An 81656-nucleotide genomic window follows, 5' to 3' on the forward strand; every position below is an offset into this window, starting at 1 on the left:
TTAGCAGAGCAGCATCGCTTATTGTTAATGGCTGCCTAAAAACCCAAAATTCAGGTTAATAAAGTGTTTCGTCATTGCAATATTAGTAGAAAAAATAGTAGTTTTTACTTCTACTTCTTCTGGTTTATTTTCCGATTTAATTATAATTTGATTTGTTAAAGTAGAAATTGGTAAAGACATGAAATCTTTAATTTTTGTTTTTATTTAATTATATACTTTGAAAAAATAAATTCAATTAAATTTATTTGTTAATTAAAATTCAATTTTATTTTATTTATTTAAATTATGATAATAAACATTTATATTTTATAAATAAATTGTTGTTTTTACATTTATTTGTTTTATGAATATGCTCATGATTTATAATTAATTAATTTTGATATTTTATTTAGATAAATTTTTTTTGATTATTTATTAAAATTGAATATTAATTATCTTTTCTGTTAAAAATTAAATTTATAACTTTCCTATGTTTTTAAAATAGTTCGTAATTTAAAGAAAACTCAATACAATATACACTCTCGTACCTTGACATATTTGGTAGTGCCAAATAGGTAAGACTATTTCAATAAACTAACTAATTAGGTAGACTAATTATCCTAACTCAAGCGAAGAAGAACAATGAGATGTACACACCTACGGCTCGGGTTTGGTAAAGAGGAATGGTGATATAAGACAATAAAAGCAAAATTTTCACTGTTTAGAGCATGGCAAACAGTGGAGCGAAAACAATAAAGCCAAAATTTCAATCCCTTCACTTAATCGGTTTACAATGATTTTGTAAACTTGAAGCACATTAGAAAAATTATTGAGGGGGATCTGGCATGATATCAAGACTGATGCCTAGAAAAATTTATGTAACGACGTTTAATGGATGTGAGATTAAAGTGTTAGGATTTTAGTAGCAGCTGCAACAAATTTTTTAACAAATTAGTTATTTGCAATTTACATTAAATATGTAAGTTTAAATCTTTATCTTTTTAACGAACAGACACAAATTTTAATCGATAGTATGAAGATCAATTATTGAATTCGGATTTTAACTCCCTTATAAGGTCAAAATGTTGAAGAGGAGGCTCTTGAAGTCTTAATCCCATGATATTCCGCAATAGTCATTTCACCTCTATTATTGGCACGTAATTTAATAAATCCACAATTACCTACATGCCATCTGAGTTCACTTTTAAAATCCAACTGATAAAGAACTGAGCGTAATAATCCTCCGTGGGAAGACAGCAAAATTGTAGAGCCTAAGTACAATGGAGAGATCTTTAAAACAAGCGTAGACAAGCGATTGAATACTTCTGCATAATTTTCAGATATTGAATCCCACTTGTAGGCTAAAAAATCTTCTTGAGTGAAAGAATCAATTTGACTGTTCTTTTGCAACCAATTTTTTAGGTCATCTATTGATTGACCTTCCCACTCGCCTAGCTGTCGCTCTCTTAAAACAGCTGTTTCCTTTATCTTAATATCTTTTGATTCGAGAACAATTTCTGCCGTTTGACGCGCTCGGCTAAGATCAGAGGAAAAAGCTGCTGCAAAATTAATGTGATTCAGTTGCTTTTGAAGGTTCCGAGCTTGGATCTTACCTGAGCTGTTAAGAGAAATATCGATATGCCCTTGTAATTTTCCTAACATGTTCCAATCTGTCTCTCCATGCCGGATTAAATAAATATCGCAAAATAAATTTTTATCTACCATTGATGTGCCTTTTTAGTACTTTAAATAGGGCTACTTTTTACAAAAGCATAATAATTGTGGCATTCCTTCCCGTCATTTTTTCTCTCCGATAGGAAAAATAATCGTTTGGATTTGTAAATGTACTTAATCTTGCCACTTCGATGTGATGAAAAAGAATTCCCTCTTTTTGCAATTGATACTCCGTTAATGACCAAAAATCAAAATAATTTGGTTTAAATTGAAATTCCCAAAATTCTTCAGGGAATTCATTTTTATAATGAATAAATTCTGATTCCTCAGGGCCAAGACTGGGGGAAATGCAAACAAGTAAATTTTTAGGATCAGATCCAAACCGATCTTTCATCTGCGTAATAGTTTTTGCATAAATATTTTGTACACTGCCTCTCCATCCAGCATGAACATTCGCAATCACGTGATGTTGAGGATCATAAAATAAAGCAATTTGACAATCTGCATGGGTCATCATTAAAGCAATACCTGGTGTTGCGCAAGTTAAACCATCTGTCAACAGAATAGTTGGAGGAGAATCGATCTCCACTGGAGCGACTTGATGGCCATGACAAGCATGCCCATGAATCATTTTAAATGTATGAGGAGTGCCATTTTTTAGACTGTTTTCAATCAAGCTACGATTTTTTTCAACTGAGATTGGATTGTCTCCTACAGAATAGCTCACATTCAATTGATTAAAAGGTTCAACACTATATCCCCCTTTACGAAGAAAAACAGCATGTTTTAAGTGAGGAATATCTGTTAAAAGCTCAAATTCTAACCACTCGAGCCGATCTTCTTTGAAATGTCGCATCATTTAACCGTAGTAGGATTATTATTATTATTGAAGAGTAAAAAAATTTATGAAGAAAAAGGCAAAACTTTGCGGGGTAACAGACAAATGCTATTGACTTCTGTGATCTGCTAATTTATAAATTTTCTCAAACTTCGATTGAAATAAGAGATAACGTCAGTATTTAACCCTTAAGTTGAAAAATATGAAATTTAATTCTTTCCTTCTTTTTCTTTTACTTCCTATTTGCTTATGTGCATCTGATTGGACTTTAGAGGTTCGAGGCGCTTATTTTCAACCCTCTTCTAAACAATTTAGAAAAGTTTATTCTTCTTGTTTAATTGACTACCAAGTCGAAACATCCAAACGCGTTCACCCATTCTTTGAAGTTTGGGCAGGGATCAATTGGATGAATAAAAAAGGAAATTTGCGCGATGACTATAGCATGTTTAAACAAAAGAATCGAATTTATATTCTTCCCCTCACTTTAGGCTTTAAGTTTACCTATCCTTTAACAAATTATTTAGATATTTATACGGGAGTAGGAGCTTGTTATTCATTTTTGCATATAAAGCATCGCTGGGAAGATTTTAGTCGAGACAGCAGCTATTCTTCTTACTTTTCTTCCTTAAAAAAACATATTTCAAAGCACGGAGTAGGAGTTGTTGCAAAAGTTGGTTTAAGATGGACAATAGGACCAACGACGTTTATTGATCTATTTGCTGATTACTTTGTCCAACAATTTCATTTTTCACGCAAACATGATTTTAATGGGAATCATGTTTGGAAGCACTTAAATTGTGATGGTTTGAAGTTAGGGGCTGGCTTTGGGGTCTATTTCTAAGACCTCTTCATTTTTCAATTAGCCAATGTTGCTGAGCCCAATTTTGGATCCATTTTTGTAGATGATTGCAAGCTTGCTCGTAAAGTTTTGTACTTTGCTGTTCAATCTTTTCGCAAGCTTTTTCAAGGCTTATGCCTTGTTGAAGAAGTTGAAGTAAGAAAAACTCTCCTTCTAATACCTCTCTCCACGCTAATATATTTTTTTCAGTACGATAAAGAACGTAGTAATGAATCTCTTCTTTTTTAAGTAGGGGAATGCGGTGATTCGTCCAATAATGGATATCCTGTTTTATTAATTCTTCTCGAAATAAAAATAAATTAACATTCCAATTAAAAAGATGAATATGAGGCTGAAGAAAAAGTGTTTTACTTAAAATCTCTTCCGGATTTTGTTTGGTGAGTTCTGAGAGATTCAAAGGAATATGCTTAGAAGCAATCCAACTAGCTGTAAAAGCCCAGTCAAGTTGAACAGCTTGTTCTATCAGTGAATGATCCGGTCTCTTATAATTTTTAGAAATCCAGTCCGGTAAACGCTCTCCTACTAATGATAATGCCCAGTGATTGGGAGGACATTCCGATAAATAAGGGATGGCAATTTTTTCTTTAAATATTTTGCAACCTGTCAAACGTACAAGAAGCGGAAAATTTGTATAAAGTATATTAATTAATCGCCACCAGTATTGTTGATTATAAATTTGTATGCATTGATGAGGAAGAAGCGTAGGGCTTGGAGCAATATAGTTTTTTGCTTCCTCGGAGATTAAATCTCCGTTTTTAGTTTTATAATGAATCGTATCATTTTTTGCTAAAGGTGTAGTAATAACATTTGCAAACCATTCCTGGATTAGTTGAAGATCTCTTGGAATATTTACTTGTTTACAACTTGAGTTGGGAATTCTATTCATTTATCCTCAAACAAAGTTGACTAAAGAAGGAGGTAAAGGAGAAGAAATATTTTTTTGAAATTGTTTGGCTTTTAAAGCTTCTTTCCAAGTTTCTTCAAAAGATAAAAGATTGTCATCCCATTCAAGAAGAGTAGAAACTCCTCCAGTCAATGGATAGATTTCTGCATATAATTCCCAGACTTCATCTCTGACGGGATGATCGTGTGTATCTAAGACATAATCTCCAAAATCTTGGTGGCCTGCTAAATGAATTTGAATGACTCGTTCTAGGGGAATATTTTGATAGTAAAGTTTGGGATCAAATCCATGATTTCGACTAGAAACATAAATATTATTGACATCTAGCATCATGTAAATGTTTGCTTTTTCTACGATGGCAGCATAAAATTCCCATTCTGGCATTTGATCTTGTGTAAATGCCACATAAGAAGAAAGATTTTCTAAAGCAAAAGGAATTTCTAAATAATCTTGAACAATCCGAGCTCTTTCTGCCACATAATCAACGACTTCTCGTGTATAAGGAAGTGGAAGTAAGTCATGGTAATGAGCACCTGGTTGGTGTCCCCAACATAAGTGATCAGAGACCCAAGGAGTTTTTGTTAGTTTAGTGAGCGCTTTGAGTTTTTTTAAGTACGCGTAATCAAGAGGAGCAGAACTTCCAATTGCCAAGGATACCCCATGTTGAACTACTGGATAGCTTTCTAAAATTTTTTGTAAATACTCTAAAGACTTACCCTCATCTAACATAAAATTTTCACTGATGATTTCAAACCAATCGATTTCTGGCTTGAATTTAAAAATATCTTCTAAATGGGGAAAACGTAATCCAATACCAATGCCTAAATTTGGAATTTGACGGGGTGCCATTTTTTGCCTATCTAAAAAGTCATTGAACGTGTCTTGTCAGCTTTTAAAAATGTTTAGAAAAAATAAATGTGCGCAACCACTATTGGCACGCACATGCATCTATTTGACAAAACAGATTAACGAACCATTACGTCTGCTTTTTCAGTTCTTTTTTGCGCTTCTTTAACAGCCAAATTCTTATCACGGTAATTATCTTGGCTAGCTAATTGAATTGCTAAAGCCTTACCTTGAGTACTTAAGTTATCATAGATCTTACGTGTTTCACCGTTAAGTGAACTCACTAATTGCTCTTCAGAGATTGTATTAGACACTGCAGATGTTGCATGGTTATAATCAACTTCTTCTGCATTGTTATAACTGTGATAGCCATTAGCGTTTGATTGATACTGCGTACCCGTTTGAGAATAAGAATGATTAGAGCTATGCGCTGCATTCCAGTCATTATTCTTGCGATTTGGAGTGCTTACACTATCATTTCCTGGACTTGTGCTTGTCCCATTATAAGTATTGCTTATATTTTCATAGCTACTATTTGAATTCATTTGGTATGAATTATTATTCGCATCATAGGAATTTGTGCCAGTAGAGTTGTCAGCAATTTCTCTTTTGCCTTGTGTAGGATGATAAGCTCCACAGCTAGCCGCTGCAAGTAATAACTCTTGCGAATGTTGATCAGCTTGAGCGACAATAGGCAGAGCTGATGCGAGCATCAGAGCTGCTAAAGCTGATTGAGTTAGACCTTTCTTCATAACTTTCCTCGCATAATTTAATTTGTAATTATTTTTTAGTCGTCGGATTTGTTGTTACTCCGTCACGTGTATTCATCCCATTGGGGTTTTTGGCATCTATCGAATTTGTTGTCGTTGGTAACGTATTCCAGTTACTATTAGTATTAGATGTAGCATCTGCTAGATTTGAATTACTAGACCGGTTATAGTTGTTTTTAGCTGTATTACCGTTGTTATTAGATGCTGTTGTGTGATTTGAATTGTTTAATATGTTGTCTATTTTTGCACTTGTTTCTTTTGGAGGAGGGGTAGCTGCACCACAACCATGAGAACCGTCGCTTGCACCGCAACCTGCCGTCGCAAGCAATGTCTCAGAAATTACCCAACCGTCAGTCGCTGTTCCATCTGTTGCCTGAGCAGTAACAGGGCTAGATGCTAATACTAAAGCTGTAAAAGCGGCTTTCACTAATTGTTTTTTCTTATTTTCCATTTTTTCCTCCAAAAAGTTAATATTTTTGTTCTCTTATCTCTTTATTTGATAATAAGTATCTAAATTAGCTTTGATATTTCGATCATAATACCGACGATCAGTTTTATAAGTGCCATTAGGGGTGCTATGATATCCATTGCTAATTCCAGAGCCGGTACTTGTTCCCGAATAGCTGCTTATCCCAGAGGGATAATTCCCTGCATTAAAACTTGTATTGTAATATCTATTAGAACGGTTCGCTCTGTCAGAACTTTGTTTTGAACGACAAGAATAGCTAGTTTCAGACCCTCTAGAATGTCCTTTATAAGAGTAAAGGCTATTGTCACATCCATACGAATAATTATCAGCTAAATCACTCTGAGTAGAATGAGATTGAGAATCAAAACTCACTTGATTGTCACAATCTCCCTTGATTAAGTTGGGAGAATAGCTTGAAGCTTCTTTACAATTTGCTTGTGCATTAATGGATTGAACGGAGGCTAATAAAAGCGTTGCAAAAACAACTTTTGCTAAATTTTTAATTTTCATAAAGCCTCTATGGTATAATTAAAAGAGGGGATAATTCACTAAGTATTTTTTGAATTTAACCTGACCATAAAAGCAATAAGAATTTTTTGTCCATCATCATTTGGAAATTTTATCCGATAAAAAGTGTTTTTCTTGAATTGATAATCGAAACTATTTAATCATTAATCTATTTAAAAAAATTTATAATTATTTTATTATATTTATAATATTAATTTAATTTATCTAATAAAAACTGTTGTTATATTCGATAAATTTTGAAAAAGGTTTGTATGGTTTTTTCTGCGAAACAATCTATTCCATTATCGTTAGCTCCGTTACTGGCTTTGACATGGTTAGCACATTTTTTTATTGATACAATGCTAGGAATTTGGCCTGTCTATAAGTCGATGGCTCAATTAGATTTCGCCAAAGCTGGCCTTGTCGTTGCAGCAGGAGCATTTATTGGGGAAGGAGCTCAATTATTTTTTGGAGCATTTAGTGACAGAGGTTATCGAAAGCATTTAATGATTTTAGGATTGCTATTAGTGGTTGCTAGTACACTTGTAGTCCAATTTAGTCATTATGGGATTTTATTTTGTCTTTACTTATTTACCTGTTTAGGTTCAGGTAGCTTTCATCCTGCTGCAGGCAGTTTAATGGGAAGTTTGATTCCAACGAGGCGAGGCTTATTAATGGCTATTTTTGCTTCAGGGGGGAGTTTAGGACTTGCTTTTAGCCAACTAATTTTTTTATTTGTGTATAAAAATATGAATGGACAAACGTATTTACTAGCCATCCCCGCCATTATTTTGAGCTTTTTTTTGATTTTTTATCGTTTTCCCGTGATACAATCTGTTCAGCATACTTTAAAGAAGGGGATTTTAAGAGATTTTAAGGCTTTTTTTTGTCATATTCCTTTGCGAATGCTTTATTTAGCACAAGTGGCCAATCAATCCATTTTATGGGGGATGATTTTTATTTTACCAGATGCTTTAAAAACCCTAGGTTTAGCCGAATGGATTTATTATGGAGGAGGGCATCTATGCTTAATTTTGGGTGGAGCATGTATGATGGTGCCAGCTGGCTATTTAGCTGATAAATACTCTCCTCGGCAAGTCATCTTATACGCTGGGATAGTCAGTTGTGCGACTTTTTATTTTATCTTGTTTTTTGGAAGTTTTTCTATGTGGCTTTCTCTCCTATTACTTTTTATTTTAGGAGCTTCATTGACGCTTGTGAATCCGATTGGAATTGCGCTTGGTGTACGCTATGCACCTGGGCAGGCAGGATCTATCAGTGCTTTTTTAATGGGGATGGTTTGGTGTATATCTGAAGCAATCGGTCCAGGATCGGTTGGGTTGATGACAGCTTTTTTTGAGAATTATGCACCTATCAAAGCGTTGGCTGTGCTTGGTTTACTATTCCTCATTCAAATTTATGCAACATTCTCTCTTCCAAAAGAAGAACAAGAATTAGTTTTTTCTCCTTGTTAAACAATCTTCATTTTTTAACAGCTATTTCAGAAATTTGGTTTAGCTCGATGTGAATGAGGAGTTCCACATCGAGCTAAGATGGACTTAGAAAGAATGGGACAATGCTGCGTTGATTCCAACCGATTCCCATTTAAGTTCATCTTTACGGGTATGAGATTTCAACCATTTATAATCCAAGGAAATCTTTCCATACCAACAATTAGATAAACAAAAAGTTGTTCCTAAATTTGTATTGAAACCCCAAGCCCAACGATTACGATGGTAATGGTCAACAAAATACACACCTGTCCAAGATTTTCTTTTACGGTGGCAACTATCTAAACAGTGGGCTTCTAATTCTGCATAGAGAGTCCATTCTTTATCAAGGGCGTAGGCGATATCAGTGCCTAAATAAAATCCATACCAGTTAAAACGGTAAGTACTTGTCTGTCTTGATACATTAAGTCCCAGTTTATTGGCGATAATGGGGTTTGAGTCACTGGATGGTTTTCCAAAAGGATTAGAGTCATTACCATAGAGTGGGTTAGACGAAGAGATAGGAGAAAAATAAGACAAAGAAGAGGAAGAATCTTTTTTTCCTTTAACTCTTAAATGTTGGCGATGAAAAGAAAAACCGATTAAAGGAACCACATTCAAACGTCCGTAACAGAAACTTAAAGGAAAACCTGTGGCGATGTCAAAGTCGTAGACTTCACTTCTTTTTTTAATAGGATCATGTGTATTTACTAAAATATCTTTGTTCAATAAGGGTGTATCCAACTGAAAATGCTCTCTTGCTTCTCCTTTGAAAGATGTGCCGTAGTCAGCAGATAAGCGCACATAATATTTTGAGCCGATCCATTTTGCTTTTGCATAAGCCATGTACAACTCAAGTTTTTTAAATTGTATATGGGAATCCACATTTCCAGAAATCTGATCCAGCTCTAAATTTTTTAACTTCCAATTCAGCTTATCTCGTCTCCAACCTACACCCATTTCCACACTTTGTTGACAACTTGCAATACACAACGTAGATAAAGTCGTTAGGCAAATGGCCATCAAAGCGACCAGAGATTTAAACATGAATCGTCTCCTTTTCAAATTAACGCGAGATAGATAAATTTCTTACGCTCGCCTGGAATTAAACATCTTTTGAATACATCACTTGTATGTAGAGTGCTAAAATAAAGCAATAAAATTTCAAAAATTTAAATAGATAATCACTTTTTGAAGTTTATTAATGGGATAAAAAAACTAAATTATAATGAGAATTTCTTTATTTGAAGACTGGCTTACCACTGCAATAAGAACAACAAGATTTGCACTCTAATAAATTGAAAAGATGAATTATTTGTCATCTCAATCTAATCAATTTCAAATCAGAGTGGAAAAAGCGAAGTCATTTTTATTATTCTAGTTTATGAATGAATAACGCTGTAGAGAAGAATGCCCTATTTTTCTGCTATTAATGAGTTGAAGTTTTTTTAAATCGTTCAATTGAGGGGAAAAACGACTGTCTTCTTCAATAAAAAGAGTTCCTTTTTCTGCTAGTAAGTCACTTGTATCGATGCAACGGATAATTTTCTCGCTATAAGAAGGCTCGTTTGCATAGATCTGTTTAGCATAGGGAGGATCGGCAAAAATGATATTAAAACGTTTTTGTTGTTTTTTGAGGTATTCTAAAAGAGTAAATACTTCTCCATATAATAGTTGACATTGTTGTTCGACACCTAAAAGAGAGGCATTTTTTTGCTGACATTTTAAGGCTTCTTTGCTGGAATCAATAAAGGTTACTGATTTGGCTCCTCGACTTAAAGCTTCAAATCCTATCGCTCCTGATCCAGCAAATAAATCAAGAAATGCTGTTTCTTCAATAAAGTTTTGACAAATGTTAAAAAGAGCTTCTCTTAAGCGACTAGCTGTTGGACGTGTTAAATCGTCTTTAGGAGTTACTAAGCGTTTATGGCGATATAGTCCTGTAATGATATACATAAAGAAATCACTCAACATTAAAATCTATAATTTTATTCAAACCGGAAGAGGTGGTGATAATCAGTCTGTAATGTCCTTTTGGCCAGCCAGCTGATGGAGGAGTAAAAACAGACATCAATAGGGTATCTCCCTCTTCTTCAATAATTGCTTTCGCCGGGATCGATGTCCCACTTTCTAAATGTTGAAGATTTAACTGAATAACACTGTTTTTAGCCGCATTAGCTATTTCTAGATCAATATAAAGATCTTTCAAATCCCCTTTAAATTCTGTTTGTGGATGATCAATGGATCCTTCTTTATTAACTGAAGATCCTAAATGATAAGAACCAAAACTCATTTTTGTTGTTTGCAAATGTTTAGGATTTTTTTTTGCATGCTGACGAGACTCTTGAGCACCTTCTTCTGGAGATAGGATTCGCATACTCCAAACTTTCCATGCGTTGTCTTCGTAAACAAGATAATACTTAACATAAGTGGTCAGGTGATTTGTTTGCAGAATGACAGCAAGTGTTCCTATTCCATCACTTACTTTCCGTTTATGATATGAGGCTGTTTGATAATCCTGTAAAATGGAATAACGCTTCACAAAATTTTCAAATTCAATTTTTGAAGTTGTTTCTTTGAATTCCTCTGCAGAATATTCTTCATATGCCTTCAAAAGTTGATTATTTTGAATTAATTGAAGTTGGTTTTGAACAACGTTAATTAAGTCTTGAGCATTTGATAAAGTTTTTTCTGTATAGGGGCTTAGTGATTGAAGTAAGCGGATACTAAGAATTTTCCATTTATTATCTTCCTTGATCAATCTGTATTCTACAGGAATATTAATGTGGTTTTGAGTGGAGAGGTTTCCTTTTAATGTACTTACATTATTTTTAATGGCGCGTTGCGTAAAGTGAGCAGAGTGATTGTTTAAAAAAGCAGGATAAGATTCTACAAATTGACGATATTGATCTAGCGATGTCGCTGCTTGAAATTCTTTTGAAGTATATTCGTAATAAGCTTTAGAAATCTCGTTATTTCTAAGAGCCTCTAATTGTTTATCAATGACATCGACAAGAGTTTCTGTAAATAAAATCCCTCCCGTGACTCCAACGAGTAATAAAAAGGCTACCCCAATTAAAATTTTAAACCAAAGAGGCATTTTTTTCTTTTTGACGGACTGAGAAGAGGGAATTGTAGCAGACGCGCCAGAAATACTTTTATGAGAAGGGGTTCCACAAGAAGGACAAGTTTGATCATTTTTACCGATTTCAGTGCCACATTGCGAACAAAACATAGCGTCATTTTCCTTTGTGAATACAATTATCTGAATATAACAAATTTTTAGATCGCGTAGGCGCCATAAAAATGGATTAAACTTTCTGCTTTTTTATAGTTCGATTTTTTTAAAATTTCGTAAATTTGCAGCCCTTTAGCGTTTAAGCCCTGTTCAAAATAAAGTTTACCCAGTTTAAATAAGGTTTCTTTATCCTCAGGACATAATTGCAAAATAATTTCATATTCTTTGATTTCTTCTTCGGGCATTTGAAGATCATGATAACTATAAGCTAATTGAGCATGAACCCATGGATCTTGAGGAGCATAATCACTTAAAATTTTAAATTCTTCAATAGCTCGTTCGGCAATGTATCTAAATTTTAACTGAAAAGATTCGTTGTATTTAGTGGCTGGCAGCCATCGGTCGTCATCTAAACCCTCTATAGTTCTAGGATCAACATACAGTCCAGATAACATGACATAAGCATTAGCAAGTCCTGTATGAGCTTCTAGATCAGTTGGTTCAAGTCTAACTAACTTGATGTGCTCTTCAATACATCCTTGAAGCAATAATTCTTTCATCGTATGAACATCTTGCCAATGAACCCAGCAACTTATTTTTTCGATCATCGGAAATAAAAAATTTAGTCTAAAAGGAACTTGGTAGATGACATATTCTTTACCGTGTAAATCTGCGGCTAGTCGACAACAGGCATAGGCAATAGTGAGATGATATTCTGGAGAATCTTCTAAATCTTGAATATTTAATTCACATGCATGAATAAAATCAGATTTTAAATCCATTAATTGCTCTGTTTTCCGACTCTCAAAATAAACTTTCAGAGTAAAGTAAGAAAAAATTGTTGCCACAATTAATGCTAAATGAATTGCTAAAACAAATGTTTGCGCTAAAAAAGTGAGGTGGATAAAAAAATAAATTATTTCCGCTGAGAGTAAGCTGAGAAAAAAGATATTAAATAGGGTATAGGATTTGATAACACGTAAAAATTGTTCTATTGCAGGCTCCATCAAAGCTTGCGTACGATTTTTATAAAATTCTCTATCAAATTCTAGTATAATTTCTTTTTCAGCAGCCATAACCCTCTGATTTTCCTGATATCTAAGAAATTTTTATATCATTAGTTGACAAAATTTAAACAAATATTTTTTGAAAATTTTTATTATTCGGACAATTGAGGCTGAGAAAGCAATTTTCCTCGATAGCTTTGTTGCAATTCTTCTTTATCAAATAAAACTAGCCCTAAAAAAACTATTCCAAATGAAATATAAAATGGCCAAGTCACTACCTCTTCTAAGAAAACCCATCCAAATAGTGCTGTAAAGAGAGGAGTTGTGAAACCAGCAAAAGAAATAAAAGTTGCTGAGTATTTCTTCAATAAAGTTCCATAAAGATTATAACAGATAAGATTGGAAATCAAAATGAGTAGGAAAGTACATTCTAAATAAATGGGTATGTTTGTAACGGGAATAGGTGACCAATTTTCAACCAATAATGAATGACAAAGAGCAAATGCGCCCCCTATAAACATACTTGTTCCATTAGCGGTTATAGGAGAAAGATTATTTTCTTTAACTAATTGCATCAGAACAATCCATCCATAAACACTGCAGATAGCAGCCATCATGACAGATAATTCTGCCCAAGAGAAAAATAACAGATGGCCGGTTGCTTCCTCCGAAGATGTTTGATTCATTAAAATAGGCAGAAAACCCATAAATCCAATTAATAATCCCATCCATTTTTTTGTTGTTAATTTTTCTGAGAAGAGGGTGTAGCAAAACAAAGCTGATAAAAATGGAGATAAACTATAAATGAAACATGTCTTGAATGATGTGAGATATTTTAATCCCCAGAACTCAAAAACATTTGTTAAATAAATGTTAAAAGCCGCAAGTTGTACAATACGCCACCAAGTTTGCTTATCAAATGAGAAGTGTTCCTTATTCACAATTTTTTGATAACCTAATAAAAGGCATCCAGCTAATAACATTCGGGTTCCTACCAAGAAAAAAGGTTGAGAATATTCCAATCCTGTTTTAGCAATCGTGAAAACACTTGCAAATAAAGCATACAAAAGAATGACGTAGAACATAAAACCTATTAATTCATTTCATTTATTAATATAAACGGCAGAGGTTGCAAGATTGTTTTTCTTGCCTGATCCTTTGCTTTAGAGTTTTTTTGGATAAAAATTTTCTTTAATGAGATTAATTTCGAAAAATTTATATTCAGTATATCCTTCTTCAAAAAAAAAATAAAGTTAAAAGGGTTAGTTCTCTAATAAAATTATCATTCTATAAATCTTTGAAAACAAACTATTTAATAAATAAAAATTTTAAAAATTTTCAATTAAAATTAAATTTTATTTTATATTAATGAAATAACACATTTATATGATTTAAATTTTTGTTATAATAAATAATAGATGTATTTTAAATGTTAGCTGTAGTTATCAAATGGAAATAAAAATAATTATAATAAAAAAACTTGAATATTAGAAAAATTTAAATTATAAAATACCAATTCAGTACGCGGAGCTATTAAAATGCAAAAAACAAAAATATTGCTTATTGAAGATGAAGAGGATATAGCCTCTTTGATTAAACTCCAGGCAGAATTGGCTGGATATAAAGTCCATCTGGAAATGGATGGATTAAATGGTTTTTTGGCTATAGAAAGAGAAAAACCAGATGTTATTATCCTTGATATTATGCTACCTGGATTAAACGGACTAGATGTATGTCGTAAAATCAAAAGTAATCCTGATTTAGAAAATATTCCTATTATTATAATTTCAGCAAAAAGCGAAGAGCTCGATGTTGTTTTAGGACTTGAGCTAGGTGCGGATGATTATGTCGCTAAACCATTTTCTCTAAAGGTTTTATTTTCACGTATTAAAGCTGTTATGAGACGTGGAAAAGAAGGAGAAAAGGAAGCAAAAACATTAGTTTTTGGCGAATACACCATGGAAATCGATCGGTATTTGTTGAGAAAGAAAGATAAGTCTATTGCTTTAACCCTTTCTGAATTTGGAATTTTGAGACGCTTACTTCTTAATCGTGGAAAGGTATTGACTAGAAATCAATTATTAGACGATGTACAAAATGACGAAGCCTTTATCATCGATCGTAACATTGATGTGCATATTGCCTCTTTGAGAAAGAAATTAGGTCCTAATTTTGATGGTATTGAAACTGTCAGAGGGGTAGGTTATCGTTTTAAAGACGATGAATAAGATAAATTAAAACTGAATTAATCCTTTGCAGGATTAATTCAGTTTTTCTCGGGTATGAGAATGTGGGTTCTAAAACTTATTATTTTTAGCTTCTTTTTTTTATCCTTTACAACTTCCTCACAAATAACTTTTGAAGAATTACAAAGCGAAAATTATTTTTTCGTGCCTGAACAACCCGTTCAAATCAAAGGCTTTATTTATCAATCTCCTGAGAATACCTTTATACTAGCTTCTCAACCTAATTTAAAAAGTTGTTGTATTGGCAATTCTCATCAAGTAGCACAACAAATTTTTTTGAAAGGAATTGATAAAATTTCTACTAATCAAATAGTGACAGTTCAGGGGATATTAAAGTTACAAGCGCAAGAGGAAGGGAAAAAATTAAGGCAATTTTATATTTTAGAAAATGCAGAAATCATTTCTCAGAAAGTCCTTCCTTTTTGGACGGTAATTTTTTGTTTCATTTTTATCATTTTTTCTTTTTTCGTTTCTAAGAAGAAACAAAAAACATAACTTTTTCAAGGCTTATGCCTTTGCCTCCCAGAAAAAATCTTGTTAAACTCAAAATTTAGGTTTAAAAAGCCGTAACGAGAATGATTCAATTTAGAACACTTCTTAGATATCAAAAAGTATTTTAAACATTAAATGAACGACACTCGATTTTTAAAGGTGAATGAATTTACCTTTATCTTTAATGGTCGTGTGACTAGGAATGAATTCATCACTAGAGTACTGATATATTACTTTTTCCACATCAAGTATTCTGTTTGCTGAATATTTTTCAGGATTTCCACTTTTTTAAAAGTTTTTAAAATAAGTTTCCCATCTTTTAGGTAAGCGTTAATTTGATTGACAAAACCTAAGCTGTTTACCATAGCTCATCGTTGCCACAAGGTTAAACTACAATTTCATATAATTAACTGCTTGTAAACTATTTATTTGAATAATGTATTTTCTTGTATATAAATATTAATTTTAATTAATGTTGAATTTGATTTATTTAAAGCAACCAGAGAAATAAGAAATGTTATTATTTCTGCAGGGAATATTCAATTAAATTTTCTAATAAAATGCGATAATTCGGTTTTTAATTGACTGAACTCAAATAGATTACGAATGAATTACTTTGTGCAATTCTACTAAAGGAAGAGGAGATTGAAACAAATATTCACCAAGTTGGCGAAATTTCTCTGGATCATCTGTGACGAAATATTGGTGAATTGCGTGTTGATTCGAATGGACAAGTTGATGACTTTCTAAAAGTTTTTTGACGGTTTGGGCACAGGTCAAGGCTGAATCTATAATTGTAACAGATGGGCCCACTATTTCTTCAATAAGGGGTTTAAGTAAAGGATAATGGGTGCAACCAAGCAAAATAGTATCGACATCTGCCTTCTCTAAATTTTTTAAATATTCTTGAATAATGAGTTTTGAAGCAGAATGATAGAGAAAACCTTCTTCAACGAGAGAAACCAATAGAGGACATGCAATTGGAAAGATAATCGCATCAGGAATTAGTTGATGAATTGCAGATTGGTAAGCACCAGATTCAATGGTTCCTTTAGTTCCTAAAACGGCTATACGTTTGTTACGTGTTGTTGCAGCTGCTAATTTAGCCCCAGGTTCAATGACGCCTATGATTGGGAGTTGAAAGAGTTGTTTTAATTTTGGAAGCGCTAAAGCTGAGGCTGTATTACAAGCAACCACCAATACTTTAATTTGCTTTTCAAGTAGAAAAATAGCATTTTCAATGCTATAGCGAATAATTGTTGCTGCGCTCTTATTTCCATAGGGTACTCTTGCTGTATCCCCAAGATACAAGAGGTTCTCCTGGGGCAGCAAACGAATCATTTCTCGCATGACTGTTAACCCCCCTATCCCTGAGTCAAATAAACCAATAGCATGAGAAGAAGCAAGGTGATTGAATGCCATAGATTAAGGAAGTTTAAGTACTTGTCCGACCACAATAAGATCAGAAGTTAACTGATTACATTCTCTCAAAATTTTGACAGTCGTTTTATTAGCCTTTGCAATTTTTTCTAAACTATCGCCGGGTTGGACCTTGTATGTTTTAGATGAATTTATCACTTGTTTGTTTGCAATTTCTTGTGTTGCTGTTTCTCTTGCCTGCCAGACATCTATGAGAGAATGCAAAGCTACCTCCAGGCTGCTAATATGCTGATCCTGTGCTTCAAGGATTTTCTCAACATCAATCAATTTTTGTTTATATTGAGCTAAAACATTTACCGAATCATTGGCATGATTTTTTAATTGTCTAAGATCATTCATCAAACCGTTGACAGCTTTATCAAGAGTATCAATTTTCCCTTCTAAATTAATACTCATCGCTCGTGTATATTCTCTTTGCCCCTCTAAATCATCTACAATTTGTTGACGAATTTGATCAAGTGAACTTTCTTGATTATGCAATTTGTTTTCAAAAATGCGTATCTCTGCTTCATGATTACTTAATTCGTGTTTAAGATCGGCTAAACTATTCTTAAATCGGATTGTATTATTATCAATAACTGGACGAGTAGATTGTTGATTAGGCAAGTTAGAATGTGCCGAGTAATTTGGATAAGTTGCACTCATGCAATTTAAAAGTGGGAACATGATTAGTGTTCCCATAAGAAAAGAAAATTTAACGTTCATAAATCTTGAACTCTACGCGACGGTTTCTAGACCAACCTTCTTCATGTTTTTCTAAGACGACGGGTCGTTCTTTCCCATAAGAAATGGTAAAGAGATTATCTGGATTAACATCTTCACTAATCAAAAGATTACGAACGGCATTGCTACGACGGGAACCTAGAGCCAAGTTATAAGCTTGAGGTCCTCTTTCATCGGTATGCCCTTCAATAAAAATATAAACATTTGGATGGCGACGCATGAAATCAGCAATTTGATGAATTGTTTGTAAATTTGCCTGACCTTTAATCATACTGCTATCATAATCGAAGTAAATCGTTTTAAAAATGGCTGCGAGTTGGGGAATCATGCAAGGATCTTGAAAAGATTCAATACTCGGAATGGAACTACCTATTTCACCAGGCGTTTCTCGAGGTTGGCGAGCAAGGATATCAGCCATTGCAAACTCATTGTTGGCTTGATCTTGTAAGGGAATGAAGTCTGCGCGAGAATAATCACAGTCTTGAAAACCTCCTTCTTGATGACTATACTCATCATCTACGCATTCAAAATCGTTTTTTGAATGAATTTGGCGAGAGTCGCCATGTTTGCCGCCAAGAGCCCTTACACCACGGTTCATGTGCCGGCCAGCTGATTTTGTATCTTCCCAAACATCGCTACCATTTCTTGCGCAACTTTGAAGTAGACAGGCAGACCCTAATAAGGCTACTAAATAAAAAGAATATATTCTCATAAGATTTTCTCCGGAAATTAGAGAGAGCTCATTGAAGTTTTGTAAGTGAAAAACAGTTTCTTTTTGAAATTTACTCTATTTGCAAAAAAAAAATTTTGAATGAATTTGTAATTAAATTTTTGAGAAAAAATAAAATATAACGTTAAAAAAAATTGATCATAAAAGCTTCAAAAAAAACATTTTAGCAAATTAATGAAATCTCGAAAAAAGTCGAACTTAGTTTAACAAAAATCATGTCAAATTAGCAAAAAAAAACACTAGCATTCTCAATCTCTTATCTAATTAGATGATAAACAAGCGATTAGCGATCAAAACGTAACTCCCAATTGGGATAACGTTTTTCTCCTTTTCCTGAAGTTATGCGAGTTGCCTCTGTTTGATTCAAATTAATCAAATAGAGCTGGCTATCATTTGTATCAGCTGAATTATAAACAAGATGAAGGCTATTGGGGGCCCACGAAGGATTTTCCTTGTTAACAGATCCTTGCGTTAATTGTTTTTCCTGGTTGGTTGTAAAATCGTAAATCCAAATTTGCCTAATCCCATCAGTTCGGGAGCAATAAGCAATTTTTGTTCCGTCTGGTGACCATGCAGGAGCAGAACTTTCTCGATTGCGCTTAGTAATTAGAGTTGCCTTTATATTTTTTAAACTTGTTCCAGGTTCTGGAATGGCAATGACGTAAATTTTTGGAGAACCATCTTTATCAGATACAAAAGCTACTTTGGTTCCATCAGGATTAAATGAAGGAGTGCTTTGGGTAGCTAATTTAGCAGAGAAAATTTGCTGCGGTTTTCCAACAACACCTGTTTCAGGATTGAAAAGTTGCAAAAATAAATCGGGATTGCCAGTTGCGTCGCTAATAAAGGCAATTTTATCTCGTTGTTGAGAAAGTGTAGGCATCAGTTGATTACCTTTAAGCTTCAATAAACGCTGTCCTTTGCCATCTTTTAAATTCGCAATATAAATTTTTGATTGTCCAACTTGATAAGAAACATAAAGAAAATTGCCTGATAAAAAACCTTTTTTGGGTGGAATGTAAGTAGGATTCACACAAAAAGATTTTTCTTGAGTAATTTGTCGTGCATTTTCTCCATCGTAATCAGCTTCCCAAACTTCGGAAGAAAGTTTTTGTTTATTATCGACAAGAGGAGTTTTAACTGTGTACAAAATTTTAGTAGAGGCAACTCCCTCCACTCCAAATAAGGCTTTATGAATAGTGTCTGCAATACGATGAATTAATCGGCGATCTTGGGATAAATCACCGGTTAGCATAACGGGATCACATTTTTTAAGATTTTGTGTATTCGTACTTAATATAAATACCTGAAGAAAGTTTTCTTTGATAATACCTTTGATCACATAAAAAATATTTTGTGCTTGCCAAGCTTGAGCAATACCTAAATCTTCTAGCTCACCTGCATTGGCTAACTGGTCATTGGAGGCATTTCTTTTTGATAAATAAGTAGATCCATTGTGATTAAGATCAAAGGTTAAGATATCTTCCAATTGTTTAAGATAGGATGGAGAAAAATTTGTCTGTTCTATAGTGAAAGGAGCTAAATAAAGAGGAACGAGAGAAGAATCTGTCGAGAGGCGAACAACAATAGGGTCTTCGTCTATCGCATGAGCAAAAAAGGGAGCTAAAGATAAACAAAAGCGGATGAGAAATTGTATCCAATGGTTAGATGTTTTAAAAAAGAATGCATACATAAAATTTCTTGGGTTTTTAATAATCTAATAGATTTTTTAGTGAATAAACTTGTAATCCAGGTTAATAATCGTTATTTAACGTAACTAAAAAAGTGTATTGTGAAAGTCCTTCAAATCGAGTTCCGAAAGCTGGAAAATAAATCGTGGGAAGGTTTTTTTCTATGTACTGTTGATTTTTTGAACTTTCACTTTTTACAATGCTAATTTGAGCAATTTTGCCTGTTCGGTCGATTGTCAATTTAACTTGTACAGATCCGTAATCGGGTAATTTTAGAAAAAGTTTTAATCGTTGAGCAATTTCGTCTCGATAACTGCTATCTCTTCCATTTAACTCTCCTTGAACACTATTTCCTTGAGGTAAAGTGTCAATTTGTAGATTTTGAATCTGTTTTAGACTAGGGGATTCTCCAATTTTAGTTAGCGTGGTAGAATTGGATTTTTGTTTTGCCTCTCCTATTTTGGCTAGATTTTCTTTAGCTTTAGCTAAGAGCTGTTGCTCTTTTTTTAGAGCAGCCTCTTGAGAGGCTGCTAATTCTTGCTGAAGTCGCTTGTCAGCATCTTTGGCAAGAGCTTCCTTAGCAATATTTTCTTTTTTAACAGCCTCTTTTTTTTGTTTTTCTTTCTCAAATGTTGATGCTGGAGTCGCTTTTACTTTTTTCTTCTCTGCTTGTTTTTGTTCAGTGGTTTTTTTTTGTGGGGGTTCAGTTTTTTTTATTTTTGGTGAAGAGGCTGTATTTTTTTTTGGTTCAGTTTTTGGAGAGAGTTTAGATTCTAACTTAAGTTCAGATTTTTTTTCAGTCACTTTATGTGGTTTAGAAGAGTCTTGTGGTTTTGTCTTAGCAGGTAAAGGATTTTCTGGTGTTAAAGGTAACGAAGTGGATGAAATTAAACTCTTATCAATCTCTTGTGTAAGCAAAGTTTTTATAGAAGAGGGAGGAGCGGAAGGTTGCAGGATAAGTGTCGAGACTACTAATTTCGTCGTTTGTTGTTTTTCTGATGAAATTGACGATGTAGAATTAACTAATAAAATCAGTAAATGAAAAAATATGACGGCAATAGCAATCAACCACCAAGCTTTTTGCTGGGTATAAGATTGAAAAAAGAGAGAAGTTGGATCATTGTGCATAAGCAATGGGTTGCTTTAAGCAGGTTTTAAAATAATGTCTACTTTTGAAAATCCTGCTTCTTCTGCAGCATTCTTGACTAGTTGGTATGTCCCGAAACAGGCTTTTTTATCATGAAAAATTTGAGGAGTAATTTTGGGATGTTTCAATTTAATTTGTTTAAGCTTTTCGGCTAACAGATGAGGAAGTATAAGTTCTTGATTTAACCAAATCGTGTTATCAGATCTTACATGAATAGTAATCGGACTACTTTCCTGAACAGACTGATGATTATTTAAATTGAACTTTGGCGCATCAGCAAGTTCGACATGATCTTGTTCTAATAAGGGGGCAATTACAATAAACATAATCAAAATAACAAATACAACGTCAATTAAAGGTGTCAAATTCACGGCAGGTTCATCGGGAATTGAAGTGTGAGAAAAAGAGAAACGGTTTCTAATCATTGCGCTCACCTTTTCTAAGCTTCTACTTTGCGATATTGTAATTCAACAGCAGCTAAAATGTCGTTTGAAAAACCTTCCATATCCATCGAAAAATCACGAATTTCATTTTTTAAATAATTATATCCAATTAAAGCGGGAATTGCGTCGAGAAGTCCCAGAACTGTGGTAGCCAAGGCAAGGGATAGTCCACTAAGTACCATTTGATGAGTACTTCCACCTGATTGATGAGATTGTAATTCCGCAAATGTTGTCAAAATCCCCCAAACAGTTCCCAATAACCCTAGAAATGGTGCCAAACTGACAGTTGTGGAAAGAATGTAAAGATTTTTTTCTAAATATTTTATTTGAGAAGCAACTTGAGTGGATAAATGAGAGGCAACGTAGTCTATATCACTTAACGAAAGAAATGTGGGTGATTGCGGAGTGTTAGATAGTTGAGTATGAAAATGGCGATTTTTAGCCAATACATCTAAAGTTTGTCGTTTTAAAACTTTATAGAGGTCTAAAAAAGGATTAAGGTGTGTTTTGTTATTTATTGTATCATAGTCGAGGCTAAGGGGATTCGCTTTTTGTAATTGAAAAGCTTCATGAAATCGAAAGGCATATTTTTTGGCTTGAGAAGTCAACCATAATTTATGAATTAAAACAATCCAGCTACAAATAGAAAGAATATATAAAGCTAAAAAAATTAGTTTACCTAATACATCGGATTGAGAATAAGCTTCAAAAAAAGGATTGTTAGCTAATATATTAACATTTACATACATTTACAATACCTTTATTATTTATAATAATTTACTTGAATATAAATTTTCAAATTTATTATACTAATTATCCAATGTGATTAATATCAAATAGCTGATTATACCCTATTTGTCATGTTTTGTAAAAATAAAAACTAGATTTAAATAAGAAATTTTTGATGACTTCACCTTAGATTCGAACTTTGAATTATTTTCGCGAAAATTCAGTTTTTTGTTTTTGTTTTAAAAAGATCAACTTGGGAAAATAGGCTTGCCAATTTTCCTTCAGAAGATTTTTTGATACTGATCAAAGTTTTGACTTTCAAAGAATAAACAAAACTCACGCAAAGTGAAATTTCATCCCCCTTCATTTGAAAGGCTTCAATAAGCCATATAAAGCCAGGAGATGTTTGAATGAACAATTATATTCGTTTCTTTTTATTATTAATTGGGTTTGCTTCCCCCCTACCGTCTTTTGCCACATTCGAAGGTTCTGCCCATGTACAAGTTCAGTTAATTCAAGAAGAAGAGACAATTCAGCCAGGCCATCCTTTTTGGGTTGCCCTTCATCTTAAAATCGAAGATGATTGGCACGTGTACTGGAAAAATCCGGGGGATGCGGGAATACCATTAAAAGTTGAGTGGACATTACCTCTCGGGTTTGAAGTGGGGCCTTTACAATGGCCTTTTCCTGGAAAATTTAAGGTGGCTGATATGGTGGGATTTGGATATGAAGGAGAAGTTGTCCTACTAAGTTTAATTACCCCTCCTGCTAATCTCTCTATTGGACAAACTTTCCAATTGAATGCTAAACTCAAATGGCTTGTTTGTTCAGATCTTACGTGTCAGCCAGGATCAACAACGACAGCCCTTCAAGTTGTCACTCAAAATGATGCGCCAAAATTAAAAACTGAAACGGCTACTCTTTTTTCCCAAGCACGTTTGAAAATTCCCAGTTTTCATGCAGAAGTAAAAACTGTGCGTAAATCAGGAATTGTCCAAATTGAAATGCCTCACGCGAATCAAATACCAAATGTTGACCCCGTTATTGGAGTTTATTTTTTTCCTGAAGAAAAGGATGTTATTGATTATAAAGTTGATCCTGTTCTTGCTGCTGCTTCTAAGCAAGATCAGCGATTTTTAGTCAATTTAAAAGGAAGCGATGAGATTGGGGCTAAAAGTCAGACTTTAAAAGGTGTTTTGGTTGTGCATACTCAGCAAGGGAATGAAGGAAGAGTCCAAGCTTTTGATATAGATACACCAATCCACGAAGTTGGCGAAAAAGAGTTAATCAGTCATTTGGACACTCACTCGATAAGATCTTCCACGCTTGAAATGGAAACTCAAAAAAACAAAGCATCATCTTTTGAGTTTGAAGGAGGAATTGCTCTTGCTCTTTTATTTGCTTTTTTAGGGGGGATGATTCTAAATTTAATGCCTTGCGTTTTACCTGTTATGTCATTCAAAGTGATGAGCTTTGTTAAAATGGCTGGTCAAAGTCGTTCTTTAACGATCAAACATGGTTTAATGTTTTCTTTAGGAGTCATTCTCTCATTTTGGCTACTAGCTTCTGCAATGCTAGCTCTACGTGCCTATGGTCAAGCTGTAGGTTGGGGATTTCAATTGCAAGAGCCTATTTTTGTGGTTATTTTAGCCTCTGTTTTATTTATATTTGCGCTGAGTTTATTTGGACTTTTTGAGTGGGGAATGTTTTTTGCTTCTTGGGCGGGGCAGACGCAAGCTGAAAAAGCAACTCAATGGTCTGGTTACATGGGTTCTTTCTTAAGTGGAGTTTTAGCAACAGCTGTTGCTACACCTTGCACAGGGCCTTTTTTAGGTTCTGCTGTGGGATTTGCTGTCACATTACCTGTTTTTCAATCATTATTAATTTTTACATTCCTTGGATTAGGAATGTGCTTTCCTTATTTATTACTTGCTAGTTTTCCAGCTTTTTTGCGGTTTATGCCCAAACCTGGTCCATGGATGGAAACTTTTAAAGAACTTATGGGATTTGTTTTACTAATCACTGTCTTATGGTTAATGTGGGTATTTAGTGCACAGACAAATACTTTTTCTCTTATCTGCTTAATAGCTGGTTTCTTGAGCTTTGCTATAGGAGCTTGGATTTATGGGAAAGGGAGTCATCCTCTTATAAGTTCAAAAAAGCGAATAATTGCTTATGTCACCGCCTTATTCTTCATCTTAATGGGTATAGAAGCTATTATTTTACCAAAAGATTCGTGGAATGATAGTTCAACTTTTTCTCAGATTGGAAATGCAGAGTGGGCTGGATGGGAGGTATTTTCACCGAAACGAGTTGCCGAATTAAGAAAAAAAGGAACACCTATTCTGATTGATTTTACCGCTAAATGGTGTTTGATTTGTCAGGCCAATCATATCGTTTTAGGTTCTAAAGAAGTTGATAAAAAACTTTTGGAAAAAGGTGTTGTTAAAATGATAGCCGATTGGACCAAGCATGATCCAGTGATCACTGAGGCTTTGAGCCAATTTGGACGCAATAGTGTGCCCCTCTATGTTTTTTATGGAAGTGATCAGAAGCAAGAGCCTACTATTTTACCTCAAGTACTCACTTCTGATATTGTCAAAGAACACATTAATTCAGTTTTGAATTCTAAAGAGGTAGCATGGATAGAATGAGCTATTCTCTTTCATTTATTGACTCTCACGCCCATTTAACAAGTTCTCCTGTTTACGAACAAATCGATGTTCTTTTAGAAAGAGCGCAAAAAGAGCACGTTCATCAAATAGTCAATATTTGTACTGATCCCGAATCGTTAAAAAAAGGGATAGAGCTTTCCAAAAAATATCCTTGGATTTACCAAACGGCTGCAACCCCTCCCAATAATGTACAAAAAGAAGGTGAAGCAGCATTTGAAACGATTGCAAATTATGCTCGTAAAGGTTATTTAAAAGCGATTGGAGAAACAGGATTAGATTATTATTATGATTACTCTTCAAAAGAGATTCAAAAAGACTTCTTCCATCGTTATTTGCATTTAGCTCTTGAATGTCAATTACCTGTAGTCATTCATTGTCGAGAGGCATTTGCAGATTTTTTTGAAATTATTGACGCAGAATATCGAATTGACTGTCGTCATGCTCCAGGTGTTTTACACTGTTTCACAGGAACAATTGCAGAAGCTAAAGAGGTCATTAAAAGAGGGTGGATGCTCTCTCTAAGTGGGATTGTCACTTTTAAAAAAAGTTTCGAGTTGCAGCAAGTTGCAAAAGAAGTTCCTCTGTCCCAATTATTGATTGAAACAGATACGCCATATCTAGCCCCTCAAAAATATCGAGGCCACCCCAATGAGCCTTCTTATATCATAGAGACAGCTCGTTTGATTGCTTCTTTAAAAGGTATTTCTCTAGAGGAAGTGGCACATACGACTTCTGAAAATGCACGTTATTTATTTCGAATTTAATGATATAAATTTATTTATTGAAAGTGTTAAATATTTTTTTACGATCCATTTTTGAAATTATATTTAAATTTTTTGACATTTAATGATTGTAAAAATTAATCATTTCCTATTTTTATGAATAAATTTATTTTGATTTTATAATGAATGAAAATATCATTATATATGATCAATTTTAAATTGAATTGGATCCACTAGCTAGGTATATATAGACTCAAAACATTGGAAATCGTTTTTGAGTATCCCATGACTTATACTTATCAAGCTCCTCCTATTCCTAAAGCTTTTATTTGGCGAAGAGCTCATTCTTTAACAGGCCTTTGGTTAGTTTTATTTTTGATCGAACATTTACTAACTAATTCTCAAGCGGCGCTTTTTGTTGGAGATGATGGAAGTGGCTTTGTAGCGGCAGTCAACTGGATAAAAGGATTACCTTATTTACCTTTGATTGAAATCAGTTTATTAGGATTACCACTTTTAATTCATGGATTTTGGGGCATTCATTATTTATTTCAGGCAAAATACAATACTCAGCCTTCTGATGGATCACAACCTTCTCTTCCAGGGCATTTTCGCAATCATGCCTATACATGGCAAAGAATTACTTCGTGGATTTTATTGTTTGGAATTGTGGCTCATGTCATTCATATGCGTTTTTTAGAATATCCAGTAACTGCTCAAGTGGACACTCAACATTATTATCTCGTTCGCTTGGAAAAAGATAATGGTTTGTACACCCTTTCTAAAAGACTAGGATTTGATCTCTACTCTCAATCGCAAATTCAAGAGATAAAACAAACTATTTTCTCCCATTTAGGTCCTTTAGTTGCTTTGGAAGAAACTCCTGAGCAATTAATTGCAGCTCAGAAAAATCGCGAAGAAAAAGCTTGGGTAGAGGCTTTTGAGAGTTTACATATAAACGCAAATCAGTTAGTGGCCGCATCAAAAACTTTTGGTATCGCTGAATTATTAATTGTAAGAGATACTTTCAAAAAACTAAGCATGATTTTTTTGTATACTGGCCTTGTGATTGCTGCTTGTTTTCACGCTTTTAATGGACTTTGGACATTTATGATCACCTGGGGGATTTCTTTGACTGCTAGATCTCAAAATTTTATGAGGAAAATGGCTACTTTACTGATGATCATGATTGCTTTTTTGGGGTTTGCGGCGATTTGGGGCACATATTGGTTTAATCTCTCACATTAATAGGAATTGGTAAGATGTCTAAAGCTAAAGAAGTAATCGTGGTTGGAGGGGGATTATCAGGGCTTTCTACGGCTATGAAACTCGCAGAAAATGGTTGCAATGTCAAAATCGTCTCAGTCACAAAAGTGAAACGCTCTCATTCTGTATGTGCTCAAGGAGGAATTAACGCAGCGATGAATTTAAAAGGAGAAGATGATTCTCCTTTGATTCATGCCTATGACACGATTAAAGGAGGTGACTTTTTAGCTAATCAACCTCCTGTTTTAGAAATGTGTTTAGCAGCTCCAGCAATTATTCAGATGATGGCACGGTTTGGGTGTCCTTTCAATCGAACTTCGGAAGGAAATTTAGATTTTAGACGCTTTGGAGGCACGCTTTATAATCGAACCGCTTTTTGTGGTGCTTCTACTGGACAACAGCTGCTTTATGCTCTAGATGAGCAAGTTAGAAAATATGAAGTGATGGGGAGAGTTGAAAAATTTGAATCTCATGAATTTATGCGTCTGATCTTAGATGAACAAGGACTCGCTAGAGGTATTGTCATGATGGATCTTTTTAACATGAAGTTAGATGTGCTAAAAGCCGATGCTGTTGTGATAGCAACGGGAGGAATTGGAATGATTTTTAAAAAATCGACAAATTCCACGTTTTGTACTGGAGCTGCTAATGGCCGTTTATTTAAACAAGGCATGATTTATGCGAATGGAGAGTTTATCCAGATTCATCCAACAGCTATTCCGGGGCATGATAAACTCCGATTAATGTCAGAATCTGCCCGTGGGGAAGGAGGACGCATTTGGGTTTATGGGGATTCTTCTAAACAGATAAAAAAAGCGGATGGAACTGAAATTCCATGTGGAAAAACAGGAGAGCCTTGGTATTTTCTTGAAGAGTTATATCCAGCATTTGGAAATTTGGTTCCCCGCGATATTGGTGCAAGAGAAGTTTTACGTATATGCGAAATGGGATTAGGAATCAATGGGGAAATGCAGGTTTATCTCGACGTATCCCATCTATCGGATGAGAAAAAACAAAAGCTTAAAGCGATTTTGGAAATTTATCAAAAATTTACGGGTGATGATCCAAAAAAGGTTCCTATGCGAATTTTCCCTGCTATGCATTATACAATGGGGGGGGCGTGGGTTGATTGGCCAGCTGCGGATGATCACGATCGGTTTGATCGTTTTAGACAAATGACTAACTTACATGGATGTTTTAATGTTGGCGAATCAGATTACCAATATCATGGAGCTAATCGTTTAGGAGCCAACGCGCTACTCTCTTGTATTTTCAGTGGGCTTGTTGCCGGGCAAGAAGTACCTAGATATTTAGATCAATTAACCCATTCTTATCGAGAAACTCCATCTTCAGTTTTTGAATCAGCTTTAAATGCCGAACAAGACATAAAAAAAGATTTATTATCGAGGAAGGGTATTGAAAATATTCATCGTTTACATGACGAATTATCTGATTGGATGCTTACAAATGTAACAGTTAAACGAAATAATGCCGACCTACTAAAAACCCTTAATAAATTGAAGGAACTGAGAGAGCGATATCAACACATTTCGCTAGATGATCGAACGCAATTTGCTAATCAAACATATGCTGTCGCCAATCAGTTTGGGCCTATGCTCGAGATTGCTATGGTAATTACTAAAGGTGCTCTTTTACGGAATGAATTTAGAGGAGCTCACTATAAACCCGAGTTTCCAGAGCGAAATGATAAAGAGTGGTTAAAAACAACTTTAGCAACTTATCAGGTAGATGAACCGCGCATTGAATATGCAGAAGTAGATTTACGCCATCTCCAACCTATTCAAAGAGATTATACACAGGCTAAAAAAATTAAACCCAAATTAGAAAATATCCCTGCCAATCTTATTTTACCTATTTAATACCTAGGAGATTTTTGATGGTTCGAACATACATTTTAAAAATATATCGGGGAGAACCGGGATCTCAATATTGGGAAGAATTTGAGCTTGCTTTAATTCCTTATGCGAATGTGATTTCTTCATTAATGGAAATCCAACGCAACCCTATCAATATTAAAGGGGAAAAAGTCAAACCTGTCGTATGGGAGTCAGGTTGTTTAGAAGAAGTTTGTGGGTCTTGTTCAATGCTTATCAATGCTTATCCTCGGCAAGCTTGCACAGCTCTTATTGAACCAATTTTGAATGAAACAAAGAATTTGATTATCACTTTAGCACCTCTGACCAAATTTCCTTTAGTGAGAGATTTGATTGTAGATCGTAGTCGCATGTTTGAAAATTTAAAAAAAGTGCATGCATGGATTGATGTTGACGGAACTTACCAGCAAGGTCCAGGGCCAAATATTGGTCCAGAAAAGCAAAAAGTGATGTATTCTTTAGCGACCTGCATGACTTGCGGCTGTTGCTCCGAAGCCTGTCCTCAAGTTAACATGCATTCTCCGTTTATAGGTCCTGCGGCAATTTCGCAAGTTCGCTTATTTAATGCAAACCCGATTGGAAAAACGCAAAAAGAAAAGCGTTTAAGGCCTTTGATGCAGGAAGGGGGAGTTAATGATTGTGGAAATAATCAAAACTGCGTGAGGGTTTGTCCAAAAGACATTCCCTTAACAGATTCTATTGCAACAATTAGTCGCGATGTCACAAAACAAGCAATTGAAGATCTTTTTAGTTTTCCTGATAGACAAGACTAACCATTCATTTAATAATTATTAATTAAAGTTAAAATACTAATGACTGTCAATTAATAATTTGTTATTATACTAAATTTAATTTTTTTAATTCTATAGGATATAATGTCCCTTCATACCTATTATTTTAAACGCTTAATCTGGGTTTTAATTGCAAAAACCTGCTTCATCGTCGGATTTATTATTTGGGGTGGGGTGGGATTGGGACCTGACGAAGCTCAATATTGGACTTGGAGCCAAAAGCTTGATTGGGGATACTACAGTAAACCCCCTGGCGTTGCTTGGCAAATTTGGTTAGGAACACAGTTGTGGGGGCAAACAGAATTAGGAATTCGTTTTTTTTCTTTAATATGGTCATTTTTACAGTCTTATTTAGTATTTTTTTTAGCGTTAGAAGTTGGATTAAAGCCTAGAACAGCCTTTTGGAGTGGAATTGTCATGGCTTTTTCTCCTATCGGTTTGTTAGGATCTTTTCTTGCCATTACGGATGGAGGGTGTTTAATTTTTTGGACATTAGCATGCATAATTGTTGTGAGAGCTTTGCGGAAAAACCTTAGCCCTTCTCCTTTTTTGGTTGGTTTATGTTTAATGGCTGGAGCTTTATTTAAATGGCCCATCTATTTTTTTTGGGTATTTTTTCTCATCAGTCAATATCTTTGGTTTCCTCAACTTTCTTTGACAAGGCTTGTAAGTGGGATTTGTGTTTCTCTAATGGGTCTTTTACCAAGTTTTTGGTGGAATATTTCTCATGATTGGGCAACCTTCCGTCATGTTTTCTCTACTCTTCAAGGTGGGCATGGTGCAACAAGCGGGAATTTTTTTGAATTCTTAGGGGTTCAAGCTCTATTAATCTCCCCAATTTTGTTTGGATTGTTACTTTATAGTTGGTTTTATCAAGCAAAAAAAATGAAGCCTATGCCTCTTATCCACACAAGTTTTAAAAAAACTCTGTTATTTTGTGGAGGACTTTCATTAATATGCTTAGCGTGTGCTTTAGGCCTGTCACTTTTTCAAAAAATTCAGGGAAATTGGATTGTTTTTGCGTATCCGACAGCAATTGTTTGGTTAGCAGGTTTTGCTTGCGAAGGAAGTCGCCACGAGAAATGGTTGAAATTAGGAGTAGCTACTGCAGGATGCTTAGTTTTGTCTCTTTTTTCTTTTCCACTGTTTTACCAATCTCAATGGCGGCCTATTTTTATGACGTATAAGTGGAACCCTTTCAAACACAATATGGGTTGGAACCAGTTAGAACAATCATTATTAGAAGCTAAATATAACCCTTTAACCGACTTTTTAGTTAGCGATAAATATCAGACAACCAGCATCTTAAGTTTTTATGGCCCTCTGCAACAAAGAGCCTATTTTCTTAACCTTCATCATGCTCGTCAAAATCAGTTTTCGTATTGGCCAAGCATGGTGGATGACTATGCAGGAAAAACTGGTTACTTCATCTGGATGGAGAACCAACCTTATTTAGAGCGTGATTGGAAAGAAAAGTTAGACTTTTATCAAAATGAATTAAAAAACTATTTCAAGCATGTAGAACTTATGGGTCTTTTTCCCCTTCTTTATGAGCATCAAAAAGTTGTGAAAGGTGTTTTTATTTTTAGATGCACTGACTGTAAATCAAACCCTCTTCCCTCAACACAAATTTTTTAAACTGATAAGTTTATAGTCGAAAAAAGCAAAAATGGGTTATTATAAATTTGTAAGTGATTTAGCTCAAAGTTTGAGTTTTCAGCCATTTTTTTCACCGCTGATTGGGATATTTGAATATTAAGCCAATCAACGATATTTATTTTTTTGAAGGGACCATGACGCTAATGGTGCCGCTTGAATTGTACGCAATTTAAAGCAAAACCATTAGGAAACGGACCCACGTTAACAAAACGTGTTGATCGAGCCAATTCAAGTCCCTCTCAGCGGTGTTTTCTTTTTTGATAATTCATTATGTTCCAGAATAACCTTAAATTACGTTTTCCGAGCACTTTATATAAACTTGTTTCTATATGCTAAATTTGAGAGAGAATAGTTTAGAGGGTTCATTATTAACTACGGTCATCGAAAAGGGGATGGTAGAGAAGATGCTTAATCTAGTGCGTTTCAATTAGACTTTTGTTTCAAATTCTTAATCTTTACATTTTATCCTCTTTTTTCTAAACTAGTTCCATGTTTACAAAGTTAAGCAAATGACAATCTCAGTTTTGAGTTTATTTAATTGGGAAACACTTTGATTGTTAATCAATTAAATAAACTCAGGACTTAGGGCTAATATGAATAAGCATTGGAGAGGATATGTCTTCTGTTAAAAAGAAGCGCAAATACAAAATTGCGAAACACAAGCGTAAGAAGCGTAGCCGGCGTGATCGGCACAAAGGAAGATAGATTTTTTTCTAATAGACCTCAGAGAAAAATTTAATCACCACTTGCAAGCTTAAATTTATCTTAAGCTTGCAAGTTCTACTAACTCCATCCTAAGTTCTATAACTTCTTTTTATCTTATCTATAACTCCAACTAATACAAATTTATTAAATTGATTAATTTATTTTGTAAAACTTGAGCTTTTATTTTAAAATTTTGGATTTAAATATTAATTAAATGAGTGTTTTGAATGATGCTTTGGAAATTTCCTGTTCGTTATGATGTAATTGTTATTGGTGGAGGGCATGCAGGCTGCGAAGCAGCATTGGCATCTGCACGAATGGGGTTGAGAACTTTATTACTCACAATGAATTTGGATACAATAGCCAAAATGAGTTGTAATCCTGCTGTAGGAGGAATCGCTAAAGGACATATCGTTAGAGAAATCGATGCATTGGGTGGGGAAATGGGTAAAGTGATTGATGTCACTGGGATCCAATATCGCATGTTAAATGCGACTAAAGGCCCTGCCGTTTGGGCACCTCGCGCGCAAGCCGACAAACTTGCTTATCAAAGTGAGATGAAACACCGTATGGAGCGAGTCTCTAACTTGGATATCAAGCAAGGCACAATTGAAGATTTGTTAATTGAAAACGATCATATTTGTGGCGTGATTACGAAAGAAGGAATTAGTTATGATTGCCAAGCGATTGTTCTTTCTTCTGGAACATTTTTAAGAGGCCTTTTACATATTGGTGAAACAAATTATTCGGGGGGTAGAGCTGGAGACCAGCCTTCAGTAGGTATGTCAGCTAGCTTAGAAAAATATGGTTTAAAATTAGGTCGATTAAAGACAGGAACTCCTCCTAGAATCAATAAACGATCCATTGACTTTAGTTGCACAGAAGAACAGCCAGGTGATCCGGGAGTCAAATTTTCTTACGATAATGAGGGAATCCCTCGTTTGCCGCAAGTGTCTTGCTACATTACTTATACGACAGAAGAAACAAAACAAATTATTTTATCCAACATTCATCGCTCTCCTATGTATTCAGGCAAAATCAAAGGAGTGGGACCTCGTTATTGCCCTTCCATTGAAGATAAGGTTGTTCGTTTTTCGGATAAAGAACGCCATCAAATTTTTTTGGAGCCTGAAGGACTCCAAACCCAAGAAGTTTACGTCAATGGAGTCTCTTCTTCATTACCCTTTGATGTACAATTGGCATTTATCAAAAGTATCCCTGCACTTCGTCATGCTGAAATCATGAGACCTGCTTACGCAATTGAATATGATTATGTTATAAGTGGTCAAATTGACTTTTCTCTCGAATGTAAAAAAATTGGAGGCCTTTTCTTAGCTGGCCAAATTAATGGAACGTCTGGTTATGAAGAAGCTGCCGGCCAGGGGTTAATGGCAGGAATTAACGCTGCGAATAAAGTGATGGGTAAAGCTCCTCTAATTTTAAAACGTTCGGAAGCATATATAGGAGTGATGATCGATGATCTAGTCACAAAAGGCTTGGATGAACCTTACCGAATGTTTACAAGTCGTGCAGAGCATCGTTTATTACTTCGGCAAGACAATGCCGATCTTCGTTTAAGACGCTATGGCTATGAAGTGGGATTAGTCGATCAAACGCGTTATGATCGGGTAAAAGAAAAGCAAAGAATCATGGAGGAAGAAAGCGAACGTTTAGCAAAAACATTTAAGCAAGTATCTAATAAGGGATATACGTTGACTCAATTATTATGTCGACCCGAAAATACATATGCTTCCTTGCTAAAAGAATATCCAGATGTGATGCAAAATTTTGGAGAAGAAATTAATTTTCAAATTGAATTAAACATAAAATATGCGGGTTATATCGATCGCCAAACAAGTGAAGTGGCAAAATTGGCGCATGTGGAGAAAATTCAAATTCCGATAGGGTTTGATTTTTCAACTGTAAATGGTTTGCGTAACGAAGCAAAGCAAAAATTGAACCAGATCGCTCCACGTCATTTAGGCCAAGCTTTACGCATTTCAGGAGTTTCTCCTGCAGATATTTCGATTTTAATGATTGCTCTTACGCGATATCAAGAGCCAATAGAAAAAGAACGGCTAACATCTGATTGTTCCGAGGCATAAGAGGTCATGCTTGAATGTAATGTTGTACAGTTAAAGAACGTTCCTATTTTAACCCAGTTAAAATGGGAAGAAGCTTTACTACGTACAAAACACGACAACTGGTGTTTAATTAATCAAGGCTCACCGCCAGCCGTTGTTTTAGGGATTTCTGGGCGTGTTGATGAGTTAATTAATTTAGATTATTTCTATCAAAACCCAATTCCTTTGATTCGTCGTTTTAGTGGAGGAGGAACAGTGGTGGTGGATGAAAATACCATTTTTGTCACCTTTATTTGTCATGCTTCACAATTATCTATTTCTCCTTTCCCTCAACATATTATGCAATGGACAGAAGAGTTTTACCGTCCTATTTTCCCAACTCACCCATTTCAGCTAAAAGAAAACGATTATGTTATGGGCCTAAGGAAATTTGGAGGTAATGCGCAATCGATTACTAAAAATCGGTGGTTACATCATAGTTCGTTGCTTTGGGACTTTTGCTATGATAAAATGCAATATTTATCTCTTCCTAAAAAAAGACCTCATTATCGGAAAGATCGATCCCATTTAGATTTCCTTTGTTCGTTAAAAGATTTTTGTTCCGATCAATCAAAGTTCCAAGATCAACTCTTGAATAGACTCGAACAGAAGTTTTCTCTAAATCATTGCTCCATTAATGATTTAGAAGAAATATCTCAAATTCCTCATCGTCACATAACTCAAGAGATTTTTTTAGATTTTTTATGAATTTTTTTATCATAAAAAATGTTTCCCTTTTTACTATTAATCCTAAATAGTTTTCATTAAGGATTAAAAGTCTATTGACCTGCTTTTGCAATTAGATTAAATAAGAATTAAAGAAGCCATCGCGTCTAAAGATTAATAACCTAAACTTTATAAATAATTAAAAAAATCTAATCAGGAGAAAAATATGTTTTTAGAAAATATTTCTATAAATTATACCACTATTTTTTTTGCGGCAATGGCCTATTTTATATTAGGAACTATTTGGTATTCTCCAGCTATGTTTGGGCACCGTTCTAAACGGTACGAAGAAGTTATTAATCCACCGATTAAACAAACATCGCTTGCATTAGCTTATATCGGAGAATTATTAATTTCTTTTTTTATAGCTTACACTTTGGCTATCTTTATACAAATCACGCAAGCGAAAGATTTTCTAGAAAAGATTGTCGTCGTTATCTGGATTTGGTTTGGTTTTGTGGCGACAACGCATTTTTCACCGGTACTTTGGGATAGAAAAACCTTAAAAAGTTTTTTCGTTCATGCAGGTTTTATGTTATTTGGATTTTTATTAATAGGGTCGCTCATTTCAATTGTACATTGATTTAAAAATTGTTTGTTTAAAATGATTTTGGTTAGCTTATAATTGGGCGTATTTTATCACCTATAAATAATGTAGATAGGTTGCTTAATACTTTCCAAAACTCAAGTAACAATTAGCCAAAATTCTAAACTTTGTATTTCTTTATATAAATGGGATTTAAAATTCATCGGAAAAATTAATTTAAAATGTTTTTTGCGAGAATCAATTTGCATGAATTTCTAAAAAATATTTTAATGACAATAGAATAACAAAACAAAGGAGTGATGTTATGGTTCAAGGTGATAAATCGAGTTATACGAATAAACAAAAAAGACAAGCAGAACATATTGAAGAAAGCTATGAAAAGCGTGGTGTGAGTGACAAAGAGGCGGAAAAACGCGCTTGGGCTACAGTTAACAAGTTAACTGGTGGCGGCTTAAAAGGTGGGGCAAAAAAATCAAGTTCATCAAAAGCAGCAAAGGCTAAAAAAAGTGCAACAGCTAAAACAGCTACCAAAAAGGCAACAGCGACAACAGCAAAAGGAGCCACAGCAGCTAAAAAACCAGCTGTAAAGAAAGCAACAACTTCTGCAGCTAAAAAGCCTACTCTTACAAAAAAAAGTCCGGCAGCTAAGAAAGCAGCACCAGCTAAAAAAAGTGCCCCTGTAAAAAAGGTATCTCCAGCAAAGAAAGCCACAACAGCTAAAAAATCGACAATAACTTCTCCTCGTACTAATACAATCAAGAAAACGACAGCGACTAAAAAAACGTCGGCAAAAACGGCTTCTAAAAAAGCACCGGCGAAAAAGGTTGTAACAGCAACAGCAAAAAAAAGCTCAGTCACTAAGAGGAGCAGTACTAAAAAAACAACACCGAGCAAAAAATTTTCTAAGAAGGGTATTTTAAGCTCTATATTTTCTTTTTAAAAGATATTGTTTTCTTCTAAGTTTAGTCGCTTAAAGGATATCGCTTTTAAGCGACTTTTTTATTTTTTTAATTTACTTTCCAATTGAAGATATTGCAACTTGCGTTCAATTCCCCACCGATATCCAGATAAGTTTCCGTCTTTTCTAATAACTCGATGACAAGGTGTCACAAGAGCTAAAGGATTAGCCGCACAAGCTCCTCCTACAGCACGAACAGCTTTTGGCGAGTTAATTTTTTTTGCAATTTCTGCATAGCTAGATGTTGTTCCAATTGGAATTTCTCTTAAGGCTTTCCAGACAGATCTTTGAAAGAGAGTTCCTCTTTCATCCAAAGTAAAGTCTATTTTTTTGAGAGGATTTTCCATTAACTCAATAATTTGAGAAAGTATGTTTTTTGTTTTGTAATCATCATGAATTAAATGAGCTTGAGGAAAACGAGCTTGAAGAAGTAATTGAAGTTCTGCAGGATTTTCCCCTAGAATAACTGCGCAAAGCCCTACTTGGCTTTGAGCAACAATGACTTGTCCAAAGCTAGAATTACCGATAGAAAAAAATATTTGTTCTACATGTTTGTTATGCATGTTTTATCCCTCTCTTTAATGTTGTTCTAACAAGAATATCTAATTTTATACTTTAAGACTCGCCATTTTAGGTCATCAAATCTTTTAACCCTTTCCTAACTTTAATGTCCGAAAGTGGCTAGAAAATTTTTTGAAAACCTTTTATCATTAAAAAGATGAAGATAGAACAAAAAATGTATTTTAAAGCTTATCTTTCCCGCGATGCACGTTTTGATGGGATTTTTTATGTGGGAGTCCTTTCTACTGGAATTTACTGTCGGTGTATTTGTCCTGCGAGAAGACCAAAAGAATCAAATTGTCGCTTTTTCAAAAGTACAGGGGAAGCTGAAAAAGAATTTTTTCGACCTTGTTTGCGCTGTCGTCCAGAGCTAGCACCGGGTCTGTCCCCAGTAGATGATGCTCATCGCCTTGCCAATCTTTTGATTTCTTCTATGCAAGAAGGATTGTTCGATGAATTAGGACTTGAAGATATTGCCTTAAAATTCAATTTAAGTTCTCGTCAAATTCGGCGGGTCATTCAGAAAGAATTTGGTGTCTCACCGATTCAATTATTGTTAACTCGCCGGTTACTTTTAGCAAAGCAGTTATTGACGGATACCGATTTGAGTGTGATAGATATTGCTTTTGCTAGTGGATTTTTTAGCTTGCGTCGTTTCAATGATGCTTTTAAAAAGCATTATCGCATGCCTCCCAGCCAATTAAAAAAAGAAGATCAACGAAAGAAAACTTTTTTTTCTTCCGCATACATTACGCTGCAATTGAATTATCGTCCTCCCTATGATTGGATAGGTTTTTTAAATTTTTTATCTATTCGTTCTTTAAAGGGAATAGAGCTAGTTAAAAATAATTGTTATTTACGTACTGTACAGATTAGAGAGTATAAAGGTTGGATTCACGTTTCTCATGTAGAGGATAAACATTGCCTAAGAGTCAAAATTGATTCTTCTTTAGTTCCTGTGCTAGCGATATTATTAGAGCGAATTCGCAATTTTTTTGATTTAAATGCTAGGCCTGATAAAATTTCTGTCCAACTTGGGCAAGATCCCTTTTTAGCAGAAGAAGTGGCAAAAAATCCAGGTTTGAGAGTTCCTGGAACATTTGACGGATTTGAGCTAGCATTTAGAGCTATTTTAGGGCAACAAATTACTGTCAAAGCAGCCACTACACTCGCTAGTCGATTTGTAAAAGCATTTGGTGAGGAATTTAAAACTCCCTTTGCAGAGTTGCATTATTTATGTCCAAGTTCTCAACGCATTTCTTCTTTAAAGTGGGAAGAAATTGCGACTATTGGAATTATTCGTGCAAGAGCTCAAACAATAATTGAATTAGCCAAACAAATGTCATCAAACACTCTTAAATTAGAAGCAGGCGTTAATCTGAGTTTGACAATTAAACAATTAACATCGATAGCAGGGATTGGCCAATGGACGGCTCATTATATTGCTTTACGGGCTCTCCAATGGCCTGATGCATTTCCAAAAGAAGATGTGGCATTGCGAAAAAAACTTGGCAAAGTAACGGCGAAGCAAGCGGAGAAATTATCACAAGTGTGGCGTCCATGGCGCAGCTATGCAACGTTGTACCTGTGGCAAAAAAAGGACTAAAATAGCTGATTCAAATTTAACGAACTTTAATTAATCATCTAGTTGTTTGAGAATTTTTTCCAAATTTATTCCTTTACCAAGAATTGGTTTGAATAAATCACCTACTTTTTGAAATCTTTTTAAACAATTTTTTATAGTAAAATCTGTTGGGCGAAGACCAACTTTCACTTCTTTCCATGACAAAGGGGTAGAGACAGGGGCTTCAGGTTTGGGGCGAACGGAATAAGGAGCAACGACGGTTTGTCCAAAATTGTTTTGTAAATAATCAAGGTAGACTTTGTTTTGTCTATTTTTAGGGTTTCTTTCTAAAGAAGTGAGATCTGGTATTTTTTCATGAGCTAAGTGAGCGATCAATTTGCCAAATTGTGTGGTTTCTTCAAAAGTATAACGAGCCCCCATCGGAATATAAATATGGAGTCCGGTAGCCCCAGAGGTTTTGCACACGTGAGGGATGTCTAATGGATCCAAGATGTGGTGAATTCCTTGAGCGACTTCAATGACATGATCAAATGAAATGCCTTCAGGATCCAAATCAAGGATTAAATAATCTGGATAATGCAAAGATTGCCTTCGAACATTAAAGGGATTTAATTCAATACATCCTAAATTGATTACATAGAGTAAACTTTGCTCATTATTGATGATAATATAGTGTACCTCTCTTTCTTCATGAGAGATGGTTTCTATTTGAACCCAATTGGGTGCATGAAGGAGATCTTTTTGATAAAAACCAGGCTGACCAATTCCATTTGGATAACGATGGAGCGTTTCTGGTCGATCTTTTAAATAGGGCAAAATTAAAGAAGATGCCGATCGATAGTACTCAAGCAAATCTCCTTTTGTATACCCTTCTTGGGGCCAATAAACTTTATCTAAATGCGTAAAAGATAATTCCGTATGGATGCTAGGTTTTATTTTTTGTTGTTTAGAAATGGAAGGAGTTTCTTGTAAAATTTTTTTGACTTTTACTTCCTCTTCTAGCACAACTTCTTGTTTTTTTTTATCTTCGCGAAGATCGATAAAAATCGCTTGTCTCATGATTTTTTCTTTTGTCCATTCAGCAAATTGGATTTCGCAAACTAGCTCAGGTTTTACCCACGTGGTTGGTTGATGAAGCTTGGGAGGAAAAGAAAAAGGGCAGGTTTCTTGAGGTTTTAAGAGATCACGCACATAAGTTAACGATTTTTGATCGAATCCACTGCCTGTATGGCCCACATAAAGCAATTCATTATCTTTGTAGACTCCTAAAAGTAGAGATCCGAAATGCTCTCTGGAACCTTTCGGAGTTGTAAAGCCACAAATAATTGCTTCTTGTCTTTGATGAGTTTTAATTTTTAGCCATTTTTTACTGCGCGTGGATTGGTAGGTACTATCAATTCTTTTAGCTACAATTCCTTCAAATCCAGCTTGAGAAGTCACTTTAAAAAAGGCTTTTCCTTCTTGAACCAAATGTTCACAAAAACGAATGCGGGGATTTTTTGGTAGAATTTGTTTGAGCAGCTCTTTCCGCTGTAAAAGGGTTAATTCTCGTAAATCGTTATTTTTTAGGTAGAGAAGATCGAACACGTAGTAAACTAAAAATCCTTCTTGGTTTTTTAGGTAATTTTGAACGAGTTGAAAGCTTGGTTGTCCATTTTCATTTAAAACGACAATTTCTCCATCTAAATAAGCATCGACTGTCATTTCATTTAAGGCTTTTACAATCGGATCAAATCGTGAGTTAAATGAAAGATGATTACGAGACCATAAAAAAACGGATTGGTTGTGAATTTGAGCTAGCGCCCTGTATCCATCCCACTTAATTTCAAATAGCCAGTCGGGATGGTCAAAAGGTTTATCGACCAAAGTGGCAAGCATGGGTTTGATTATTTGTGGCATGGTCGTTTTTTGGGTTTCTTTTTGAATAAGGATCGAATTACGCGTTTTTCTGGGATTTTTACCAGTTGTTTTTGGATCTGGAGAAATGATTCGTTGAGATAAAACAGATTCATTTTTTTCGAGAATGGATACTTGAGAAGCATACTCATCACTTTTCTTAATGAGTAACCATTGCTTGTCATCGCCTTGAAATCGAATAAGAGAAAATTCGCCTTTAAGTTTGTGCCCATTTAAAACAAATTTTAAATGTCCTTTTTTTAAACCTTGTCTTATGAATTGTTCGGACTCTTTTTGGGACTTTGCTCCTAGAGCTGAATAATTACCTTTATCCCAAACGATAACTTCTCCTGCTCCATAATTTCCTTTTGGAATAGTTCCCTCAAAATTATGATAAGAATAAGGATGATCTTCAACTTGAATGGCTAAACGTTTATCATTGGGATTGAGAGAGGGCCCTTTAGGAATAGCCCAACTTTTAAGAACTCCGTCTAATTCTAATCGGAAGTCATAATGTAAATGAGAGGCGTTGTGCATTTGCACGACGAACAAAAGGCTTTGAGAGGAATGTTCTTTAGTCTTTTCGTGTGGTTCAGTTGTCTCGTTAAAGTTTCGTTTATTAAAGTATTCTTTTAATCCCATATCACCTCCAAAATTATCTAAGCAATTTTTTTGTTGACGGTATCTATAAACTTTCTTTCAATATAGTCATAATATCTTTGACAAGAGTAAGTAATGTTGAGTTTTTTTGTGTGAACTTTTCTTTCCTTTGACTTTATCTGCAATAAAGTCTTTAAGTTCCTTTGTATACGTTATCCTAATAGTCTTCGTGATGAAAATGGGAAATGAGTTGATCAAGCGATGAGTTTCGGGGCTATTGCGACTTCTTTATTCGTATTTATCCCGCTTTCTAAAATATGTAAAACTATAGGATTTTCATTTCATTCAAGTAGCGCCATTGATTTAATACCAACAAATTCTCGTAAGGCTTAACGATAGCAATATATTCTCGATTATGTAAAACAAATTTTCTAAATCGAGAGTTTAGCGACGCAGATCCAAATGTGTTGTAGCTGCTAAGAATTTAAAATGCGCTAATCCAGCATCGGTGAGCTCATAGCAATTAGCCAGATCTAGATGCTGCAAAGCGACTAAGGGCCTCAAATGCACTAATCCTGCATCGGTAAGGTAAGAGCATTCACTCAAATTTAAATGCTGTAAAGCTACTAAGGACGTCAAACGTGCTAATCCATCATCGGTAAGTTTCCAGCATTGCATTAAATCTAGATGTTTTAAAGCGATTAAGGGTATCAAATGTGCTAATCCAGCGTCTGTGATATTTTCACAATTTGTTAAATTTAAATGTTGCAAAGCGACTAAGGGCCTTAAGTGCGCTAGTCCTGCATCGGTAAGTTTCCAACATCGCATTAAATCTAGATGTTTTAAAGCGATTAAAGGTTTCAAATGCACCAATCCTGCATCCGTGAGATCACAACCAATCAGATTCAAATGCTGTAAAGCGACTAAAGGGGACAAATGTGCTAATCCGACGTCCGTGATTCTGAAACATTCCGTTAAATCTAGATGCTGCAAAGCCGTTAAGGATGTCAAATGCGCTAATCCTGCATCCGTAAAATTCCAGCATCCTTGGAGATCAAGCAATTTTAAGTTTTTACAATTTTTTAAAGCTAAGAGATGAGCATCTGTTAAGTCAGCATTGTTTGAAAAATTGAGTGCTTCTATCTCATTCGAGAAGTGATTTATAATCCTTTCAAACTCTGCTAACTGAGAGGTCTGGTTTAATAAGGTGCTCACAACGGTAAACTCTAAATAGCTTTTCAAAGGGTTTAATCGACATTGCTGCGCAAAATTTAAAAGCTCTTTTAATCCGAATAAACTCTCTTTAGTGGAGCTAAAGGGTTCAAGTCTTTGTGATTTGTACCCATCAATTAACTGCTCTTCTAAGTTTTTCACTACTTCCGTTAATTCATAATAATCGGCTAGTTGAATAGAAGAAGGAATCTCTTCCAAAGGAACTTTAACGTTAGCATCCATGACGCAATTCAGCAGATGCATAAACTCCTTTTGTGTCAAAGCGAGAGGATGTTGCAGGGTTTCTTGAAAATTTCCTGACCAAAGAGTCTTAAAATAAAGGGATTTTTCTCTTAACATGGCTAACTGAGAATGAGAAATAGTCAGAAAAATTCCTTCTTGAAAACTTAGTTGAAGTTCTTCAGATGAAGATGAAAGATCGGGAACTTGAATCATTGGCGCATTAGTTTTTTCTAGATTATCCAAAGAATTGGCTAAGGAGTTAACTTCATCTCTAGGAGAATCGCTAACTTCTTGAGATTGATAGTCAGAAGGGGTCATTGTATTGACAGGATAACTATAACTTAGGTTAGAAATATTCAAAATGACCATCCAAATGAGTTAAATAAATTTTAATTGATAGATATTTTAACAAAATGACATATAGCTAAAAATCATTGCAAGAGTAACCTGAATTTTGGCTTTTCAGCTTAACTTTGTAAATGCTGCTAATGTCTTCCGTTGCCGAAACCTTGCCGAAAGGGATTTTTGGGAAGCTAGTTGTTGACAAGAGGGGTTATTTCGAAAGCACTTTCACAGTAAATAATTCATTAAAAAATATTTCTTAGATTGAATAGACACACCACAGAAATGCCGAACCAACCTAAAAAGCCATCCATTAACTTAGCAGAACAACATCGCCTATTATTAAAGGCTACCTAAAAATCCAACATTCAGGTTAATTTTATTAAATAGCACCCCAAAGAAGAAGTGTAATTATTAGAATGTTTAGGACTTTTTGACACGAGCAAGAGCCAGACCGTCTAATCTTCCTTCTCGTACAAGAGTGGGAATGAGGACTGTTTCAAGTTTTGGATGAACAGCCAAATAATCATTAAAAGCATAAATGGTTTGAGCTTCTTCGTGATTTGGGTAACCGACATGCTTACCTTTCGGGATGAGATTATCAATTAAAATCAATGAACCAGGTTGAGATAAATGAATAGCCCAATCTAAATAAAGGACATTGTTTTCTTTATCTGCATCAATAAATACAAAGTCAAAAGAGGCTAAATTCTCCGTTGCAATTTGAGCTAATAAATCTACCGCATAGCCTTGCCGAATTTTAACGAGGTGACTTAACTCAGCTTTATGGAGATGCTCTTGAGCAATTTGGCAATACTGGGGGTTGGCTTCGATTGAAATCATATATCCTGTTTCTGGTAATGCTCGAGCTAACCAAACTGTACTATATCCACCCAATGTGCCAATCTCTAAAATATGTTTAGCTTGCAGAGTTGAGGCTAAAAAATTAAGGAGCTTACCTAGATAAATAGGAATTTGAATGGAAGGAAGGCCTTTAATAACCGAGTTTTGACGTATGTGATGTAAGACCGCATCTTCTTGTCCAAACCGTCTGTCTAAATACTCTCTTAACTCTTCAGGATTTGGATGATTTTTATTCATGGAACAGTCTCAAATTTAACTTCATATAAGTAAGGCCATAATTTTCCAGTTAAGTAAAATGTGTGAGTTAACTCATTGTAAGCAATGCCATTTAAAACGGATTCGTATCCAAGACTTTGTTTGATTTTTTTAGGTAATAATTGAGAGGCATTAATGATACCATTGACGATGCCTGTCTTTTTATCTAATCGGATGATATAATCTGCATTCCAGACATTTGCATAAATATACTTTTCCACGCAGATGAGATCATTCAAAAACTTCACGGGTTGTCCATTCCAGGTAACTGGGATCGTTTTTTCAATGGTAAAATCCCGGGGATGACGTTTCACGAGTTCAGAAGATCCATTACTCATATAAAAAGAATCATCTTCTTTATCATAGCAAAGACCCCAACCCTCTCCTTCATAAGTGATTTGCCGTATTAAACGAATAGGATTTATTTGATAAATAAGAGCAATTCCTTCTTTCCAGGTCAATTGGATAAGTTCTTGATGGTTTAAAGTAATACCTTCTGCAAACAGGTGACGAGGAAGCAAATACTTTTGAATTGTTTGTCCTGTTGAAGGATTTATTTCTTTTAAACAAGATTGTCCGTAAAGCCCAGTGCTTTCATATAGTTTATTTTGATAGAATACTAACCCTTGGGTAAACGCATTTGTATCGTGTGGGTAGGTTTGAACAATGACTAGATTTAATATTTCAACTTTTTGATTATCAAAACTGTATAGAGAAAATTTCCATAATAGAACTAAAATAATTAAAAATTTTTTAATATAAAAATTTATTTGTTTTGTTTTGTTTACTTTTCTATTTTTAGGGTGTGGAATGGTAATTTCATCTGTTTTCATATCGTTTTTAATAGAGCCGCCTGTTTAATGAATGCCATTTAACAAAAACTTCTTCACATTGTTTTGACGAATCTGGATCAAATATAGCTAGAACCTCTCTTTTTTCCGGGGGTAGCAATAATTGTTCGTAAAAAAAAGCGTCGTCAAATCCATATTGGGCAGCACACTCTTTTTTTACACCTATATACACTTTTTCAATTCGAGCCCAATAAATAGCTGCCAAGCACATGGGACATGGTTCTGCGGTCGTAAATAATGTACATCCTGATAAAATGTGAGTCTTTAAACGACGAGCAGCTTCGCGAATACAATTCATTTCTGCATGGCAAGTTGGATCCTGTTCTTTCAACACAGTATTATGTGTGACAGCAAGTATTTGGCCTTGTTTGTCGACAATACAGGCTCCAAATGGGCCACCCTCATCTTTATCAATTCCTTCATAAGCACTTTCAATAGCACGCCTCATATAATCAAACATATCTTCATTCTCGAATTAAAAAAATTAATGATGAAAATCCTTAGTTTGACTAAGGTTCTCTCTATTCCTCTATATTTAGACATTTTCTTAATGATATTTTAACATATTTTTAATCAATATTTGATTAACAGCTGTTAATTTACAATAGTATTTGATTAAGTTTAAAATATTGATTTTTCTTATATCTAAAAGTAAAAATAGAGATTAAACAAAAGTTACATAATGAAAAATATATATATTTTGCTCTTTCTATTTAGCTTAGGGGTAGTAGCGCAGTCATTTCTCTATCAACACCAACCCACTTTATTTCCCATTGTTGACGCTCCTTTAAATTCTGAAAATCACTTACCAAAAAAATGGAGAAGCACAAAGCAAATTTCTCAATTAGTTGGAAATTATGCTAATTTAAAAGGTTTGACTCAACTTCATTTATCTGGTAGTGGGCAATTTTCTCAAGAAGATTTAGAAAATATGTCTCGAGAAATCAAGGGGAAAGCGTTTGTTCTTGATTTAAGAGAAGAATCACATGGTTTTATCGATGGAACACCTATCAGTTGGACTGATGGCTTGAACTATGGTAATGTGGGTAAAACTCTTCGTCAAATCGAACTAGATGAGCAAAAACGATTGAAATTAACAGCTCAAAAAGGATCTATTATTGTTGATTTATCAAAAGATTTAGGCGAGAATTTTCAAAAATTTTTTGTTAGGGAAGTGAAGACAGAGAAAGAATTAGTAGAATCTTTTGGCTATACATATATTCGTTTGCCAATCACAGACCATCATCGACCGGTTGATTCTGTTGTCGATCAATTTATTGAAATTGTTCTAAGCCTTCCTGCTGATTCTTGGATTCATTTACATTGTAAAGGAGGAAAAGGGCGTACAACAACCTTTATGACTTTATATGATATAATGCATAATGCTCAAACTGTCGGATTGAATGATATTTTGTCTAGACAAACATTGTTAGGTGGAGCAGATCTTGTTCAAGCCGAAAAAAATGAAACTTATAAACAAAAACCTGCCAAAGATCGTATCGAGTTCATTCGAGCTTTTTATACTTATTGCCGGGAGGTTCCCAATTTTGAAATGACTTGGTCTGATTGGGTTCATCAAAAACAATTAGTTGCCTATCAGACTTCTTCTTCTAACTAATTATTTCTAAGTCAAAATTATCGAAGCATCTCAAAAAAAATTTAAAGTTATTCAATTTTCTAATTCGTCTAAAAATTTTTGTTTAAATATCTTATTAAAAAATATTAACTATAAATGAGAAAAACATTTAATTTTTTTTAATTTTAATTTTTATAATATACATAATAACAATTAATTATTAATAGAGTTTGATTTATGGATTATTATGATTTATTAGCTATAGCTACATCGGCAGAAAAAAATAGCTTTGTGGTTAAATTCGCTGCATTATGTGACAAAATAGGATTATTACAATTTCGACAGATCCGGCATTTTTTTTCTATCAGCTTTACTAATATTCAGAAAATCAATGAGTATTTTATTCAAAAACATCAAGATTTGCGCCGAATTAAAATAAGTAAAATTGCTGGAGAGGACGAATGGAATAGAATGTGTAAAAGGTGGAAGGTGTCTATTTACAAACACGATCACCTTATTATCATGCTTGACCAATTATTTAAGCACCGGATGGAAGGCTCTCCCCATGTTGCTTCACCAAATAATGCAGACTTGCAAAGGAAACTTGCGTCGATTAATCCCGATTTATTTCAATGGGGTGTAGAAACATTAAATAAACGTACTCAACTAATGCAAGATCATTTAGCTCATATTCCTGGCTATAAACAAATTGAAAATCAGCTTCAAATCGATGGAGTGACTTATCAAGTTGTAACTTCAGAAGTCACTCAATTTGCAGAACCTGAAAAACCTCTTGTTTCCTGTGGTTCATCTGCAAGCAGAGAAATGATTTTATTAGATCCTCAAAATTCTCCTGTACTCAATGACAAATACAATCAATTTGAACAATTGATTATGAAGTTTATGCGAGCTAAAGGTAAGCCTAATCTTTCTCCTAAAGAGCTTTTGATACTCACAAATTATTTTATGTCTACTATTGTCTTTCCTAAAGATTCATTGGCGAATGAAAAAATTAACAAGCTAGTAACCAATTCTCAAAATGATGCTGCTATATATAAAATCAATTCCCAACCTTGTATTCCTATTGATGTATTTATTGTTAATCAAGTAGGGGTCTGCCGGCATCATTCGCTAGTGGCTGCTTTCTTTTTAGATAAATTTATTCAAACTCATCCTGATATTGGTTTCACTGGCAAGGTTCAAATTATGCGTGACGAGCTTGTCAAAGATAATCGAGTAATCGGAGCCCATGCTTGGATAACTTTGGGCTTTAACAATGATCAGATTTTGTTACTAGACTCTTTAAATGGATTTTTAGGGGATTTAAATGAGGAAAGTTTTCAGAAAAAAATCCGAAAAGTATTCGGAGACAAAGCGATTCGTCACCAATTAGAAAAAGCAAAACGAATGTTGCAAAAAGGCAATGGTGAAAGAGTGGTTAATTAATTCAATACAGCCACAGTCTAGAAAAGTTTTCTAATTACCAATAAATTCGCCAAGTTCCATCTGCCCGGATCGCATGTCCTTGTAAAGTGATGCGACAATCAGACTCATTAAATCCTTTGGCTGGAGCAATTTGGTGGATAAGCAAACCGTTATGTAAGACCATTTTTCCGACTTCATACTCTATATAATGGCTTGGAATGTCTTTAACAGCTTGCGCTGGATTTAAAAGATCTTGCGGATCGTAGGGTTTATCCCAATAATTTAATCCACCTCCTTGTTGAGGTAAGGCAAGAGCTAAAGTAAAACTTAAAGGGTTAGACCAATCTACTTCTTTGTAATGGCTCCAATTTGCTTGTTTAAATTGAAGATCGAAATGGATTTTGCCACCTTGTTTAACAAATTCTGGGCAAGATAAAAAAATATGAAAACCAGGGAGTGCAAGAGAAGACTCATACATCACGTCGCTTTTTAATTCTTTTTTTAAAATGTCTAAGATCCGATCATATAAGTCTGAAAAATGAAGCATGAGAAAAAGATTATTAGATTCAATTTTTTTATCGTAAACTGTAAGTTCGATGTTTTTATCTAAATAAAGGGCAGCACCCAAGGTGTAAAAACGTTCTTGCCTTTTGCTCCAAAAAAAACGCAATTTTTCAATTTTATGTAGTATAGCTTCTGTTTCTGTTGAATTTAAAACAGGGATAGGTAACAGCATAAAGTTTCCTTTGTAGAATTAATCTAAATATCTAGAGACCATTCTGAATAAATTTTTACGACTAATAAGAAGTTTTTTAGAGAGACACGAATTGTTTGTTTTTTCCAATATCTGGTATAAGGATTACTTTTCTTCTTTAGGTCTTTTTTATGTTTACTATCATTTCAAAAAAGTTTCCATTCATTTACAAAAAAAATTTATTATTATTATTTTTTTTGTTTGTTTCATTAAAGGCAGAAAATACTGTTCCTAAGCTTGAAGATTTAACTTTAGAAGAAAAAATTGGTCAATTATTAATCGTTCATTTTCGAGGGGAAGATTGTAATAAAGAAGCTCTTCAAATGATATATGAAGCTCATGTAGGAGGAATTATTTATTATCCATGGTCAAATGGTTTAAACTCTCCTCTTCAAATACAACATTTAAGCGCCCATTTACAAGCTGCGGCATTTCAAAAAAAAAATAAAATCCCTTTATTAATTTCAGTGGATCAAGAAGGGGGAGTTGTCAATCGTTTAACCAAAGGGATGACTCTCTTTCCTGGTAACTATGCTTTAGGTCAAACGAAGGATCCTCAATTAGCCTTTGAGTATGCGAGTGCGTCAGCAAATGAACTTCTAGCGATGGGAATCAATATGAATTTGGCTCCTGTTATAGATGTCAACACGCAACCTTGTAATCCAGTCATTGGAATTCGCTCTTTTAGTACTTGTCCAGATGAAGTTGTTCGATTTGGTTCAAAAGTAGTTGAAGGATTTAACAAGGCTGGATTGATTGCAACTCTAAAGCATTTTCCTGGCCATGGTGATACAAATTCCGATTCGCATCATACTTTGCCTATCGTTGACAAAACGCTTGTTGAATTAGAAAAAGTCGAACTTGTTCCCTTTAAAGCCCTCGCTTCTCAAACACCTGTTGTCATGACTGCTCATTTGCTTGTTCCTGCACTTGATGCTTTGAATTGCGTAACATTTTCGAAATCTGCGATTGATGTTCTAAGAAAAGAGGTCGGAGAAAAAGGAATCATTTTAACAGATTCGCTTGTCATGCAAGGGGTGTTGCAAGATGGCAAAACTGTAGAAGAAGCTGCTTTAAAAAGCTTACAAGCAGGGCATGATCTCTTACTACTAGGAGGTAAACGACTTTTAAATGAGTCTAGCGAGTTTGAGTTGGAAGCTAAAGACGTTTTAAAAATTCACCAATTTCTTGTTAATGCAGTTAGACAAAATCTTATTTCTGAAGCGAGAATTGATATCTCGGTAAAAAGGATTCTTGCTCTTAAGGAATCCTATCATCTTTTTCAATCAAAAGAAGAGGATTTACAATTGAGGAGGAGAGAACTTTCTCTTCAAAAAAATCAAGCTTTGGCAAAAAAAATTGCAGAAAAAGCCTTGAGTAATCTAAATGAAGATTTAAAAATTTCATTTCAGAATCCAAGGATTACTTTAATTGCACCTGACATTTTAAAAGAAGAATTAAAAAAAACAGATTGGTTAACATCTAATCAAAATGTGCAAGTCATTTTGTTTGACGCCAATTTAAAAGAATTTCAAACCGTTTTGGAAAAGTGTCAAGAAATTAATGTTTGTGTATTCTTTTTTTACAATCATAAAAAATATCCGAATCATTTAGATTTCTTCAACTTTATTAAAGCTCATAAAAATAGCGAAATGATCGCTGTCGTTGTTGCCGATTCCAATATCCAACATGATTTGGCAGATGTGACCCTATATACTTACAGTCCTTGCGCGGTTTCACTTCAATGTGCTAAAGAATATTTAATGACAATTTTTGAAGAATAAAAGGAGAAAATGAAAGAAGTATTGTTGCGTCTATTACTTTTAATGTTTTTCATCTCTTTTAATTGTTCTGGTTTGGCAGTAGTCATTAATCCTGCTTTTTCAATTAATCCTGATGAAGCCCAAAAAATGGGAATGCTAATTTGGAAAAACGAATGTGGGGCTAAGCAAGAAGGTCTTACAAGTTGGAATAAAGGAGAGGAATTTGCATCAGTTGGAATAGGTCATTTCATTTGGTATCCACCTGGGAAACAAGGTCCTTTTAAAGAAATGTTTCCTTCTTTATTAATTTACTTACAAAAGCACGGAATCCTTTTACCCGAATGGTTAAAGGTAGCGCAAGGATGCCCTTGGCAAACACGTCAAGTCTTTTTGGATGCCCAAGAAAGTACTAAAATGAAAGAATTTCGTCAATTATTAGTCGATCACATTGATTTGCAAATTTGTTTTATGGTTGAAAGGCTTTCTTACGCTCTTCCTATTTTACTTAAACATGCAAAACTTGAAAAACAAGATCAAATCTCTAAACAATTTCATCGTTTAGCTCAAACTTCTAATGGATTGTTTGTCCTTCTTGATTATCTCAATTTTAAAGGAGAGGGAATTTCTTTTCAGGAATGCTACCAAGGGCAAGGGTGGGGATTATTGCAAGTATTGGAAAGAATGCAAGGAAGCGAACAGGGAAAAGTTGCTATTGAAGAATTTGTATGTGCCGCAAAAGAGATACTCAAATTAAGAGTTCAAAATGCTCCCATTGCAAGAGGTGAGCAGCGCTGGTTAAAAGGTTGGTGTAATCGAATTGATTCTTATTTACAAGTTTCACTAAAATAAAATTTTTTTTCTAAACTAGAATCGTATAAAAAAATGTTTTTTAAGAAGTCTATTGACGACTATCCTGGAGTCTGTTTATTATAGAAGCACTTAATATGTAATCTCAGAAATAAAGTGATAAATTCAAACATTAATTGAGAATTTATTTTTTATCATGGGTTATCTCTAGTTTAAATTTTGAACCCTCATAGGTATAAAATGGCCAACTCTGTAGATCTTAGCCACGTTGATGAATCAACTAATTTCCTAATTAAAAATTGGAGTGTTGCTTTTCAAGTGTTAGCAGCTTCTTTTTTTCTTGCTCTCTGTGCTCAAATAAAAATTATACTTCCATTTACGCCGATTCCATTAACAATGCAAACGCTAGCGGTGATGATAATTGGAGTCACACTAGGAAAGAGAAATGGGGTATGGGCGATTTTAGCTTACTTTGCTGAAATAGCGGTTGGTATGCCAGTTTTATCCAATTTCGAAATGAATCCTCTGGTTTTCTTTGGTCCTAAAGCTGGGTATATTTTTGGATTTCTTGCCCAAGTTTATTTAATGGGATGGGCTGTAGAAAAAATGAAAAAACATCACATTCAGTTTCTCGCTTTAATGGGTTTTGTGGCTTGTATTACGCAACTTGCGATTGGAGTATTAGGTTTAGCTCCTTTTGTGGGTTGGAAAAATGTGATAATGATGGGATTTTATCCTTTTATCGGGGGTGAAATGTTAAAAATTTTCTTACTTTGTATATTTCTTAAAACTTTAAGAAAGCCTATTTGATAATAAAATTGGGACCCTTCAAGCCTTTCTTATTTAGTTGAAATAAAAAAGGCTGTGGGTCATTTATTTCCTAGAAATCGAGCAATGTATCGTTGACTCTAAATATTATGCTATTATAAAATAAATTATCCGCCGTTTTTGTTTTAGCGTCTATTATAGATAAAATAAAAAAGAGAAATTTTAAATTAAGGATGTTATATGCAACGAAATAATCTATCCCGTTTTAGGCCGTTAATTAATTCCTCTTCTTTAATTTTTCTTCATCATTCCCACCCTTGTTTTCATTAAAATTCTTGTGAATTTCGTTTGTTTTGTTAATTAAAATTTTCCATTCAAATTTTAAATGTTTTTGAAAGCGTAAAAATTTAAAAATAGATTTAAAAAATCTACTTGTAAATTTTTAAAGTTCTTATTCCATACAAGTTTTTTTATGACAGGCACCAAATGAATACGTCTATTTTTATTAGTCTTGTAGTGATTATCCAAATTATCTGTTTCTTAGCAGGGAAAAAAGCCACACAAAATTTAAAAAATCAACAAGATTATTTTTTAGCAGGAAAAGATGTTTATTTTTTTCCTTTATTGATGACTTTTATTGCCACCCAAATTGGAGGAGGATTGATTTTAGGGTCGGCAGAAGAAGCATACCGTTATGGTTGGGGAGTGTTATTATATCCTCTCGGATCATGCTTAGGGTTTGTTTTATTGGCAATGGGAATTGGAAAAAAAATGGCTCAGTTTCAAGTTTCTACTGTTGCTCAACTATTTGAGATTGTCTATCAATCGAAATTTTTAAAACAAATAGCCTCTCTTCTTTCCATAGTTTCCCTCTTTATGATTTTAGTTGCACAAGTCATTGCTTCTAAAAAATTCATGGTCAGTATGGGTGTCGACCAACCTGTGTTTTTTATGGCTTTTTGGGGATTAATTATTATTTATACCGTGATGGGTGGTTTGAAAGCAGTTGTTTCCATTGATATTATTCAAGCATTATTTTTTATCTGTGTGTTTGTTGGAGGTTTTTTCTTTGTTTTGATCAGCCAAGAATCTACATGGGCGCTCTCTTGGAAAAATGGTTTTGATGCTTTTGCGGGAGACCCTTATGCATCTAAACTCAGTGGATGGCTATTAATGCCTCTACTTTTTATGGTCATAGAACAAGATATGGCACAACGATGTTTTGCAGCAAAATCCCCAAGCATTGTCACAAAAGCTGCGGCTTGTGCGGCTATTTGTACATTTGGAATTAGTATTATCCCTATTTTTTTTGGAGTATTAGGAAAGCAAATGGGTCTTTCTATTCCCAGTCATTCTAGTGTTTTTATAGAAGTTTCTAAAACAATCACCAATCCCACCTTTGCTGCTTTTTTAGGATGTGCTGTGCTGATGGCTATTATTTCAACAGCCATTTCTCTTCTCAATGCAATCAGCTCGAATTTAAGCCAAGATTTTGACTTTGTCACTTTAGACAAAGTGGATGGGGTTAAAATTTCGAGATTATTAACAACGGCTATAGGGGTGGCCGCATTTCTTGCCTCATTTGGTTTTGGCGAAATTGTTGATTTGTTAATACAAAGCTACGAACTATCTGTTTATTGCTTATTTGTACCTGTTTTTGCGGCTATGTTTAATAAAAAAGGATCTTCATCTGCAGCTTTTTTAGCGATGGGATTTGGTGCGATTGGATTTTTTCTTTTTCGTGATTTACAAATAAATTTTCTTAAAGAAATGTCAAGTATTGGCTTGTCCGCAATTGGAATGGGTCTCGGTTTTTTTTGGGATAAAAGGCAGGTGAAATCTCAAGTTTTTTAATCGTGGGAGGCTTTTTTCTCCCTGCTTTTTAAGGTTAGAAGCCAGCTTTATTTCTTAGATAATAATTTACCTTAACTACCTGACAAATTTGTGAGACGGTTAAATTTCCCTATACAAAGTGATTAGATATCTTGTAAAAGAAGGTATGGATAAGCTGAATTGGAAATTTTCCTGCTGAAAGTTGAAATTTTTGCTTTTGTAAATCAAAAGAGAAACTCTAATTGAAGGTAGGATATTCTAGGAGGAACGTATGGTATTTTTACAAAGATTAGGAACGTTTATTTTTTGCTTTAGCAGTTACTTTCTCTTCTCTTTATCTGCAGAAACGCAATCGCAAAAAATTGATGATGAAAAATGGGAAGAAAAAAGAGAAGAATGGTGGCAGCAACAAAAACGAGATCAAGAAAAAAAAGAAGAGATTAAACGCGTGCAAAAACAAGTTGATGAAGCACGGCAGGAAGATCAAAGAATTCAAGAAAAGATGGATGAGTTACATCGTGAAGAGTTAAAAGTACAAGCCAACGTGGATGCTTCTCAACGTCAACAAAAACGCGTTCAACAAAGAAGGGATGCTGCAAATCGACAACAACAACGAGTCGTCAATCAAATGTTTCAAAATAAGCAATTAGACGACCGTCTTTATGAGCAAAGACGAGAAGATAGAAGGCGTGCAGATTCTAAAAGATAAGAAAAACACATCTTTTTTAACGCTTTAGCAAAGCTAAAAAACGAGTTTCCTATTTTCAGAGTCTATCGATAGATAATTTGCTTTCTGCTATCTTGTCTATATGCTGCCGTTATCCCTAAATAATAAGTGATAAAATATTCAGATTAAACTTCTTAGCAATTTATTATTCTTTTATTTATGGCACTTCGAAAAATCATTCACATAGATATGGATGCTTTCTATGCTTCTGTTGAAATGCGAGATGATCCTTCATTAGTTTTAAAGCCAATCGCGGTAGGGGGTGATCCAGATAAACGAGGAGTTATTGCAACAGCCAATTATTTAGCTCGTAAATTTGGAGTACGCTCTGCTATGCCCTCTTGGAAAGCTAAACAGCTTTGTCCAGATCTAATTATTTTATTTCCTGATTTTGATAAATATAAACGAGAAAGTAAAGCTATTCATGAGATTTTTCATCTATTTACAGATTTGATAGAACCTCTTTCTTTAGACGAAGCTTTTTTAGATGTGACAGATGTAGATGCCTTAAGAGGCAGTGCAACGTGGATCGCGCAAGAGATTCGGCAATTAATTTGGAAGGAAAGAGGATTAACCGCGTCTGCTGGAGTAGCTCCTAATAAATTTTTAGCTAAAGTGGCAAGTGATTGGCATAAACCAAATGGTCAGTTTGTGTTAACACCTAAAGAAGTTGATGCTTTTATGGTCCATCTTCCTGTTGAGAAGATTTTTGGAATTGGCCATGTCATGGCAAAAAAATTACACAGTTTAGGATTAATGAATTGCGGGGATTTACAGACACTTGACATGACAACTTTGCAAAAACTTTTTGGAAACCGTGCTTGGAATCTTTATGAGCTATGCCGAGGAATTGATCATCGTTTTGTCATATCAGATCGTATTCGAAAGTCATTAAGTGTAGAGTCCACATTTTTGGAAGATTTAAATAATTTGGAGCTTTGTTATCAAGAGATTCCAAATTTGATAGAGAAGTTGATGATTCGATATGAGAAAATTTCTAATCAATATTATAAAAAAAAACCTTTTATCAAGATCAAGTTTGCAGATTTTACAACTACTACGGTCGAAAATACTTTTTTTAAAACATTTGATTTAGAAACTTATCAAACGTTAATTCGAATAGGATGGGAAAGAAAAAAAGCGCCTGTTCGACTTCTGGGACTCGGAATGAGTTTAAGTCTTGAAGAAGAGATTCAATTAACACTTTTTTAATGGCTATTTTAAAGAGTTATCGTATAGATCATTTCTTTCTTTAATTTAAAAAATTTGCCTTAAAAGCCATCAAAGAGGATAAAAAGGGGGAGGGGAGTATTTTTATCCTGAAAACTTTAAATTAAAAAAATGAAAAATCAGACAATTAAAAACTCGTAGGCAAAGGTTTAGTCATATCTCACTTTCTTTTTACTTCTGTATCCGTTGCGATTGAACATCCTGAAAATGGCAGATCAAATTTCAGTTGCCATTTAGATGCTTGTTAATGATCGATCAGAATGCTCAAGTGACCTGTGTAATACTTGTTTGCCGAGGGATGGTTTTTAGTGTGGGGGAGATCACCATTTGATTATTAAAAAATTGCTCGTAGACTCAGACAATCAAAGAAATTGGTTATGAAAATCCCGAGTTAGGATTCGATTATCAATCTTGTGGCGTAATAACCTCTCTCAGTAAGCAATCCCAAGATATTGCCCAGGTCGCGTTAATGAAGCATTTGGTTCTTTTCTTACCAGGAACAAGGGGCCGGGAAATCAGAGGATTATGTATGGCTATGCTCTTGTAAGTAAACTGTGCATGAAGAGACAAAAGAGAAAGCTAAAATATTTATGACCAGATGCCAAATCTCAAGTGACTCTTGAATATGATCAAAATCATTAACCGATTCGAATTCATATCATTGTTATTTCAACCCGACATTTTGAGGAAGTTAGACAAGAGGAGCTAATTTTAGATATAAAGCAACTCATTCGAGATGTTGTACCCTCTTATCTCATCGATGAAAATACTCTTTTTTATTAATTCAACAGGTCGTTTCGTGATAGGAGGGTCCGCAAGTAATCGTGATTTAACAGGTCGAAAAATTGTTGTAGATACTTATAAAAGAAGGGGAAGGTATGGTGGTGGCGCATTTTCGAGAAAAGTTTCCTTTAAAGTCGATCGTTCCGCTTGTTATGCTGCGCGTTATATAGAGTAAAATGATTGTGGCTGCTAAATTGGCTCGACGTTGTGAAGTGCAGTTATCCTATGCCATTGAAATTCTTTACCCTATCTCGATAAAAGTAGATACTTTTGGTACGGGAACTGTCAGTGAAGCAGAGTTGAATCGCATTATTCCTCTAATTTTCGACTTGACTACAAAAGGAGTTATTCAAATGCTTAATTTAAAGCGTCCCATTTATCGTCAAAAAGCTTACGAAGGTCATTTTGATCGTGAAGGATCTGACTTTACCTGGGAAAATAGATCGTGTTGCTTCCTTATTAAACAAAATTAATTAAAAATAATTAATTTTATTTTTAAATTTAAATGTAATAATTTTTTTTAATTTAATTAGAAAAGGGAAAAATTATGTGTTCAGTGACTTCAATCTCTGAGTATGCTCAGGAAATTCATCTTGCTCTTCCTTATAATCAGCCACGAATTCAAGAGTTATTAGAAACTAGTTATTCTGAAATTTTAGCTAAATTTTATGAAATTTTTACTCGGTTCCCTAAAAAGTTTTCCGAATTAACCGATTTGTACGAAGAAAATAATGAACGTGTTATCTTAATTAAAAAAAGACAAGTTTTGTCTGTTCCTGAAGAAAAATTATATCGCGCGCTTAAAAAGCTAGTTTCAATCTCAATAAGGACAACTATCCCCTTGGGGGAAATTTCTCAACCTAGTCTGTTTAATTCTCTAAAAACTATAAAAGACAGCGAATCACAAAATGAAGGAGAACTTAAGCTAAATGTTTTGCCAGTAGAGATATTAGAACAAATTTTTTCTTATGAAAAAACATGGAATAAACTCGGTCAAATTGGCTTAGTTTGTAAAAAATTTCATAGTATAGTCACAGAGCCCTTATTTTTAAGAAAATTTTTTAATCAGTACCCCCATCAATTTTCAACGATTCGAACCAATAGCTTGAGCCGCCGTTTACTTGATTGGACAAATTACCTTCCTTCCTCTTTTTTTCCTCGACAAAACAATCTCTCTGATGGCGATTTGCAAAGTCTAGCAAGACATACGGTAAAGCTTGAAAATTTAGCGTTGAACGGGGGAACTTATACTCCAAAAGGACTTGCAAATTTACTTCAACAGTCACCCAATTTGCAAACATTAGAATTTTATCATCATCCCTCACTGTCCTTTGATGATTATATTGCTATTATTTGTTTATATGCCCCACAAATCAAAAATTTGAAAATCATCGATTGTCACATTTCCGACCTGTCTTTACTTGAGCTTGCACTTTCAGAAATTAAATTAATTCATTTTGAATGTTGGGATAGCTCAGGGAAAGGGTCTTTGACTGATTACGGACTATATCCTTTAATGAAAAAAAAAAGTTGTCTAGAAAAATTATCCCTCACAGGTTTTCCTCTGGTTACTCAAGAGTCTCTTTTTACCCTTACAAGTCACATCAAAACTTTAAATTTTACTAATTGCGGTGCTGTTAATCATCGGTTATTAGATGCTATTGCAAGTCGCTTAACCCAATTAGAAGAATTGGAGTTAGGGTTTCTTCCTTGTTCTAACCGCTCTAGCGATACTCAACGCATGCAACAAGCTTTCTCGAATGTTGCTCAAAACTGTCAACAATTAAAAAAAATTAAAATTAGCGATTGTTTTTTTTTAAATGATGAAACAATAAAAGAAACCTTAAACAAATGGCTTAATCTTCAGCATCTTGAACTTTATCGAAGCATTCCTATGACAAAAACTTTTTTGGCGCAATTAAAGTCTTTAAAAAATTTAAAAGTTTTTAAATTTGAAAATCCATATCATTCGCCAGGCGAATTTTCAATCGAACCCCATGATTTTAAATGTTTAGAGACATTAAAATTAACAAATTGCCTAATCGATGAAAAAGAGTTAATTGCTTTTCTCAAAGCTAAAAGCTCTTCAGAAGCATCATCTTTAAAACGTTTATGCTTATTTAATACAGGATATATTAGTCAGCAACTATTAGAAGCCTTAGGAGACTATTGCCCAAAATTAAAAGTCGTCGAGCTTGAACAGGACAAATTAATGGCTAAACACGCCATAATTAATGATGAGGGGATTCAAAAATTAACCAAACGTTGTCGTTTTCTTAAAACCTTACATATCAAATCTCCTAATCCTTCTTGGAATTTTACGGATCAATCTTTGATGTATCTCAGTGCTTGCTCAAAGTTAGAACAATTAACTCTCAGTCACTTGCATTCAATCTCTAATAATAACGATAATATCCGGATTTTTCATCTCCATTGTCTGCATTTGAATCATTTAGGAATTCCTTTTCATCAACTGGAAGAGCCTCATCTTACAAATTTATTAGAAAGATATAGTGAGCAGTTACTCTCATTAGATATTCAAGCAATGCCCAACTTAAGAAAAAAATTAAAATGGAAGTTTTCCCATCTCCGCTCACTTACAACAGACTATCAAAATTTAACCATAGCGACCATCTCTTTTCTTCAATTATCAGCTCCCTCACTACAACTGATTAATATCAAAAATCAAGAAGGTTTTATGCAACACCACCCATTTTCTGCGTATTTGAATCAACTAAATAATTAACGTTATTTATCCACGTTGACGAAAACTTAATATTTCTTGGATAATAAAAACATGAATCTACCTGTTTTTAGTGCGCTGCAGATCACTGCTTTACTTTCTGAGATACGTCAACAATTGATTGGACTTTCTTATTTTATTTGTCATTCCCATAAAACAACCCAATTTTTTCTTCAATTTAAAAAGGAAAATAACGTCAAAACCCTTTTTTTAAGTTTTCAGACCCCTTTGATATGCTTTTATTTAACAGAACAAAAAATTTTTCCTCTTGCAAACTTGATGGAAAATTCTTGGCAACATTATTTATCAGAGGCAATTCTGGTAGAGATTGAACAATTAAATCAAGATCGTATTTTGAAATTTGGCTTTAGAAAAAATCAAAGCCAATTTTCCCTTATATGCGAGTTTTTTACGAAACATCCTAATTATCACCTTTTAGATGGACAGGGAAAAATTTTATATTCTCTTTATCCTGTATCAAAAAAATTTTATCAATTACCCTTTCTTTCTCCTTTACAGGTACAGCCTTCTGTCGTTTTAAAAGATTCTAAACAGCTAGAAGAAATTTATAAAAGAGCTGAACAGGAATGGTTTTTTCAACGAGAAAAGTTGGCGTTGGAAAAAGATTTAAGAAAGGGCATAAAAAAACTTCAAAAAAAACGAGAAAACTTATTAAAAGCAGAAAGAGAGTGCCTTGATTGGGAAACCATTCAACATGAAGGAGAACTTTTAAAGTCTTCTTTCTCTCAACTTAAAAAAGGAATGTCTCAATTAACGCTTTGGGATTGGTTAAAAAACCAAGAAGTATGTTTAAAGCTTGATCCAGAGCTCCTTCCTAGTGAACAACTCAAATATCGCTTTAAAAAAGCTAAAAAACTTCGAATAGGTTTACCACATTTAGAAAAACAACTTCTCTACGTCGATCAAGATTTACTTACGCAAGTCGATCAATTAAATAGGCTGCAAAAAACGACCAGGATTGAAGAATTAAGTTCTTTCAAATCTAAAAAATTAGTTCTTCGAAAAGCTGCAGAACAATTACAAAAAAAACAACTACCTTATAGAGAATTTTTATCAAGCACTAATACCACAATTTGGGTAGGAAAAAATGATAAGGGCAATGATCGGATGACATTTGCCCTGGCTAAAGGTTCTGATTGGTGGTTACATACACAAGATGTTCCTGGATCACACATTGTGATTCGGACTAAAAAAGGTCAAGATCCAGATGAAGAAACTTTAGCCGATGCCATGCAACTAGCACTTTATAACAGTAAAGCCAAAATTAGGCAAGAAGCAGAAATTTGCATGACTCAACGAAAGTTTCTTTCACGAATGGGAAAAAATCAGCTTGGAAAAGTACAAATCTCAAAACATCGATCTGTTTGGATTCGCTTTGATTTAGAGCGTTACCAAGCCATTCTAAAAAGACAAAAGTTGCCAAATAATTGATTTTTTATCTTTTGAATAACTTAATTTTGCATGATATTATGAAGAATTGTTTTTTTCTCAATCGTTAAAAAAACACGAATCCATGATAACTGTTTTTCTTGAGAGATAAAAACCCGATTTAAATAATCTAACGACTCATAAGAACTTCCTGGATAAAACTGATAGCGGTAACCTTTATCAATAAGAACTAATGAGCTTGCGCATTGTGCTAAAATATCCTCTCTTGTGTTTTTGATAAATAGATTTTTATCGGGAAATAAGTGTATAAAAGTGTTGGAATAGGCAGATTCCGCGTCTTTTAATAAAAGCTCATGAAAAGTTGAGTCATTTTCAGCTAGAGATTCTATTACTTTTAAGAAAGAAGCAAAATTTTTATTTTGGGAAATATAAGAATGACCATAAACGACATTGCAGTTTTCAAAATAAGATTGATATCGATTGCGAAGAGCGTGAGCTTTGATTAAACACTCCTCCTGGGCTTTCTGTAGATCGTTTTGAAATCGGAGGCTCATTGTATTAATATGTGCGCGATCGGAAAGTAAAACAGTAATTTTGCCTTTTACATGATTTCTGATAGTGGAGACAAAAGCATTCATTTTTAAATCGCCACTAATTTTTTCATGAAATGAAGAATGGGTGCTAATGAGAATAATTACCGGTTTTTCGGTTTCCAACCAATGAGTTTCTTCAGTCTTAAAAGCTAACTTTCCTTTAATAATTTCTTTTTGATTTGAAAGAATAGCTGTAAAATTCTTTCTCCATGTATATTTATTCATCTGGCAATTTTCATTAATTAATAATTCGCTAATTTTCAGCAGAAAATTAATTTTTTAAAAGAGCGTTAAATACTCTAAAATAAAGTAAAAAATACTATTTGGTCTATCTCCGCTAAAACTGAAAAATGACGTTTCATAAGTGCCCAAATCATAAGATTAAAATTATTAATAAAAATTTAAATTTTTAAAAAATGAAACCATTTCAAGAAATGTTAAGAAAAGTCTCTTCTTCTCCCTATTATAATCAAATGATAAAAACGGTCATGCCTTTACATAGCTTTGGGATTAACCATTTTTGGTATTATAAAATTACTTTTTCAGGTGATTATTCTTATTTAGGAACACATTCAGCATGGAATGAATTTTGTTTTGATAATAATATGCTAAGTTATTTTTCTTGTTTACGTCATCCTGATTATTTGCAAAAAGGGATTAATTTAATGAAAACAAATGTTGATAAAAACTATAAAAAAGTTTTAGACATTGCTTGGAACGATTTTCAAATTAATTTTAACATTAATCTAATTTATAACACAACTGAAGGGGTGGAAGCGTATGGATTTGCTACTCGCTTTAATGATCCTTATGCTGAGCAAAGATTATTAAACGAGTTACCAGCTTTACGCTTTTTTATTAAAAAATTTAGGAAAGAAAATAAAAAAATTTTTGACCTAATAGATGATCATCCAGTTAACCTTTCTAAACAATTTGGTTCACTATTCTATGAACAGCCTACAATACCGGTTGTTCCTAATAAGAAAGAAGAATTTATGAAGAAAATGGGTTTCAATGAAATTTTTTCACTAACTCCTCGAGAAAGCGATCTCGTTAAATTTCTATCAAATGGTTATCCGGCTCATTATATCGCTACAAAGCTTGAATTATCTAAACGAACCGTAGAGAATTATATCGTGACAATAAAATGCAAGCTAGGTTGCACTTCTAAAGTTGAACTTATTCAAAAAGCTCAGGAAATTATATCAACAGGCTATTTTGATTAGATGCATATTAATTTTAACTTATCGTCCTTAAAGGGGGAGCACTAGTAATTTCTCAATATTCATCTGTTCCAGCAATCGAATCTCTATTTTTTTCTATTTATTTGAGTTTCTCAGCTTTTAGAGTATGATGTCGATGTTGTTTGATAAATCTATAAAGACGATGAATATTAAATTCAATTGAAGCTCTTCACAGATCAGCCTTCAATTTCTTTGGGTACCTACATCAAACTTGATAAAGTTGAAAAATTCCTGTTAGTTAAGCGAAAAAAATTACTGCATATCAACGGCCTTAAATTACCTTTCATAAGTTTCTGTTACTCAGAAAGGAAAACATGTAGCTTGGACTAAGATATGAGCCGTATTTCAGACTTATTGCTTAATCTAAAGCGTTATACTAAGCTAAAACTAGCGTTACAAAAAAGATTAATGGTGTATTGGATAAAATAGAATCGTCTAGATGCCAGTTATTTTACTTGGAGCTTATTCACATTTTTCATAAAAAGGCTGAATATGCTACAAAAAAAATGGCCAGTATACCTAAAAGGCTTTTTTACTTGATTAAATTTTTTGTAAAATTAGTTTTTGCAAAGAAAAGTGAATTGTAAACAATATTTGCTTAAAGAGATCGGGAAACATGGGACAGTCTTCGAACTTTTCAATGGCGTGAATTTGATGTTACTCTAAAGGAACTACTTCCATTTGCTGCTTGAGTTCTAAATATTGTCTTATGATAAAGGGCACCTTGCTTTTTCTGCATTTTATCTGCATAATACAGGCATCATCTAATGCAGATAAAGAGCCATTATTATGCTGATAAAGTTTGAACCAAATTATACCATTTCATCAAAAATCATGAATTGTCTGATTCGCATTGAAGCAGCCAAGCAAAAAATATTGCATTTACCCTTAACGCCAACAGTCCTTAGTTCTTTGAGAGAAACAGCACGCCTTTATACCACTCATTATTCCACAATGATTGAAGGAAATAGGCTGGATCCAGATCAAGTAGAAGAAGTTTTAAAGCACCAAGGTCACTTTCCTGGACGTGAACGCGATGAACATGAGATAAAAGGCTACTATGCTGCATTAACTCAATTAGAAAAATGGGCAGCACAAGGTGTAAGCATTGCAGAAAAAATGATCCAGATACTTCATGCACTTGTGATGGCCAATGGCAAAGGAAATGCCAAACCAACTGCATATAGAGATGGTCAGAATGTTATTCGAGATGGTAGAACAAAAGCAATTGTCTATATGCCTCCTGAGGCTAAAGACGTAAAAAGCTTGATGACAGGTATGGTAAATTGGATTAATAAAAATACTGACTTGCCTTGTCCTATTATTGCAGGAATTGCCCACTATCAGTTTGCAACCATTCACCCCTATTATGATGGGAATGGTAGAACAGCTAGATTACTTACCACTTTAATTTTACATTTAGGGGGATATGATCTAAAAGGACTTTATTCTTTAGAAGAATACTATGCTCGGAATCTAGGTGCTTACTACGAAGCAATTAGCATTGGAGAATCTCATAATTACTATATGGGACGTGCTGAAGCAGATATTACAAAATGGGTGGAATATTTTGTAGAAGGAATGGCTGTTGCATTTGAAAATGTTTTAAAACGCATGGATGAAGCCAAAACTCAAGGCTCACCCGATCAAAGTGCTCTTATTAGAAAACTTGATCCCAAACAACGCAAGGTACTTGAATTATTCCAAGAATTTGAAACAATTACTAGTCGGCAAATCGGTGAACTATTTGGATTTAAACCACGTACAAGTGCGGTCCTTTGTGCAAGTTGGGTTGAAAGTGGCTTCTTAACTATGGTTGATTCATCAAATAAAGGACGAAAATATAAGTTATCTGTTGGTTATCAGAAGCTAATCAATTAGATGGATAGGGGAAATTTTTCCCCTATATTGAATTATGAAATGAACGCTTGAGTTATTTTTAGCGTAAAAATTAGGTGATCATCTCATTAACAGGAAAGGTGAAATAAGGGCCATAAAAGCATCCAGTTTTCTGTAAAGCAGCTTGCTCTACTGTTAAGCGAAGCATTCGTTGCTTATTAAGTTCTTCTTCATTCTTCTGATAAGTTTCGATTTTAATATTCAATTCATCGATTAATATTTGTTGTTGCTCAGTTGGAAGTGCATGGACAATTTTCGCCATTTCAGCATAATGGCGGCCATTTTCAAAATAGAATCTTGCTACCCAAAAGTTTGTAAATTCCATATCTATTATATAGACTCCATCTTCAGCTATAATGACATTCCCCAATGGATATCGCTAAAACCTGTTGCTTCGAAAAGACGAAGTAATTCAGAAACTTCTTCAGAAGTTATTTTTCTATTTGATCCTCGAATTCGTTCTGCATAAACAGTCATACCACCTATGGAAGCTTCGATATCGAGACCTGCACTTGTACGAAGCTTTATGTTCGTATTGTCGTCATCAATTACGATCATTTTTTGGGCACTTTAACATGTCTTAAACTAAGCTCACGTGCTTTTCTTTCAATGTAATCCCTTCCTAGAATGCGATCAATGTCTTCTCCTTTTTCTACGTAATTTTCTGAAGAGAGATGATTAAATTCTGTTTGTGTTAGAAGAAGCTTCTGAGAGCGCAAGCCTGTTAAAAAAGTTTGCAAGCATTCGTGCATTTCAAGAGTATCCGTATTGCAACCGAAAATCGATGGTCCTTCCCTCATGAGTAATTCTTCATTTCTACCAAAGCCCAATACTTTCATGGTTCGTACGAATTTATACGATTTGTTGATCTTCTCTGGATAAACTTCTCAATTCCTGTAGAATTACTTCACTTTCTGAAAATACTACTTTCTTAAAAAGAAGCTCTCGAGGAAATAGAGGGATTTTTTGTGCTTCCATAGCATTAAACAATATGGTTGCTCCCTTCTGTTTTCCCGTTAGAAGAGCACGAACAAAAGCAATTTCTGCCCCTTCTGCTCTTTGAATTAAAGTAGGGTCTATAGCGAGTAAATTTTGTAAAATTTTCGCATTTCCTGAATAGCGATCAAGAAGTGTTTCCTTGGTTTCTGGATGCTGTCGATGTAAATTTACAACCAATCCCTTCTCTTGAATTATCTTTAATAGAATTTGTAAAGGGTAGGTTTTTAAAAAGAAAATTGCATTTGTTTTAAATAGAAAGTTGATAAATTCTTCACAATTAATAGGACTTGATAATATCTCTTGAAGAAACTTTTCATGAACATCAGTTTTCTTTTTCAATATTTCAGTAAGTGTTGGAGTGAATTCTTCTTTTACCTGAATGTATTCGAAACTATAATCACCAGAACCTGGTTTTTTATTTATAACTATGAGTCGTTTTTCTCCTTCTATATCAGCATAAATTAAGCCACGGTCTAGACTATAACTATTTACTAAAGTATCTGGAAGCCGATATGTGTTTGTTTCCTTTTCCGTATGCGTTCCTTTATGCCAGCGAAAATCGTCAACTCTTCCTGTTTCTATTACACCATCTGGATAAATTCTTCGTCCTTCCCAATAAGTCCACCGATCTCCACCTTCACTTTCTCTTAAAGATTGAACTTCTTCAATGACCCCATTGTTATACTTACGAATAGTGAGATTTTTTTGAGTCTATTCTGTTTTCTTAGGCACAATATAAACGAAGTCTTTCCATCGAGTTTCAATAACATCAGCAACGCTTTTTAATTCTTCTATAAATTTAATTGCTTGTGTTCTTTCCGATCCATAAGAAGGAATGTCGTTGCGGAGTTTGACGTGTTTATCCAAAACTAACTGGCCGGTTTCTTGCGCTTTTAGGCGCATTTCTTCTTTAGAGGAAATAGGAGGAAGTTTTTTTCTGAGACTTTAATGGCAAATGGATGGAAAGCCTCTTTTAGAGGTGAGGTTGGAATAATCTCTTGCCGCACTCGTTCTATAGGTTGTGCAGTTATTGTTACTGTCAAAATTTCCCTGAATTTAGCTCAACGTGCAAGAAAACTCTATGAAAGTTCGAAAGTAGAAAAAAAACGGCAAAATCTTAATTTCTTATTTTCGAAATTAGAAATGTAGGCCAAAAAGTTGATCATAACACTGCGTGAGACGTTTGATAGGCTTATAGCAGTGTCAGATCATCCCAATTGTCGGAGGAGGTGGGATTCGAACCCACGGTACGTGTTTAACGTACACACGCTTTCCAAGCGTGCTCCTTAAGCCACTCGGACACCCCTCCAAAGAAGCGAAAAGATTAAAATAAGATGATTTATGATGCAAGCTTTTATCAGTTAGTTTTTCTTTTCATTAAGATGAGGGGGAAAAATGACTGAATGCTTGCTCAGTTTCTGAATCAATTTGAGAAGGATCGTAGCGAACAGGAGAGTAATTTGCAAATTGTGCAAATTCTTTTCGAAAGGTTAAATTGACACTACCTACACTTCCATGTCTATTTTTAGCGACAATCAACTCGGCCATTCCTGGTTTGTCGTTAGGATCGTAGTATTCGCGTCTTAAGAGAAACATCACAATATCAGAATCTTGCTCGATACTTCCACTTTCTCGTAAGTCACTCATCATGGGGCGGTGTCCAGGACGTTCTTCCACTTTTCTTGATAATTGAGACAAACAAATAATAGGGATGTTCAATTCGCGTGCTAAGTTTTTGAGCATACGGGAAATTTCTGAAATTTCGTTTTGTCGATTCTCTGAGGTGCGATTAGAACCCGATCCCGAAAGCAGTTGAAGGTAATCAATAATCAGAAGCCCAATACCGTGACTTTCTTTCATTCTTCGGGCACGAGCTCTTAAGTCGGTAATTTTTAAACCTGCTTGATCATCAATGATCATCACATGGTTTTGCATGTCATTGACGCAGCTAACAATGCGTTGAAATTCCACTCCATCCAAAGCACCCGTTTTAATTTTATCGGATTGGACTTCTGCTTGTGAACAAACAATGCGATGAACTAATTGTTCAGCTGACATTTCTAAGGAGAAAATACCGACAGGAATTTTATTTTTAAAACACACATTTTCTGCAATATTGATGGCAAAAGAAGTTTTTCCCATTGCTGGGCGGGCGGCTAAAATCATTAAATTTGAGTTATTTAAACCATTAATCATTTTATCTAAATCAATAAAATGAGAGGGGATTCCACTAATTCCCGAATCTTCTGGCCCTCGTTGAGCGTACCTCTCTTGTTTTTCTTGTAATTCTTTTAAATAAGGAAGTCCCGATTCAGATTTTAATCCGGAAAAAATATCTTGAAGAATGAGTCCTGATGTAGGATTAGAGGTTTGGCCAATTTGAAAAAAAAGTTGTTGAGCTTCATCTAAAGCAACTTGAACATCTTGTGATTCTTCTAAAGCACTTTTTTCAATTATCTGAGCAGCATGAATCATGCGTCGGAGAATCGATTTATTTTTGACAAGTTCAACATACTCTTCAATAAAAGCCGACGTTCCGGCATATTGAGCTAAAGTAGCTAAATAAGAAACACCACCGACAGCACTTAGTTTTTCTACACGTTTGAGTTCCTCGGCAACAAGATGGATATCGGCCGGTTTATCTTTTTTATAAGCAGTTTTAAGGATTTGAAAAATGATTTTGTGTTCATTAAAATAAAAGTCAGAGTCATCGAGAGCATCAGATGCAATATTCAGACTATTGATGCTTGTCAGCATGCAGCCAATAACCATCATTTCTGATTCTTTAGAGTGTGGAGCAATTTTAACTTTAACGTTAGCTTCTGTCATGGCAATTTTTAATGTTAATCTTTAAAATAAATAGGTATGAGCAGAAATTTCTTTCATCTATGATGACAAGAAGTTTCTTTTCTGAAAGTTAATTTTTGTTTACACATATTGAAAGGATAAAACTTTAAAATTAGCAATGGCTATTTTCTTCGGCTTAATCTTTTCAAATACTACTTTTGGATAAAAAAATTCCAAGCTTAGGTGGTTATCACCATAAATCATTCCGTATCTAAAGTCTATTTGAAAAAAAGGTTAGATAAATGCGTAAAATAATTGTTGTAGGGGGAGGATTTGGAGGATTGAATACTGTCCGATCTCTCAAAAATGCCCAGGTAGAAATCTTATTAATTGATCGAACTAATCACCACGTTTTTCAACCTTTGTTATATCAAGTAGCGACGGCAGCATTATCTGTTGAAAATATTACCACCCCTCTAAGAGAAATTTTAAAAAATCAGTCCAATGTCAGAGTTTTGATGGCTGAAATTGAGAAAATTAATCTCGAAAACCAATACATACAAGCCGTTGACGGACAACAATTCTATTATGATGATTTAATTCTTGCTCCTGGGGCAAGGCATACCTATTTTGGGCATGATAACTGGGAAAATTTTGCACCAGGGTTAAAGACAGTGGCAGATGCTTTTCGTATTCGAGAAAAGATGTTAATGGCATTCGAAAAAGCAGAGAGATGTGAAAATCGAGAAGCTGTTCAATCTTCTTTAAGCTTTGTAATCATAGGAGCGGGGCCAACAGGTGTTGAAATGGCCGGATCGATGGCGGAATTTGCTCACCGCACCCTATTCAAAAATTTTCGATCTATTAATCCCACCAATTCTAAAATTTATTTGATAGAAGAAGGCCAACAAATTCTTCCAAGTTTTCCTGGAGAATTAGCAAATCGAGCTTTAGAAGATTTAAAGCAATTAGGTGTAGAAGTACTTTTAAATACTTTTGTGACTCAAGTCACAGATCAAGGTGTTTATATGAATGAAAAATTTTTACCTGCTTTTACAGTTGTTTGGGCTGCGGGAAATAAAGCTTCTCCGCTTGTTAAAAGTTTAGGGGTTCCTTTAGATAAACAATCAAGAGTAAAGGTTCAGCCAGATTTAACGATTCCTGGATTTACAAATGTATTTGTCATCGGAGATGCTGCTGCTGTAGTGTCTTCTAAAAATGAGTTTTTACCTGGAATAGCGCCTGTTGCAATTCAACAAGGACATTATGTAGCAAACTTAATCAAAAAAAATATATTACCTTCAAATCGAAAGCCATTTTTATATTGGGATAAAGGAATGATTGCAACTATTGGGCGGGGAAGAGCTGTAGCTATCTTAGGTAATTTTAAATTTTCTGGTTTTCTAGCTTGGTTGATTTGGTGTTTTATTCATATTCTTTATTTGGTCAGTTTTGGCCATCGTCTACTCGTGATGATACAATGGATTTTTCTGTATTTATTTAACAGACGACAAGCCAGAGTTATCATTCGACCTATTCAAGAGTAAAGACTATCTTCATACAATGTAAGCAAACTCATACTTTTGACAGAACTATCCTTAATTAATTCGCAGTCATAATTATAAAAGAATTCTGAAAGTTCTTCGCCTTTCTATATGCCTTTTAAAGCAACTATGGGTTGTTCATTAATTTGTTAGTTTCCATCAGGTCAGGTACTATCTTACAAACTAGAAATTGATGAGTGGTAAAAAAATGAGAATTATCAAATAAAACAAACTATTTTGCATCGACAATATAATTAATTGTTTTAAGTAAATTATAACGGATAAAAATGCTTCCCGTTTTATGAAAACTATTGATAAATTTTTATTTAAGTATGGTTAATAACTTAATAGATTTCCGGGAAATATTGCTAGATGTTTTGTCCTTTTGAATAATTTCCTCAACAAAATTTCTCATCCCTGCAATTTTACTAGATCTAACGTTGTTTTTATTAATAGCATACCTCCCTTACTCCTAAAAAAGTTAATATTTCTAGTAAAAATTTAAATATTTTTACACAAAAACTGATTACTATTTCATTTAATGAATACATTTTTTTGATAAATTAAATTAAAATATGAAAAATATTTTATAATTATAATATTGATATATTAATTAGGTTAATTTAGATGAAAATTAAATAAAATAATTTGGCATGATTATTGCAAAATAGTGAGATAGTCCATTAAAAAATATAAAAGGGGGCCTTATGTACCGCACCTTAAAATTGAGAGTCTGTGGATTAATTTTTCTAACTTTATTTCTTCTACCTTTTAATTTTGTAAATGCAAAAGGAGGACATGGACACGGAGAAGGACATCATCATAGTAGCGGTCATGGTGGGTATCATGGAAAAAAACATCATGGAGGTCATCATCATGATCACCAGAGTAGACATTGGCATAATGGCTATTATGGATATGGTTTAGGAGGTTTTGGCTTGGGATATGGCTTAGGGTATCATGAAAGTAGTTATTATTATTCTTCACCTTCTTACTATTATTCCTATCCTTCAAATAACGATACAAGTTCTAATTTCTATTTTAAAGTTCCTTTAAAGTAAGAAAAATTTTTTCTTAACCCACTAATTTTTAAACCCCAATCATAGGTTGGGGTTTTATGTTTGTAGGTCAAAAATTTCTTTTCTCTTAATCATTTTGGAAACAATACTTGCATAAAAACCAGATGGGTATTAGGATAGTCGTTTTCGTAATAGAAAATTTGGAAAGATGGCTGAGCGGCCGAAAGCACGTCCCTGCTAAGGACGCATACCCCTAAAGGGTATCGAGGGTTCAAATCCCTCTCTTTCCGTATCAGGGACTTTGGATTTTATGTTCAAAGTCCTTTTTTTTTGCCCTCAGTAAAGGTAGGTGTAGGTGTTTGCGAAGCTGAAAAAAAGTTAAACTAAAGATATAAGCAATTCCTGCAATCAAAGCAATCGTCGCTCCTGTGGGCCAATCAAAGTAATAAGCAACGCTATTTCCTGTTAAACAAAATAAGCTACTGAAAAAAATTGCCAATAACATCATTTTTGAAAGGCTAGACGTAAGTAAGTTGGCAATCGTTGCGGGGATCGTCAGCATTGTCATCACCAAAACAATTCCTACAACTTGAATAAGCAAAACAATTGAGATAGCAATTAAAATCAGGAGTAATAAGTAAAGACCATTAACAGGAAGCCCTTGTAAGCGAGCTTGTTCTTCATCAAAACAAATTGCTAAAAATCGCTTGTGGAGACACAAAACAAGCAAAATCGTGCAAATATCCAATCCCCAAAGAATATAAAGATCTGTCTGGGAAACCCATAAAATGTTGCCAATCAAAAAATTAGTCAGCTCTACATTGAAGCCAGGGGTTTGAGAAATAAACAGAATGCCAATAGCCATTCCAATTGACCAAATGGCGGCAATCACAGAATCTTCTCTTTGTCTATAGTATAAATGAATCCAGCCTAGGATCAATGCCGATAAAACAGCGGCAGTTAACGCTCCAAGTAAAGGAGAAGCCCAATGGATCCCTTGAGTCCTTTCTAACCAAATACACAGACCAATCCCACTTAAGACTGAATGTGAAATACTTCCCGCAATGAACACAATTCTCTTTACAATAACATAAGAGCCGATAATGCCACTGACAATTGAGGCAGCAAATCCTGCTAATAAGGCTGAGAAGAGTAAAGAATGGGTCATGATGGCTTCAAAAAATGTTGGCATAGTCACCTTAATTTGAAAATCAGAAAAAAGTAGGTGTTTGTTTGGTTGGGATAAGAGGAGTATGATAAAGTCCCACTGCGAAATGTTCGCAAACCTCTTCAGGCTGTAAAGAAAAAACATGTCTTTGAATACAAAGTAACCTTTCAACTTGCTCAATCGCTGCTTGTAAATCGTGTGTGACCATCAAAATTGTCATAGAGCCTTTCAATTCTTTTAATAATGCATAAATATCAGCTTCTGCACGGCTGTCAACACTAGCTGTAGGCTCATCTAAAAGTAGCAAACGGGGTTTGGAAACAAGAGCTCTTGCAATTAAAACTCTTTGTGCTTGTCCTCCAGAAAGAGTGCCGAAAGATTCTCGGCTGAATTCTTTTAATCCAACCTTTTCAAGAGCTTCATAAGCCGCCAATTTAGCCTTTTTGGAAAAGTGCCCATACCAAGGAAGTTGGGATAGAAGCCCAGATAAAACGACTTCGAAAACTGAAATGGGAAATTCTCTATCAAATCGAATTGACTGAGGGACGTAAGCAAGTTGTTGGAAACTTTGTGCAATAGGGTTTTTACCAAATACTTCAATTTTACCGTTTTCTGGTTTTAAAAAACCCATAATTAATTTTAAAAGGGTCGTTTTGCCCCCACCATTTGGTCCTATAATGCCAATGAATTCTCCAGGATTTACTTCGAAGGAAATATCAGAAAGAATAGTAGAATTATCGTAGCAAAATGTGAGGTGATCAACTTTAATCATTGGCAACATAAATAGGTATTATTCTCCGGCAAAAGCATGAGCGATTTCAAGCATACTTTTAAAATATAGTTTAGAATAAGGATCTAATAGCCTGATTTTTGCACCTATTTCTCCAGCTACAAGCTGAGCAGCTTTATTATTATATTGGGGCTGTACAAAAATTGTCCGTATATTGTGTTCTTTAGCCCAAATTAAAAGCTTAGTCATTTGTTGAGGAGTTGGATCTTTCCCTTCTAGCTCCACAGAATATTGTTGAAGATGATAATCTCTACAAAAATATCCGTACGCGGGGTGAGAAACAAGAACTGAATGGATGGAAGATGTTTTAAAAAGTTCTAGGATTGTTTGATCAAGTTCTTGAAGCTCTTGCTGAAATATCTTCAAATTTCTGACATATAATTTTTTATATTCAGGAAAAGCTTCAATTAATGCATCAGCAATTGTTTTTGCTTGAATTTGAGCTAGTCGAGCACTCAACCAAAAATGGAGATCTTCAGATCCCGAACAGCAATGACATTGAGTATGTTTATCCTGATGAATGAGATCGAGCCCTTGGCGCAAATCGACAATTTTAAGGTTTGGATTATGACTAGTTAACGATTGAATAGCTCTTTGTTCAAAAGATTCGCCGATGCGAAACCAAAGCTTTCCTTGACAAGCTCCTAGCATCTGTTTAGGTGACGGTTCATAAGTATGAGCGCTGGCTCCTGCAGGGACCATTAATTGAACATGAACTGTATCGTTCGCAATTTTTTCCACAAAAAATTGGTGGGGAGCGACGCTTACTAAAACAGTTGGAATAGCGGTAAGGGAGGGAAGGGTAAATAGAAAAATAGTAATGATTGTTAAAATGACAAAAAATGGGCGCCATCCCATAATAGGTAATCCTTTAAGAAAGGGTTTTTGTAAGAAATAGAGTTATCGCTTCTAAAAATTTGGATATTAATTATATGTCTGAGGAAATGCCAATTTTTAATCAAGAGTAGTCAGGCTTATGGATAGAAAATTTTGTTGCTTACAATTGTCATTTCAACAATGACTATATCATTTCTTCAATACTCAGTGTAGAATTTTTCATCCATTACCTAGATTCTCGTCTTTCAAAACAAGAATCTAGTTGAGCGATGAATTTGTTTTACACGGTCTTTTGTTCGCTACTATCTGAGAGTGCAATTTTTCGTGCTTGTAAACGGGGATTTTTTTTAAAAGTGATGGTTAATACTCCGTCTTTGAAGCAGGCTTGTTCTGTGCTTTCTTCGACTTGAGTAGGAATATCTATTTGATAAAAATAAGAAGTTTTGGACCGTTTATAAAATTTGCGATCTTTATAAACTTCTTCTTGTTTTTTTTCCCCTTTGATCCAAACTGTATTTTGATAAAAAGAAATGTCTATTTCGTCAGACTTGAGACCCGGTAAATGAGCTTCTACATAAACATTAGAATCATCTTCTGAAATGCTAATTCCAGAATCGGCCTCCCATCCCATCCAACGATTCATTTTATCTTCCATTTCATCCCACAGATTAGGTAAAGAAGAGGGGAGACGAAAAAGAGAGCGGCGAGGTTGAACATCACGATCCATAAGACTACCTCCAAATAAATTTTAATCATTATTAAAATCTTCCTAAGAAATAACCCAAAGTATCAAATATTAAAAATAAATAAGAAAATGGATTCACTAGGCACCCATCATCATAACAATTCTAAGAAATAATCCAAAGTACCAAATATTAAAAATAAATGAGAAAATGAATTCATTAGGCGTCGAGTTAATAGCCGTTATTGAAATTTACCTCTAAAAAAATTCACGAATGAGCATATAAGTAAATTTCATTAAGTATCTATTGTTGATGCTCTCGAAGTTTGTTGATTATAATTAAAGGGTTCTTTAATGGAAAATGTAGACAAAGAGTTGCTTAAAGGCGATTTATTAATTAATAGTGAAGAAAATTTGCTTCAAGAAAAGCTACAACAAAAAATTCAGGAGTTAATAGAATTTATTGGAGCAGACCCTGAATCATTTCAATCAGTATTAATAGCACAAATTATTGCAACAAGTTTAAGGATGGGTCAAGAAGGGTTTGCACTGGGCCAACTTAAATTAATGACGCGTGCTTTTAAAGAGATGCGGTATGCTTATCGTGTATTTAATAAATATCCAGTAAATAAACGAATTAGTATTTTTGGTTCGTCTAGAACGCCTGAATCCCATCCCGATTATCAAGCTGCTAAATTTTTTGGAGCAGCTATGGCTAACCTTAACTGGGTTTGTATTACTGGAGCTGCTGATGGAATCATGAGAGCTGGACTGGAAGGAGCAGAAAAAGAATCCCGCTTTGGTTTATCTATTCGTCTACCTTTTGAGTCTCCTTCCAATTCACTTTTAGCCGGAGATCCAAAATTAATTAACTTCCGTTATTTCTTTACCCGGAAATTAATGTTTTTGAGTCATTCGGACGCTATAGCTGCTTTTCCAGGGGGAGTTGGTACCCAGGATGAATTATTTGAAGTGTTGACTTTAATGCAAACTGGAAAAGCTAATATTCTACCCGTTGTTCTTATAGAAGGAGAAAATGGATCCTACTGGCGAGCCTGGCAAGATTACCTATGTCAAAATTTGTTAGCTAATGGATGGATCGGTCCGGAGGATTTAAATTTATTTTATCTTTCTTCATCGGTGAATGATGCTGTTGCCCATATTCAGCAATTTTATCGTCGCTATCACTCAAGTCGTTATGTCAAAGATGTTTTAGTCATTCGTTTATTGAGTACACTCACAGATCAGCAGGTAGAGCAATTAAATCAAGAATTTTCCTCACTTTTAAAAGAGGGAAAAATGTATCTTACCAAACCTCTCCAAGAAGAAACAGATCATTTGGAGCTACCCAGGCTCGCTTTTGAGCATAATAGAAGATATTTTGGTCTCCTTCGTTTACTTATTGATAAAATTAATAGCTTTTAAGGTTGACTTGGAAAAATTTTGCAAAATAACTTTAAAAACTATTTTTTAATCGTTGTACTTCAATTCTCATTAAGTAGCAAAGGGATTGAGAGGGGGAAATGTTAAGCGAATTTTTTGTTTTTCAGGATGCAAGCGATTTAAAACACTTAAACTCTGAATTAACATGACGATAGATCTTATTTTCAAAAAAGAAAATTCTAACTTTGTTGAAATCATGTTGAGTTCTGAAAGCATAAAAACGGATTCAATCAATAGTCCACTACTTTGAATGATTAAATCTGATTGAAAATAATGTTCATGTTGTTGCGAGGAGTAAAAATGCTTCCAAATAAGGTTTGTTGTATGAATCGTATAGCCGAGTAATGTTAAAGCAGAGCTGAATAAGGCTAGTCGTTGATCCCATTTATCTAAAGAAAGAAGTTTGAGTCTACCAAGTAATGATGTTGTAAATAATCCATGAGCGATAAAATGAGAAACCCGTGCAGCTGTTTTAGCGATATCAATAAATGGGGGATGATTTTCCCGTTGTTTAGTAAGTACGATAAAAGTTCCATTTGCAATGTTTAACAAATCGCTCAGGACGCTAACCCCATGCAACCCCTCGTGTAAAACATGGGCACCGTCATGAAGACTCTTAAAAAAATCATATGTTTCTATAGTCGCATATAATTTTAAAAGGCGATTAAATAGATGGAAAGTCTCGTTGACGATAATTGCAATTTTTTCTGCTGAAGCGACGTTTTGAAATGCATAAAGTAGTCGACGGGAAGGCTCTTTAGGTTTCAAATAGAGAGATACACGGGCTTCTTGGGTACCGGCTTGAAATTTTTTAATTTTAATTTCAGGTTTAAATGTTTCTAGTCCAACGCATGCACCCCCACCACACATAGTATGCTCCTTTTTAAAAAATTGTTTCAAGAAAAACAGTAAAGCGGTAATGTTATTGCAAATGCATTATTAATAGCAATAAGGAATTCTAATCCTTTGTGTTTACTAACTTTACTTAAATATCGGTTGGCAATGAAAAGAATGACGCGACAACGATGTGCGATGTTAAATTGTTTTAAACAAGTTAAACGCCCTTTAAGTGCTCAAGAATTAGAAGAATTAACAACGATTAATTTAGCGACAATTTATCGAAATTTAAAAATGTTAATGGAAGAAAAAATTTTAGTTGTAGTCCAGCTACCTGGGCAACCTCCTCGCTATGAATATAATGGTTTAGAAGAACACCATCATTTTTTATGTCAATCCTGTAATCGCTTATTTGATGTGGAAGAAAGTGCTGTTCATGCCTCCTCCCACATTCCAGAAGGTTTTCAATTAGTAAAATGTGAGGTGACTCTTCACGGTGTTTGCGGAGAATGTAATTCCTAATTCGAATATATACTTAAATTTTAAGAGGTGAAAATGCATCATTTATCAAAAAAACTACTTTTGGTTGCATTAGTTTTTTGTTTATGTGGAATAAAACACATAGAAAATTATTTCTATCTGTTTCAAAACCCTCAGAAATGTACAGCTTGTAAAGAATGTTAACAAAGCTGAAATGGGGCTAATTAAACTTCACTATTTCATTCCTGGCTTGCAAACAACAAGAAGATGTGTAGAAAAATAAAAAGAGAGTAAATTTTTTTTGAAGAATTAGTCGAACAGGTTTCTTACTCCTTGCCAAAATTTCAAACCAGAAAGAACATAATTTTTAGTCATCTCTTGGGCTCTGGTGAGGCAAGGACTTTTCCTGATCATAATAAGTAGGTCCCGGTTGTTGAATGACCCCTCCTCCTAGACAAATATTACCTACATAAAAGACAATTGATTGGCCAGGTGTGACGGCTCTTTGAGGGCGATCGAATGTTACAAAAGCTTTCCCATTTTCAATCCGTTGAATCGTACAGAATTGATCGTTTTGTCGATAACGAACTTTTGATTGGCAGGTATAGGGAAGAAGGGGAGCTTCAGCAACCCATGATAAATCGGTGGCAATGAGTTCGTCACAGTATAAGGCTGGATGATTGGCTCCTTGTTCTACAAAAACAATCCCCCGTTCGTGATCTTTACCTACCACAAACCAAGCTTCTCCTGCACCGCCAATACCTAACCCTTTTCTTTGCCCTAAGGTGTAATAAGCTGTGCCCATATGCTTTCCCACATTTTTTCCTTGTAATGTTTGAAAAACGCCGGGTTGAATAGCCACATATTGGCTGAGAAACGAGCGAAAATCTCTTTCCCCAATAAAGCATATTCCAGTGCTGTCCTTTTTTTCGGCAGTCACCAATCGATGTTTACGAGCTATATCTCGCACTTGGCTTTTTTCTAACCCTCCAACAGGGAAAAGCACCTGCTGTAGAATCTGTTGGTTGAGTGTGTAAAGAAAATAAGTTTGATCTTTATTGTGATCTATCCCTTTAACTAAAGCTGGCGATCCTTTATCAAGGATAAGATTTTGACAGTAGTGACCTGTTGCCAAAAAATCAGCACCTAATTCTAAGGCTTTTTCTAAAAAGACTTTAAATTTGATTTCTCGATTGCATAAAATGTCAGGATTAGGTGTCCATCCTTTTTGAAAATCAGCAATAAACTGGGTAAAAACTTGTTTTCTGTAATTTTCGACAAAATTAACGGCATAATAGGGGATATCAATGTGATCGCAGACACGGCGTACATCGTCGTAATCTTGTGCTGAACTGCAAACCCCGTTTTCATCTTTTTCTTCCCAATTCTTCATAAAAAGGCCAATCACGTTGTAGCCTTGCTCTTTCATCAACAGAGCCGAAACAGAAGAATCCACTCCTCCAGACATGCCAACGACAACAGTTTTTTGATTTTTCATAACTATTTTAGCTTTAATTTTTTAAAAATAAATATAAATAGCATTTTCTTAAAAATCAAGAATTCATCAAAGGTAAACAAATAGGAAGTTGGACTAATTAAAAAATAATCAGAGAAATTCATTAAATTGGGAAAAGCTACTGTAGAAACTAAATAATTAATTTAAAGAGTTTTTTTTAATAAATTATTTCAAATTTAAATTTGATTTTGAAACAAATAATAATTTAAAAGTTGATTTTTTTGTCTTCTCTGCGTAAAACCTTGGTGAATAAATAAATTAAGGCATTTTTTGCTAAAATAAAAATGGAGAATAGTTGAAACTTTATTATTTCAATCGATTTTTAAATAGGAACGTTTGAATTTATACAATGAAGAAAAGTCGAATTTGATGTATGAACAACTTTGACTGAAAATGAATGAACTCATGGAGGATTGAGCATGAGATGTCCCTTTTGTCAATTTGAGGGATTGAAAGTGACTGACTCTCGAGATGCAATGGAAATGAATGCGATTAGAAGAAGAAGAGAGTGCTTGAATTGTCTTAAGCGTTTTACTACTTTTGAAACAATCGAATTGACAGTACAAGTGCAAAAAAGAGATGGAACTTATGAAGATTTTCAACAACATAAGTTAATTAATGGATTAGCTGCTGCATGTAGGCATACCAAAATTAGCCATGATCAGGTAATCAGTTTAGCTGCTCAAATGACAAACGAATTAATGCAGTCTCAAATACAACAAATAAGCACCACACAGTTAGGTGAGATGGCCATGAAACATTTACAAAGTCTTGACCCCATCGCTTATATTCGTTTTGCGTGTGTGTATAAAAGATTTAAAGATTTAGGTGAGTTAGAAGAAGCAATTAAAACAATTCAATCCAAAGACGAAGACAAATCTTGCTCGATATTAAAGGATTTGTTATAGGCTTCGAGCTTTATTGTTAAAGGCGCAAATAGACGATAGGAGGTCAAAAATGGCATTAAAAAAAACAGAAGTTGCAAAGTTTAAAAAACGTTTAGAAGATATGCGTATGCAACTTACGCATTCATTAAAGGGATCAACAGCGGAAGTAAAAACACCTGATGAAGCGACTGGTTATTCTCAACACCAAGCAGATCAAGGGACAGATGACTTTGATCGTACTATTAGTTTAGAAGTCACAAGTAAAGAATATGGGATTTTAAGACAGATTGATCGGGCTCTAGAAAAAATTGAGGAAAATACTTATGGTGTTTGTGATATTACAGGTGAAGATATTCCTATTGCGCGATTAGACGCTGTTCCTTACGCGGTCATGACTGTTAAAGCACAAGAAAAATTTGAAAAAGGTTTGCTATAGGACTTAAGTTAAGTAAATGAATGAATATTTCTCAGTTATACCAACTCATAAAAATCAATTACTCTTTCGCTTTATCTGGATAGGGTTAGCTATTTTATTATTGGATCAGATCTCAAAATTCTTCGTTTTCCATCTTGTTCCTCACATGGATTTTTCTGTATATAAGTATCCTTATGGAGGGGTGGAAGTCGTGAGGAATTTTGGGGGAATTGAGTTTTCGATCAACCACATGACGAATAAAGGGGCTGCCTGGGGAATGTTTGGGAATTACCAGTTGTCTCTGATGCTCTTTCGTATAGGATTAATCGCTGGGTTGTGTGTGTACTTGTTTCACTTTAACCAACAAAAAGCCTGGCAAATTCCTTTGATTTTAATTATCGCAGGAGCAATTGGTAATGTCTTGGATTTCTTTTTTTATGGACATGTGGTGGATATGCTTCATTTCGTATTATGGGGATATGATTTTCCTGTTTTTAATGTTGCCGATAGCTTTATTTCAATTGGCATTGGTTTATTGTTTATTCTTTCTTTGTTTAAGTCTTAACGGTGCCCATGTATTCTTCATTACCTATTCGTACAAAAGTGGAATCCCCTTTTCAAGCTTCAAAATGGTTGCAATGCCCAGTCTTATTAGATGAAGAAGAAATGAAATGTTTATTGACAGCGCTTGGAAATTTCTGGATTTTTAATGTCAGCGGTATTTTAAAATCTTCGGAAGGTGATATTTCCCAAGAAGAATTTTTAAAACAGTATACGTTGTATATTCAAAATTTGAAAAATGGTCAGTATCCGAATGATCAACTCATTAGACGGTTTTTCTCGACTGTTTTTACTCTGGATCTAAATGCCCTTTATGAAGTACCTGTTGCTAACGAACAAAAACTAATTCGAGTGGAAAAACCTGTGATTCAGTTGCAATCTCATCGCTTTGATTACTCTTTGGCTGATGGAAAGTTTCGGTCGATGGTTCTGGGCCAACATAGCATTTACTGGGGTATTCAATTTTCTTATCCCCAACTTTTTCAAGATCGCTCTTTTCAAGTAAAAAATGTTAGAGAAAATGAAGAATTTCCCAATACGGTTTTATTTAAACGTTTGCAAAGATGGGTTAGACATCACACAACTCCCACTTCATTTCTTATTAATCAACAAATAATAAATGTCCCTATCAGGTTGGGAAAGCAATGTTTAAGCTGGATCAACAAACATCCCCAGTTAAATGAAAAAAAATTATTAGTGCAAATTTAACAAACGTTATTTTCTTTATGAACGAGTGTGATTGATAAAGACAAACTTAATGTTAGTTAAAGACAAATTTTTTTTGATAGATTTCTTTTCTTCAAATTTAAACTCTCTTAAAATCATTATTTAATATAAGAGACTATGGTTGAATTTAATTAATTTAAAGAGTTGTTTAATCATCAATTTGGTTGGCCATAGCAAAGTAAATCCTATTTTCACTCTGTAGCATACGGCTCAAAATTTTTGCTTAAGCTCCTAAACTTACCAAACCATGTAAAAGCTCTTTCAACTATCCATCTTTTTGACTGAGCTATAAAACTCTTCTCCTTTCACTTAACATTCTCAATTTTGTGGCCTAAGTCTTTCCATTTCTTCTTCTAAATCTTTGCTTATATAGCCTTAAAATAATTTGGAATTGAGTCTAAAAGAAAAAAAAGAAAATCTGGCGCCGAAAAAAGAGTAGCTTCTCCTAGAAAGATAAAGGATAAAATTTTATTAAAATTCATCAAGCCTCAACAGATGCCTATTTAAGAGATAATCACCGCTCATTTCGGCTTCACTGTACAAGCTATTTTTTATGCTTACAAACGACAAAAAATCACCTTAAAAAAAGGGCTTTCTATCAAGAAAGATCTGTCGATAAGGTTGGGTATGCCATTTTTTGGTAGTGCTAAATAGGTAAGGCTATTTCAATAAACTGATCTAATTTGATAGATTAATTATTCTAATTCAAGCG

General features: G+C 34.3%; 78 protein-coding genes, 2 tRNA genes and 1 pseudogene. 41 read left to right on the plus strand and 40 right to left on the minus strand.

All coding sequences use genetic code 11. The annotated features are described in order from the left end of the window. Positions 1-731: 731 nt before the first annotated feature. Positions 732-934 (plus strand): annotated as a pseudogene (locus TY19_RS26915) (IS982-like element ISPasp3 family transposase); the annotation flags it as partial. Between the two features lie 122 nt (positions 935-1056). On the opposite strand, the gene TY19_RS26920 reads toward TY19_RS26915, so the two are convergent. Both TY19_RS26920 and pgeF read right to left on the minus strand, forming a co-directional pair. Beyond that, complete coding sequence (locus TY19_RS26920; protein ID WP_042281978.1) at positions 1057-1704, minus strand: histidine phosphatase family protein; 648 nt, start codon at positions 1702-1704, stop codon at positions 1057-1059. 37 nt (positions 1705-1741) lie between these two features. After that, positions 1742-2512, minus strand: a complete 771-nt coding sequence (gene pgeF, locus TY19_RS26925) for a peptidoglycan editing factor PgeF (protein ID WP_042281980.1) — start codon at positions 2510-2512, stop codon at positions 1742-1744. Between the two features lie 181 nt (positions 2513-2693). Between pgeF and TY19_RS26930 the strand changes: the two genes are divergently transcribed. Then, a complete protein-coding gene (locus TY19_RS26930) occupies positions 2694-3332 on the plus strand; it encodes a hypothetical protein (RefSeq protein ID WP_042281983.1) in 639 nt (212 codons plus the stop codon). Between the two features lie 7 nt (positions 3333-3339). Here the strand turns inward: TY19_RS26930 and TY19_RS26935 are convergent, their stop codons facing one another. The 5 genes from TY19_RS26935 to TY19_RS26955 form a co-directional block, all read right to left on the minus strand. Beyond that, positions 3340-4236 (minus strand): HvfC/BufC family peptide modification chaperone, encoded by an 897-nt coding sequence (locus tag TY19_RS26935; RefSeq protein ID WP_042281986.1) that lies wholly within the window; start codon positions 4234-4236, stop codon positions 3340-3342. A 6-nt stretch (positions 4237-4242) separates the two neighbouring features. After that, positions 4243-5103 carry an MNIO family bufferin maturase gene (gene bufB / locus TY19_RS26940; RefSeq protein ID WP_042281987.1) on the minus strand — a complete coding sequence of 287 codons (861 nt, stop codon included), beginning with the start codon at positions 5101-5103 and terminating at the stop codon, positions 4243-4245. A gap of 116 nt (positions 5104-5219) precedes the next feature. Continuing rightward, positions 5220-5852 (minus strand): hypothetical protein, encoded by a 633-nt coding sequence (locus TY19_RS26945; protein ID WP_042281989.1) that lies wholly within the window; start codon positions 5850-5852, stop codon positions 5220-5222. Between the two features lie 28 nt (positions 5853-5880). Beyond that, the gene (locus TY19_RS26950; RefSeq protein ID WP_148300663.1) at positions 5881-6333 is read right to left on the minus strand and encodes a hypothetical protein; all 453 of its coding nucleotides are present in this window, start codon (positions 6331-6333) and stop codon (positions 5881-5883) included. Positions 6334-6354: 21 nt separating this feature from the next. Further along, on the minus strand, positions 6355-6849 hold the full coding sequence (locus TY19_RS26955) for a hypothetical protein (RefSeq protein ID WP_042281992.1): 495 nt from the start codon (positions 6847-6849) through the stop codon (positions 6355-6357). Between the two features lie 269 nt (positions 6850-7118). Between TY19_RS26955 and TY19_RS26960 the strand changes: the two genes are divergently transcribed. Further along, the gene (locus tag TY19_RS26960; RefSeq protein ID WP_011176406.1) at positions 7119-8321 is read left to right on the plus strand and encodes an MFS transporter; all 1203 of its coding nucleotides are present in this window, start codon (positions 7119-7121) and stop codon (positions 8319-8321) included. Between the two features lie 84 nt (positions 8322-8405). On the opposite strand, the gene TY19_RS26965 is transcribed toward TY19_RS26960, so the two are convergent. The 5 genes from TY19_RS26965 to TY19_RS26985 all read right to left on the minus strand — a co-directional run bounded on the left by TY19_RS26965 (position 8406) and on the right by TY19_RS26985 (position 13666). Continuing rightward, complete coding sequence (locus TY19_RS26965) at positions 8406-9383, minus strand: hypothetical protein (RefSeq protein WP_042281994.1); 978 nt, start codon at positions 9381-9383, stop codon at positions 8406-8408. A gap of 330 nt (positions 9384-9713) precedes the next feature. Further along, a complete protein-coding gene (gene rsmD / locus TY19_RS26970) occupies positions 9714-10292 on the minus strand; it encodes a 16S rRNA (guanine(966)-N(2))-methyltransferase RsmD (protein WP_042282077.1) in 579 nt (192 codons plus the stop codon). Between the two features lie 7 nt (positions 10293-10299). Beyond that, entirely contained in the window at positions 10300-11571 is a 1272-nt protein-coding gene (locus TY19_RS26975) for a DUF4864 domain-containing protein (RefSeq protein WP_042281996.1), read from the minus strand. A gap of 47 nt (positions 11572-11618) precedes the next feature. After that, positions 11619-12650: a tetratricopeptide repeat protein gene (locus tag TY19_RS26980; protein WP_039360516.1), complete on the minus strand. Its 1032-nt coding sequence runs from the start codon at positions 12648-12650 to the stop codon at positions 11619-11621. A gap of 83 nt (positions 12651-12733) precedes the next feature. Beyond that, a complete protein-coding gene (locus TY19_RS26985) occupies positions 12734-13666 on the minus strand; it encodes a DMT family transporter (protein WP_042281997.1) in 933 nt (310 codons plus the stop codon). Between the two features lie 453 nt (positions 13667-14119). Between TY19_RS26985 and TY19_RS26990 the strand changes: the two genes are divergently transcribed. Then, entirely contained in the window at positions 14120-14809 is a 690-nt protein-coding gene (locus TY19_RS26990; RefSeq protein ID WP_042281998.1) for a response regulator transcription factor, read from the plus strand. Between the two features lie 60 nt (positions 14810-14869). After that, positions 14870-15322 (plus strand): hypothetical protein, encoded by a 453-nt coding sequence (locus tag TY19_RS26995; RefSeq protein WP_052354884.1) that lies wholly within the window; start codon positions 14870-14872, stop codon positions 15320-15322. Between the two features lie 597 nt (positions 15323-15919). On the opposite strand, the gene murI is transcribed toward TY19_RS26995, so the two are convergent. From murI to TY19_RS27030, 7 genes are all read right to left on the minus strand, one after another. After that, positions 15920-16741, minus strand: a complete 822-nt coding sequence (murI, locus tag TY19_RS27000; RefSeq protein ID WP_042281999.1) for a glutamate racemase — start codon at positions 16739-16741, stop codon at positions 15920-15922. Positions 16742-16744: 3 nt separating this feature from the next. After that, positions 16745-17425 carry a LysM peptidoglycan-binding domain-containing protein gene (locus tag TY19_RS27005; RefSeq protein ID WP_226988509.1) on the minus strand — a complete coding sequence of 227 codons (681 nt, stop codon included), beginning with the start codon at positions 17423-17425 and terminating at the stop codon, positions 16745-16747. A gap of 28 nt (positions 17426-17453) precedes the next feature. Next, positions 17454-18194, minus strand: coding sequence for an OmpA family protein (locus TY19_RS27010; RefSeq protein ID WP_039360502.1), 741 nt, complete (start codon positions 18192-18194; stop codon positions 17454-17456). A 301-nt stretch (positions 18195-18495) separates the two neighbouring features. After that, positions 18496-19905 (minus strand): Tol-Pal system protein TolB, encoded by a 1410-nt coding sequence (gene tolB / locus TY19_RS27015; RefSeq protein WP_042282001.1) that lies wholly within the window; start codon positions 19903-19905, stop codon positions 18496-18498. A 61-nt stretch (positions 19906-19966) separates the two neighbouring features. Beyond that, positions 19967-21031, minus strand: coding sequence for an energy transducer TonB (locus TY19_RS27020; protein WP_042282002.1), 1065 nt, complete (start codon positions 21029-21031; stop codon positions 19967-19969). Positions 21032-21046: 15 nt separating this feature from the next. Next, positions 21047-21475: an ExbD/TolR family protein gene (locus TY19_RS27025; RefSeq protein ID WP_042282003.1), complete on the minus strand. Its 429-nt coding sequence runs from the start codon at positions 21473-21475 to the stop codon at positions 21047-21049. 14 nt (positions 21476-21489) lie between these two features. After that, positions 21490-22242 (minus strand): MotA/TolQ/ExbB proton channel family protein, encoded by a 753-nt coding sequence (locus TY19_RS27030; protein WP_042282004.1) that lies wholly within the window; start codon positions 22240-22242, stop codon positions 21490-21492. A 390-nt stretch (positions 22243-22632) separates the two neighbouring features. Between TY19_RS27030 and TY19_RS27035 the strand changes: the two genes are divergently transcribed. The 11 genes from TY19_RS27035 to TY19_RS27085 all read left to right on the plus strand — a co-directional run bounded on the left by TY19_RS27035 (position 22633) and on the right by TY19_RS27085 (position 36271). Then, a complete protein-coding gene (locus TY19_RS27035) occupies positions 22633-24876 on the plus strand; it encodes a protein-disulfide reductase DsbD family protein (protein WP_052354885.1) in 2244 nt (747 codons plus the stop codon). Continuing rightward, positions 24864-25661, plus strand: coding sequence for a TatD family hydrolase (locus TY19_RS27040; RefSeq protein ID WP_042282005.1), 798 nt, complete (start codon positions 24864-24866; stop codon positions 25659-25661). Before TY19_RS27035 ends, TY19_RS27040 begins: the two co-directional genes overlap by 13 nt. A gap of 243 nt (positions 25662-25904) precedes the next feature. Then, complete coding sequence (locus tag TY19_RS27045; protein ID WP_042282085.1) at positions 25905-26867, plus strand: succinate dehydrogenase cytochrome b558 subunit; 963 nt, start codon at positions 25905-25907, stop codon at positions 26865-26867. 14 nt (positions 26868-26881) lie between these two features. After that, positions 26882-28765, plus strand: coding sequence for a succinate dehydrogenase flavoprotein subunit (gene sdhA / locus TY19_RS27050; protein WP_011176387.1), 1884 nt, complete (start codon positions 26882-26884; stop codon positions 28763-28765). A gap of 17 nt (positions 28766-28782) precedes the next feature. After that, positions 28783-29553, plus strand: a complete 771-nt coding sequence (gene sdhB, locus TY19_RS27055) for a succinate dehydrogenase iron-sulfur subunit (RefSeq protein ID WP_042282006.1) — start codon at positions 28783-28785, stop codon at positions 29551-29553. A gap of 102 nt (positions 29554-29655) precedes the next feature. Beyond that, on the plus strand, positions 29656-31209 hold the full coding sequence (locus TY19_RS27060; RefSeq protein WP_042282007.1) for an ArnT family glycosyltransferase: 1554 nt from the start codon (positions 29656-29658) through the stop codon (positions 31207-31209). Between the two features lie 636 nt (positions 31210-31845). Next, a complete protein-coding gene (locus TY19_RS27065; RefSeq protein WP_075882539.1) occupies positions 31846-31935 on the plus strand; it encodes an AURKAIP1/COX24 domain-containing protein in 90 nt (29 codons plus the stop codon). 227 nt (positions 31936-32162) lie between these two features. Beyond that, positions 32163-34040, plus strand: a complete 1878-nt coding sequence (gene mnmG / locus TY19_RS27070) for a tRNA uridine-5-carboxymethylaminomethyl(34) synthesis enzyme MnmG (protein ID WP_042282008.1) — start codon at positions 32163-32165, stop codon at positions 34038-34040. A gap of 6 nt (positions 34041-34046) precedes the next feature. Beyond that, positions 34047-34766, plus strand: a complete 720-nt coding sequence (locus TY19_RS27075; protein WP_042282009.1) for a lipoate--protein ligase family protein — start codon at positions 34047-34049, stop codon at positions 34764-34766. A 184-nt stretch (positions 34767-34950) separates the two neighbouring features. Beyond that, positions 34951-35367 (plus strand): DUF1761 domain-containing protein, encoded by a 417-nt coding sequence (locus TY19_RS27080; RefSeq protein WP_042282010.1) that lies wholly within the window; start codon positions 34951-34953, stop codon positions 35365-35367. 268 nt (positions 35368-35635) lie between these two features. Beyond that, on the plus strand, positions 35636-36271 hold the full coding sequence (locus TY19_RS27085) for a hypothetical protein (RefSeq protein ID WP_042282011.1): 636 nt from the start codon (positions 35636-35638) through the stop codon (positions 36269-36271). Between the two features lie 59 nt (positions 36272-36330). Here TY19_RS27085 and TY19_RS27090 read toward each other — a convergent pair whose 3' ends face one another. Continuing rightward, positions 36331-36852, minus strand: a complete 522-nt coding sequence (locus TY19_RS27090) for a methylated-DNA--[protein]-cysteine S-methyltransferase (protein ID WP_042282012.1) — start codon at positions 36850-36852, stop codon at positions 36331-36333. 173 nt (positions 36853-37025) lie between these two features. Between TY19_RS27090 and TY19_RS27095 the strand changes: the two genes are divergently transcribed. Next, complete coding sequence (locus tag TY19_RS27095; protein ID WP_042282013.1) at positions 37026-38456, plus strand: DNA-3-methyladenine glycosylase 2 family protein; 1431 nt, start codon at positions 37026-37028, stop codon at positions 38454-38456. A gap of 30 nt (positions 38457-38486) precedes the next feature. Here the strand turns inward: TY19_RS27095 and ligD are convergent, their stop codons facing one another. From ligD to TY19_RS27120, 5 genes are all read right to left on the minus strand, one after another. Next, positions 38487-40973: a DNA ligase D gene (gene ligD / locus TY19_RS27100; protein WP_042282015.1), complete on the minus strand. Its 2487-nt coding sequence runs from the start codon at positions 40971-40973 to the stop codon at positions 38487-38489. 402 nt (positions 40974-41375) lie between these two features. Further along, a complete protein-coding gene (locus TY19_RS27105) occupies positions 41376-42746 on the minus strand; it encodes a BTB/POZ domain-containing protein (protein WP_052354886.1) in 1371 nt (456 codons plus the stop codon). Positions 42747-43151: 405 nt separating this feature from the next. Beyond that, positions 43152-43829 carry an O-methyltransferase gene (locus TY19_RS27110; RefSeq protein ID WP_042282018.1) on the minus strand — a complete coding sequence of 226 codons (678 nt, stop codon included), beginning with the start codon at positions 43827-43829 and terminating at the stop codon, positions 43152-43154. Further along, positions 43826-44680, minus strand: a complete 855-nt coding sequence (locus TY19_RS27115; RefSeq protein ID WP_052354887.1) for a glutaminyl-peptide cyclotransferase — start codon at positions 44678-44680, stop codon at positions 43826-43828. Before TY19_RS27115 ends, TY19_RS27110 begins: the two co-directional genes overlap by 4 nt. 7 nt (positions 44681-44687) lie before the next feature. Further along, the gene (locus TY19_RS27120) at positions 44688-45158 is read right to left on the minus strand and encodes a nucleoside deaminase (RefSeq protein WP_042282020.1); all 471 of its coding nucleotides are present in this window, start codon (positions 45156-45158) and stop codon (positions 44688-44690) included. A 222-nt stretch (positions 45159-45380) separates the two neighbouring features. Here TY19_RS27120 and TY19_RS27125 point away from each other — a divergent pair, with 222 nt between their 5' ends. Next, on the plus strand, positions 45381-46316 hold the full coding sequence (locus TY19_RS27125; RefSeq protein ID WP_052354888.1) for a phosphatase domain-containing putative toxin: 936 nt from the start codon (positions 45381-45383) through the stop codon (positions 46314-46316). Positions 46317-46511: 195 nt separating this feature from the next. After that, the gene (locus TY19_RS27130; protein ID WP_042282022.1) at positions 46512-47720 is read left to right on the plus strand and encodes a hypothetical protein; all 1209 of its coding nucleotides are present in this window, start codon (positions 46512-46514) and stop codon (positions 47718-47720) included. Between the two features lie 34 nt (positions 47721-47754). Here the strand turns inward: TY19_RS27130 and TY19_RS27135 are convergent, their stop codons facing one another. Continuing rightward, positions 47755-48435, minus strand: coding sequence for a hypothetical protein (locus tag TY19_RS27135; RefSeq protein ID WP_052354889.1), 681 nt, complete (start codon positions 48433-48435; stop codon positions 47755-47757). Between the two features lie 149 nt (positions 48436-48584). Here TY19_RS27135 and TY19_RS27140 point away from each other — a divergent pair, with 149 nt between their 5' ends. The 10 genes from TY19_RS27140 to TY19_RS27185 all read left to right on the plus strand — a co-directional run bounded on the left by TY19_RS27140 (position 48585) and on the right by TY19_RS27185 (position 60559). Further along, entirely contained in the window at positions 48585-50237 is a 1653-nt protein-coding gene (locus tag TY19_RS27140; protein WP_052354890.1) for a glycoside hydrolase family 3 protein, read from the plus strand. Between the two features lie 9 nt (positions 50238-50246). Beyond that, complete coding sequence (locus TY19_RS27145) at positions 50247-51065, plus strand: hypothetical protein (protein ID WP_052354891.1); 819 nt, start codon at positions 50247-50249, stop codon at positions 51063-51065. A gap of 198 nt (positions 51066-51263) precedes the next feature. Continuing rightward, positions 51264-51833 carry a biotin transporter BioY gene (locus tag TY19_RS27150; RefSeq protein ID WP_052354892.1) on the plus strand — a complete coding sequence of 190 codons (570 nt, stop codon included), beginning with the start codon at positions 51264-51266 and terminating at the stop codon, positions 51831-51833. Positions 51834-52277: 444 nt separating this feature from the next. Continuing rightward, positions 52278-53645, plus strand: a complete 1368-nt coding sequence (locus TY19_RS27155) for a sodium:solute symporter family protein (RefSeq protein ID WP_042282024.1) — start codon at positions 52278-52280, stop codon at positions 53643-53645. Between the two features lie 250 nt (positions 53646-53895). Continuing rightward, entirely contained in the window at positions 53896-54333 is a 438-nt protein-coding gene (locus tag TY19_RS27160) for a hypothetical protein (protein ID WP_042282026.1), read from the plus strand. 177 nt (positions 54334-54510) lie between these two features. Then, a complete protein-coding gene (dinB, locus tag TY19_RS27165; RefSeq protein WP_042282028.1) occupies positions 54511-55563 on the plus strand; it encodes a DNA polymerase IV in 1053 nt (350 codons plus the stop codon). 754 nt (positions 55564-56317) lie between these two features. Continuing rightward, the gene (locus tag TY19_RS27170) at positions 56318-56539 is read left to right on the plus strand and encodes a methionine adenosyltransferase domain-containing protein (RefSeq protein WP_052354893.1); all 222 of its coding nucleotides are present in this window, start codon (positions 56318-56320) and stop codon (positions 56537-56539) included. A gap of 1 nt (position 56540) precedes the next feature. Continuing rightward, a complete protein-coding gene (locus TY19_RS27175; protein ID WP_052354894.1) occupies positions 56541-56837 on the plus strand; it encodes a methionine adenosyltransferase domain-containing protein in 297 nt (98 codons plus the stop codon). Between the two features lie 74 nt (positions 56838-56911). Next, positions 56912-59110, plus strand: coding sequence for an F-box protein (locus TY19_RS27180; protein ID WP_042282030.1), 2199 nt, complete (start codon positions 56912-56914; stop codon positions 59108-59110). Between the two features lie 51 nt (positions 59111-59161). Further along, positions 59162-60559, plus strand: coding sequence for an NFACT RNA binding domain-containing protein (locus TY19_RS27185; protein WP_042282033.1), 1398 nt, complete (start codon positions 59162-59164; stop codon positions 60557-60559). 20 nt (positions 60560-60579) lie between these two features. On the opposite strand, the gene TY19_RS27190 is transcribed toward TY19_RS27185, so the two are convergent. After that, positions 60580-61335: a hypothetical protein gene (locus TY19_RS27190; RefSeq protein WP_042282034.1), complete on the minus strand. Its 756-nt coding sequence runs from the start codon at positions 61333-61335 to the stop codon at positions 60580-60582. A 191-nt stretch (positions 61336-61526) separates the two neighbouring features. Between TY19_RS27190 and TY19_RS27195 the strand changes: the two genes are divergently transcribed. Then, positions 61527-62336, plus strand: coding sequence for a response regulator transcription factor (locus TY19_RS27195; protein ID WP_226988510.1), 810 nt, complete (start codon positions 61527-61529; stop codon positions 62334-62336). 807 nt (positions 62337-63143) lie between these two features. Then, positions 63144-64235: a Fic family protein gene (locus TY19_RS27200; protein ID WP_193354040.1), complete on the plus strand. Its 1092-nt coding sequence runs from the start codon at positions 63144-63146 to the stop codon at positions 64233-64235. 70 nt (positions 64236-64305) lie between these two features. Here TY19_RS27200 and TY19_RS27205 read toward each other — a convergent pair whose 3' ends face one another. From TY19_RS27205 to TY19_RS27225, 5 genes are all read right to left on the minus strand, one after another. Then, complete coding sequence (locus TY19_RS27205; RefSeq protein WP_042282038.1) at positions 64306-64578, minus strand: hypothetical protein; 273 nt, start codon at positions 64576-64578, stop codon at positions 64306-64308. Between the two features lie 26 nt (positions 64579-64604). Further along, positions 64605-64811 carry a hypothetical protein gene (locus TY19_RS27210; protein WP_042282039.1) on the minus strand — a complete coding sequence of 69 codons (207 nt, stop codon included), beginning with the start codon at positions 64809-64811 and terminating at the stop codon, positions 64605-64607. Continuing rightward, complete coding sequence (locus TY19_RS27215; RefSeq protein ID WP_042282040.1) at positions 64808-65092, minus strand: hypothetical protein; 285 nt, start codon at positions 65090-65092, stop codon at positions 64808-64810. Before TY19_RS27215 ends, TY19_RS27210 begins: the two co-directional genes overlap by 4 nt. 13 nt (positions 65093-65105) lie before the next feature. Next, entirely contained in the window at positions 65106-65429 is a 324-nt protein-coding gene (locus TY19_RS27220; protein WP_148300664.1) for a hypothetical protein, read from the minus strand. 534 nt (positions 65430-65963) lie between these two features. Then, positions 65964-66155, minus strand: a complete 192-nt coding sequence (locus TY19_RS27225; RefSeq protein ID WP_042282043.1) for a hypothetical protein — start codon at positions 66153-66155, stop codon at positions 65964-65966. Positions 66156-66200: 45 nt separating this feature from the next. Here TY19_RS27225 and TY19_RS27230 point away from each other — a divergent pair, with 45 nt between their 5' ends. Continuing rightward, positions 66201-66401 carry a hypothetical protein gene (locus TY19_RS27230; RefSeq protein WP_042282046.1) on the plus strand — a complete coding sequence of 67 codons (201 nt, stop codon included), beginning with the start codon at positions 66201-66203 and terminating at the stop codon, positions 66399-66401. A gap of 72 nt (positions 66402-66473) precedes the next feature. Here TY19_RS27230 and TY19_RS27235 read toward each other — a convergent pair. After that, a tRNA-Ser gene (locus TY19_RS27235) sits at positions 66474-66561 on the minus strand. A gap of 68 nt (positions 66562-66629) precedes the next feature. After that, positions 66630-68081: a replicative DNA helicase gene (gene dnaB, locus TY19_RS27240; RefSeq protein WP_042282048.1), complete on the minus strand. Its 1452-nt coding sequence runs from the start codon at positions 68079-68081 to the stop codon at positions 66630-66632. Positions 68082-68341: 260 nt separating this feature from the next. Between dnaB and TY19_RS27245 the strand changes: the two genes are divergently transcribed. From TY19_RS27245 to TY19_RS27255, 3 genes are all read left to right on the plus strand, one after another. After that, positions 68342-69586: an NAD(P)/FAD-dependent oxidoreductase gene (locus TY19_RS27245; protein WP_042282050.1), complete on the plus strand. Its 1245-nt coding sequence runs from the start codon at positions 68342-68344 to the stop codon at positions 69584-69586. A 704-nt stretch (positions 69587-70290) separates the two neighbouring features. After that, positions 70291-70644: a hypothetical protein gene (locus TY19_RS27250; protein ID WP_052354895.1), complete on the plus strand. Its 354-nt coding sequence runs from the start codon at positions 70291-70293 to the stop codon at positions 70642-70644. A gap of 160 nt (positions 70645-70804) precedes the next feature. After that, positions 70805-70892, plus strand: a tRNA-Ser gene (locus TY19_RS27255). A gap of 2 nt (positions 70893-70894) precedes the next feature. Here TY19_RS27255 and TY19_RS27260 read toward each other — a convergent pair. The 4 genes from TY19_RS27260 to TY19_RS27275 all read right to left on the minus strand — a co-directional run bounded on the left by TY19_RS27260 (position 70895) and on the right by TY19_RS27275 (position 74124). Then, entirely contained in the window at positions 70895-71794 is a 900-nt protein-coding gene (locus TY19_RS27260) for a metal ABC transporter permease (RefSeq protein ID WP_042282052.1), read from the minus strand. 19 nt (positions 71795-71813) lie between these two features. Continuing rightward, positions 71814-72551, minus strand: a complete 738-nt coding sequence (locus TY19_RS27265) for a metal ABC transporter ATP-binding protein (RefSeq protein ID WP_042282053.1) — start codon at positions 72549-72551, stop codon at positions 71814-71816. A gap of 9 nt (positions 72552-72560) precedes the next feature. Further along, entirely contained in the window at positions 72561-73418 is an 858-nt protein-coding gene (locus TY19_RS27270) for a metal ABC transporter solute-binding protein, Zn/Mn family (RefSeq protein ID WP_042282055.1), read from the minus strand. A 259-nt stretch (positions 73419-73677) separates the two neighbouring features. After that, positions 73678-74124 (minus strand): Hsp20/alpha crystallin family protein, encoded by a 447-nt coding sequence (locus TY19_RS27275; protein ID WP_042282057.1) that lies wholly within the window; start codon positions 74122-74124, stop codon positions 73678-73680. A 309-nt stretch (positions 74125-74433) separates the two neighbouring features. Between TY19_RS27275 and TY19_RS27280 the strand changes: the two genes are divergently transcribed. Then, the gene (locus TY19_RS27280) at positions 74434-75504 is read left to right on the plus strand and encodes an LOG family protein (RefSeq protein ID WP_042282060.1); all 1071 of its coding nucleotides are present in this window, start codon (positions 74434-74436) and stop codon (positions 75502-75504) included. Positions 75505-75573: 69 nt separating this feature from the next. Here TY19_RS27280 and TY19_RS27285 read toward each other — a convergent pair whose 3' ends face one another. Beyond that, positions 75574-76392 carry a hypothetical protein gene (locus TY19_RS27285; protein ID WP_042282062.1) on the minus strand — a complete coding sequence of 273 codons (819 nt, stop codon included), beginning with the start codon at positions 76390-76392 and terminating at the stop codon, positions 75574-75576. 132 nt (positions 76393-76524) lie between these two features. Here TY19_RS27285 and TY19_RS27290 point away from each other — a divergent pair, with 132 nt between their 5' ends. After that, positions 76525-76881, plus strand: a complete 357-nt coding sequence (locus tag TY19_RS27290) for a Fur family transcriptional regulator (RefSeq protein ID WP_042282065.1) — start codon at positions 76525-76527, stop codon at positions 76879-76881. A gap of 325 nt (positions 76882-77206) precedes the next feature. On the opposite strand, the gene mnmA is transcribed toward TY19_RS27290, so the two are convergent. Further along, a complete protein-coding gene (gene mnmA / locus TY19_RS27295; RefSeq protein WP_320408607.1) occupies positions 77207-78355 on the minus strand; it encodes a tRNA 2-thiouridine(34) synthase MnmA in 1149 nt (382 codons plus the stop codon). Positions 78356-78774: 419 nt separating this feature from the next. On the opposite strand from mnmA, the gene nrdR reads away from it, so the two are divergent. From nrdR to TY19_RS27315, 4 genes are read left to right on the plus strand one after another with little or no spacing between them, the layout of a single operon-like run. Continuing rightward, positions 78775-79263: a transcriptional regulator NrdR gene (gene nrdR, locus TY19_RS27300; RefSeq protein WP_011176344.1), complete on the plus strand. Its 489-nt coding sequence runs from the start codon at positions 78775-78777 to the stop codon at positions 79261-79263. A 49-nt stretch (positions 79264-79312) separates the two neighbouring features. Next, positions 79313-79678, plus strand: a complete 366-nt coding sequence (locus TY19_RS27305) for a TraR/DksA family transcriptional regulator (protein ID WP_042282070.1) — start codon at positions 79313-79315, stop codon at positions 79676-79678. A 16-nt stretch (positions 79679-79694) separates the two neighbouring features. Then, positions 79695-80222, plus strand: a complete 528-nt coding sequence (gene lspA, locus TY19_RS27310; protein ID WP_042282072.1) for a signal peptidase II — start codon at positions 79695-79697, stop codon at positions 80220-80222. Positions 80223-80230: 8 nt separating this feature from the next. Then, positions 80231-80926 (plus strand): hypothetical protein, encoded by a 696-nt coding sequence (locus tag TY19_RS27315; protein ID WP_042282074.1) that lies wholly within the window; start codon positions 80231-80233, stop codon positions 80924-80926. The last annotated feature ends 730 nt before the right edge of the window (positions 80927-81656 follow it).

This window comes from Candidatus Protochlamydia sp. R18 (genome assembly GCF_000648255.1).
GTDB lineage: Bacteria > Chlamydiota > Chlamydiia > Chlamydiales > Parachlamydiaceae > Protochlamydia > Protochlamydia amoebophila.

Bases quoted from the DNA above. Each gene is read 5' to 3' on its own strand.
- TY19_RS26920 (WP_042281978.1), bottom strand. From the start codon at position 1,704: ATGGTAGATAAAAATTTATTTTGCGATATTTATTTAATCCGGCATGGA.
- pgeF (WP_042281980.1), bottom strand. From the start codon at position 2,512: ATGATGCGACATTTCAAAGAAGATCGGCTCGAGTGGTTAGAATTTGAG.
- TY19_RS26930 (WP_042281983.1), top strand. From the start codon at position 2,694: ATGAAATTTAATTCTTTCCTTCTTTTTCTTTTACTTCCTATTTGCTTA.
- TY19_RS26935 (WP_042281986.1), bottom strand. From the start codon at position 4,236: ATGAATAGAATTCCCAACTCAAGTTGTAAACAAGTAAATATTCCAAGA.
- bufB (WP_042281987.1), bottom strand. From the start codon at position 5,103: ATGGCACCCCGTCAAATTCCAAATTTAGGCATTGGTATTGGATTACGT.
- TY19_RS26945 (WP_042281989.1), bottom strand. From the start codon at position 5,852: ATGAAGAAAGGTCTAACTCAATCAGCTTTAGCAGCTCTGATGCTCGCA.
- TY19_RS26955 (WP_042281992.1), bottom strand. From the start codon at position 6,849: ATGAAAATTAAAAATTTAGCAAAAGTTGTTTTTGCAACGCTTTTATTA.
- TY19_RS26960 (WP_011176406.1), top strand. From the start codon at position 7,119: ATGGTTTTTTCTGCGAAACAATCTATTCCATTATCGTTAGCTCCGTTA.
- TY19_RS26965 (WP_042281994.1), bottom strand. From the start codon at position 9,383: ATGTTTAAATCTCTGGTCGCTTTGATGGCCATTTGCCTAACGACTTTA.
- rsmD (WP_042282077.1), bottom strand. From the start codon at position 10,292: ATGTATATCATTACAGGACTATATCGCCATAAACGCTTAGTAACTCCT.
- TY19_RS26975 (WP_042281996.1), bottom strand. From the start codon at position 11,571: ATGTTTTGTTCGCAATGTGGCACTGAAATCGGTAAAAATGATCAAACT.
- TY19_RS26980 (WP_039360516.1), bottom strand. From the start codon at position 12,650: ATGGCTGCTGAAAAAGAAATTATACTAGAATTTGATAGAGAATTTTAT.
- TY19_RS26985 (WP_042281997.1), bottom strand. From the start codon at position 13,666: ATGTTCTACGTCATTCTTTTGTATGCTTTATTTGCAAGTGTTTTCACG.
- TY19_RS26990 (WP_042281998.1), top strand. From the start codon at position 14,120: ATGCAAAAAACAAAAATATTGCTTATTGAAGATGAAGAGGATATAGCC.
- TY19_RS26995 (WP_052354884.1), top strand. From the start codon at position 14,870: ATGTGGGTTCTAAAACTTATTATTTTTAGCTTCTTTTTTTTATCCTTT.
- murI (WP_042281999.1), bottom strand. From the start codon at position 16,741: ATGGCATTCAATCACCTTGCTTCTTCTCATGCTATTGGTTTATTTGAC.
- TY19_RS27005 (WP_226988509.1), bottom strand. From the start codon at position 17,425: ATGTTCCCACTTTTAAATTGCATGAGTGCAACTTATCCAAATTACTCG.
- TY19_RS27010 (WP_039360502.1), bottom strand. From the start codon at position 18,194: ATGAGAATATATTCTTTTTATTTAGTAGCCTTATTAGGGTCTGCCTGT.
- tolB (WP_042282001.1), bottom strand. From the start codon at position 19,905: ATGTATGCATTCTTTTTTAAAACATCTAACCATTGGATACAATTTCTC.
- TY19_RS27020 (WP_042282002.1), bottom strand. From the start codon at position 21,031: ATGCACAATGATCCAACTTCTCTCTTTTTTCAATCTTATACCCAGCAA.
- TY19_RS27025 (WP_042282003.1), bottom strand. From the start codon at position 21,475: ATGATTAGAAACCGTTTCTCTTTTTCTCACACTTCAATTCCCGATGAA.
- TY19_RS27030 (WP_042282004.1), bottom strand. From the start codon at position 22,242: ATGTATGTAAATGTTAATATATTAGCTAACAATCCTTTTTTTGAAGCT.
- TY19_RS27035 (WP_052354885.1), top strand. From the start codon at position 22,633: ATGAACAATTATATTCGTTTCTTTTTATTATTAATTGGGTTTGCTTCC.
- TY19_RS27040 (WP_042282005.1), top strand. From the start codon at position 24,864: ATGGATAGAATGAGCTATTCTCTTTCATTTATTGACTCTCACGCCCAT.
- TY19_RS27045 (WP_042282085.1), top strand. From the start codon at position 25,905: ATGACTTATACTTATCAAGCTCCTCCTATTCCTAAAGCTTTTATTTGG.
- sdhA (WP_011176387.1), top strand. From the start codon at position 26,882: ATGTCTAAAGCTAAAGAAGTAATCGTGGTTGGAGGGGGATTATCAGGG.
- sdhB (WP_042282006.1), top strand. From the start codon at position 28,783: ATGGTTCGAACATACATTTTAAAAATATATCGGGGAGAACCGGGATCT.
- TY19_RS27060 (WP_042282007.1), top strand. From the start codon at position 29,656: ATGTCCCTTCATACCTATTATTTTAAACGCTTAATCTGGGTTTTAATT.
- TY19_RS27065 (WP_075882539.1), top strand. From the start codon at position 31,846: ATGTCTTCTGTTAAAAAGAAGCGCAAATACAAAATTGCGAAACACAAG.
- mnmG (WP_042282008.1), top strand. From the start codon at position 32,163: ATGATGCTTTGGAAATTTCCTGTTCGTTATGATGTAATTGTTATTGGT.
- TY19_RS27075 (WP_042282009.1), top strand. From the start codon at position 34,047: ATGCTTGAATGTAATGTTGTACAGTTAAAGAACGTTCCTATTTTAACC.
- TY19_RS27080 (WP_042282010.1), top strand. From the start codon at position 34,951: ATGTTTTTAGAAAATATTTCTATAAATTATACCACTATTTTTTTTGCG.
- TY19_RS27085 (WP_042282011.1), top strand. From the start codon at position 35,636: ATGGTTCAAGGTGATAAATCGAGTTATACGAATAAACAAAAAAGACAA.
- TY19_RS27090 (WP_042282012.1), bottom strand. From the start codon at position 36,852: ATGCATAACAAACATGTAGAACAAATATTTTTTTCTATCGGTAATTCT.
- TY19_RS27095 (WP_042282013.1), top strand. From the start codon at position 37,026: ATGTATTTTAAAGCTTATCTTTCCCGCGATGCACGTTTTGATGGGATT.
- ligD (WP_042282015.1), bottom strand. From the start codon at position 40,973: ATGGGATTAAAAGAATACTTTAATAAACGAAACTTTAACGAGACAACT.
- TY19_RS27110 (WP_042282018.1), bottom strand. From the start codon at position 43,829: ATGAATAAAAATCATCCAAATCCTGAAGAGTTAAGAGAGTATTTAGAC.
- TY19_RS27115 (WP_052354887.1), bottom strand. From the start codon at position 44,680: ATGAAAACAGATGAAATTACCATTCCACACCCTAAAAATAGAAAAGTA.
- TY19_RS27120 (WP_042282020.1), bottom strand. From the start codon at position 45,158: ATGTTTGATTATATGAGGCGTGCTATTGAAAGTGCTTATGAAGGAATT.
- TY19_RS27125 (WP_052354888.1), top strand. From the start codon at position 45,381: ATGAAAAATATATATATTTTGCTCTTTCTATTTAGCTTAGGGGTAGTA.
- TY19_RS27130 (WP_042282022.1), top strand. From the start codon at position 46,512: ATGGATTATTATGATTTATTAGCTATAGCTACATCGGCAGAAAAAAAT.
- TY19_RS27135 (WP_052354889.1), bottom strand. From the start codon at position 48,435: ATGCTGTTACCTATCCCTGTTTTAAATTCAACAGAAACAGAAGCTATA.
- TY19_RS27140 (WP_052354890.1), top strand. From the start codon at position 48,585: ATGTTTACTATCATTTCAAAAAAGTTTCCATTCATTTACAAAAAAAAT.
- TY19_RS27145 (WP_052354891.1), top strand. From the start codon at position 50,247: ATGAAAGAAGTATTGTTGCGTCTATTACTTTTAATGTTTTTCATCTCT.
- TY19_RS27150 (WP_052354892.1), top strand. From the start codon at position 51,264: ATGGCCAACTCTGTAGATCTTAGCCACGTTGATGAATCAACTAATTTC.
- TY19_RS27155 (WP_042282024.1), top strand. From the start codon at position 52,278: ATGAATACGTCTATTTTTATTAGTCTTGTAGTGATTATCCAAATTATC.
- TY19_RS27160 (WP_042282026.1), top strand. From the start codon at position 53,896: ATGGTATTTTTACAAAGATTAGGAACGTTTATTTTTTGCTTTAGCAGT.
- dinB (WP_042282028.1), top strand. From the start codon at position 54,511: ATGGCACTTCGAAAAATCATTCACATAGATATGGATGCTTTCTATGCT.
- TY19_RS27170 (WP_052354893.1), top strand. From the start codon at position 56,318: ATGTTGTACCCTCTTATCTCATCGATGAAAATACTCTTTTTTATTAAT.
- TY19_RS27175 (WP_052354894.1), top strand. From the start codon at position 56,541: ATGATTGTGGCTGCTAAATTGGCTCGACGTTGTGAAGTGCAGTTATCC.
- TY19_RS27180 (WP_042282030.1), top strand. From the start codon at position 56,912: ATGTGTTCAGTGACTTCAATCTCTGAGTATGCTCAGGAAATTCATCTT.
- TY19_RS27185 (WP_042282033.1), top strand. From the start codon at position 59,162: ATGAATCTACCTGTTTTTAGTGCGCTGCAGATCACTGCTTTACTTTCT.
- TY19_RS27190 (WP_042282034.1), bottom strand. From the start codon at position 61,335: ATGAATAAATATACATGGAGAAAGAATTTTACAGCTATTCTTTCAAAT.
- TY19_RS27195 (WP_226988510.1), top strand. From the start codon at position 61,527: ATGAAACCATTTCAAGAAATGTTAAGAAAAGTCTCTTCTTCTCCCTAT.
- TY19_RS27200 (WP_193354040.1), top strand. From the start codon at position 63,144: ATGCTGATAAAGTTTGAACCAAATTATACCATTTCATCAAAAATCATG.
- TY19_RS27205 (WP_042282038.1), bottom strand. From the start codon at position 64,578: ATGGAATTTACAAACTTTTGGGTAGCAAGATTCTATTTTGAAAATGGC.
- TY19_RS27210 (WP_042282039.1), bottom strand. From the start codon at position 64,811: ATGATCGTAATTGATGACGACAATACGAACATAAAGCTTCGTACAAGT.
- TY19_RS27215 (WP_042282040.1), bottom strand. From the start codon at position 65,092: ATGAAAGTATTGGGCTTTGGTAGAAATGAAGAATTACTCATGAGGGAA.
- TY19_RS27225 (WP_042282043.1), bottom strand. From the start codon at position 66,155: ATGCGCCTAAAAGCGCAAGAAACCGGCCAGTTAGTTTTGGATAAACAC.
- TY19_RS27230 (WP_042282046.1), top strand. From the start codon at position 66,201: ATGGCAAATGGATGGAAAGCCTCTTTTAGAGGTGAGGTTGGAATAATC.
- dnaB (WP_042282048.1), bottom strand. From the start codon at position 68,081: ATGACAGAAGCTAACGTTAAAGTTAAAATTGCTCCACACTCTAAAGAA.
- TY19_RS27245 (WP_042282050.1), top strand. From the start codon at position 68,342: ATGCGTAAAATAATTGTTGTAGGGGGAGGATTTGGAGGATTGAATACT.
- TY19_RS27250 (WP_052354895.1), top strand. From the start codon at position 70,291: ATGTACCGCACCTTAAAATTGAGAGTCTGTGGATTAATTTTTCTAACT.
- TY19_RS27260 (WP_042282052.1), bottom strand. From the start codon at position 71,794: ATGCCAACATTTTTTGAAGCCATCATGACCCATTCTTTACTCTTCTCA.
- TY19_RS27265 (WP_042282053.1), bottom strand. From the start codon at position 72,551: ATGTTGCCAATGATTAAAGTTGATCACCTCACATTTTGCTACGATAAT.
- TY19_RS27270 (WP_042282055.1), bottom strand. From the start codon at position 73,418: ATGGGATGGCGCCCATTTTTTGTCATTTTAACAATCATTACTATTTTT.
- TY19_RS27275 (WP_042282057.1), bottom strand. From the start codon at position 74,124: ATGGATCGTGATGTTCAACCTCGCCGCTCTCTTTTTCGTCTCCCCTCT.
- TY19_RS27280 (WP_042282060.1), top strand. From the start codon at position 74,434: ATGGAAAATGTAGACAAAGAGTTGCTTAAAGGCGATTTATTAATTAAT.
- TY19_RS27285 (WP_042282062.1), bottom strand. From the start codon at position 76,392: ATGTGTGGTGGGGGTGCATGCGTTGGACTAGAAACATTTAAACCTGAA.
- TY19_RS27290 (WP_042282065.1), top strand. From the start codon at position 76,525: ATGAAAAGAATGACGCGACAACGATGTGCGATGTTAAATTGTTTTAAA.
- nrdR (WP_011176344.1), top strand. From the start codon at position 78,775: ATGAGATGTCCCTTTTGTCAATTTGAGGGATTGAAAGTGACTGACTCT.
- TY19_RS27305 (WP_042282070.1), top strand. From the start codon at position 79,313: ATGGCATTAAAAAAAACAGAAGTTGCAAAGTTTAAAAAACGTTTAGAA.
- lspA (WP_042282072.1), top strand. From the start codon at position 79,695: ATGAATGAATATTTCTCAGTTATACCAACTCATAAAAATCAATTACTC.
- TY19_RS27315 (WP_042282074.1), top strand. From the start codon at position 80,231: ATGTATTCTTCATTACCTATTCGTACAAAAGTGGAATCCCCTTTTCAA.